103 protein-coding genes, 2 rRNA genes and 1 pseudogene (2 of these 106 running past the window's edge) are annotated in these 115343 nt (G+C 58.5%); 19 read left to right on the top strand and 87 right to left on the bottom strand.

The features are described from left to right. Nucleotides 1-364, bottom strand: partial view of a type VI secretion system-associated FHA domain protein TagH gene (tagH, locus tag MCM46_18555; GenBank protein ID MCG3113810.1) — the beginning only. Its footprint begins 875 nt before the window's first position; only the first 364 of its 1239 coding nucleotides appear in the window; it begins with the start codon at nt 362-364; its stop codon lies beyond the left edge, outside the window. Continuing rightward, entirely contained in the window at nt 365-1705 is a 1341-nt protein-coding gene (locus tag MCM46_18550) for a hypothetical protein (protein MCG3113809.1), read from the bottom strand. It abuts the gene before it with no gap. Between the two features lie 304 nt (nt 1706-2009). On the opposite strand from MCM46_18550, the gene MCM46_18545 reads away from it, so the two are divergent. Next, complete coding sequence (locus tag MCM46_18545; protein MCG3113808.1) at nt 2010-2585, top strand: hypothetical protein; 576 nt, start codon at nt 2010-2012, stop codon at nt 2583-2585. Nucleotides 2586-2646: 61 nt separating this feature from the next. On the opposite strand, the gene MCM46_18540 is transcribed toward MCM46_18545, so the two are convergent. Continuing rightward, nucleotides 2647-3006 carry a PilZ domain-containing protein gene (locus MCM46_18540; protein MCG3113807.1) on the bottom strand — a complete coding sequence of 120 codons (360 nt, stop codon included), beginning with the start codon at nt 3004-3006 and terminating at the stop codon, nt 2647-2649. 196 nt (nt 3007-3202) lie between these two features. On the opposite strand from MCM46_18540, the gene MCM46_18535 reads away from it, so the two are divergent. Then, nucleotides 3203-3760, top strand: coding sequence for a hypothetical protein (locus tag MCM46_18535; protein ID MCG3113806.1), 558 nt, complete (start codon nt 3203-3205; stop codon nt 3758-3760). A 14-nt stretch (nt 3761-3774) separates the two neighbouring features. Next, a complete protein-coding gene (locus MCM46_18530; protein ID MCG3113805.1) occupies nt 3775-4749 on the top strand; it encodes a pyridoxal-phosphate dependent enzyme in 975 nt (324 codons plus the stop codon). Between the two features lie 59 nt (nt 4750-4808). Here MCM46_18530 and MCM46_18525 read toward each other — a convergent pair whose 3' ends face one another. The 33 genes from MCM46_18525 to MCM46_18365 form a co-directional block, all read right to left on the bottom strand. Further along, a complete protein-coding gene (locus MCM46_18525; protein MCG3113804.1) occupies nt 4809-5471 on the bottom strand; it encodes an ABC-type transport auxiliary lipoprotein family protein in 663 nt (220 codons plus the stop codon). Between the two features lies 1 nt (nt 5472). Beyond that, nucleotides 5473-6372 (bottom strand): MlaD family protein, encoded by a 900-nt coding sequence (locus tag MCM46_18520; protein MCG3113803.1) that lies wholly within the window; start codon nt 6370-6372, stop codon nt 5473-5475. Further along, nucleotides 6357-7160 (bottom strand): ATP-binding cassette domain-containing protein, encoded by an 804-nt coding sequence (locus MCM46_18515; GenBank protein ID MCG3113802.1) that lies wholly within the window; start codon nt 7158-7160, stop codon nt 6357-6359. The genes MCM46_18520 and MCM46_18515 overlap by 16 nt, the downstream gene beginning before the upstream one ends. 2 nt (nt 7161-7162) lie before the next feature. Continuing rightward, on the bottom strand, nt 7163-8383 hold the full coding sequence (locus tag MCM46_18510; protein MCG3113801.1) for an MlaE family lipid ABC transporter permease subunit: 1221 nt from the start codon (nt 8381-8383) through the stop codon (nt 7163-7165). A gap of 48 nt (nt 8384-8431) precedes the next feature. Beyond that, entirely contained in the window at nt 8432-9208 is a 777-nt protein-coding gene (locus MCM46_18505) for a hypothetical protein (GenBank protein ID MCG3113800.1), read from the bottom strand. Between the two features lie 36 nt (nt 9209-9244). Further along, nucleotides 9245-10684, bottom strand: coding sequence for an efflux transporter outer membrane subunit (locus tag MCM46_18500; GenBank protein ID MCG3113799.1), 1440 nt, complete (start codon nt 10682-10684; stop codon nt 9245-9247). 30 nt (nt 10685-10714) lie between these two features. After that, on the bottom strand, nt 10715-11665 hold the full coding sequence (locus tag MCM46_18495) for an efflux RND transporter periplasmic adaptor subunit (protein MCG3113798.1): 951 nt from the start codon (nt 11663-11665) through the stop codon (nt 10715-10717). A 16-nt stretch (nt 11666-11681) separates the two neighbouring features. Next, nucleotides 11682-12164 (bottom strand): DUF3302 domain-containing protein, encoded by a 483-nt coding sequence (locus MCM46_18490; protein MCG3113797.1) that lies wholly within the window; start codon nt 12162-12164, stop codon nt 11682-11684. Continuing rightward, on the bottom strand, nt 12161-13600 hold the full coding sequence (locus MCM46_18485) for a sugar porter family MFS transporter (protein MCG3113796.1): 1440 nt from the start codon (nt 13598-13600) through the stop codon (nt 12161-12163). Before MCM46_18485 ends, MCM46_18490 begins: the two co-directional genes overlap by 4 nt. A 64-nt stretch (nt 13601-13664) precedes the next feature. Further along, a complete protein-coding gene (locus MCM46_18480) occupies nt 13665-14480 on the bottom strand; it encodes a hypothetical protein (protein MCG3113795.1) in 816 nt (271 codons plus the stop codon). Nucleotides 14481-14492: 12 nt separating this feature from the next. Beyond that, nucleotides 14493-17237 (bottom strand): glucosidase, encoded by a 2745-nt coding sequence (locus tag MCM46_18475; GenBank protein ID MCG3113794.1) that lies wholly within the window; start codon nt 17235-17237, stop codon nt 14493-14495. A 14-nt stretch (nt 17238-17251) separates the two neighbouring features. Continuing rightward, nucleotides 17252-18799 carry an alpha-amylase family glycosyl hydrolase gene (locus tag MCM46_18470; GenBank protein MCG3113793.1) on the bottom strand — a complete coding sequence of 516 codons (1548 nt, stop codon included), beginning with the start codon at nt 18797-18799 and terminating at the stop codon, nt 17252-17254. 87 nt (nt 18800-18886) lie between these two features. Next, the gene (locus MCM46_18465) at nt 18887-20557 is read right to left on the bottom strand and encodes a mechanosensitive ion channel family protein (protein MCG3113792.1); all 1671 of its coding nucleotides are present in this window, start codon (nt 20555-20557) and stop codon (nt 18887-18889) included. Between the two features lie 192 nt (nt 20558-20749). Continuing rightward, complete coding sequence (locus tag MCM46_18460; protein MCG3113791.1) at nt 20750-21352, bottom strand: hypothetical protein; 603 nt, start codon at nt 21350-21352, stop codon at nt 20750-20752. Between the two features lie 250 nt (nt 21353-21602). Next, nucleotides 21603-22496, bottom strand: coding sequence for a hypothetical protein (locus MCM46_18455; GenBank protein MCG3113790.1), 894 nt, complete (start codon nt 22494-22496; stop codon nt 21603-21605). A gap of 49 nt (nt 22497-22545) precedes the next feature. Further along, entirely contained in the window at nt 22546-23013 is a 468-nt protein-coding gene (locus MCM46_18450; protein ID MCG3113789.1) for a hypothetical protein, read from the bottom strand. A gap of 34 nt (nt 23014-23047) precedes the next feature. Next, nucleotides 23048-23446, bottom strand: coding sequence for a hypothetical protein (locus tag MCM46_18445; protein MCG3113788.1), 399 nt, complete (start codon nt 23444-23446; stop codon nt 23048-23050). 50 nt (nt 23447-23496) lie between these two features. Beyond that, a complete protein-coding gene (locus MCM46_18440) occupies nt 23497-25539 on the bottom strand; it encodes a hypothetical protein (GenBank protein ID MCG3113787.1) in 2043 nt (680 codons plus the stop codon). Then, a complete protein-coding gene (locus MCM46_18435) occupies nt 25536-25913 on the bottom strand; it encodes an SCP2 sterol-binding domain-containing protein (protein ID MCG3113786.1) in 378 nt (125 codons plus the stop codon). Before MCM46_18435 ends, MCM46_18440 begins: the two co-directional genes overlap by 4 nt. Before the next feature lie 284 nt (nt 25914-26197). Next, a complete protein-coding gene (locus tag MCM46_18430) occupies nt 26198-27976 on the bottom strand; it encodes a glycoside hydrolase family 15 protein (protein ID MCG3113785.1) in 1779 nt (592 codons plus the stop codon). Nucleotides 27977-28031: 55 nt separating this feature from the next. Then, nucleotides 28032-28676, bottom strand: a complete 645-nt coding sequence (locus MCM46_18425) for a porin family protein (protein MCG3113784.1) — start codon at nt 28674-28676, stop codon at nt 28032-28034. A 148-nt stretch (nt 28677-28824) separates the two neighbouring features. After that, complete coding sequence (locus tag MCM46_18420; protein ID MCG3113783.1) at nt 28825-29502, bottom strand: NAAT family transporter; 678 nt, start codon at nt 29500-29502, stop codon at nt 28825-28827. Between the two features lie 54 nt (nt 29503-29556). Continuing rightward, nucleotides 29557-30738 (bottom strand): DcaP family trimeric outer membrane transporter, encoded by a 1182-nt coding sequence (locus MCM46_18415; protein ID MCG3113782.1) that lies wholly within the window; start codon nt 30736-30738, stop codon nt 29557-29559. A gap of 53 nt (nt 30739-30791) precedes the next feature. After that, nucleotides 30792-31823: a glutaminase A gene (gene glsA / locus MCM46_18410; GenBank protein MCG3113781.1), complete on the bottom strand. Its 1032-nt coding sequence runs from the start codon at nt 31821-31823 to the stop codon at nt 30792-30794. 18 nt (nt 31824-31841) lie between these two features. Beyond that, complete coding sequence (gene aspT, locus MCM46_18405) at nt 31842-33533, bottom strand: aspartate-alanine antiporter (GenBank protein ID MCG3113780.1); 1692 nt, start codon at nt 33531-33533, stop codon at nt 31842-31844. Between the two features lie 161 nt (nt 33534-33694). Next, complete coding sequence (locus MCM46_18400) at nt 33695-34765, bottom strand: type II asparaginase (GenBank protein MCG3113779.1); 1071 nt, start codon at nt 34763-34765, stop codon at nt 33695-33697. Beyond that, complete coding sequence (locus MCM46_18395; GenBank protein ID MCG3113778.1) at nt 34762-36492, bottom strand: bifunctional aspartate transaminase/aspartate 4-decarboxylase; 1731 nt, start codon at nt 36490-36492, stop codon at nt 34762-34764. The genes MCM46_18400 and MCM46_18395 overlap by 4 nt, the downstream gene beginning before the upstream one ends. Nucleotides 36493-36715: 223 nt before the next feature. Further along, nucleotides 36716-37309 (bottom strand): porin family protein, encoded by a 594-nt coding sequence (locus MCM46_18390; GenBank protein MCG3113777.1) that lies wholly within the window; start codon nt 37307-37309, stop codon nt 36716-36718. A 25-nt stretch (nt 37310-37334) separates the two neighbouring features. Then, nucleotides 37335-39035, bottom strand: coding sequence for an aspartate-alanine antiporter (gene aspT / locus MCM46_18385; GenBank protein ID MCG3113776.1), 1701 nt, complete (start codon nt 39033-39035; stop codon nt 37335-37337). Between the two features lie 76 nt (nt 39036-39111). Continuing rightward, complete coding sequence (locus tag MCM46_18380) at nt 39112-41928, bottom strand: hypothetical protein (GenBank protein MCG3113775.1); 2817 nt, start codon at nt 41926-41928, stop codon at nt 39112-39114. Nucleotides 41929-42442: 514 nt separating this feature from the next. Further along, nucleotides 42443-43459, bottom strand: coding sequence for a transporter (locus tag MCM46_18375; GenBank protein MCG3113774.1), 1017 nt, complete (start codon nt 43457-43459; stop codon nt 42443-42445). A gap of 169 nt (nt 43460-43628) precedes the next feature. Continuing rightward, complete coding sequence (locus MCM46_18370; GenBank protein MCG3113773.1) at nt 43629-44393, bottom strand: alcohol dehydrogenase catalytic domain-containing protein; 765 nt, start codon at nt 44391-44393, stop codon at nt 43629-43631. Nucleotides 44394-44686: 293 nt separating this feature from the next. After that, a complete protein-coding gene (locus MCM46_18365) occupies nt 44687-45511 on the bottom strand; it encodes a HAMP domain-containing histidine kinase (GenBank protein ID MCG3113772.1) in 825 nt (274 codons plus the stop codon). A gap of 576 nt (nt 45512-46087) precedes the next feature. Here MCM46_18365 and MCM46_18360 point away from each other — a divergent pair. Next, complete coding sequence (locus MCM46_18360) at nt 46088-48097, top strand: PAS domain S-box protein (GenBank protein ID MCG3113771.1); 2010 nt, start codon at nt 46088-46090, stop codon at nt 48095-48097. 8 nt (nt 48098-48105) lie between these two features. Here MCM46_18360 and MCM46_18355 read toward each other — a convergent pair whose 3' ends face one another. From MCM46_18355 to MCM46_18270, 18 genes are all read right to left on the bottom strand, one after another. Then, entirely contained in the window at nt 48106-48381 is a 276-nt protein-coding gene (locus MCM46_18355) for a hypothetical protein (protein MCG3113770.1), read from the bottom strand. Between the two features lie 18 nt (nt 48382-48399). After that, complete coding sequence (locus tag MCM46_18350; protein ID MCG3113769.1) at nt 48400-49251, bottom strand: SAM-dependent chlorinase/fluorinase; 852 nt, start codon at nt 49249-49251, stop codon at nt 48400-48402. 25 nt (nt 49252-49276) lie between these two features. Continuing rightward, entirely contained in the window at nt 49277-49747 is a 471-nt protein-coding gene (greA, locus tag MCM46_18345; GenBank protein ID MCG3113768.1) for a transcription elongation factor GreA, read from the bottom strand. Next, nucleotides 49744-52974 (bottom strand): carbamoyl-phosphate synthase large subunit, encoded by a 3231-nt coding sequence (gene carB / locus MCM46_18340; GenBank protein ID MCG3113767.1) that lies wholly within the window; start codon nt 52972-52974, stop codon nt 49744-49746. The genes greA and carB overlap by 4 nt, the downstream gene beginning before the upstream one ends. Before the next feature lie 12 nt (nt 52975-52986). After that, nucleotides 52987-53247, bottom strand: a complete 261-nt coding sequence (locus MCM46_18335) for a type II toxin-antitoxin system RelE/ParE family toxin (protein ID MCG3113766.1) — start codon at nt 53245-53247, stop codon at nt 52987-52989. Continuing rightward, entirely contained in the window at nt 53248-53502 is a 255-nt protein-coding gene (locus tag MCM46_18330) for a hypothetical protein (protein MCG3113765.1), read from the bottom strand. It abuts the gene before it with no gap. Further along, nucleotides 53484-53660, bottom strand: coding sequence for a hypothetical protein (locus MCM46_18325; protein ID MCG3113764.1), 177 nt, complete (start codon nt 53658-53660; stop codon nt 53484-53486). Before MCM46_18325 ends, MCM46_18330 begins: the two co-directional genes overlap by 19 nt. Nucleotides 53661-53860: 200 nt before the next feature. After that, the gene (locus tag MCM46_18320) at nt 53861-54112 is read right to left on the bottom strand and encodes a hypothetical protein (protein ID MCG3113763.1); all 252 of its coding nucleotides are present in this window, start codon (nt 54110-54112) and stop codon (nt 53861-53863) included. 30 nt (nt 54113-54142) lie between these two features. Further along, entirely contained in the window at nt 54143-54625 is a 483-nt protein-coding gene (locus MCM46_18315; protein ID MCG3113762.1) for a hypothetical protein, read from the bottom strand. Between the two features lie 20 nt (nt 54626-54645). Next, nucleotides 54646-55626 carry a signal peptide peptidase SppA gene (gene sppA, locus MCM46_18310; GenBank protein MCG3113761.1) on the bottom strand — a complete coding sequence of 327 codons (981 nt, stop codon included), beginning with the start codon at nt 55624-55626 and terminating at the stop codon, nt 54646-54648. A gap of 2 nt (nt 55627-55628) precedes the next feature. Further along, nucleotides 55629-56756, bottom strand: coding sequence for a glutamine-hydrolyzing carbamoyl-phosphate synthase small subunit (gene carA, locus MCM46_18305; GenBank protein MCG3113760.1), 1128 nt, complete (start codon nt 56754-56756; stop codon nt 55629-55631). Further along, nucleotides 56753-58048 (bottom strand): dihydroorotase, encoded by a 1296-nt coding sequence (locus MCM46_18300; protein MCG3113759.1) that lies wholly within the window; start codon nt 58046-58048, stop codon nt 56753-56755. Before MCM46_18300 ends, carA begins: the two co-directional genes overlap by 4 nt. Beyond that, nucleotides 58045-58977: an aspartate carbamoyltransferase catalytic subunit gene (locus MCM46_18295; GenBank protein ID MCG3113758.1), complete on the bottom strand. Its 933-nt coding sequence runs from the start codon at nt 58975-58977 to the stop codon at nt 58045-58047. The genes MCM46_18300 and MCM46_18295 overlap by 4 nt, the downstream gene beginning before the upstream one ends. A gap of 37 nt (nt 58978-59014) precedes the next feature. Next, nucleotides 59015-59554 (bottom strand): bifunctional pyr operon transcriptional regulator/uracil phosphoribosyltransferase PyrR, encoded by a 540-nt coding sequence (pyrR, locus tag MCM46_18290; protein MCG3113757.1) that lies wholly within the window; start codon nt 59552-59554, stop codon nt 59015-59017. Between the two features lie 208 nt (nt 59555-59762). Continuing rightward, complete coding sequence (locus MCM46_18285; GenBank protein ID MCG3113756.1) at nt 59763-60671, bottom strand: hypothetical protein; 909 nt, start codon at nt 60669-60671, stop codon at nt 59763-59765. A gap of 177 nt (nt 60672-60848) precedes the next feature. Next, on the bottom strand, nt 60849-61808 hold the full coding sequence (gene gnd, locus MCM46_18280) for a decarboxylating 6-phosphogluconate dehydrogenase (GenBank protein ID MCG3113755.1): 960 nt from the start codon (nt 61806-61808) through the stop codon (nt 60849-60851). 32 nt (nt 61809-61840) lie between these two features. Continuing rightward, nucleotides 61841-62467: a cyclase family protein gene (locus tag MCM46_18275; protein ID MCG3113754.1), complete on the bottom strand. Its 627-nt coding sequence runs from the start codon at nt 62465-62467 to the stop codon at nt 61841-61843. Nucleotides 62468-62581: 114 nt separating this feature from the next. Next, nucleotides 62582-63196, bottom strand: coding sequence for an NUDIX hydrolase (locus MCM46_18270; protein ID MCG3113753.1), 615 nt, complete (start codon nt 63194-63196; stop codon nt 62582-62584). 170 nt (nt 63197-63366) lie between these two features. Here MCM46_18270 and MCM46_18265 point away from each other — a divergent pair, with 170 nt between their 5' ends. After that, nucleotides 63367-64380: a zinc-dependent alcohol dehydrogenase family protein gene (locus MCM46_18265; protein ID MCG3113752.1), complete on the top strand. Its 1014-nt coding sequence runs from the start codon at nt 63367-63369 to the stop codon at nt 64378-64380. Nucleotides 64381-64443: 63 nt separating this feature from the next. On the opposite strand, the gene MCM46_18260 is transcribed toward MCM46_18265, so the two are convergent. Beyond that, complete coding sequence (locus tag MCM46_18260; GenBank protein ID MCG3113751.1) at nt 64444-65352, bottom strand: formylglycine-generating enzyme family protein; 909 nt, start codon at nt 65350-65352, stop codon at nt 64444-64446. 141 nt (nt 65353-65493) lie between these two features. Here MCM46_18260 and MCM46_18255 point away from each other — a divergent pair, with 141 nt between their 5' ends. Then, nucleotides 65494-66489: a molybdopterin-dependent oxidoreductase gene (locus MCM46_18255; GenBank protein ID MCG3113750.1), complete on the top strand. Its 996-nt coding sequence runs from the start codon at nt 65494-65496 to the stop codon at nt 66487-66489. Nucleotides 66490-66497: 8 nt separating this feature from the next. On the opposite strand, the gene MCM46_18250 is transcribed toward MCM46_18255, so the two are convergent. From MCM46_18250 to MCM46_18220, 7 genes and pseudogenes are all read right to left on the bottom strand, one after another. After that, nucleotides 66498-67079 carry a DedA family protein gene (locus tag MCM46_18250; protein MCG3113749.1) on the bottom strand — a complete coding sequence of 194 codons (582 nt, stop codon included), beginning with the start codon at nt 67077-67079 and terminating at the stop codon, nt 66498-66500. A gap of 112 nt (nt 67080-67191) precedes the next feature. Next, nucleotides 67192-68949 (bottom strand): aspartate--tRNA ligase, encoded by a 1758-nt coding sequence (aspS, locus tag MCM46_18245; GenBank protein MCG3113748.1) that lies wholly within the window; start codon nt 68947-68949, stop codon nt 67192-67194. A 117-nt stretch (nt 68950-69066) separates the two neighbouring features. Then, nucleotides 69067-69351 carry a hypothetical protein gene (locus tag MCM46_18240; GenBank protein MCG3113747.1) on the bottom strand — a complete coding sequence of 95 codons (285 nt, stop codon included), beginning with the start codon at nt 69349-69351 and terminating at the stop codon, nt 69067-69069. Nucleotides 69352-69440: 89 nt separating this feature from the next. Continuing rightward, a pseudogene (locus MCM46_18235) lies at nt 69441-70151 on the bottom strand (rRNA pseudouridine synthase). A gap of 950 nt (nt 70152-71101) precedes the next feature. After that, on the bottom strand, nt 71102-73045 hold the full coding sequence (locus MCM46_18230) for a protein kinase (protein ID MCG3113746.1): 1944 nt from the start codon (nt 73043-73045) through the stop codon (nt 71102-71104). A 171-nt stretch (nt 73046-73216) separates the two neighbouring features. Further along, nucleotides 73217-73924, bottom strand: coding sequence for an HAD-IA family hydrolase (locus tag MCM46_18225; protein ID MCG3113745.1), 708 nt, complete (start codon nt 73922-73924; stop codon nt 73217-73219). Beyond that, the gene (locus MCM46_18220) at nt 73921-74343 is read right to left on the bottom strand and encodes a cupin domain-containing protein (GenBank protein MCG3113744.1); all 423 of its coding nucleotides are present in this window, start codon (nt 74341-74343) and stop codon (nt 73921-73923) included. Before MCM46_18220 ends, MCM46_18225 begins: the two co-directional genes overlap by 4 nt. 256 nt (nt 74344-74599) lie before the next feature. Between MCM46_18220 and MCM46_18215 the strand changes: the two genes are divergently transcribed. Then, nucleotides 74600-75046 carry a hemerythrin domain-containing protein gene (locus MCM46_18215; protein MCG3113743.1) on the top strand — a complete coding sequence of 149 codons (447 nt, stop codon included), beginning with the start codon at nt 74600-74602 and terminating at the stop codon, nt 75044-75046. A gap of 15 nt (nt 75047-75061) precedes the next feature. Here the strand turns inward: MCM46_18215 and MCM46_18210 are convergent, their stop codons facing one another. Further along, a complete protein-coding gene (locus tag MCM46_18210) occupies nt 75062-75922 on the bottom strand; it encodes a dienelactone hydrolase family protein (protein MCG3113742.1) in 861 nt (286 codons plus the stop codon). Between the two features lie 233 nt (nt 75923-76155). Between MCM46_18210 and MCM46_18205 the strand changes: the two genes are divergently transcribed. Beyond that, nucleotides 76156-77973: a hypothetical protein gene (locus MCM46_18205; protein ID MCG3113741.1), complete on the top strand. Its 1818-nt coding sequence runs from the start codon at nt 76156-76158 to the stop codon at nt 77971-77973. A 185-nt stretch (nt 77974-78158) separates the two neighbouring features. Beyond that, a complete protein-coding gene (locus MCM46_18200; protein ID MCG3113740.1) occupies nt 78159-80072 on the top strand; it encodes an IPT/TIG domain-containing protein in 1914 nt (637 codons plus the stop codon). Nucleotides 80073-80104: 32 nt separating this feature from the next. Here MCM46_18200 and MCM46_18195 read toward each other — a convergent pair whose 3' ends face one another. Beyond that, nucleotides 80105-80548: a VOC family protein gene (locus tag MCM46_18195; GenBank protein MCG3113739.1), complete on the bottom strand. Its 444-nt coding sequence runs from the start codon at nt 80546-80548 to the stop codon at nt 80105-80107. Beyond that, nucleotides 80545-81324 (bottom strand): HAD-IIA family hydrolase, encoded by a 780-nt coding sequence (locus MCM46_18190; GenBank protein MCG3113738.1) that lies wholly within the window; start codon nt 81322-81324, stop codon nt 80545-80547. Before MCM46_18190 ends, MCM46_18195 begins: the two co-directional genes overlap by 4 nt. 355 nt (nt 81325-81679) lie before the next feature. Between MCM46_18190 and MCM46_18185 the strand changes: the two genes are divergently transcribed. Then, nucleotides 81680-81871 (top strand): hypothetical protein, encoded by a 192-nt coding sequence (locus tag MCM46_18185; protein ID MCG3113737.1) that lies wholly within the window; start codon nt 81680-81682, stop codon nt 81869-81871. Nucleotides 81872-82124: 253 nt separating this feature from the next. Next, nucleotides 82125-82517, top strand: coding sequence for a tetratricopeptide repeat protein (locus MCM46_18180; GenBank protein MCG3113736.1), 393 nt, complete (start codon nt 82125-82127; stop codon nt 82515-82517). 104 nt (nt 82518-82621) lie between these two features. Here MCM46_18180 and MCM46_18175 read toward each other — a convergent pair whose 3' ends face one another. Continuing rightward, entirely contained in the window at nt 82622-82828 is a 207-nt protein-coding gene (locus MCM46_18175) for a cold-shock protein (GenBank protein ID MCG3113735.1), read from the bottom strand. Nucleotides 82829-83187: 359 nt separating this feature from the next. On the opposite strand from MCM46_18175, the gene MCM46_18170 reads away from it, so the two are divergent. Further along, entirely contained in the window at nt 83188-84507 is a 1320-nt protein-coding gene (locus MCM46_18170) for a DEAD/DEAH box helicase (GenBank protein ID MCG3113734.1), read from the top strand. A gap of 43 nt (nt 84508-84550) precedes the next feature. Here the strand turns inward: MCM46_18170 and MCM46_18165 are convergent, their stop codons facing one another. After that, nucleotides 84551-85330: an ATP-binding cassette domain-containing protein gene (locus MCM46_18165; GenBank protein MCG3113733.1), complete on the bottom strand. Its 780-nt coding sequence runs from the start codon at nt 85328-85330 to the stop codon at nt 84551-84553. A gap of 391 nt (nt 85331-85721) precedes the next feature. Here MCM46_18165 and MCM46_18160 point away from each other — a divergent pair, with 391 nt between their 5' ends. Beyond that, the gene (locus tag MCM46_18160; protein ID MCG3113732.1) at nt 85722-87260 is read left to right on the top strand and encodes a B12-binding domain-containing radical SAM protein; all 1539 of its coding nucleotides are present in this window, start codon (nt 85722-85724) and stop codon (nt 87258-87260) included. 119 nt (nt 87261-87379) lie between these two features. After that, nucleotides 87380-87985 carry a peptidylprolyl isomerase gene (locus tag MCM46_18155; GenBank protein MCG3113731.1) on the top strand — a complete coding sequence of 202 codons (606 nt, stop codon included), beginning with the start codon at nt 87380-87382 and terminating at the stop codon, nt 87983-87985. Between the two features lie 61 nt (nt 87986-88046). On the opposite strand, the gene MCM46_18150 is transcribed toward MCM46_18155, so the two are convergent. From MCM46_18150 to MCM46_18140, 3 genes are all read right to left on the bottom strand, one after another. After that, complete coding sequence (locus tag MCM46_18150; protein ID MCG3113730.1) at nt 88047-89453, bottom strand: patatin-like phospholipase family protein; 1407 nt, start codon at nt 89451-89453, stop codon at nt 88047-88049. After that, nucleotides 89440-89652 carry a hypothetical protein gene (locus MCM46_18145; GenBank protein ID MCG3113729.1) on the bottom strand — a complete coding sequence of 71 codons (213 nt, stop codon included), beginning with the start codon at nt 89650-89652 and terminating at the stop codon, nt 89440-89442. The genes MCM46_18150 and MCM46_18145 overlap by 14 nt, the downstream gene beginning before the upstream one ends. 158 nt (nt 89653-89810) lie before the next feature. After that, nucleotides 89811-91076, bottom strand: a complete 1266-nt coding sequence (locus MCM46_18140) for a tyrosinase family protein (protein ID MCG3113728.1) — start codon at nt 91074-91076, stop codon at nt 89811-89813. 463 nt (nt 91077-91539) lie between these two features. Between MCM46_18140 and MCM46_18135 the strand changes: the two genes are divergently transcribed. After that, nucleotides 91540-92082, top strand: a complete 543-nt coding sequence (locus tag MCM46_18135; protein ID MCG3113727.1) for a helix-turn-helix transcriptional regulator — start codon at nt 91540-91542, stop codon at nt 92080-92082. Between the two features lie 75 nt (nt 92083-92157). On the opposite strand, the gene MCM46_18130 is transcribed toward MCM46_18135, so the two are convergent. Further along, entirely contained in the window at nt 92158-92883 is a 726-nt protein-coding gene (locus MCM46_18130) for a hypothetical protein (protein MCG3113726.1), read from the bottom strand. Nucleotides 92884-93225: 342 nt separating this feature from the next. Here MCM46_18130 and MCM46_18125 point away from each other — a divergent pair, with 342 nt between their 5' ends. Continuing rightward, entirely contained in the window at nt 93226-93381 is a 156-nt protein-coding gene (locus MCM46_18125; GenBank protein MCG3113725.1) for a hypothetical protein, read from the top strand. Nucleotides 93382-93583: 202 nt separating this feature from the next. Here the strand turns inward: MCM46_18125 and MCM46_18120 are convergent, their stop codons facing one another. The 7 genes from MCM46_18120 to MCM46_18090 form a co-directional block, all read right to left on the bottom strand. Beyond that, entirely contained in the window at nt 93584-94759 is a 1176-nt protein-coding gene (locus MCM46_18120; protein ID MCG3113724.1) for a PAS domain-containing sensor histidine kinase, read from the bottom strand. Continuing rightward, nucleotides 94756-95304, bottom strand: a complete 549-nt coding sequence (locus MCM46_18115; GenBank protein MCG3113723.1) for a methanogen output domain 1-containing protein — start codon at nt 95302-95304, stop codon at nt 94756-94758. The genes MCM46_18120 and MCM46_18115 overlap by 4 nt, the downstream gene beginning before the upstream one ends. Before the next feature lie 335 nt (nt 95305-95639). Beyond that, entirely contained in the window at nt 95640-95981 is a 342-nt protein-coding gene (locus tag MCM46_18110) for a hypothetical protein (GenBank protein ID MCG3113722.1), read from the bottom strand. Nucleotides 95982-96192: 211 nt separating this feature from the next. After that, the gene (locus tag MCM46_18105) at nt 96193-96930 is read right to left on the bottom strand and encodes a hypothetical protein (GenBank protein MCG3113721.1); all 738 of its coding nucleotides are present in this window, start codon (nt 96928-96930) and stop codon (nt 96193-96195) included. A 249-nt stretch (nt 96931-97179) separates the two neighbouring features. Then, the gene (locus MCM46_18100; GenBank protein MCG3113720.1) at nt 97180-98652 is read right to left on the bottom strand and encodes a hypothetical protein; all 1473 of its coding nucleotides are present in this window, start codon (nt 98650-98652) and stop codon (nt 97180-97182) included. 571 nt (nt 98653-99223) lie between these two features. Further along, entirely contained in the window at nt 99224-100963 is a 1740-nt protein-coding gene (locus MCM46_18095; protein ID MCG3113719.1) for an RNA-directed DNA polymerase, read from the bottom strand. Beyond that, a complete protein-coding gene (locus MCM46_18090) occupies nt 100960-101928 on the bottom strand; it encodes a hypothetical protein (GenBank protein MCG3113718.1) in 969 nt (322 codons plus the stop codon). The genes MCM46_18095 and MCM46_18090 overlap by 4 nt, the downstream gene beginning before the upstream one ends. 475 nt (nt 101929-102403) lie before the next feature. Between MCM46_18090 and MCM46_18085 the strand changes: the two genes are divergently transcribed. Continuing rightward, nucleotides 102404-102628, top strand: coding sequence for a hypothetical protein (locus tag MCM46_18085; protein ID MCG3113717.1), 225 nt, complete (start codon nt 102404-102406; stop codon nt 102626-102628). 134 nt (nt 102629-102762) lie between these two features. Here the strand turns inward: MCM46_18085 and MCM46_18080 are convergent, their stop codons facing one another. Both MCM46_18080 and MCM46_18075 read right to left on the bottom strand, forming a co-directional pair. Then, entirely contained in the window at nt 102763-104631 is a 1869-nt protein-coding gene (locus MCM46_18080; protein MCG3113716.1) for a response regulator, read from the bottom strand. Nucleotides 104632-104801: 170 nt separating this feature from the next. Beyond that, nucleotides 104802-107873 (bottom strand): hypothetical protein, encoded by a 3072-nt coding sequence (locus tag MCM46_18075; GenBank protein ID MCG3113715.1) that lies wholly within the window; start codon nt 107871-107873, stop codon nt 104802-104804. A gap of 523 nt (nt 107874-108396) precedes the next feature. On the opposite strand from MCM46_18075, the gene MCM46_18070 reads away from it, so the two are divergent. Next, nucleotides 108397-109359: a VIT1/CCC1 transporter family protein gene (locus MCM46_18070; GenBank protein ID MCG3113714.1), complete on the top strand. Its 963-nt coding sequence runs from the start codon at nt 108397-108399 to the stop codon at nt 109357-109359. Between the two features lie 23 nt (nt 109360-109382). Here the strand turns inward: MCM46_18070 and MCM46_18065 are convergent, their stop codons facing one another. Next, complete coding sequence (locus MCM46_18065; GenBank protein ID MCG3113713.1) at nt 109383-110684, bottom strand: hypothetical protein; 1302 nt, start codon at nt 110682-110684, stop codon at nt 109383-109385. A 244-nt stretch (nt 110685-110928) separates the two neighbouring features. Between MCM46_18065 and MCM46_18060 the strand changes: the two genes are divergently transcribed. Then, nucleotides 110929-111432 carry a hypothetical protein gene (locus MCM46_18060; protein ID MCG3113712.1) on the top strand — a complete coding sequence of 168 codons (504 nt, stop codon included), beginning with the start codon at nt 110929-110931 and terminating at the stop codon, nt 111430-111432. Nucleotides 111433-111445: 13 nt separating this feature from the next. On the opposite strand, the gene MCM46_18055 is transcribed toward MCM46_18060, so the two are convergent. From MCM46_18055 to MCM46_18030, 6 genes are all read right to left on the bottom strand, one after another. After that, complete coding sequence (locus tag MCM46_18055; protein ID MCG3113711.1) at nt 111446-112369, bottom strand: diguanylate cyclase; 924 nt, start codon at nt 112367-112369, stop codon at nt 111446-111448. Continuing rightward, on the bottom strand, nt 112353-113216 hold the full coding sequence (locus tag MCM46_18050; protein ID MCG3113710.1) for an HDOD domain-containing protein: 864 nt from the start codon (nt 113214-113216) through the stop codon (nt 112353-112355). Before MCM46_18050 ends, MCM46_18055 begins: the two co-directional genes overlap by 17 nt. A gap of 1 nt (nt 113217) precedes the next feature. Continuing rightward, on the bottom strand, nt 113218-113535 hold the full coding sequence (locus MCM46_18045; GenBank protein MCG3113709.1) for a hypothetical protein: 318 nt from the start codon (nt 113533-113535) through the stop codon (nt 113218-113220). Nucleotides 113536-113805: 270 nt separating this feature from the next. Beyond that, a complete protein-coding gene (locus MCM46_18040) occupies nt 113806-113979 on the bottom strand; it encodes a hypothetical protein (protein MCG3113708.1) in 174 nt (57 codons plus the stop codon). Between the two features lie 212 nt (nt 113980-114191). After that, nucleotides 114192-114308 (bottom strand): 5S ribosomal RNA (rrf, locus tag MCM46_18035). A 115-nt stretch (nt 114309-114423) separates the two neighbouring features. Continuing rightward, a 23S ribosomal RNA gene (locus tag MCM46_18030) occupies nt 114424-115343 on the bottom strand (it continues 2089 nt past the right edge of the window).

Here is a 115343-nt window from a genome sequence, read left to right as displayed (position 1 = left end):
GGGTGGCGTCCGAAACCTCGACCGCCTCCAGTTTGGTCTCCTCCCGAATGATCGGGAAAAACTGAAGGACGAAGTTGCCGATGGCGATCTGGTCTTCCGGGCTGAGCGGATATTCCTTTCCGGAGATCAACGGCTCCCCGTTCAGCCGCGTCCCGTTTTTGCTCCCGATATCGATCAACAGGAATTGATCCTCCTTCCGGCGGATCTCGGCATGTTTCCCCGAGACGATGCGCCGCGGATCTTCCAGCTGGACCTCGTTGGAATCCTGGCGGCCGATCCGGACCACCTCCTGCGCATATTCGCATTCGACCGCCTCATTTCCGGTCTTGTCCAAAATACTCTCGATGACTAATTTGAATGGCATTTACCCGTTCCGAACCTCGCTCAGTTCTTTCCGGATGAGGTCGCACGCCTCGAGAATCTCCCGGTTCCGCTCGCGGGAGCCGAAGAGCTCCAATTTGATTCGCCCCCCCAGCCGTTCCGCGTCGGCGGTCACCCGCTCCATCAAGCCGCCGAGCTGATCGAGCGGGACCTCTGCCCGATTCTGAATGAGGCGAAATCCGATCAAGAGCGCCTCGATCCACAGATCGTCCGGGATCGCATCACAGCCGTTCTCTCTCTCCTGCTGCCGATGGAAGATCGCTTTTTTCGAAAGGATCTCCCCTTCCTTCCGGAGGTAAAACCGGAGCCGGCGCGACAGGAATTGCTTCTCCTGGTTTTCCAACGAGAGGGAAATCGGGCCGAGCTGCCCCGCCGTTCTGTCGACCGCCTCGTAAACCCCCTCCATCTCCTGCCGATCGTTGACGAGAAGCGTCCGAAAGAGAATCATCCCCAGGCTGTAGAGATCGCACGGAATATGGAGGCTCTTGTAGATCATGACTTCCGACCGGGCGAAAACCTTCTGCCGCGCTTTTTCAAACCCCTCCCAAACCGCGGGGGAGACCGGCTCGGTGACCCCTTCGAGAAGAACCCCCCGTTCCGCGGAGCCCCGCTTGCTCGCCCAGATCCGAAGCGATTCCCCCTCCTCGGAGAGGTTCGGGGCGACAAGAAAGAGGTCCCCCAAAGAATAATCGGCCCCCTTCAGCTGGTCGGAAACCAGCTGGGCCTGAACGATCCCCCGGATCTCTCCCGGCGGGGAGTCCCGCATCCGCTCCGTCGATCGAACCAGGAGGGTCGCCGTCTCCTCCTGCTCAAGCCCCTGCCGCCTCACGAGGGGCGCCGAATAAAGAGGATGCGCATCCGGGGAAGGGCTGAAGAGCTGTGCGGGAAAGTCGGCCGGCATTCCCGGGGGGGTAAATCGATCGGCCAATTGGAGATTCGACGTATCGAGGGAAAAACCCCATCGGACCGGCAGGAACGGTTCGGTCGCCGCCGCCATCGTCAGTCGGAGATGGGCCGGCTGAAGATTCAAGAGGGGCCTCTGGTGCTCCTGGTGAATGCCTTGGATTCGGCGGCATAAACCGGTGAAAAGATTCCACTTCAGCCAGAAGAGCTCCAGGGAATAGCGTTGTCGATCCTCCGAGAAAAGAAATTGAGGGGAAGATGAAAAATAGGACGCGAAAGAACGAAGCGTCTGCTGCCGCGCCATCGAAAAACCGGAGCGGCTCCACCGATCCAATGCCTCTTCCCAAACGGCCCCTCCCAGAAGGTCGCTGAACTCGTCATACTGAAGAGACATTTGTCCCGGTAAACGCTCATCATCCATGAAAGCACCTGAGGTTTTCGGAGGTATATCTGCGGATAGGCGCTAATATTGAAGAAAAGCAAGAGGAATGTCAAGCGATTTTCCATGGTCCGCGGCGGGCTGTTTTCGATGGCATCATCCCTTAAAATGAGGAGGCCTGGAGAGATTGAATCCCGGGATTTCCCATCCCCATGGGCGGCGACGATCGGCGCGGAATCGAACCGGCCTCCTTCGGGATCTCATTGGCTTATCGGCAAAATTATGGTAATTTGGACGGTGCGGAGCGGTTCGAAGAACGGCTTGAATCAGAGGGAGGAATTCATCGATGGGTACCTGGAGACGGATCAGACGCGATCTCGCGCTTGCCGCGACCGGATTTCAGGAAGCGACCGTCGCGATCGCCGAGCGGGTCCATCATCGGGTCCAGCATGTCAAGATCTCATTGGAGATGTCCGACCTGGAGCGTCGGATCAGGGAACACCAATCGATCTTGGGAGAGAAGACGTACCGGAAGTTTGAGGCCGGAATGACCGATTTGGATCTTCTCTCCCAAGAGCCCGACCTCGCCGATCTCGGCCGCGAGATCAATGCCCTTCAAAACCGCCTGACCCTGATTGAAGAACAATCGACGGAAGAAGAACCGCTCCGCCTTTTTGAGCATGTCCTGGAAGATTCCGGTCTGGTCCTGCAACATGCGGTCATTCCGAATGGGTTTCCCTGGATTGGAAAAGCCATTCAGGAATGGAACCTCCCGGCGGAGATGCGGATTGTCTACGTTCGGAAAAAGAATGGGGTCGAGGTGGCGAACGGACGGACGGTCGTGGAGCCGCATGACCAGATCACCTACATCGGCCCGCGGAGAAAAATACATATTTACAAACTGTTCTGGTTCAACGGTTAAAGTTAAATCGGATGGTTTTCGCGGACCACTCGACAGGCCCGCATGTTTCGTTCAAAATCGTTCAGAAGGGACCCTCCCCGTATCTCTCCTCAAGTTTTTTGATGTGCGCATACAGCTTTGGTTTTTCCAGCTGCATCTTCTCGAACTGGATGCCGACTGCAAAGTGGTTTTGATCCGGAAGCGGCGCCACCCAAACCACCTTTCCCGAGACCGATTCGACGATTTTCTCTTCTTGAATGGTCAGGGTCAGCTCAACGAGGACGAGATCCCCCTTCTGATACCGTTCCTTACTGTATATCCCCAGGCCGTCGGTTGAGATGTCACGGATCAAAACATACTCTTTTGATTCCATCCCCTCGGGCGTGAGGCGGGCGATGGAGATCAGTGGAATCCTGGCACGTTTCCTTTTGCTTCTCATCATGAATCCTCTGATGAAAAGGTATCACACTTTATCCCCCCGTCAACAATTGACGATGACTACGGAAACCCTCTCACTTTTTTCGCAACAGTCGATGTGGATTCCATCACCTGCGCTTCGTACGACGACCGATCGAATTTGATTTTGATTGAATTCGAGTGTATTCTCCTTTCGAATCAAATGAGGCCGCCCCTTGCTGATGCCGCTCCTTAATACAACGCCTCAGACCCTCCTTCACCTCCCCGGCTTCCTGCCGAGCGCGATCCTGGCGGGGGTCATGTCTCTGATCCTGCTTCGCGCCCGCGGCTCGAAGTGGCGGCTCGCGATTCTCTCTCTTCCCGGCACCTTCTCGCACGAGCTGATCCATCTGATGGTCGGTTTCCTTCTCCTGGCGAGGCCGGCCGGCTTCTCTCTTCGGCCCAAACGCGCCGGGGAAGGCTGGGCCCTCGGCTCGGTCTCCTTTCGTAAAATAAACATGTTCAACGGCGCTTTTGTCGCCCTCGCCCCCCTGCTCCTCCTCCCCTTGGCTTGGCTCTGCTTGACCGGCGTGGCCGCCCCTTTTTGGGCGAATCATCAGTGGGGGGGATGGCTCGCGACCGGCTACTTTACCTCCACGCTCCTGCTCGCCGCGATCCCCTCCCCTCAGGACATCAAGGCGGGGCGCCCGTCGCTTCTCTTCTATGGAATTGTCGGGGGAACCGTCGGCGGGCTCTGGTGGTTGTGGGGCTCACCCTCTTGGCGAAATTGGTTTCATTGAGAGAGGGAATGGAGATGAGCGAAATTACGTTTCAAGAGATTCAGACCGCCGCGCGCCGGCTGGAAAGGAATGCGCACCGCACGCCGATCGCAACTTCAGATCAGCTGAATGACATCGTCGGCGCCGAGGTTTTTTGTAAATGCGAAAACTTGCAACGGGTCGGCGCGTTCAAGTTTCGGGGGGCATTCAATTTGATCGGCCAATTGAGCGAGGCGCAGCGCGAATCGGGGGTGGTGGCCTTCTCCTCCGGAAACCATGCCCAGGCGGTGGCGCTGGTCGCGAAGCGGCTCAAGATCCCCGCCGTCATCGTCATGCCGCGCGACTCCCCTGCCGTGAAGCTGGCGGCAACGCGCGGTTATGGCGCGGAAGTGATCCTCTATGATCGTCTCAAGGACAACCGGGAAGCGATCGCGAAACAATTGTCTGAGAAAAGGGGCCTGACGCTCGTGCCGCCGTTCGACCATCCGCACATTATCGCCGGCCAGGGAACCGTCGCGCTGGAATTCCTCGCCGACATTCCCGATCTCGATCTTCTTGTGGCGCCGATCGGGGGAGGCGGGTTGATCAGCGGATGCAGCATCGCGGCCCACGCGATGCGACCCGCTCTCCGGATCGTCGGCGTGGAACCGGAGACCGCCAATGATACTTACCTCTCGTTGGAGAAGGGTAAAATTGTCTCAACGCCCCTCTCCCGATCGATCGCCGACGGGCTCCTCTCCCCCGCGCCGGGCCGGCTCACTTTTCCAGTCATGCAACAACATTTGGAATCGGTCGCGTTGGTCACCGATGCGGAGATCGCCGAAGCGGTCCGCTTCATGCTGATTCGGATGAAGCTGCTCGTCGAGCCGAGCGGGGCGGCCGGGGTTGCCGCGTTGATGGCGGGCAAGGTTCCAGACCTGCGGGGCAAAAAGGTCGGCGTCGTCCTCTCAGGTGGGAATGTTGATCCGATCGTGTTGGCAAGGATGTTGGCTCCAAGCATGGGGGAATAGACCCATCCATCTTTGTTGAGGATGGCGGAACGGAACAATCCGCCATTTGCTTTCAAAACTCAGCAGCCATCGAGGGGGCCCTCTTGCACGCACCGACTGACCCAAGCCGCCACTTCGTCCAGCAGCTTGGCAACAGCCCGATTCGCGGCGGTCACCCCGCCGTAGGCGTCCTCGCTCGGCGCCTCTTCCAGGATCTCGAAGGTCTTCGTGCCGACGGAGCGCAACCGTTGCAGGTCGATCAGTTGGGCGCGCAGTGTCAGACGGACGCGGCTCGGACGCTGAAAAAACTCCTGGCCGAGGGTCAGGTTGTCGGAATCGACCCGATAATCTCCCCGAACCGCGCTCGGCATCCGGATCACCGTCTGCCAGGCGCCGATTCGCTCGAAAGCCTGGACCAGCAGCGGGGCCAACATCCGGGGAGGCGTATCGACCCATTCGCTGGTCGCATAATAATTGACCTCGTGGGGGCGCCGCAGATAGGCGATCCGCTCCGTGTCGAATCCCGCCTGCGCCTTGGGGAGATTCACCAGCAAGACGGCGGTCGATCCCTTCCCCGCTCCTCCTCGTCCTGAAGCCTCCCTTCCCTCCGGATTCAAAAAGTAAGTATGGACAACCTCTCTCTTTGTTTGTCCGGGGAAGGCGCAAGCGGTCGTGAGGATGATCATGAATAAGAAGAAGAGGAGGATCGATTGCACCCTCCTCCCGATTCGATGGAGGTTCACCTTATTCTCCCGGTCCACGCGGGCGCTGAGACTTGCCGAAGATCAAGGCGTTCGGCTCCCGCTCCAGTTGCGAGGCCAGCCGCTTCGAGGTGGCGGTCAGCTCTCTTAGCTCCGTGATCAGAAGACCGGCTTCCGTTAACGTCTCTCCGGTAAATTCCTCGATGCGGACCTGATTCTGATTCACCAGACGTTCCAGCATCGCGCTTGTCCGCGCCGCATTGCTCGACATCTCGCTGATGGAGCGGCTGCTTTCTTGAAGGTGATCGAGGACGATCGGAAGCTGGGCATCGACCCTCCCCGTCATCCGGTCCAACGTCCCGGCGATCTTGGCCGTCTCTGCCAGTAGCTGTTTAAATGCGGCGCGGTTCTCCTCATCGACCAGCGACTGAGTGCGGAGGGCAAGGTTGTCGAGATGGTCAACCAGTCTCGGGAGCGACGGATCGGTCAAGAGGCGGGAGAGGCCCTGTTCAAAACGCGCATAAAAAGAGGGGACGTTTTTGATCACCGGATAACGTTCTCCCGGTTTTGCGGTGAGGAGGGGCGACTCCCGGCGGCCGCCGGCCAGATTCACCACCGCCACCCCGGTCAAGCCTTGAAACTCAAGATAGGCCACCGTCTCCTCCGTCACCGGCGTCTCTTCAGAAACAGAGAGGGTCAGCCGGAGCCGTCCCGGATGCTCCGGATCGACGACCATCTCCTTCAGGTATCCGATATCGACCCCGAGATATTTCACCGAGGCGCCGACGCCCAACCCCGTGACCGACTCTCGAACATAAACGTCGTAATGATCGTAGACCCGCCTCGACTCCCGCCGGCCGAGCCAGATCAACAGAACGACGAGCGCCGCCCCGAGGAGAACGACGAAGAGACCGACCCGCGCGTAATTCACCTTTGTTTCCATGTGGACTCCTGGATCTCTCGGCCGCCTCGCGCTTGGAAAAAAGCGCGGACCAAAGGCTCCTTCGAGCGGGCGAGCTCCGCCATCGTCCCGACGGCGACGATCCTCCCCTCCCCCAACACCGCCACCCGATCGGCCAGCCGCCAGAGGGCGTCGAGGTCGTGTGTAACCATCACGACCGTCAGACCGAGCCGCGCCTTCAGGCGTTCGATCAGCTCATCCAATCCGCCGGCGCTGATCGGGTCCAACCCGGCGGTCGGCTCGTCGAGAAAGAGGAGCTCGGGATCGAGCGCGATCGCACGCGCCAGACCGGCCCGCCGGCGCATCCCGCTGCTGAGCTCGCTCGGGTATTTCACCGCGCTCTCCGAGGGAAGGCCGGTCAGCCCGATTTTGACCAGCGCGAGCTCTCGGATCAAATGCCTGCTGAGCGCGGTATGCTCCTTCAATGGGACGGCGGCATTTTCGGCCACCGTGAGGGCGCTGAATAGCCCCCCCTCCTGGAACAACACGCCGGAGCGCCGTCGAAACCGAAGCAGGTCGGCGGGCCCCATCGCGCGGGTCTCTTCTCCAAAGATCCGGATCGATCCGGCGTCGGGCTCCCGCAGCAGAATCATCTCCCGGAGCAGCGTCGTCTTTCCGCTGCCGCTCCCGCCGATGATGGCGAACAGCTCCCCCCGATAAACCGACAAGCTGATGTTTTCATGAACCACGGCGTCGCCGAAGCGGGTCGAGACGTGGTCGACCTCCACCACCGGTTCTCTTGCGCGCGATCGTAGGGAGCTCGCCGCCATGTTTACAGCTTCCACCAGCTGAGGAGGATCGAGAAGAGGGCGTCGAAAACAATCACCAGGAAAATCGCCTGGACCACGCTGGTCGTGGTGTTCCGGCCGACGCTCTCGACGCTTCCCCGAACCTGGAAGCCCTGGTAACATCCGACCAGCGCGATGATGATTGCGAAGACCGGCGCTTTGCCGATTCCGATCAGGTAATGCCGCAGTGCGATCGCCTCCCGAAAGCGGGAGATAAATTCGTCGAAGCGGATCCCAAGCTGACCGTAGGAGACCAACATCCCCCCGAAGACGCCGATCAGATCGCCGAAGACGGTCAGCAGCGGGAGGGCGATCACCAGCGCCGCGATCCGGGGGATCACCAGCAATTCCATCGGCGAAAGGCCGATCGTCCGCATCGCGTCGAGCTCTTCGGTCACCTTCATCGTCCCGATCTCGGCGGTATAGGCCGCCCCCGATCGCCCCGCGATGACGATGGCGGTGATCAGCGGCGCCACTTCCCGGAGCAGGGAGATCCCGACCAGATCGACCACATAGATGTTGGCCCCCAGAGCCCGGAGCTGTTCCGCCCCTTGATAGGCGATCACCGTTCCGACCAAAAAGAGAAGCAGACCGATAATCGGAAGCGCATTGAAGCCGTCCAGCTCCACCCGTTTTAACAAGGCGCGGCCCCGAAGCGTCCGCGGGTGCGCGACGGTGAAGAAGAACCGCATCACGCTCTCCCCGAGGAAAGCGAGGGCGTCCCGCAGTTCGGTCCCCTCCCGCCACACAAGGCGGCCGATCCGCTCCAGCCCGCTCATCCGTGGAGCGGAGGCGGGGAGTTGAATCGCCGACCCACTCCGCGCGACCATTTGCATCAATTCGGCCTGCGCGGGGGAGAGCCGCCGCAGCGCCACCCTCCGGCCTTTCTGTTGAAGGGCGTCGAGGGTCCGCTGCAGCAGCCAAGCCCCGCCGGTATCGATCGCCCGAATCCCCCCCAGATCCCAGATCAGCTCCGGTGACGTGGGCCAAGCGAAATCGGCGAGCCGCCGCTCCAGAGCGGACAGTTGCGGCAGCGTCCAGTCGCCGTCGAAATAAACGACCTGATCTTCGCCGAGAGAAATGCCTTCCTGGGGTGCTTTCGCGATCATCTGCCCTTCATATTCATGCCGGGTCTCAACCCCGTCGCCGTTGCGGGGAAGAGACGCCGGATCGAATGACTGTTTCGCGCGCCGGCGCCCGCGCAAACGGTTTTCTTCTCCTCCATTGACCTTTTCTCCTTCGCGTCCCACCCCTTAAAACCGGAGCGACAATCCTGCAAACGGGCCGATCAGCCGGAGCTTCACCTGCGTCGTGTCATTGGTGTTATGCGCGTTGAAATCCTCGTACCGGTATCCCCCGACAATGCTGAAATTTTTGAACGGGATGAGCTTGATGCCGGCCTCCCCGCTGATAAAATAGCCATAGGGGGTGTTCGGAATCCCGGAGCCTCTGAAGAACAAATTGGTCCCTTTAAACGGATTGATATCGAGCGCAAATCCGAGCGACGCCAACGGGACGGTCAGGTTCTCCTCCGCGCGTTGAGAAACGTTGTTCAGCTCCCCCTCGATCGAAAAATCGGCGACGACGGCCCGGATATCGAACAGCGTGCCGAACCGAATCAAGCCGTCGGAGGCGTCGATGAACTGCCAAACCCAGCCGATCCGGTAGAGTTGGAAATCGAGCGCCGAAGCGACGCGCGCTCCGATATCGAACGCCCGGTCCCGGATCGTAACGGTTCTCTCCAGGGTCTCTTCTCCCTCCCACTCGGCCCAGGTCGCATCGAAGAACAAACTGCTCTTCGGTCCGGTATACCAGGTGAGTCTTCCCTCGGGAAAATTCTCTTCGCGTAAGTCGAGATCTCGTTCCAGGTTGATATCGGTTCCGCGGACCTCGTTATCGAACCTTGTGCTTGCTTTCAGATCGGTAAACCAATAACGCCCTTCCAACTCCAAAACGACATCCTCCTCCCCGGCGTGGGCATCAAAGACAATCGCCAGAACGATCAGGGTGGAGAAGAATAAAACTTTCATCGGACCCCTCCTTCCATTTCGGCAGCGCGCGTCCGGTTAAGGCGCGCCGACCTCTCTTGAGGAAGCACGCTGCGTCTCCTCCCTCGTCCACCCCCCGCCGAGGGCGAGATAGAGGTTCACACGCTGCACCAAGCGCTCCCCCTGCACGCTGAGAATCGTGCTCCGCGCCGAGAAGAGCCGAAGCCGCTGCTGAAGAACCGAAAGAAGGTCGGTTCTGCCGACGTCGTATTGGGTCTCGGCGATCTCCACGACCCGTTCGTAGTCTTTCACCACCTGCGCCAACACCTCCTCGCGCCGGCGCAGCACCTGCTCGGCGTTCAGCGCATTCTCCACCTCCTCAAAGGCCCGGAGGACCATCGCGGCATATTGCATCACCGCTTCTTTTTGCTCTGCGTTTCGGATCTGAACCTGCGCCCGAAGCTCCCCTCCCCGGAAGATCGGGGCGAGGAGGCTCCCCCCAATCCCCCCCGTCGGGTTGCTGAAGTCGGACCGCTTGCTGAAGACGTCGCTGCTGATCAGCCCGAAGGAGGCGGTCAGGCTGAACTGGGGAAGCCTCGCCGCCTTCGCCTGTTGCACCTGAAAAAAAGCCGAGGAGACCCGGCGCTCCGCCGCGAAGAGGTCGGGCCGGCGTTCGAGCAGCTCCGAAGGGAGCCCCGCTGGGACCGGCGCCGTGATCCGGGCCAGCGCTTCGGCCAGCTCGATTTCCCCGGAGGGATATCGTCCGACCAAGACCTCCAAGGCCCGCCGGGACTGGGCATTCGCCTGCTCCAGCTTCAGCAAGCTGTCGCGGAGGCTCCCCGTTTCGGCCCGGGCGAGCACCACGTCCTGGTCTCCGGCCGCTCCCACCTCCCGCTTCTCCTTCGTCAGCGACAGGAGACGCTCGCTCGATTCGAGCATCTCCCGGGCGGTGCGCTCCTGCAATACCCCTTCCACCGCGAGGAACCAGCTTCGCGCGACCAAGGCGGCGATCGACTGGCGCGCAGAGGTATAATCGGCCTCTTCCGAGGCGAACTGTTCCTCCGCCGCGGCCCGTCCGGCGCGCACCCGTCCCCAGACGTCGATCTCCCATGAAGCGAACGCTGAGATGAAATTGATCCCGATCCCCTCGCCCAATCCGCGACTCCCTTTGCCGATCACCGAGACCGCCGGATAGAGCTGGCCCCCTGCGGCTTTCACAAACCCCGCCGCCTGTTCCACGCGTGCCGCCCCGATCCGTAGATCGGCGTTGTAGGTCAGCGCCTCCTCGACCAGACGATTCAGCAGATCGTCACCGAATGTCGCGACCCAATCGGCCGGAACGGCCCCTTCGGTCCCGCTTCCGGCTGTCCAGTGCACGGGGATGGCTGCATGAGGGAGCCCTTTCCTTTTGAGTTCTTCCTGTCCAGGCGGACGCTTCAGGCTGCAACCGGGAATCAGCGCGATCAGGAGCGCTGTTGCGACGAGCGCCGTCCATCCCGCGCGGCGAAATCTCTTCATGGCATCCATTTCTCTTCCTTTTCTCTTCCTTTAATGAAGCTTCACGATGAACCAATCGAGTTTGGCGCTCACCCGGAGCAATACTTTACGGAGCAGATGAATCGGCGCCAGCTGCTCGGTGTAGATCGCGGCGGCGCCGCGCGCGCCGGGCGCAAGGAACAGATCCCTGTCTTTGCCGTCGAGCATCAACTTCACGGCAAATCGCTGCGCCGGCGCTTCTCCCACCTGCGGCAGGGTGCCGCCGATCGGCAATTGGCCCTGCCCCGTCGCCCAAACGATGGCGTCGACCCGGCCCTTGATCACCCGTCCCGGATAGGTTTTCAGGATGATCTCGGCTTCGTCGCCCGGCTTGACCTTGCGCAGCTCGTTCTGTGAAAAGAGGGCGATGACCCACTGTTCATCTTCGACAAAACTCATCGCCGCCGTGACCGGGAACGGCACCACAAACGAACCTTCCCGAAGCTGCAGGTTGATCACCTTGCCGCTCCCGGGGGAGAGGACGGTTGTTTCGGAGAGATTCCAACGGGCCAGATCAAGCTGCGCGCGCAGCTGCCGGACATCGCTCCGGTCGCGATCGACATCGAGCTGGCTCCCGGCCCCGGTCTTCACCAGCGCGGCGGATTGTTTGAGACGGGTCTCGGCAAGCCTGAGCTGGGCTTCGATCCGCTTGACCTCAAGCTCAAAAGGGGTCGGATCGACCCGGAAGAGCACGTCTCCCTTTTTGACCGACTTGTTCGGCTCGACCGGCACGTCGATCACCCGCCCCCGCACCTGCGGAAGGATCTGCACGACATAGTTGATCACCCGCACATCGTGCGACGAAGGGGCCACGACGTTCAGAAGCAAGATCGTCACCCCCAGAAGGATGAAAGGGAGGGTGATGACGATCGCCTGGGAGACGAAGTTCCACGGCAGCCATTTGAGCTTGAAGAAAATAAGCCAGACAAAAAAGGCATAGATCAGCAGCAGCAAAATTTCCATATGTTACCTCATCTTTTCAAGCGGCCTTCCGTTCGGCCTCGCCGGCTTCCGATCCCTCTTCCGGTTCAGCCACATCGGTCCCATAGGCCATTTTGTACATCACCGGCTTGGTAAAGGCCCAGAGCCAGGCGAGCGGCCAGAGCAACCCTCCGAAGACAAGCGACAGGAAGCAGAGGGTCTTGATTGCCTGAAGCTGGGGATGTCTGCGCCGCTCGGCGATTTTCTCCGGAAGAATGTGGAGTATCAGAAAAAGCCCGATCAGCACAATCGGCGCCACGATCAGCACCACCCAGGTGAGAATGTCGGCCAGGGTGTCTTCAAAAGCGTGCCCTTCGGCCTCCGCCGCGAAGATTCGAACCGACGACATCAGAACGACGGCAAAGACCGAGACGGCGAGGCCAAATCGTACGAGAGGTTGCACAATGGGGGGAGCGTCCCGCCGCCGGCGGCCGCTTCCCCCTTCCTTTTTCTTCATTTCAGATCCGTTTTTCTTGTTCATGACGCCCTCCGAAGCCCGCTTTGTTCCCGTCCCTTACGGGACGGCCCCGCGCGGGTGATGAAATATTCTTCAATCTCCTCCAGCGTCTTCCCTTTGGTCTCCGGCACCAGCCGGTCGACGAAAAGCCAGGTGATCACCCCCATGAGCCCATAGAACCAGAAGATCCCCGCTTTGCCCAGAAGGCTGGCCAATGTCAGAAAGGTGTAGGCCACCACGAAGTTCGCCCCCCAATTCGCCACCGTGGCGACGCTCATTCCCGGCGCGCGCAACTTGAGGGGATAAATCTCGGCGATCAGGAGCCAGAAAATCGGCCCCAGGCCGATGGCGAAAAAGGCGATGTAGACCATCAGGGTGACCGCAGTGATCAGGCCCAATCCCCCTCCTCCCGCCTCGGCCTCGTCGCCCCGCAGTGCAAATCCCAGCCCGAGCACCATCAGCGCCACGGTCATCCCGGCCACACTCCACAACAAGAGCGGCCGGCGGCCGACACGGTCGATCAGCCAGAGGGAAACCCCCGTGAAGAGGACATTCACCACGCCGATGCCGCTCGTCGCGGCGATCGCGGCGGTATCCGACTGTAAGCCGGCCCCTTTGAAGATCGCCGGAGCATAGTAGATGACGGTGTTGACCCCGGTCACCTGCTGGAGAATCGCCAGCCCCACACCGATGATCAACGCCAAACGGACCGGCGGGGCAAGCAGATCCGAGACCTTCCCGCCGCTCTCCGAACGGATCGCCTCATCGATCTCGGCGAGTTCCTCCGTCACCTCCGGCGTTCCCCGGATCTTCCGCAATACCTTTTCCGCCGCCTCCCGGAGCCCGACGGAGAAAAGCCATCGGGGACTGTCGGGAAGGGCATACATCCCAAAGAGGAGAATGAGGCCGGGAACCGCGCCGACCGCGAACATCGCGCGCCAGTTTTGGGTGGAAGCATAATAATAATTAACGCCGTATGAGACGAGAATGCCGACCGTCACCGCAAACTGATTCAGCGAGACCATGCTTCCCCGAATGTGCGCCGGGGCCAATTCGGAAATGTAAAGCGGCACCATGAACGAGGCGACCCCGATCGCCGCGCCGATCAACACCCGGCCGATCAGAAAGGAGGTCATGCCGTCGGCGATTGAAACGATCAGGGTCCCCGCCAGAAAGAGAACGGTGGCATAGATGATCGAGAGACGGCGCCCCAGCCGATCCCCCAAGAGCCCTCCCGCGAGCGCCCCCAGTACCGCGCCGATGAGGACCGAGCTGGTCGCGAGCTCCGCCTGCTTGTGCGTGAGGTTCCACTGCTTCACGATAAAGAGGATCGCGCCCGAGATGACCCCCGTATCGAAACCGAAGAGAATCCCGCCGATCGCGGCGATGGCGGCGGCGACCAGGACATAGGCCGTCATCTTCGTTTTTTTCCCCGGTTGGCTCACATTTTCCTTTTCCATTTGATCCTCCTTCTCTCTATCCGCATTGTCCACGCGATCGCTTCATCGGGAAGATCTCTCCGCGCTAGCCGAATAGAAAATAAATGTTCGCTTCGATTTTCAAATCATAAACCTGATATTGCTGCACGAGGGGGAAAGCAACCTCCAGGGTCCCGAAGGTCGATTCGCTCCAGTTTCTTCCGACTAGGAAATCGAACGGGACAAACCATTTCCCTGTGTCGCCCGGCCTTTCATCCGCGAAGTTATATTTGATGTCGCTGCTCGGATAGAGGTTCAGGAACCATCCTTCTTCCAATGTGAGATTGAGAATCGGGGCCAACTGGAGCTCTCGGATCCGGTTGCGATCGTCCGCCCCGGCCACATCGGCATCGTAACGGACCAGCGGGGCGAACCAGCTCCCTTTCCGCAGACCGGGGAGCCTCCATCGCGCCGCGGCGCTCGGCACGATCCGATACTTCCCCCCTCCCATCTGATCCTGACTCGCCGTCGGGAAGATAAACTGGCTCCCGGCCATCCAGGCGAACGCGTCGCTCGGTCTGTTGATGATGATCACTTGGGTCAGAACGTCGCCGAATCCGAATTCGGCGCCGCCGTTCGGATTGTCGCGACTCGCCTGATCGGTGACGATCAAGGGAAGTTCGAGCCGCGTCGACCAACCCCACGTTGCACTTTCCTTGAAAAGCAGATCCCCCCTGAACGTCCCGTTGTGTAAAGTGTCCTCCTCCGAGGGGGGGAGATTCTGATACTGATATTTCAGGCTGAGCCGGGTGAGCGGGTTGGTCGGGTCGAGTCCGTTGTCGCTTTCATCCGCGGCCCCTCCGGAAGGGGCCGCGATGACCATGATCAGACAGACCAAAGCGAGAATCACGCCGTATTTCATTTCACGCTCCTGTTAAGCGGCCGCCCGGCGCGCCGTGACTCCGGTGACCCCGATCTTTTTTCCCGCTTCGAGATAACTCTTCGCATCGATCGAGTGGAATATTTGAATCAATGGGGCCACCAGTCCCGTCCAGCCGGTCTGGTGGCTGGCGCCGAGACCGGCGCCGTTGTCGCCGTGGAAATATTCATAAAACAAAAGATTGTTCCGCCAATGCGGGTCGGTCTGAAACTTCTCCGTCGCCCCGTAGACCGGCCGGCGGCCCCGCGCATCGGGCAAGAAAAGGCGGGTGAGGCGGGCCGTGATCTCCCGGGCGACTTCGAAAAGGTTCATCCGTATACCCGAGCCGGTCGGGCACTCCACTTTGAAGTCGTCTCCGTAATAGAGATAAAACTGGAGCAAGGCCCGGATGATCAGGGCGTTGACCGGAAACCAGACCGGGCCGCGCCAATTGGAGTTTCCGCCGAACATCCCGGAATCCGATTCGGCCGGTCGATAATCGACCCGGTAGGCCCGACCGTCGACATAAAAAGTGTAGGGATGCGCTTCATGGAAACGGGAAAGGGAGCGCAAGCCGTACGGACTTAAAAATTCATTCTCGTCGAGCATGCGGGACAAAATGTGGACCAGCCGGTGCGGATTCACCAGCGCCAGAATCCCCCGGTCGCCGACGCCGAGGTGCCCCGGTCCGGTCGGATGGATCGCCGAGGTCTGACGCATCTGGTTCATGCGACGATACGCATGCTCTAAAAGATGGGGGAGATGTTCGCGTTGATACGGCTCCACCACGGTGGTGGCGCAGAGCGGAAGAAGGCCGACCATCGATCGGACACGGAGCGGCACGGCGCGGCCGTCCGGCAGCCGGAGGACATCATAATAGAAACCGTCTTCTTCATCCCAAAGTCCCGTCGCCCCGCCCCCCATCCGGTTCATCGCCGACGCGATCAACATGAAGTGATCGACATACTTGGGAGCAAGATCGTCGTAGACCGGGTCCTCGGCGGCGAGTTCCGCCGCCATCTCCAGCATGTTCTGGCAGTACATCGCCATCCAAGCGGTGCCGTCGGCCTGTTCCAGATGTCCGCCGGTGGGGAGGGACGCGCTCCGGTCGAAGACGCCGATGTTGTCGAGGCCGAGGAACCCTCCTTCGAAGAGATTCCGCCCCTCTCGGTCTTTCCGGTTCACCCACCAGGTGAAGTTGGCGATCAGCTTGTTGAAGGTCCGTTTCAGAAAGGCGATATCCCCCTTCCCGCGCAACCTCTTTTGGGTTTGATAGACGAAGAGACTCGCCCAGGCATGGACCGGCGGGTTCACGTCGCTGAAGTTCCACTCGTAGGCCGGGATCTGGCCGCTCGGATGGAGATAATATTCGCGCAGCATCAGATCGAGCTGCTCCTGGGCAAAATCGACATCGACGGCGGAGAGCGCCACGGCGTGGAAGGCGAGGTCCCAGGCGGCATACCAGGGATATTCCCATTTGTCGGGCATGGAGATCACATCGTCGTTGATCATGTGGAACCAATCCTGGTTCCGAATCGGTCGCCGCATCGCATGCCTCGGCCCGGCGTCATGCTGATCGAGCCATTGACTCAGATCATATTTATAATACTGTTTCGTCCAGAGCATCCCGGAGAGTGCTTGGCGCATCACCCGCGCCTCCTCCTCTTGAACCGACGCGGGGGTGATGGCGCGGTAAAATTCATCCGCCTCCCGCCGCCGGGTCTCCACGATCTCTTCGAAGGGAATCCCGAAGAGGTGGTTGCTGACATCGGCCGGGGCGACGTTCATCAGGCGGAGCTGAACCGACGCCTCTTGGCCGGGACCGATCTCCATCTGATAATGGGCCGAGGCCTTCGTCCCCTTCTTCGTCGGGTTGACCGCGTCTCCTTGCCCGTTCACGACGTGATCATTGATTCCGTCTTTGACATGAGAAGAAGTGTTTTGCTTGCCGAAGAGCCGCTGTTTGTTCGTTTCGTTTTCGGTAAAGAGAAGCGGAGGTGATCCGGCGCAATAAAGGTAGCGCAGGCCGAGATCGGGATGGAACGCCTCGATCGTGCTTACCCCCCATCCCTCGCCGGGTTTGACCTGCTGAAGTTGCGGTTTCGGGACGCTCTCCCCCCACGCCCAGGTGTTGCGGAACCAGAGGGTCGGCAGCAGATGGAGCGATGCCGGCTCGGGACCGCGGTTGTGGGCGGTGATTTTGATCAGGATCTCGTCGGGCGAAGCCTTGGCATACTCGACGAAAATATCGAAGTAGCGGTCATCCTTGAAAATCCCCGTATCGAGCAGCTCGTATTCGAAGTCGCCGCGGTTTCTCCCCCGGTTCGTATGAACGAGATCAGCGTAAGGAAAGGCCGCCTGCGGGTACTTATAGAGATATTTCATATAAGAATGAGTCGGGGTGTTATCAAGATAGAAATAATATTCCTTCACATCCTCGCCGTGGTTCCCCTCGGCATTGGTCAAACCGAAGAGCCTCTCTTTGAGGATCGCGTCCCGTCCGTTCCAAAAGGCGAGGGCGAAGCAGAGCTGTTGTTTGTCGTCGGAGATTCCGGCAATCCCATCCTCGCCCCATTGGTAGGCGCGGGAGCGGGCCTGCTCGTGGGAGAAATCACTCCAGGCGTCGCCCGATTCGCTGTAATCTTCCCGCACCGTCCCCCACTGCCGCTCGCTCAGGTAGGGTCCCCATTTTCTCCACGGCTGCCGCCGGGCGGAGGCTTCCGCCACTCTTTTCTGCTCTTCTGTTTGATTGTTTTTCATTTTTAAGACTCCTCTCATTTTGAAGGAATTCCCGCCGATAGAAGTGTTCGGCTCGATTCATCGGTTCGCACCTGCGCGAAGGAAAAAATGTGGTCACCCCAGGCCGGCATGTCGAGATAGAGACCTCTGCTCAGAAGATCGTCGCCGTTTCGGTCGTACACGGCCGGCCCCATCCGGTCCTGCAACCGCCAGTCACGGCCCGCCAGTTCCGGAAAGGGAAGCCGCACGTAGCATTGGCCCCGTGTTGGGCCGAAGTTCACCGCCGCCAGCCGCAGCGCGCCGTTCGGCCCCGACCATCCATAGGCAATAAAGTGGTCGAAGGTTCCGTTTCCCTCCCAGGCGGCGACCGCCTCCAAGAGCCGCCACTCCCCCTGCCGAAACGGATCTTCCCTTAGGCAGGCGAGCAAGCGACTGTAGAATTGGGAGATCTCTCCATCGATCGGCTCCTCCGGCCCCCGGTGGAGGTGGACCGGGATTCTCCGCTGATGGCCTTCCGGCTCTCCCTGGTGGAAGAAACGCAGACCGGGTGAAAAGAAGGTGATGACCGCAGCGGCGCGGTGCATTTCGGGGGGGAAAACGGCCGCGGCGCGCGGCTCGTCATGGTTCTCCAAAAACCGCGCCAGCCGGTCTTGAAAATCGAGACCGGCCCGGAGATGCTCCCGCACCGGCCGGGCCTCTCCCTCCCTCAATCGATCGTAGAGCCGTTTGTCGTAACAGTAATCGAAGCCTTGTTGCTGCAAGGTCCACTCCAGATCCCAATAGACTTCGGCCATAAAGAGAAATTCGGGTGATCGCTCTCGAACCGCGCGAATTGCCATCGGCCAGAAGGGGGCCGCCTTGATTCCCCAGGTCCGCTCGAACACCTCCGGGAGCAGAAGCATCGCCATGTCGCAGCGGACGCCGTCGCAGCGCTCCGCGATTTTCAGCAACTCCCCCGTCATCGCCTCCTGCAACGGGGGATGGCCGTAATTGAGCTGGAACGTGTCGGGCCATCCCGGAAAGTAGGGATCGCGGCCGTAGGCGATAATGCGATCGGCGCGATCGGCGCGATCCCCCGATCCGCCCACACGGGTGTAGTTTCCCGGCTCCCGGGCCAGATCGGCTTCATTTCCCGATACGTAAAAGTCGGGGTGTTGCTGCACCCAGGGATGGTCGCGCGCCGTATGGTTCGGGACGAAATCGAGCAGGAGCTTGAGCCCTCTTGTCTTCAGCCGCTTGCGCAAGCGGGCCAGCGCCGGCTCTCCGCCGAACGTCGAATGGACCGAATAACCGACGATAGAAAAAAAGGAGCCGGTGATATCCTCCTCCGAGAAATCCGGCAGGAGCGCCTGAAATTCCCGGCGCCATTCGGGGACCGATCGGGAAACCTCCCGGCCCTTGGCCCCTGTCTGCCAGACGCCGAGAAACCAGACCCAGTCGAAGCCCCTCGCCGCCAGCGCATCCAGGTCCGAGTCGGGGATGTCGTCGAGCGTCGCCGGACACGGGCGATTTTTTGAGAGCTTCGCCAAGTAAACCGGCGTGTTGATCTGATAAAGGGACGGATAACGTAATCGTTGATTCATCAAATTTCACCTTTGTGAGAGAGTTGCATCTCGCTCAGTATCGGAACGAGAGGCCGGTGACCGGCCCTTCGAAATCGAGATCGATCATCATGCGGCGCCGGACTCCAAACGATCGGCGCCCGACATCTGCGGCGGCCGGGCCGGGGCCGAATACCATCGCTCCTTGGGAACCACTTTGGGGCTCTCCGAATCGCTCTCATACGCCGGCGTCATGATCTGAACCCCATATTCGTTGAACTGGTCGAGGATGTTTCGGTGCAGTTCAGAATAGAGGCGATCCATCTCCAGAGGGTTGTCGCAGTAGACGTTGATCTCGTAGGTGACGCAGAAGTCCCCTAGCGTTTTTATCAGGACAAAGGGGAACGGTTCCTTGCGCAAGCCGGGCGTCCGGCCCGCGGCGCGCAGGAGGATCGCTTCGACCTGCCGCCAAGGGGTCTCATAGCCGATGCCGACGGTGGTATGCAGAATCACCCCTCGTGAGCGGGCATGGGTGCTGTAATTGAGGATATCGGTGTTCACCATCACCGAATTCGGAACGACGACCTCCTCGTTCTTGACCGTTCGCAGGTGGGTCACGATCAGGGGGGTCTCGGTCACCTCGCCGGTGAAGTCGTTGACCTGGATGAAATCTCCGACTTTATAAGCCCGGCGGTAGATCATTGTATAGCCGGCGATCAGGCTTGAAATAAGGGAGGTCGACCCGAGCGAAACAAGGAAGCCGAGAAAGATCGACAACCCCTTAAATGCCGTCGAGTCCGAACCGGGAATATAGGGATAGGCCACCATGATTGCGAAAATGACGATCAGGAGGCGAATAATCTTGAACGTCGGTAATGCCCAATCGCGGTCGAACGAGGCCAGGGTAATCGTCCCCTGATCGATGCCGGCGAAAAAAAACCGGATGAGTTTCAGGGCAAAGCGCACCAATAGGATCAGGATTGCGATAAATGCCAAACCCGGGAGGGCATTGAAGAGTCCCTCGGCCATGACCCGAAGCGGGTTTAAGAGGATCTCGAGGAGCCGCCGGGAGAACGGCCGGGTCCATGGGTAGAGACCAAGGACAAAATTGAGGTAGAGGAAGGCGGCCACCGCCGCCAGGAAAAACCGAAGCCCTTTGAGAAGCGCCCGAATCGCGCTCCAGACTTGTCCCGCCTGAATGACCGCATGAGTGTGCGCTTCCAACGTTTTTACCCGCAGCTGGAGCCGCCGCTCAACAATCAGATCGAGTTTCCTGAACGCCCATCGGAGCCCGACCAGCAGCAGCACAAAGCCGAGCGTCGCGCCGAGCGCGTAAGCGGTGTGGAGCACCAGCAGACGCGGGCTCCGGTCTTCTCGATAGGCGGCGATCGCCTTCACGATCCGAGCGCGTATCACCTCCGCATGAGTCCGACGCGGCACCCCCTCGACATCGGCATCGGCATCGAATACCCTCATCACCGGCCGATCGCCCGCCACGATCTCGGCGCTCTCCTCCCCTTCGACGACGCGGAGCGACGCGGGGGGGAGCGTCGGGTCGGCCGCAATCGCCCGAATTCGCTTCGCGATTTCTCGCGCCCGCTCCTTGGCCGGATAAGCGGTGACCCCCCGGACCTCGAAAAGGAGCTCGCCGTCCAGCATGACCGGCGCCCGCTCCATCGTCGCGGTTGCATCGCTCTCGGACGGCGCCGGCGCGGAGCGATTCTCCTCCGCCCAGGAGGGATGCGCGCGGCCCGAGAGAACGAGCAGCAGAAGCGCCGTCCAAACAAAACGGAACCTCATCCGATTCACCTGTCGATATTTGTGTTGAGTCACGCGTAAGCCCTTTCGCCCATGGACCGGATCATCTGTTCATCGTTGCTCGCGCACCTTCTTCTACCCCCGAAGGAGAGAGGAAGAAGAGACGAAAGGTCCCCCCCGGCGCGTCGAGGAGATCAAAAAACAGTCGCATCTCCCCGACGACCGGCATTTTGTTTAAGACGGGCTGGTCACTTTGATCGCCAATGCTTCGGTGTAGCGGACATCCACCTGATCGCCAACTTTGATCTTTTCAAGATTAATTTTTGGATCGACGGATAAGGTTCGCGAGTTCCCCTCGGGACCTTTCAATGTCACGGTATGCCCCGCCGGATCGATCGCTTCGACCTTCGCCGTTAGATCAATCGTCCTCACCATCTTACCGGATGGCTTTTCGCCTTTGGGCGCCACCTCGACCATCGCCTTCTCAGTCGGCGGCTTCGGTGCCCCGGTCGGCCTGATGTCGACGGCAACGGCCCGCAGGAAGTCCATTGTCACCTTGTCTCCGATCTTGATCTGGTCAAAGTTTTTCGCCTCGGGCGGCACATTGATCGTCTGGGTCTGGCCGTCGGGGGTTTGAAGGGTTACCAGACGGGCCGCCTTGTCGATCTCTTTGACCTCCGCCGTCACCGTGGTTTTCTCGGCCATCACCACGTCTCTTTTGCCGGCGCCCATATCCTCCTCTCCCGGTTCTTCGGAGGCGAGGGAGATTCCGCCGAACAGAAGGGTCAACCCGAGCAGAACCATCGAAAATATCGATATTCTATTGATCGTTTTCATTCTTCTTTCCTCCTTGATAAAGGGCGGGACGCTGATTGTGTAACGCCCCGCGTGATTGAACACGCACGCGCGTCGCATTCCCCGCCCCCTGGGGGCGAGGGTTAGATGCGCGAATACAAATAGATTTTCTCCTTTCGGGTCGAAGATGGCTTCGCGATGTGAGCAGAAGTACTTCGTACCCGATTTATAACTGCACATTCCCCGCTGCTTGCGGCGGGGAGCTTCAATTTTTTTATGTTCGGTGCTCGCTTCATCCGTATCGCCGGATGGCTTCTCCCTCCCTTTCCCGCGCGCCGGCCAGCCGGCCCCGCTTCCGCCAATTCATATAAGGAAAGACGACAAGCGTGCCGATGATCAGGTAGAGGAGGATCGCGGCCGGGGCCAGGGTCTCATTCGGGAAGTTCACGCGGGCAACGGCGAGTGCGACCGCCGGATGGCGCAACGCCGCGGCGAGCGCCAAGCCGCTCCGGTCGTCCGGATCGGGGCCGCCGAGGAGATGTCCCGTTGCAAGCCCCGCGGCGACGAATACCGCGAGGGAGAGCAGCGTTCCGTTGCCGATCAGCAAGATCATCCCTCCCCCCGATTCGATCAGGATCGGAATGAGCCCGATGAGAACCAGGACGGCGCCCAGCACAAAAACCGGCTTTTCGCTCCGGTCAGCTCCTTCGGGGGCCCACAGCCGCACCGCCATCCCGGCGCCGAGCGGCGCGAGAACGGTGAGGATGACGATGCTTGCAACAGCGGAGGGGGCGACCCGGGTATCGATGCCGATCGCGCGCCCCCAAACGGAGCCTGAAAGGGGGACGAGCGCCACAGAGAGAAGCGATACCGCCGTGAACAGCCCGTATACCGACGATCCGCGGGCGCCGAGCGTTATCAGCTTCCGCGGGAGAAGGGGGAAAACCGGCGACACCGACAGCAACAGCAACGCAATCTTCACGGCCGGGGTGAGCGGAAAGGCCGCGACCAGCGCCGCCGCGAAGAGAGGCATCACGACGTACATGGCGAACAAGGAGCGCAGGAGCGGCCCCGGCCGCCGGAAGAGAGACGCCGCATCCCGCCAGGTCGCCTTCAACCCGAAAGCAAAGACGATCAGAGAGACGCCCGACAGGATCATCGGCTGTACGATCGCGCCCATCTTCATCAAGCCGCTCCCGAATCCCTGCCGCCCGCCCCGCATTTCACAAGATGGGTCAACCGGGCGCCTCCTCGGCTTCTTCTTGATATTTGATCGCCACACCGACCAGTTGCCGTTCCGGGACCGTCCTCATGTTTCCACCCCACCACGGGTTGACGAAGACGACCGACGGCTGAACGCTGTCATAAACGATGACCACCGCATCGGCGCCGAGCCTGCCCGCTTCCTCACGCAGCTTCTGCTCCACGTCGGAGATCGGCGGCGAGGGCTCGACCGACGCATCGATAATAATCTCGCCCAGCCGCTCGTTCGGCTGCTTCGGCTCTTCGCGTAAGATTTCCACGGCATCCGGATCGCTCCGCGTAAAGCGCGGCGCGCCGGCATACTCGATGATGCTCGATTCGAGCGTGGCGCATGCTTCGAGGATGAAGACAAGCGCCGCCAGCAATAAAAAGATCCCGCCTCGCCCGGCGACGCTGAATCGGAAATGAACATTCTCCCGGAAAAGAGATTGATTTCGCATGGCCCCTCCTTTTCCCTCTTCTGTTTGGTCTTCTCTATCCCAACCACCAGCCCGGCTCTCCCCACACCCCCCAATCGAGGGCGACCCGCTGATCGGGCTTGGCCTCCATCGGCCTTTGATCGGAGAGGCGTCTGTCGAGGGCGAGGCGCCGGTATTCCCGGTAGGTTTCCTCATCGCCGAAATAAATGCACCGGCAGATCGTCGGATCGGCGTAAACGTAATAGGCCTCCCCCATTTGAATCTCGGTGACGAGCCGGTGCGCCGGAAGGATCTCGAGGTTTCGACGCTTTCCCGCATCATCGGCGTGAAGAACCCTGAAGCCGGCGGCGGAGAGAAAACCCTGATCCTGAATGATTCCTTTTTGAGGAGCGGCGCATCCGGTCAACACGCTCCCGAGCAGAAACGCCGCCCCCATCCATTTGATCTTTTTCATCGTCATGATCCTCTTCAACCGGCCAAACGCGGCCCCATCCTCCCTCACGGTCAAGCCGCCTTAGGGAGCCGCGCCCGGCCGAAGGCGTCCATTTTTCCCCAGCGGCCCGGCACGTCGAGAAGCTCCAGCCGGTCGATCGGCGCGGGAATCGCCGGATCGACGATCAGGTGCGCCCCGTCCGATTCGAGCCCCAAGAGGGTCCGGATGAGGAGCAGCGGCGCGCCGGTCGCCCAGGCCTGCGGGCTGCACGCCGTCGGATACTCCACCGGGAACTGCGTCGCCTCCCGCGGATAACCGGCAAACGCCTCGGGGAGGCGATAGTGAAAATAAATCGCCGCCTCCAAGATGCCGAGGGAGAGGCGCGCCGCCTCCGCCTTATACCCGTAGCGGCGCATCCCCCAGGCGATGATCGAAGTGTCGTGCGGCCAGACGGTGCCGACATGGTATCCGATCGGATTGTAGGAGCCTTCCCCTTTGGCCATCGTCCGGATCCCCCAGCCGGTGAAAAGAGCATCGCTCATCAGGTGATCGACACATTGCTTGGCCTTGTCGACGTCGGCGATCCCGCTCCAGAGAAGATGGCCGATGTTCGATGTGAGCGAGTCGACCTTTCTCTTTTTTCCATCGAGCGCCAAGGCGAAGAAGCCCCGCTCCGGAATCCAGAAATCCCGGTTGAACCGCTCTTTTAAGGCCTTCGCCTCATTCAGAAGTTGGTCGGCCCAGGCGGGATCGCCCCAGACCTCGCGGGCGAGACGGGCGGTTCTTATTTTCGCGTCATAGACATACCCCTGGATCTCGCAGGTGGCGCGGGGGAGGGGGGCGAGCGTCCCGTCGGCGAACGCGATCGAATCCCAGGAGTCTTTCCAGCATTGGTTTTCCAGGCCGGTCTCCTTGTTGCGCCGCTCGTATTCGACGTAGCCGTCGCCGTCGCGGTCGCCGAAGTGATCGATCCAGTCGATCGCCCCGCGCGCTTCACGCTCCAACGCGGCGGCAAGCTGCCGATCCCCCGACCACCGCTCGTACTCCTCCAGCAAAATGAGAAAGAGCGGCGTCGCGTCGGCGGAGCCGAAATAAGGCGAATGGGGACGTTCCTCGAAGGCGGTCATCTCGCCGAGGCGCAGCTCGTGTAAAATTTTCCCCGGCTCCTCGTCGCGGAAGGGATCATCGACCCGTCCGTGGAAGAGGGCCAGGAGGCGCAACGTCGCCGCCGAGAGCTCCGGGACGAAGGGGATCGCCTGGAAGCTGGTGATCAGGCTGTCGCGTCCGAAAAGGGACATGAACCAGGGAAGGCCGGCGGCCGGCACTGGCTCGGGGTTCAGGACGGAGCGGAATCGAAGCGCCGCCAGATCGAGCAGGCTTTGCTGATAGGTTCGCCCGAGCGGCTCCCACGAGGCGTCGAGGCGCGGGGCGGACGCCATCCACTCCTTCAGGCTCTCGCCGAGATCGGGCCGCGGCTCAATATCTTTGGGGGTGTACTTCACCTGCGGTCTCTCTTGGCTCCCCGGGTTGATCACGGCAATCACCTCGATCGCGGTGGTCCACATCCCGTGCGCGGGGACCTCAGCGGTGAAGTTGAGCGCTTCCTCTTCCAGGGCGGCGGGAGCGCTGCTTTTGATCCAGGTCTCCCGGACGAAGCGCCCCCGACGGTATCCGAGGACCAGCTTGTCGGCCTCGACACGGCGATAGAACTCCCCCTTCTTCGCCAGCTTGTCTTTGACCTCGAAGAGATCGGCAAAGTCGGACCCCGCTTCGATCCGCACCTGGAGCCGCTTCGGCTCTTTCCCATGGTTGGCGATGATGATCTCTTCCATGAACCCGTCTCCGACCGCGCGGCGGCGGACGAGCGACATGTCCGAATCGACGTAGATCGTCCCGGTGGAGAGGGTGGTGTAAAACTGGGCGCGGAAATAGCGGAGCGTGTCGGTCGAAAGAACGTTCGGCCGGCGGCCGTCGACCGTGAGGACCCAGCGGGAGAGAAAGCGGGTGTCGTTCAGGAAGAGCCCGAAAGTATCGGTGGGGGTCGCCTCAAGATCGCCGCGCAGATCGCTGACGACAAACGCGTTTCCGTCGAGAATGCTGATGGACTGACTCATTTCGCTCCCTCCTTCTTTCGCCCCTCTTTTCGTTCGGCAAACGGAGAGCCCCCCCGCAGGTCGAGCGCGACCCTCAACGCCAGCGCCCGGTCTCCTTGGCCCGCGGCCCGGCCCTGCAGCGTCTCCACGACGGGGTGAACCTCGCCGCGTAGCATCCGCGCGATCTCCGCTTTGGATTCGCAGATCACCACCGCCTCCGCATGATCTCCGCCGGGCGTCAGCTCCACTTCACCCTCTTCGATTCGGAGAAGATACGCCGCGCCTCCCCCCTCCACCTCGAATTTGACCCGTCCCCGAACCCCTTTCAGCGCCGGCATCTTCTTTTTTCCCTTCGGCGCCTGATCGAGCCACCGCTCCAACTCTTCAGTCTTCATGGCATTCTCCTCGTCTGATGTTTTGCGCTTTGAGCTGTTTCATCCTATCCGCTCCTGGGACCTTATTGCCGCGCCATGGCGGCCTTAGGGAATGCCTTCGCCTCGTTCAATTCCATCGGGCGGAGGATGAGTCGGGACTCCACTCCTTATCCATTCTGTTTGTACCACGTATGTCTCTCCCGCTTCCGTCATTTTCCCCACGTCGGCTCCCTCACTACCTCTTTGGAAGGAGACGATTGAACTCGAAACCATCCGCAATCCACAATCCCCGATCCGCAATTCTTTTATCCTCCCCATTCGCCGAGCAGGCGCGCCGATTGGATGAGCGTCAGGTGCGAGAACGCTTGCGGGAAGTTTCCGATCAGACGCCCCGACCTCGGCTCGTACTCTTCGGAGAGAAGGCCGAGGTCGTTGCGCAGCGACAGCAGCCGATCGAAGAGCGCCTCGGCCTCTTTCCGCCGGCCGGAATAGACGTAGGCATCGACCAGCCAGAAGCTGCACGCCAGGAACGCTCCTTCACTTCCGGGGAGGCCGTCTTGCGTCTGATCGGTCTGGTAGCGGAGGACGAAACCGTCGCGCAAGAGATTCCGCTCCACCGCTTGAATGGTTCCCTGGACGCGCGGATCGCTCGCCGGCAAAAACCCGATCTCCGGAATCAGCAGCGCGGTCGCATCGAGCGCGTCGCTGTTGTAGGCTTGCGTAAACGCGTTGAGCCGCGGATTGAACCCATGTTCGAGGATGTCCCGGCGAATGCGGTCCCGAAGGGCGCGGATCGTCGGCAGCATCGCGTGAAGCTCGTCCTCCGGTTTGAGGAACTCTTCGATGTAACGCGCGTAGCGATCGACCGCCACCCATGCCATCAACTTGGAATAGACAAAGTGTTGTCGGCCGCCGCGAACTTCCCAGATGCCGTCGTCGGGCCGCTGCCAGGCGGTGGAGACGAACGCCATCAGTTCGCGCAGCTGCGCGCGCGCCGGACCCTCCGGCATCCCCATGCGGCGCGCCTCATACATCGCTTGGACGACCTCGCCGTAAACGTCGAGCTGGAACTGATCGCTGGCGGCGTTGCCGATTCGGACCGGACGCGACGCTTCATAGCCGGGAAGCCAGGTTGCCTCGAACTCCGTCAACCGGCGCTCCCCGGCGACCCCGTACATGATCTGCGTTTCATCCGGCGCTCCGGCGACCGCGCGCAGAAGCCAGACGCGCCAGGCCATCGCTTCATCGACATAGCCGCCGGCCATCAGCGCCCGGAGGGTGAGGGTGGCGTCGCGCAACCAGCAGAAACGATAATCCCAGTTTCGGACCCCGCCGACCTCCTCGGGAAGACTGGTGGTCGGCGCGGCGATGATCCCCCCGGTCGGGGAGTATGACATCGCCTTGAGAACGATGAGCGAGCGGTCGACGACCTCTTTGTACGCACCGCGATAGCGGGATCGCCCCGACCACTCCTTCCACCATCGTTCGGTTTCGGCGAGCGCCGAGGCGGGCTCGAGCGGGTCGGCGGGAGGGAGATGCGCCGCCTGCCACGACAGGACGAACGGAACACGCTCTCCCTTTTTCACCGTGAACTGGCCGCGCACGTTGTGCTCGGTGCATTCGACGGCGGCCGGCGTGCGAAGAATCAGCGACTCGGGAGCGACCGTCAGCCGAATCCCGCCGTCCGTTTTTTCAATCCAAGGCTTGCTCCGGCCGTAGCCGAAACGGGCGGCCAGCCAGAAATAGACCGGGACGGTTCCTTCAAGCCCTTCGACGATCCGGATCACCGATTGGGCATAAAGCCCGATCGGCATGAAGTCGGTGATGCGAACCGCCCCGCCGTCGCACTCGAAGTCGGTCTCCAAGATCATTGTCCCCGGCCGGTAGCGGCGGCTGTTGCGGCGGACCTCCACTCCCGGATGAATGATCCAGCAGCCGTGCTCGTCGCGGCCGAGGAGCGCCGCCATGCAGGCGTCCGAATCGAAGCGCGGCACGCAGAGCCAATCGATCGACCCGTCGCGCGACACCAGCGCCGCGCCGTACATGTCTCCGATGAAACCATAGTTTTCAATCCGTGACGGCATGATTTCTCCTCCAATCATCTTTGTCTATCACTTAGACTGATCTAAAGAGATCCTCTTAAAACATCCGAAAGACCGCGTCTAACTTCCAGGTGCTGAAATCCGCGGTATACGACGTCTCGTCAAGGTCGAGCCACAGCCTACTGTAACTGGCTCGTAATCCGAACTGGCGGTTGATATCGAACAGAATACCGACGGCGGCATTGTAGCTCAGTGCGTTTTCCGTCTTAGTCGGAACATAGCTGTCGCATATGTACCCATACCACGGATCATACCAACACGCGGTGGAAGAGAGACCGCTCGGGATGTTGGTGTCGAGATGTGTATTGCCGATTCCTCCCGACACAAAAGGAGTAATGTTCTTGTTCAAGAGATGATAAATCCCGTTTAGCGAGATGGTAGACGTGTCCAGGATGTTGTTGTATCTTCTGGTCGATCCGTCGGTCTGTACAATGGTCGCATCGTAGCCCCGTGAGCTCCAGCTAATGGAGCCGTTCAATTGGAAATGATCGTTGAAGTTGTAGCCGAGGCCGAAACCAAAACCATAGTCGTCGTTTATCTCCACGCTTGAGTCACCCCGTCCTTTGATCGTTTCCGACTGCGTATAGTTGAGCGGGAGGAAGATTTCCCAGGACTTGCCCCGGCCGTCCGACCGGTTCGTCATGAACGCGTTCTCCTGCGCCTCGGCCGGGAAGACAGACACCGCGATCCCCGCGCTCATAGAAAACGCCAGAATGAAACTGACAACATCCGCTCTCTTCATCTTTCACCTTTTGTCTGAATGTTAAGCGCGATCGCATCCGGATTCTGATGCTCCTTTGGCTATCTAAAGATCTGTCGTTGAACATTTCTTATTTCGCGGGCAACGATCCCCACAGCTCCGAGAACCCGTTCCACAAGATCTGCACGCCGATGCAGATGAGGATGAAGGCAAAGAGACTCGACAACGCCTCGGAGCCTGCCCGCCCCAACCGGCTTTCGATCCGGTCCGCATATCGGTAGCAGAGATAGATGGCGCCTGAGATGAGAACGCTCGCCGCCAGGGCTCCCAGCATGACCGGCATGTTCCTCGGCAGGATGGCGCCCAACGCAATCGACACGGAAATCGTCCCGGGTCCGGTGGTCACCGGCATCGTCAGCGGATAAAACGCCACGCGGACCCAATCGCCCGCCCCCCCGACCCTCAGGCCGGCGTCGCTCCCCGACCGGCTCTCATTCAGAAGACGCCAGCCGGAGGAGGCGAGCACAATACCCCCCGCCACCCGGAGCACCGGCAACGAGATATCAAAAAACCGGAGAATCACCGTTCCGACATAGTAGGCGGTGTTCACGACCAGGAATGCGTAAAATGCAACCCGTCCGGCAAGGAAGGTCCGCTCGGCTCGACTCGCCCGCCGGGTCATTGCAAGAAAAAGCAACGCCATGCCCGGCGGATTGATCACAGGGAAAAGTGCTGCGAACACACGGCCGAAGCTCTCTAGAAAAACCGCCACCCGCCCCTCCATGCCGTTACAAACGCCATCCGCCACGGCCGGACCACCGCCTCCCATCCCACGTCTGGCACCAGGCTCCTTGCGCCTGCGTTAGAAGTTGTACTTCGCCGAGAACTGGACGCGCGTGTCGTCTCCCTTCTCCCCATTCTTGTTTTCGCGTTGGCCCCAAAGCACTTCGGTCCCCATCAAGACCTCCTTGGTCGGGGACCAGAGGAGGTTTCCCGAGGCGTAGGCCCCGTTGTTGAAGGCGTCGTCTGCCTGCCCATCCGTATTGTCTTGATTCTGTGCGCTGTAGCCGATAGAGCTGCTCCACTGTTCGCTCCAGTAATGATCGTAATAAACAAGCCACCCCAGCAGCGGCACCGCCTCGCCTTCCGTCAGAGCCCCGTTGGGGGCAAGATCGGTGCAGCAGTCATTAAAGTAGGCGGCGATGCCTCTGCCGTAGGCGACCTGGGCCATCAACTTGTTCTTGCCGAAGGTCTTGAGGCTTCCGCTCAGATTGACCCCGCCGCCGAGCTCATGTCCGGAATTCCTTCCGGTCGGGATGGTCGGATTCTGATACCCGAGCCAGCGGCCGATGCCGGCCACCTGGGCATGCCCCCAGGTCTGGTCGACGCGGTACTGCGCGGTGATATCCGGAGCGCGACTCCATGACTCCCATCCTTCCGGCGTGGCCGCGTTCCCCACATCGAGCGCGGAGCCGGGGTTCTCCAGGGCCACCGCGAATTTCTGATGATCGGTTTTCAGCGGCGTCCATCGGAACTGGATGTTCCGGAAGAAGACCATGCCGCCCGGCCCCCAGTAATCGATGGTGTTGGGAAAGACATCCCCGTCCATGAAGAGGCTGTTCGTCTGGCCGGCCAGGAAGGACCCAAGTTCTCCGTACGCGTGGCGCAGGCGGATCGTGGTTTGACCTTCATCCGCGCCGACGCCGAAGAGGTCGAATTCGAATTTTGTCTGCAGCTGGCCGATGTCGGTCGGAAAATCGGCCATGGCGCCGAAGCGGGACTGCCGAACGCTGAAGAGGGTATTCCCGTCCTCCCCGCATCCGGCGTCGGGGGTGAGACCCGAGCAATTCACCGGGATCCTGGAGGGACGTAGGGTCGCCTCCCAATTGGGATCGACGCTGTTGAAGTCATAAATGGCATCCATCTGAACAAAGCCATAAATATCTACCGGCGGCCCTTCGGCCGCTTCCGCGGCGGAGAAAGGGAGGCCTGCGGCGAAGAGGCCGACCGCCAATGCGATCATCATTGCGATTTTTTTTGTCATGGCCTGGCTCCTTAATCGAATTGTTCCGTCATTGATCACGACCGGGGTGATGATCAGCCGCCGAATACATTCGCGCCGAGACGCTGAGCGATGTACTCGATCGCCTTGGCGGAACGGACGCTGTTGCCCGCGTCGTTCACGCGCGGCGAGAAACCGACGATCGCCATTTTCCCGGGCACCACCGCGACGATTCCCCCCCCGACGCCGGTCTTGGCCGGCAATCCCGCCGTGTACGCCCATTCTCCCGATTCGTCATAGAAACCGGCCATCATCATCAGGGCGAGTACCTTCGGAACATGACTCGGGTCGAGGACTTTTTCCTGAGTGATCGGGTTGACGCCGTTGTTCGCCAGCGTCGCCCCCATCACCGCCAGCTGTTTGGCGGTCACCCCGATCGAGCATTGCCGTGTGTAGACGTCGACCGCTTCGATCGGATCGGAATAGATGCGTTCCTCCGCTTCGAGGATGTAGGCGTGCGCCCGGTTGCGCTGGTTGGTGGCCGCCTCGGATTTGTAGACCTCCTCGATCACCTTCAGCTTGGTTCCGGAGAAATGATCGTAAAAATGAAGGATCTTGTTGAAGCGCTCCCCGGCCGACTTCGCCCTAACCATGCTGACCGCAGCGATGGCGCCGGAATTGACCAGCGGATTGGCCGAGATGTCCTCCATGATCTGTGTCGCGAGGATGGAATTGAACTTCTGGCCGGTCGGCTCGACGCCGATCTTCTCCTCGATCGCCTCGTCCCCCTGCTCCTGCATTACGAGCGCCGCCGTGAACGGCTTGGAGACCGATTGGATGGTAAAGGGGTGGTCGACGTCGCCGGCGGTATAGATTTCCCCTTCCGCCGTCACAATCACGACGCCGAACAGATCGGGCGGCACCTTGGCCAGCTCCGGGATATAGTCGGCCGGCTTCCCTTCTTTCACATCCTTGAACTCGGCGTAGGCCTCCTGCACAAGGCGTTTGAGGGTGGCCGAATCGGTGGAGACCTCCCGGGCCATCGCCTGGAACGGTGACATCGGCAACACCGCGACCATGAAGATCATGAGTACAACGGTGCGTCGTAACGATCTTTGGCTTTTCATGGATAGCTCCTTTCATTTTTATCCAAACTGCGAACGCAACAATACGATGAACGTGCCCCACATGGTGAGCAGGATGTTGGCCAGCGCATACGGGACGGTGTAACCGAGGACCGGCGTTTGACTGTCGGCCCTCTCCTGCACCGCGATCAGCGCCGGCGCCACGGTCTGGGTGCCGGCGATGGCGCCGATCAGAAGCACGGGGTGCATCCGCAACACGTATCGACCGAACCAGAAGGCGACGAACAGGGGGATCAGCGTCACCGCCGCCCCGCCGATCAGCAGTTGCGGACCGGCCGCCTGTATCGCGTCGATGAAGATCGGCCCGGCGTGCAGACCGACCACCGCGACGAATCCGGCCAGGCCAAGCTGCGTCATCAGGTTGACCGAGGCGTCGGGGATCTTTCCCATCGCAGGCCTCACCGCGTGCAACCAGCCGAAGACCAGACCGGCCACCAGAACGCCGACGCTGGTCGTCAGCGACAGTTTCAACGTTCCCAGCATCAGGTAAGGAAGGCCGATGAAAGCCCCGAGGACGATGGCGGTCGCCACCAGCATCAGGTTAGTGCTCGCCGTGTGGATTTCGATCTGGCCCATCTCGCGCGCGACACGCTCCACCGTCGGCTGGGGTCCGATGAGTTCAACCACATCCCCGCGATCGAGGACGGTTGCCGGGGAGATCGGGATCTCCTGACCTCCGCGTAGAACGACGCGCACGCCGACCCCGCGGCCCGCCGGCCAGCTCGCCAGCTCGCCGAAGCTCCGTCCCGTGATCTCCCGGTTGGTAATGACGACCCGGGCGACCTGGATCGGAAAATCGAGCAGCTCCGGGTCGTCGACTTCGGGACCGAGGCGGGGCCCGAAGTCGAGGACGAGCTCCCGGCGTCCATAGAGGACCAGGATATCGCCCCGCTCGATCCGCGTGTTCGAATCGACCGGAAGGATCCGGTCGCCGCGGCGCAGCCGCTCGACGAACATTCTTCCGCCCGGCTGGATCACCTCCACCTCGTCGATGTGTTTCCCGATGAATTCGGCGTTTTCGACGCGGTGGGCGCGGAAGGCGAACCGCTGATAGGCCGAGGTGATGTTGGGGGCGGCCCGTTTGATCCCGAGTTTCGATTCGAGCGCCGCCGCCTCGGCCTTGAGATCGATCCCCATCAGGCGCGGCGCAATGGTCGTGAGGAAGACGATCGGAGCGATCACGCCGAAGAGATAGGTCATCGCATCGGCGACGGCGATATGGTTGACGAGCCGCTGCCGCTCGGCCTCCGGCAGCGGTAATGCCATGATCGCATCACTCGCGGTCCCCATCGCGGCCGATTGGGTCAGCCCCCCCGAAAGGAGGCCGGCCGACATGCCGAGATCGAGTTGAAGCAGTCGCGCCATCGTATAGGCGACGGCAAGCCCGACGCCGCAATGCACAACCGTGAAGGCGAGCGAACGGAGGCCGTCCCCTTTCAAGGAACGGAAAAACTGCGGACCGACGGAATAGCCGGTGCCGAACAGGAAGAGCATGAAGAGGACCGTCTTGACCAGACCCGGCACCTCGACATGCACCTGGCCGATCAGCAGCGCCGCAATCAGCGACCCGGTGACCCCTCCCAGACTGAAATTGCCGAACTTCCACGATCCGATCCAGAATCCCAGGCCGATCGCAAGAAACAGCGCGATCTCCGGATTTCCGCGCAACGCTGAAACAAACCATTCGGTCATGGCGGTCGTTTCCTCTTCGACTAAAAGGGTGTTGAAAAAACTCTGAATCCGTCATTCCCGAATGTTTAATCGGGAATCCAGGGCATTAGAATGGCTTCTGGATTCCCGCTTTCGCGGGAATGACGACTTTAAGAGTAACGAACTACTTTTTTACCGCCTTATTAATAGGTGTTGAAAATTTCCTGGAGTTTCTTCGGGTCTTTGGTCTGCGTCAATGCCAACATCAACAGGACCCGCGACTTCTGCGGGTTTAATTCATTCGACGCGATCAGACCGAGCTTGTCGTCGTCGACCTCCATGTTGCGCGCGACGATTCCGCTGCCGGTCCGGGTCGATCGAACCACGGCGACTCCTTTCTTCGCGGCGTCGGACAAACCTTCCAACGCCTCATCGGTCGTATTGCCGTCCCCTACGCCGGCCAGGACGATTCCCTTGACCCCCTTTTGCACCAGAAAATCGATCGAGTCGCGGCCGAAGTTGGCGTAGGAGTAGACCACCTCCACCCGGGGCAAACTCTCGGCCTTTACCCCGTCCACGGAAAATGGGCTCTTCGTGGTGTGGGTCTCATCATTCGGAAGTAAGAAATGGGGCTTGCCTCCGATGAAGATCCCGGCACGGCCCGCATTGGGGGATTCGAATGCGTCGAGTTGGGTGGTGTTTATTTTTTGAACCTCGCGCGCATAGTGGATTTCGTCATTGATGACGATCAGCGGCCCGCGTCCCTTCGCCTCCGGGCTTGCGGCGAGCGCGACCGCCTGGTATAAATTGGCCGGACCGTCCGCGCTGATCGCCGTCGCCGGCCGCATGGAGCCGACCAACACCACCGGCTTTTCGCTCTTCACCACGAGATTGAGAAAGTAGCCGGTCTCTTCCATGGTATCGGTGCCATGGGTGATGACCACCCCCGCCGCATCCCCCTTCAGCACCTCGTTGGTCCGCTGCGCGAGCTTCACCCAGACATCGTTCGTCATCGTCTGGCTGCCGATGTTGGCCACCTGCTCGCCGGTGAGATCGGCGATCTCCTTGATCTCGGGGACCGCCTCGATGAGCTGGTCGACCGAGACCTCGCCGGACTTGTAGCCGGGTTCGCCCTCTTTCGGTTGCACACCGGCAATGGTCCCCCCGGTCGCCAGCAGGACGATCTTCGGCTTGGCGTAGGCGGCGGGGGCCAACGCCAGAAGCAATGCCATCATCGGCAGGAATAATTTGATTGGACGCGTATGATGTCTCATCGGTTGATCCTCCTCTTGTGAACTAGGCGTAATTTTCCGGCCCGTCCAGGGTGGTTCCCTTTTTTGGTTCCTCTCCCCTCTTTCCCTTTTTGCGATCCCCTCCATTCCCTCACGTAGTCCTCGGCCGTCTCCCGGAGGAACTGGCCGATCTTCGGATAGGTCTCCTCCGGGAGGTTGGCGAGGGAGACGCGGACCGACCAGTCGGGCCCTGCAAAGCCGCCGCCGTGCAGCAGCACGACCCCCGACTTTTGCGCCAGGCGGAAGAGAACGTCGATGCATTCGTAGTTGTTCCGGAGAAATTTCACGAAATCGGGGCCATATTCCTTCTCGGCCCAGACCATGAGGTCGAGTTCGGCGTAATAGGAGGCCCGGTTCTCATCGGGGGGGGGTGAGAGACCGACGCCGTCCCAGAGCGCCTTGTACCGCCGACGCACAACCAGCTGGCAGAGCGTTTTGTAGCTGTCGGCCGTGTCGAGGAGCGCGAAGAGGGAGAAAAGAGACATCTGGATCTGTTGGGGAAGCGACAGGCCGGCGGTGTGGTTTAAGGCGACTTGGCGGCTGTCGGCGACCATCCGGTCGATGAACTTCAGTTTCTCCGGCGTCAGCGTGATGCTGCTGTACCGGCGGTTGAGCGCGGCGCGCTCTTTGGCGGAGAGTTTCGCCAGCATCCGGTCGAAGATGTTGTTCTGGTGAATGGCGACGACCCCGAGCCGCCAGCCGGTGGCGCCGAAATGCTTCGAATAGGAATAGACGCCGATGGTGTTCTGCGGCAATTCGGCCATCAACGACCGGAACCCAGGCACGAAGGTGGCGTAAACATCATCGGTGATGATGATCAGGTCGGGTCGTTTGGTTTTCACCAGGTTAACGAGCCGATTCACGCTGCTTGGGCGCATGGCATAGGACGGCGGGTTGCTCGGGTTGACCAGGAAAAAGGCCTTGATCCGCTTGTCCGCGAGCTTGTCGATCTCTGCGTCGGCATACTGCCACGTATGGGTTCCGTCGGGGCGTCTTTCCACACCGGCGTCGATGTTCAGCACTTCGAAGGAATAGCGGTCGAAATGCGGGATCTCGATGTACGGTGTGAAGGTGGGGACCCCGAGCGCGATCGTGTCTCCCTGGTGCAGGAGGTGATTGAGCATGAGCGAATCGAAAATGTAACACATCGCGGCCGTCCCCCCCTCGACGGCGAAAAGGTCGTACCGTCCCGCGGGGGGCTTTCCGGCGCAGAGCTCACGGACGAGGTACTCGTGCACGATCCGCTCGGTGCAGCGCAGCATCCGATCCGGCACCGGATACATGCAGCCGATGATCCCCTCGGACAATTCATGCGCGAAAGTGTCCGGATCAAACTTCAGCGTTTTGATCCCATGGTTGAACGCGTCGCTAAGAAGCGTGGCGCCGGGGGCGTCTTTGTGGGTTTCGAGAAACGAGGCAAAGCGCGTCGCGGCCCCTTTCTTTTGCGGCATCCGGCCGGCATCGGGGAGGTCGATCTCGCGCCGCGACTCTTCAATTCCAAATTGGAGCAAGGTTCCAAAGGCTTCCCGCGGCGTGGTGCAGAGCCAGTTCGGATTGCCCCGTCCGGCGTTCAGCATCTGGATATCGCTTTCTTTTTCGTTCTCGGCGGCGAGCGAAATGAGGGTGTCTTTGAGCTCAAAGGGACTCAGCTTGAGCAATGCCCGTTGCTCCGCACGGGAGGCGGTTGGGTTTGATCTTTTGGCGGCCATGGTTTGGTTCTCCTTTATTTTGGGCATTACGTCATCCACAGGACGTTACATTCAGCAGAACGTTCCCCGGCCCACCGTTCCGACCGTGAGAATCCAAATCCTTCTCAGCCTTTGCCTGATCGAGCGCGCGGGCGTCTCCGCCGGTAGCTGCCACTGATCGGCCACCCCACAAGGATGGTTCGGGCGCCGATCAGTGGAACGACCGGCCGCTTCCCGGCGAGAACTAGAACGTGTACGAGACGCCGGCCGACGCAAAGCCGATATCCACCCCCTCGAGGGTGAAGAGTTCGTACTCGGCCCGGATCGCAAACGAGAGTAATTGAAACTGCAGGCCCAGGCCGTAGGCGGGGTCGGTGCCCGAATCGTCCGCCGATTGCGCGAGGACGGACGATTCGCGGTCCCAATAAATGGCCCCCGCCTTTCCAAACAAGGAAACCGGGCCGAGATTGAGCCCGACGAGCCCGAACGCATCCCAGCCGGTCACGCTCGTTTCAGCATTCCCGCCGAGCAGCCTTTCCTCTCCGGTTCCGAAGTCGACATAGGATCCCTCAACGGCGAGATTGACCAAGGGGACGATGCCGAAGTTGTAGCCGAGAAAGATCTTGTAGGCCAAGTCGTCATCGTCGTATTCGACGTCTCCGTCCGAAACGTCCAGGCCCGCCGAGCCGAGCGATCCGCCGAGGTATAAACCGGTTTCACCGCCTGCCCACGCGGTGCTCGATAACAACAGAAAAAGAAGGGCAAAACCAGGAACGGTCAGTTTTTTCATCACATTCTCCTCCCTGTTTGTAGACGTTTTGAAAATTTTGGCGGCCATGATTGCTTCTCCTTTCGATTGGGCATTAAGTCATTAACAATACGATCACCAGACCCCAGAGGATGAGCAGCGTGTTGCCGACGGCATAGGTGACGGTATAGCCGAGGGCCGGCGTCTTGCTCTTCGCCGCGTCCTGAATGAGACCGAGGGCGGCAGTGGTGGTTCGCGCGCCGGCGGCGGCGCCGAGCGTGATCGCCGGATGAAATTTGAATAGGTATTTTCCGAGCAGAACGCCGACCAGAAGCGGGACCGTGGTGGTCACAATCCCGGCGAGCAATAGACTCAACCCGGCCTTTTGGAGCCCTGCAAGGAACGCCGGCCCGGAGGTGATCCCGACCACGGCGATGAAGGTATTGAGCCCCACCGAATTCATCATCCAGAGGGCCGGCTCGGGGACGCGGCCGAAGGTTCGGTGAATGGAACGGAGCCATCCGAAGATCAGCCCCGCGATGAGCGTACCGGCGCTGGTGCTGAGGCTGATGGGGACCCCCCCGATATTGATTGCGATGGCGCCGACCAGGCCTCCCAAGACAATACCGATTCCGACAAAAACCATGTCGGTCATATTCGTTTGGCGATCGGCATAGCCGAGCTCCGCGGCCACCCGCTCGACGCTTCGTTTCGGCCCGATGACCTGAAGGACGTCGCCGCGATCGATGACCGTCCCGGGGGTGAACGGCATCTCCAAGCCGGCCCGTGTCAGCTTCCGGAGAAACACCCCTCGGCCCTTGACACGGCCGATCTCCGATTCGGCCAGCTGCTTCAGCGTTTTGCCGGCGACCGACTTGTCGGTGATCACGATGTCGAGCACTTCTCCGGGAAAGTCGAGCAGCGCTTTGTCGTCGACCTCTTCTCCGAGGTTGTGTCCTCTTTGGATGAACACTTCAATGCGCGCCAGGACGGCGACGGTGTCTCCCAGATGAACAACCGAACTCGGTTCTGCGTCGATGATCTGGCCGTCATGCCGGATCCGCTCGATAAAGACGCGGAGCTCCTGTTTCAGGGCGTCGGCCTCCAGCTCCGCGACGGTCTTGTTATGGAACCGTTCGTTTGTCACCCGGTAGGCGCGGACATCAAACTTTTTGGCCGCCGATGCGACCCCCGCCTCGGCGTCTCCCCATCCCCCCATCTTCTCTTCGAGCTTCTTGCATTCGGCCGGAAGATCGACCCTCAGGATCTTCGGCCCGATCGAGGCGAGGAGCCACGCCGACCCGGCGGTGCCGAAGAGATAGGTCACGGCGTAGGCGACCGGCATGGCATTGATCAGCGCTTCCTTCTCTTCCGGGGAGGTCCCCAGCCGGTTGATCGCGTCGGTCGCCACGCCGAGGACCGCCGAGATGGTTTGGGATCCGGAGAGAAGCCCGGCCGCCAGGCCGGCGTTGAGCCCGAGGAACTTCGCAACGCCGAAGACGGTCAACAACGAGACGAGGCACTGGAGGACGGCGAAGGTCACCTGCGGGAGGCCGTCGCTCTTCAAGCCCCTGACAAACTGCGGGCCGACGCCATAACCGACGGCGAAGAGAAACATGAGAAAAAAGACCGATTTCACATTCGGCGAAATCTCGATCTGCATTTGCCCCACGACGACGCCGACCAGGAGCGTCCCGGTCACCGCGCCGAGCGTAAAGCTGCCGAATTTGAACTTTCCGACCCAATATCCGAGGGCCAGTGTGAGGAAGATCGCCAACTCAGGGTACGCTCTAAACGTTTCAACCAGCCAATCCATATCGTTCCTTTCCACATCCGGCATTGAGTCAACATGCCGGGTTCGTTAATCCATGCGTGCATGGAAACGACCTCCCCTAAAGACGGCCGTTCTTCTTGTGCCTCGCCAGCGCATCGGCCCTGAGCAGTTCGAGACCTTTGACGGCATTGAAACCGTGAATCTCTTTGACGTCCAACTTCCGCATAAACGTGATCGTCTCCTGCGTAATGACCTGGCCCGGCACCATGATCGGAAAGCCGGGGGGGTAAGGAATAACGAATTTGGCCGAGACCAACGGCGGCCCGTTCTTCAGCCGGTCGTCGATCTGCTTGCTGTTGAGATGGATGTACTCGCAGTTCTCGGCGTCGTAGGCCATGTAATACGCCGCCCGGATAGACCCTTCTTTGGTGGCGCTCTTGGGGTCGTCGCGGAAGGCGTCGTGGAAAGCGCTGAAATCGGGCAGGTCGGGGACCTCTTCCACCAGCGACTGGACCCGCGCTTGGAAGGCCGTCCGCTCCGCCTCGCCCCCCTCCTGAAGCCGCTGGTCGATCTTGCGCGCCATGTCGGCCAGGGCCTTGATGAGATGCGCCAGATCGCTGCGGGTGTTGTTGATGTTGATCTGGACCAGGACGCTGTTGCGCGAGGTCTTGTTGATCTGGATGTCGTATTCGCTCGCCAGCAGCGCCTTGAACTGGGTCCCGTCGTAGCCGGCGCGGCCGCACAGCAGCGTGATCCGCGTCGGGTCGAGAAAAAACTCATCGTCGTCGAGCGCCTTGATCGTGTCGGCCATCGTCCATCCGGGCGCCCCGTAGTCGGCCATGTCAGACCGGCGGTATTCGGCCGGGATCATCTCGGCCGGTGTTGCGGCGCGGAAGTACTTGGCGATGAGGGGATGGCTGTTGATTTCGCGCCGAACCTCGATGGCAAGCTGCGTCGCGCGCCCCACCAGCTCATACCCCTCCAGTTCCATCTGCCGCCGCGCGACGTCGAGGGTGGCGATGATCTGAAGGTTGGGCGATGTCGATGTATGGGTAAAGAAAGCCTCTTTGAAGGCCGCCTCGACCTTGTGAAAATCCTGGTCGGCGACGACGATGATCGAGCCTTGACGCAGAGAGGACATCGATTTGTGGACCGAGTCGGTCTCATACACCCGAATCCGGACCTTGTCGGGGTCGGGCAGCAGCGACATCTCGAGAAGACGCGGATCGTTGGGATCGAGTTCACCGACCTGTTTTTTGAACGCGTCGTAACCCTTCCGGTACGCCGGGTCGCGCATCATCCCGCGCAGGTCGGCGGCGGCCCCCATCGCGGTGCGCCGGCGCAAAAAGGGGGAAAAGCGGGCGAAGCCGAACCACGCTTCGTCCCAGAGGAAGATCAGATCGGGTTTGATGGCGAGGCACTCGAGCATCGTCCGCTTCACGTTGGCGACATGCCCGTCGAAGGTGCAGTTGGTGAGGACCAGCATCTTGGCCCGGTCGAGCTTCCCTTCCGCCTTCAGCCGCAGCAGCGCCTGCTTGATCGGTTTGATCGGGAGGCTGCCGTACATCGAATACTGCGGGAGCGGATAGGCATCGATGTAGAGCGGCTGCGCGCCGGCCAACACGATCCCGTAGTGGTGGGACTTGTGGCAGTCGCGATCGATCAGGACGATCTCCCCCGGTTTGAGCAACGCCTGGTGGACGATCTTGTTGGAGGTGGAGGTGCCGTTGGTGACGAAGAAGGTTCGGTCGCCGCCGAAGGCGCGGGCCGAGGCATCCTGGGCAAGCTTGATGTTCCCCGTCGGCTCCAAGAGGCTGTCGAGTCCCCCGGTGGTGGCGGAGGACTCGGCGAGAAAGAGATTCGCGCCGTAGAATTCCCCCATGTCCCGGATCCAGTTCGACTTGAAGATCGACTTGCCTCTCGCCACCGGCAGGGCATGAAACGTTCCGACCGGACGCTGGGCGTAACGTTTCAGGTTATCGAAGTAGGGGGTGGTATAACGCTCCTGGATCCCTTCGAGGAGGCTCAAGTGGATCTCCATCGGCTCCTCCACACCGTAAAAGACGCGGCGGATCGGCGCGGCTTCGTCCGACCCCGCCAACTTTCCGACGTCGCGGTCGGTGACCAGGTAGAGGTCGATTTCCGGACGCACGCGGCGGATCAGGCGAGCCAGTGTCGTGCCGAGATCGCCGTCGCGGCCGGCATCTTCGATTCGAACATGCCATTGAAGAATTTCACGGAGGACCGGCACCGTGTACTCGGAGGCGAACCGGAAGCCGTCGCTGATCACGACCGACTGGAGGTTGAAGTTAAAAATGACGGCCAAAAGCGCATCCTCGAGGCTGCCGACAATGACCGGCTCGTAAATGAATTCGTCGTGCTCCCGTCTCAGGCGGTGGAAAACTTGCCGGAGCTCCGGCCAGGAGGCGCGTTCGCTCGGAGAGACCATAAGGATTTCAAAATAAGGGCGACGGCTCCGGCCGCGTCCGATCGACGGCGGGAGAATCTCCGGGGCGTGGGCTTCGCCTTCCTCATCGATCTCCCACGCCTTTGGATCATCCCGGTAGCTGTTGGAGAGGAGCGCGAAGCTGATCCGCTGCGCGAGGCGCAGAAAGCCGGTCCAGTCGCCGGTTCGGATCCGGTCGTGCACCTGCTCCATGAGGCGAGGACCGGGGAAAGCGCAAAGATCTTCGATCGGCTGCATCGAAGCGAGAAGCACTTCGGCCCCCCTTCTCAAGGAATCGATCCGAGAATCGCCTCCGTCGGCCGATGCCTTTGCGAGCCGGTGCAGGCTGCGCCACCGATCCACACGCGCTTCGGAGGCCGAGAAAAAATCCTTCAGGTCAATCGATGGGAAATCGGCGGGGGTTTCGGCCGCCGCCCCGGTTGTTCCCGGCTGCTTCATCGCATGCAATCCCGCGTGTTTGCTTTTCATCTCCCCGATCTCCTTTGCATGGCTTCGTTCAATGCCTTGATCAACATCCTCTCTCCGAACGGCTTTCCTTCTACCTCTGCCGGTGCGCGATCTGTTCTCTTTAAACCGGCCCCTCTCCTGATCGGTCGGAAGGCTCGCCGTCCCGCGTCTGAGCATCTGCAGTGGAGACGACGCATGGACGCGATGAACAGATCGCGACGTCGCCGATGCATCGGACGTTCCAGACGTGAATGTAAGAGGGGACGTTCCCCTTAAAGCTCTATGGAAATGACGGTCGCTTATCGCGCGAAAGGTTTAATCAGGTACCCATGCGGATGGTCGGTTGGCTCACGATTGAAGATCATCCGCATTGATGGAACAATGACTCATTCTATTTGGGAGAAGATGCAGGTGACAAGAGGGGTCGGCCTTACACTGTGTTCGAAAAACATTTTGCGCACGCATTTTGAATACGTTGAATCGATTGTATGGGGGGACACATCCCAACGGGCTACGGTGCCGGAGGCTTATTAAACTAGAGTCCTCCTCCCCACCGGTATTGCCAGACGGCGCCGATCAGCTTGAAGTCGCCGCCGCTACGGGTCATGACGCCGCTGCTGGCGTTCAACTTAATCGAGTTGTGTCGGTTGACCGGCAGGGAAAAGGTCGCCCCCAAGCGGGTATTCTGCTGAGAATCGTCGCTTCGAACGCCGTCGATCGTGGTCCGTCCCCCTCGATAGGTCGTTGCGTTCAATGCGAGCCATATTCCGGAGCGGAAACCATGAATGAGGTGCCCTTGAAGGGAATAAAGCGGATCTTGCTTTCGTTGCTTGTCTCCCAAAAAAGAGTTGTTGTCGGTGTAAAAAGTGGCTCCCAAGATCAGCTCCAGCGTCAGCGGCCCGATCGCCTTCGACAGGCCGACTTCGGGCTTGATCGACCAACGGTGGGTCCCGATGTTCAAGAGCTTGTCGTCATCGTACTGGCCGAGGGGAAGGCCGATCTGCAAGCCGGCTCCGACGATCAAATCTTGTTTGTAGCCGGGGAACTCCTTCAGCGACAGCGCGGGGGCGCCGTAAAGATTGACCGAGAGCTTCACCCTGGGATCGGCCCATCCACAGACATCTCGCGTCACCTTCTCCCCATTAAACTCGGCCGATCCCGAGGCGCAGGCATACGGCAACACTGCGTTGACTTTCCCCGACTTGCCCCACCAATCGAGCGATCTTGCGTACGCAATTAACGGCATCTGCGCCCGGAGTTCAGCGTCTTTTAACGGCAGTGAAGGATCGGTTAGAACACTTCCCGTCAAGTAGCTGTCGCCCACGATCAGGAAATTCAAACCGACCGGTGTGTTTGCATAGGCTCTTGGCTCCAGCTCTTGTGCGCGACCCTCCGTGGCGATGAATGTAATTAGAACCGCCAAGCCGATCCAGGCAAGGAAGCGGAGCGACGTCGGCCGCCCCGGCGGAACGGAGAGGATCCTTCCCGAACCGTCCAAGAGATCGAAGGGATTCTTTTTCGATGTTCCGGCGTTAAAGTAATCGGAGACCATTCCGGTAGGTGATGCGTTGGCCGCTGTTCGCCCGATTCCGGGATGCGGTTGCGGGTTTGTCCTCTTTGAGAGCCATATTCATTTTCTCCTTCAAATATCAGAAAACTGGATGACGACCTTGATGTCGTTCGGTTTTCTCTCCAGAGCCTGATTGAAATGCTCCGGCTTTTCACGGCGTGTAATCAGGCGGCTCAGCCACTTCCGGTCCGCGCGAGCCAGCGCTTTGGATGCTTTGTACCAGTGGCGCTTGTTCGCATTCACGCTGCCGACGATCACATTGTTCTTCAGGACCGCCCCCGCCGCGACATCGCCGACGGCCCGGGTCGCGATCCCGCCCGATCCGACTCCGGCAAGGCAGAGGATGCCTCCCTCTCCGACCTTTCGGACCCGCGCCGGTGACCAGCGCGGTCTTCGGTTCCCAGAAACTGCGTTGCCCTATCGTGACAACCTGCTCCAACGCTTTCGTGATCACCGTCGTCGGCTCGATCAGCACGCCGAGGATCCCCAGGGAGGGGTCGATCTTCATGACATATTCGGGCTCGATCCGCCATCGTTCCGACATAAATCCGTCGATTTCTTTAATCCCTCGCTCGGTGTACTGGCTGTTGCGGCACATGTCCGATTCGCCCACCGCACAATTGGGGCAGGGAACCGGGTCCGGACGGCGGACAACCCCGACCACCAGGTCTCCCTTTTTGAGTGAACGGCTCGCACCCGGATCAATGATGCGGCCGAGCGATTCATGTCCCAGCACCAGACGCGTCTTTCCCGGAGGCGCCCAGCCGTATTTCCCCTCGACGATCTCGACGTCTGTTCCACAAACACCGACGGCCACCGCTTCAACCAAGACCGAGCCCTCTCCCGCATCGGGCTCCGGAATCTCTTCGAACCGGGCGGTTCCGGGCTTTTTAGGCTCTACGGTAATCGCTTTCATGGGGGTTGCTCCGAAGTAAAGAGTCGATTGGGCCAGGGCCGCGAACCGAGATCGCGTCCACGCTCAAGCAGGTCATTCCCTTCGCGGATATCACCTTCCGAAGATTATAAAGTGGTAACTGCCGAGACGGTAAGTTGGCTAACGATTGAGGATGACGCACGCCAATGGAACAATGATTCATCCTATTTAAGAAAGCATGAAGGGAACAAGGGGGGTCGGCATTACAATACGATAAAAAAATATTTCACGCACGGATTTTGAATGTGCGGTAAGGCGGGACACACCACAATGGATTACGATGCCGGAATTTTTGAGTCGGTCTTCGATTGAGAAGGGCCGTGCTTATTTTCCACATAAAGCGGCAGGCGAAAACTGAAACAGGCTCCCTCTCCGAGCCGGCTTACACACCAAAGCTCACCCCCGAGCTGATTGATCAACTCCTTGGCGACGGCCAGACCATATCCGGTCGACGGCTCCCCTCCCGTCGGCACGGCGCTCAACCGGACCCCCTTCCGGTATAACCTCGCCTGATCTTCCATACTCAACCCGGGACCTTGATCGATCACGCTGCAAACCAGAGATCCCGACTCGGAAACGAGCCGGACGAAGATCTGCTTGCCCGGCGGCGAATACTTGACGGCATTCGACAGCAGGTTGTCGAGAACGGCGGCGAGCGCCACCCCGTCGGCCCAGACGGCGGCCTCTTTCAGGCTCGTTTCGACGGTCATGCCGATATTCTTCTCGTCGGCAATGCGTTGATAAAGCTGGCACGCGTTCCGCACCAACGTCGCCAAATCGAATTTGGAGCAAACCAATTTCAGCTCGGCCGTCGACGAGGAATGCAACAGCTGGCCGACCATCTGCGTCATCAAGTTGTTGGCGTGTTGCACCCCATGAAGCCACCTGTGAACCTTGGCGCTCGGGTGGTCTTCCAGCTCGCGCGAGAGCAGTTGAACAGAGCCTTGCACCACGGCAAGATAGTTGCCCATGGCATGCGCCGCGAACCGAAACGCCCCCGGATCGAACGACGGCAGATGCTCCACGTCGATCAGCGCCTGCTCCAAATTGGCCTTGGCCGTGTTAATCGAGGTGATCACGTCTTGTTTGTGTTTCGTCATCAGCTGGCCTCCTTTTATATCTATACTTACGCAACGGTCCTTTAAGCGAAAATCCTCCTCCTCGCCGGTATTGCCGGAAGATGCCGACGATCTTGTTGAAGTCAACGTCGCCGGCGTTCAACTTAAGCGTTGTATCAGTCGACCGGCAGGGAAGTGGTAACTGCCGGGACAGTAAGGCGGCCGACGGTTGAGGATGACCCGCGCCGCTGGAACAATGATTCATTTTATTTAAAAAAGATGCAGGGAACAAGGGGGATCGGCATTACAATGCGACGCAAAAATCGTTTCACGCACGAATTTTGAATATCACATTTTGAATATCATAGTAAGGCGGGACACATCACGATCGATTACATCGCCGCCGGAATTGGAGAAATAGGATCTATGTGAGCTGCGCCGTGTTCCGTCATTGGGCGGTTCATCTCTCTACGAATCATCTCACTTAGAGTCCCTTTGTAAATATACTTTCATTCAATTTATCCCTTGCCTTTTTGTATCACAAGTGTATTTTAATAGAAGGTGACATTTTGAAACCTGGACTCTTCCGATGAAGCGACATCATGGGAGACAAAGAAAATGAACGAAGACCTCGAACAGCGCGTCGTTGAACGGACCAGAGCGTTGGCGGCCGCCAACGAAGCATTGCAGAAAGAGGTCGCCGAACGCCGACGGGCTGAAGATGCATTGCGGTTAAGCGAGGAGCGGTTCCGTAAAGCATTCGATCGGGCGCCGATCGGCATGACCCTGACCGGCCTCGACGGCCGCTGGATCGAGGTCAATCATGCTTTCTGCCAGATGGTCGGATATTCTGAACAGGAGCTGGTCGGAATGAACTTTCGCGCCATCATGAATCTGGACGACCTCGACGCGAACCTGAAAGGCTTCCGGGAATTGCTCAATCGCGAGAAAGATCCGTTCAAAATGGAAAAGCGCTTTTTCCACAAAGACGGCCACACCGTTTGGGTGAGCGTCAGCGCCACCGTCGTTCGCGACCCGGACGGAGAGCCGCTCTATTTTGTCGCACAATTGGAGGATTTAACCGAGCGAAAACAGGCGAAGGAGGCGCTGCAGCGATTCCAGTTCTCCATGGAGCATGCGCCGGACGCGGTCTTCTTTATGACCCGCGAGGCCGGCTTCTCTTATGTGAATGAACAGGCCTGCCGCTCGCTCGGCTACACGCGTGAAACGCTGTTGAGCCTGAAACTGTGGGACATCGATCCCGTTTTTTCGAAAGAGCGGTGGGAGGAGATTATCCAAAACCGGATCGATACGGTGCATACCGAAACCTTGCACCGGCGCAAAGACGGCGTCGTTTTCCCTGTGGAGGTTTCGGCGCGACATCTCTGGCACGGCGACGATGAATTCCATGTCGCTTTCGTCCGCGACATCTCCGAGCGGAAGCAGATCGAAGAGCAGCTCCGGCATGCGCAGAAGCTGGAGGCGGTCGGCCAGCTGACCGGAGGGGTTGCCCATGAATTCAACAATCTGCTGACGGCGATCACGGGGAGCCTCGCCCTGATTCTCGAACAACTTCCCGCCGGGAGCGAATTGTTCGGCCTGGTCGACGTCGCCCAAAAGGCGGCATGCCGGGGGGCCGGGCTGACCCAACAGCTTCTCTCGTTCAGCCGGAGAAGCCCGGTCGACCAACAGCCGCAAGACCTTGGGAAAGAAGCCAAAGAGGCGGTTCATCTTCTACGGCAGGCGATCGACCGCCAGATTCAGATCGAGATGAAGGTCGATCCCGGCCTTTGGCTCATTCTGGCGGATGCGGGGCAGATGAACCAGCTCATCATGAACCTCTGTGTCAATGCCCGCGACGCCCTGATGGAGCGGATGGAACGGCGCACGGACGCCCCGACGCCGCCGGGGTGGGAGCCGTGCATCTTGATCCGTGTCGAAAATATTGAAGTCGATGACGCGCATTGCCGCATCTACCCCAACGCCAAAAGGGGCCGTTACGTCCGTCTCACCGTTTCCGACAACGGCAGCGGAATCGATGAGGCGATTCGTCATCGCATCTTCGAGCCGTTCTTCACCACAAAAGAAATCGGGCGCGGCACCGGGCTGGGACTCTCCGCCGTCTACGGGATCGTCGCGGAGCATCAAGGATGGATTGAATTACAAAGCGCGAAAGAGGAGGGGACCACCTTCGGGATCTATTTCCCGCAGACGGAGCAATCCCCTCTTTCGAGCCAGACGCTCTCCTCCGAGAGGCCCGCGACGGAGGCTGGAAAGACCATTCTCCTGGTCGACGATGAAGAAGCGATCCGCCTTCTGGGAAAAACGATTCTCGAATACAAAGGGTATAAAGTGCTGACCGCGGGGAACGGTCTGGAAACCATCGCGCTCTTATCCGGAAAGAAAAAAGAGGTTGATCTGATCATTCTGGACTTAACCATGCCCCACCTCTCCGGGGAAGAAGTCCTCCGTCAGCTACACCAAATCGGCCCGGATTTAAAAGTCATCGTGTCGAGCGGCCACCGGACCGAACATGCTTCCTACTTCAAAAAGATCTCCTATTTGCCCAAACCGTACCGCCCCGACGATCTTCTCCGAACGGTCGCGGAAGTCCTGCGACAGGTCTGATCCCCCGTTTACGGTGAATGCGGCCCTTCCTCTTTTCGTATCATCTCAATCTCCGCAAGAAGCTCCTCTTCCGTGATCACCCCTTTTTTGAGAAGAAGAGAAATCGTCGCCTCCTGGAAATACCGCCCTCTTTCGGCGTGGCTTTTCCCTCCTTCATAAGTGATCTTCTCCTTCCCGTTCTGAACCGTCCCCCCCGGCGCGCCCCGACCGGCCGCCCTGGAAGCAAAGCGGGCGATCAGAATGATCGCCGTTAATCCAAGTAACAATAAAAAAACAAAGCCCATTTCTTCCGCCTCACATTATTAAATCTTTTCGATCATCGCTTCATCCAACAGACGGAGCCCCAGAAGGTCGCGCGCGCTCCCCCCCGGAACGAAGATCTCCAGATGCCCCGAGCTGTTCACGATGAGATTGGCTGCGCCCTTCTTCCCCTCCGCATAACTCTTCTTCAGGCCCGACAGTCGAACCCCCTTTACACGAAGCGCCCATTCGGATCTGCCGATCGACCCTTTCAAATCGGCTTCGGTCACGTTGGCAATCGCGTTTCCGAAACGATCGATATAGACAATTTTTCCGACGATCTCTCCCTCCCCTCTTTTGGGCCAAAGCCCTTCGATGACAACGGGGTCTTTGATCTCAGCGCCCAATGCCCCCGGCGGCGTCCCCGTCGCAAGAAGGGCCGCGATCGGGGCAAAATGATCCCGGCCGGCGAACGTCGGACTCTTTTCCTGTGAGAGGAGCGGCGTCTCACCGACGGCATAAACCCGGCATCCTTTCCTCTGAAGGATATAAGTGAGGATGCCGTTGTCGGGAGCCGCGTAGAGCTGTCCTCCCTCGGCGGCGAGGATTTTCCGCCGATCGGTTCCAACGCCGGGATCGACGACCGCCAGATGAACCGTTCCTTTCGGAAAATAAAGCGAGGCCTCCTTGAGGATGAAGGCGGCGGTGATCAGATCTTGCGGAGGGATCTCATGGGTGATGTCGATCAGCGAAACGCCGGGGGCCCTTTGGAGCAGGACCCCTTTGACGCTTCCGACGAAGTAATCGCTTAAGCCGAAATCGGTGGTGAGGGTGATGACGGGGCCGAGGGCGAATGTCGCCGATTTCGGGTTTCGGGTTGCGGAGTGAGATGCCGGCCTTTTTTTACCCCGCATTCCTCACTCCGCATTCCATCGGGCATCATTCAAATGTGATTTTGAGAATTTCGTATTCGACGGTCTTGGAGGGGGTGACGATCGAGACCGAGTCGCCGACCCGTTTTCCGATCAGCGCTTTTCCAACGGGGGATTGAACGGAAATTTTTCCATCCTTCAGATCGGCCTCGTCTTGGCCGACGAGGGTATACTTCTTTTCTTCGTCGGTTTGAAGATCCATAATGGTGACCGTCACGCCGAAGACCACCTTTTCGGTCGAAAGATTGCTCGTGTCGATCACCTGCGCGTTCGCCAGCTTGTCTTCCAGCTCCCGGATCCGTCCCTCGACGAAGCTCTGCTTCTCCTTCGCCGCCGCATACTCCGCGTTCTCCGAAAGATCGCCGTGCGCCCGCGCCTCTGCGATCAAGGCGATGACGTGGGGACGCTCGACACGCTTCAATCGCTCGAGTTCCTTTTGAATTTGCTCATACCCGTTTTGGGTCATGGGTACTTTCACTTTTTTCCTCCCATCTCTGCATGATACTCTTGGAGCGTCTTGACCGCCACTCCCCCTTTCAGCAGCGCTTCGATTCCGCGCACCGCCGCCTTGGCCCCCGCAATCGTGGTGAAATAGGGAATGCCGTAGTACAAAACCGTCTGCCGAATCGAAAAAGAATCGACCTGAGAGACCTTGTCGCCGACCGTATTGATCACCAGATGAATCTCGCGGTTCTTCAGGGCGTCGACCACGTGCGGTCTCCCCTCTTTGACCTTATAGATCCGCTCGACGGTCATCCCGTGTTGCTCGAAATAAGCGGCGGTTCCGGCGGTGGCGATCAGGCTGAAACCGAGCTCGAAGAGCCGCTTCGCCGTCGGTAAAATCGCCGGCTTGTCTTTGTCCTTGATGCTGATGAAGACCTTGCCGGAGACAGGAAGAAAATTCTCCGCCCCCGCCTCCGCCTTGGCGAAGGCCCGGCCGAAATCGTGATCGATCCCCATTACCTCGCCGGTCGATTTCATCTCGGGCCCGAGGATCGAATCGACATTCAATCGCTTAAACGGAAAGACCGCTTCTTTCACGGCGATATGGGCGATCGGCCGCGCCTCAAAAACCCCCTGCTCCCGCAGCGGCTTTCCGAGAATCGCCTTCATGGCGATCTTCGCCAACGGCAGGCCGATCGTTTTGCTGACGAAGGGAATCGTTCGGGAGGCGCGCGGGTTCACCTCCAGAATATACACCGCTCCGTCTTTAACTGCAAACTGGACGTTCATCAAGCCGACGACGCCGAGCTCTTTGGCCAGGATGATCGTCTGCGCGCGGATCGTCTCCAAAATCGAGGGACTCAACGAGAAGGGGGGCAACGAGCAGGCGGAGTCGCCCGAATGAACCCCCGCCTCTTCGATATGTTCCATGATCCCGCCGACGAAGACCTCTTGGCCGTCGCCGACCGCATCGACATCGATCTCGACCGCGTCCTCCAGGTATTTGTCGACGAGGACCGGGTGCTGCGGCGACGCTTTCACCGCATGGGTCATATACTGGCGCAGGCTCTCCTGGTCGTAGATCACCTCCATCGCCCGCCCGCCTAGAACATACGACGGACGGACCATCACCGGATAACCGATCTCTCCCGCCGCTTTCAGCGCTTCGGGATAGGAGCGGGCGAGGCCGCTCTGCGGCTGCTTCAGTCCGAGTTTTTCCAACAATGTTTTAAATCGCTCCCGGTCTTCCGCCCGATCGATCGCATCGGAAGAGGTTCCCAAGATCCGGACCCCTTCTTTTTCGAGGGGGACGGCCAGCTTCAACGGGGTCTGCCCGCCGAACTGGACGACGACCCCCTCCGCCCCCTCCCGCCGGACGATGTGGAGAACGTCCTCCAGCGTCAGCGGCTCGAAATAAAGCCGGTCGGAGGTGTCGTAATCGGTGCTGACCGTCTCCGGGTTGCAGTTGACCATGATGCTCTCATAGCCGATCTCTTTCAGCGCCGCGACGGCATGAACGCAGCAGTAGTCGAACTCGATCCCCTGCCCGATCCGGTTGGGACCGCTTCCGAGGATGATCACCTTCTTTCGGTCGGTCGGGGCCGCCTCGCACTCCCGCTCGTAGGTCGAGTAGAAGTACGGGGTGTACGCCTCGAATTCGGCGCCGCAGGTATCGACCCGCTTGTAGACCGGAAGGATCCCTTCTTTCTCCCGCCAAGCGCGAACCTCTCCCTCCGAGCGTCCGACCAGGTTCCCGATCCGCCGGTCGGAATATCCCGCCGCCTTCGCCGTCCGAATGACCTCCGGATCGAGCGGGGTCCCATGACCCAGCTTTTTCACCTTCTCTTCGATGGCGATGACCTCCCGGATCTGATCGAGGAACCAGGGGTCGATCTTGGTCAATTGATAGATCTCGTCGATCGAAACGCCAAGCCGGAGGGCGTCGGCGACCTGCCAGAGCCGGTTGAAGGTCGGGCGGGTCATCATCTCCTTCAGCCGTTTTCCGTCGCCGTCGTCCAACGCGGTATAACGCGGCTCCAGGCTGTCCCGTTTGATCTCCAGCGACCGGAACGCTTTCAGGAGCGCCTCTTTAAAATTCCGGCCGATCGCCATCACCTCTCCGACCGATTTCATCTGGAGGGTGAGGGTCGGGTCGGCGCTCGGGAATTTCTCGAAGGCGAACCGGGGGATCTTCACCACCACGTAATCGAGCGTCGGCTCGAACGAGGCGGGGGTCACACGGGTGATGTCGTTTCGGATCTCATCGAGCGTGAGGCCGACCGAGAGTTTGGCGGCGATTTTGGCGATCGGGAAGCCGGTCGCCTTCGAGGCGAGCGCCGAGCTTCGGGAGACGCGCGGGTTCATCTCGATCACCCGCATCTCGTCGCTCTTCGGGTTGAGAGCGAACTGGATGTTCGACCCGCCGGTGTCGACGCCGACGCCGCGGATGATCCGGATCGCCGCGTCGCGCATCCGCTGATATTCTTTGTCGGTCAAGGTCTGCGCCGGGGCGACCGTGATCGAATCGCCGGTATGGATCCCCATCGGGTCGAGGTTCTCGATCGAGCAGATGATGACGACGTTGTCGTGTTTGTCCCGCATCACCTCCAGCTCGAACTCCTTCCATCCTAAAACCGACTGTTCGATCAACACCTCATGGATCGGGCTGCTTGAAAGGCCTGCTTCGACGCAGCTCTCGAATTCCTCGCGGTTGTAGGCGATGCTCCCCCCGGCGCCGCCGAGGGTGAACGAGGAGCGGATGATCGACGGAAACCCGGTCTCCGCCACCACCGCCAACGCCTCTTCCCGGTTGCGCGCGCGGCCGCTCTTCGTATATTCCAAACCAGCCTTCTCGATGACCCGCTTGAAGGCTTCGCGATCTTCCGCCCGCTTGATCGAGTCATATTTCGCCCCGATCAGCTCGACGCCGAACCGCTCCAGCACCCCCTGCTCATAAAGCGCCACCGCCATGTTGAGCGCCGTCTGTCCTCCCATCGTCGGAAGGAGCGCATCGGGGCGCTCGCGGGCGATGATCTCCTTCAACACCTCGACGGTGATCGGCTCGATGTAGGTCCGGTCGGCCACTTCGGGATCGGTCATGATCGTCGCCGGGTTGCTGTTGACCAGGATCACCTGGTATCCCTCTTCGCGCAGCGCCTTGCAGGCCTGTGTCCCGGAGTAATCAAACTCGCACGCCTGCCCAATGACGATCGGCCCGGGGCCGATCAAGAGAATTTTATGAATGTCGGTTCGCTTCGGCAATTTCGATTCCTGTTATGGTTTTTTCAAGACGTCGTCATGGTGACCGACGACCCGCAACGTGATCAGATCTTCATCCTGAGAAAAGGTAAACCGATAGTGATCATCTACCCGCACCTCCCAGATACCGTCGGCTCCCTTGATTTTCTTTGTATGGAGAGAGGGATGCCTTGGATTTCGAAGTAGAAGCGAAAGCTGCTTATAGAATTTGTTTCTCACCCCAACAGGCAACTTCCTCATCGACTTCTCAAATCGCTCGGTTGTCTGAAAGCGCATTTAATCGCCATTCTCTATTTTTTTCTTTAAAGCATCAATCGAAGGGTATTGATGAACTCTTCCCTTTTTAATGTCCTCTTCCGCCCCTTTCTCCATCTGCTGCCACTTCTTCGTCCAGAAGTATGCCTGACTCGGATCGATCATCTCCTTGGTTTTGAGAAACTGTACGAAGTCTAAAACCTCTTTCAACTTGTCGGAAGGAAGGCTCTTCAACATCTTCTGAAGTTCTTTATACTCTATCGAAGCCTTAGCCATGATCCCTCCTCCGTCCGAACGTAGCCATGATGCGCAACGGCAAATCCTCCGACCACGACATATCGAACCCCTGCTTCATTGAGCGATTTACAGAGCTGAACCAAGTCGTCTACGGTCGGGTTTCTGCTGAAGCCTTGGCGATCATCCGGATCATCCATTGATCTGCTTCCTCAAACGTCCTGAAACGATAAACCCCCCTTGGACAAATGCCGCGGTTTCCGCGAAGTGCCTGCAGCGTCTTTAACAAGACATCGTAGTCTTTCTCCGTTTCAGTCTCCCTCTGCCGCCGCCTGCCGACGATTTTGATCTTCTCCATCAGATACTCTTTTCTGTAGAACATCCTTCGCCTGCTTCGGGCCTATTTACTTCCATGTCGCTGAGTACCACCGGCTTGAACCTTTCTTGCATGGGCCAATTCCAATTCGTATCTTTGCCTATTTGCTTCTTCTAGATTTTGAAACTTAAAAACCCCCTTGGGATAAACGATGGAATTCAGTTGATCCGCAAATGCCCAAAGGTCGGCGACTCTTTTAAAGTACGCCTCATCCGGATTGAAATTCCATAGAGCTCGTTCCGCTTCTTCAAACGTTCTATATTTGTAGACCGGCATCAGACTTCTCGATAAAGATGAAAATCAACCCTAGCGAGGCAGGTTTGATTTTCTTGCTTTAATTAGCTCCAGTAAAAACGCTGCATCCATTTTATCTCGATCGCGCACGGTGTCCTTCTTGAGACGATACAACGTCTCGGGTGTCGCAATCTTGATCTTTGTCCCTTGGTAATCAAGAACTTCATAATCCAAGCTCTCAAATGCGGCAACCTCACCTATCCGAGCGATGACATCGATATAAAAATCATTCGGCGTTCCATAACGAATCACGGGATATTTCTGCAACTCACCGAGCGTAATCTCCTCGATGGAACCATCATCGAAAACCTCATGGAGCGCCTTCCTCAACCTTTCAACGTTTTCAGGAACCATCTTGACCATAATGTCCACATCACGGGTTAACCGTTCCATCCCATGAAGGACAACCGCAACGCCCCCGATCAAAACATAATCCACACCATGTTTATCAAGGGCAGCAAGAACCGCAATAAAATCCCTGAATTGATCCGACATAGAAATGTATACACTCTCTGTTACGGCATCCAAAGATAAAGAAACCTCGCCGATCCCCCCTGCAAAAGCCGCTTGGGGTCGACCCCCCAGGCGGAGAGGGGATTCACCTCCGTCCGGATCGCCTCGGAGTAGATGTTGTTGATATGCTGGCCCGACCGGCTGTAGAGGATCACACTCGCCTCCGTGAGACCCGCTTCCGATTTCGCAAGCTCGATCGCCTGGTCCAGGTAGCCGATCTGATCGACCAGGCCGGCCTCCTTCGCCTGGGTGGCGGTGTAGATCCGGCCGTCGGCGAGCGCCTTGATCCGGTCCGCGGGGAGCCCCTCCCGGCCTCGGATGATCACCTCCAGAAAGCGGGCATACATATCGTTGATCACACTCTGGAAGATCTCACGGTCCTCCGGCGTAAGGGGCTGTGTCGGGATGCCCAAATCTTTATTCTCTCCCGACTTGATCGCTTCGGCCCCCACCCCCACCTTTTCCATCAGCCCTTGAAGATTCACATGCAGCATGATCACGCCGATGCTGCCGGTCACCGAGGTCGGCTGGGCGATCACCCGATCGGCCGCCATCGCGATATAGTACCCGCCGGACGCGCCGACGTCGATAATCGATGCGATCACTTTTCGGCCGGTCCGCTCCTTGAATCGGACGATCTCGTGATAGATGATGTCGGAGGCGGTCACCGTTCCGCCGGGGCTGTTGATCCGCAAGACCACCGCCTTCACCCCCTTGTCGGACTCCGCCCGCTTTAACTCCTCCTTGACCCGGGCGACCATATCGGGGCGCTCGATCAGGCCATCCGGCTTCTCCTCGGAGATGATGCCCGAGATATCGAGCAGAAGGATCTTGTCGTCGCCGCTCCCCTCGACGACCTTTTCCTCCAACGGTCCGGGCTGGGGGAGCAGGGAAATGTTATAGATGCATCCCGAGAGCAAAAACGAGAGTCCCCCTCCAAGAATGATCGTGAACAGATGTGTATCGAAGATTCGACGTCGCATGATTATCTCCCCCTTCCTTGGGCAGAGGCTGTTTGGTGGGTAAAAGAGTCGATGAACCGTTTGAAGAGAAAGTGGGCATCGTGCGGGCCCGGCGAGGCCTCCGGATGGTACTGAACGGAAAAGACCGGGAGGGTCCGGTGGTGCATCCCCTCGACCGTGTTGTCGTTCAGGTTCACATGGGTCAGCGCCACCTCTTTTTCGATCGACGCGAGATCGACGGCGAAGCCGTGATTCTCGGCAACGATCTGCACCCGACGCGTCGCCAGGTCCATGATCGGCTGGTTCCCGCCGTGATGGCCGAATTTGAGCTTCTTGCATTTTCCCCCGAGCGCCAGCCCCAGGATCTGATGGCCGAGACAAATTCCGAGGATCGGCTTTTTGCCGATCAGCTTCTCGGTGTTCCGGATCGCATAGGTCACCGCCTCCGGGTCGCCCGGCCCGTTCGAGAGAAGAACGCCGTCGGGATTCATCGACAGCACCTTTTCGGCCGGGGTCTCGGCGGGGACCACCGTCACCCGGCATCCCATCTGGGCCAGCCGCCGGAGCATGTTCTGTTTGATCCCGAAGTCGTATGCCACCACATGATGGACCGGCGCCGGAACCGCCTCCCGCCAGGCTCCTTCTTTCCAGGGATATGCCTCGACGCAGGTGACCTGCCGGACGAGGTCCTGCCCGACGAGCGGCGGATGAGACTTCAACTTCTTCATGAGGGAGGCCGTTTCAAACGCTTCCGTCGAAAGGATTCCCTGCATCGCGCCGCGGTCGCGGATCTTTCGGGTCAGGGCGCGGGTGTCGATCCCCTCGATGGCGACGATCCGGTTGCGCTTCAAGAGCTGATCGAGCGGCTCGGTCGCCCGCCAGTTGCTCGGGAAAGAGGAGTACTCCTTGACGATGAACCCTTCCAGCCAGGGACGCTCCGATTCGACATCTTCCGGATTGACGCCGTAATTGCCGATCAAGGGATAGGTCATCGTGACGATCTGCCCTTTATAAGAGGGATCGGTCAGGATCTCCTGATAGCCGGTCATGCTGGTGTTGAAGACCACCTCGCCGACCGCTTCTCCCTCGGCCCCGAACGACTTTCCGAGGAAGGCCGTTCCATCTTCCAGCAGCAGGATCGCCCGCTTCATCGCCTTGCCTCCGCATCCGCGGGCTTCCAGACGCCGGACAGGACGATGCCGGCGATCCGCCCGTTCATCTTCCAGCCGATGAACGGGGAATTCTTGCTCTTCGACTTGAAGTCGCCGGCATCGACGACCCACTCCGCCGCGGGATCGATCAGCGTGACGTCGGCCCGATCGCCGATCCCAAGCCGCCCGATTTTTTTGCCGATGATCCGGGCCGGGTTCTCCGTCATCTTTTGGATCAGCGCCGGCAACGTGAGCAGCCCCTCCTCCACCAACATCAGGGAGAGGGAAAAAGCGGTCTCCAGGCCGATGATCCCGAACGGTGCATGGTCGATCTCGCACTCTTTCTCCTGCGCGGCGTGCGGGGCGTGATCGGTGGCGATCGCGTCGATCGTCCCGTCGGCCAGTCCGGCGCGGACCGCTTCCAGGTCGCGCCGGGTCGCCAAGGGGGGCTTCATCTTGGCATTGGCGTCGAAGCCCCGCACCCGGTCGTCGGTCAGGGTAAAATAGTGCGGACAGGTCTCCGCCGTCACCGCGATCCCCCGCCGCTTCGCCTCGCGAATCAGGTGGACCGAGCCGCCGCAGCTGATGTGGGCGAGATGGACTTTCGCGCCGGTCAGCTCGGCGAGGGCGATGTCGCGCGCCACCATCACCGTCTCCGAGGCGGCCGGAATCCCCTTCAACCCGAGCGCGGTCGAGACCTCCCCCTCGAACATCACCCCGCCGGCCGAGAGGTTGAGGTCTTCGCAGTGATCGATCACCGGCACGTCGAAGATCTTCGCATACTCCATCGCCCGGCGCATCAGCTCGCTGTTCATCACCGGCCGGCCGTCGTCGGAGAGGGCGACACATCCGGCGGCGACCAGCTCCCCGATCTCCGCCAGCTCCTCCCCTTTCGATCCCTTCGTGATCGCCCCGACCGGGAGGACATGCACTTTTCCCTCCGCCTTCGCCCGCTCAAGGATGAATTCGGTGACCGATTGGTTGTCGTTGATCGGGTTGGTGTTCGGCATCGCGCAAATGGTGGTGAAGCCCCCCGCGGCCGCCGCGGCGGTCGCCGTCGCGACCGTTTCTTTATATTCGAACCCCGGCTCGCGCAGATGGCTGTGCAGGTCGATGAGTCCGGGGACGACGAGTTTTCCCGCCGCATCGATTTTCTGGCAGGAGCCCTTGACCGAAAGGCGCGGGCCGATCTCGCGGACGGTCCCTTCTTCGATCAAAAGATCGCCGACGGCATCCCTTCCCGCCGCGGGATCGATGATCCGTCCCCCTTGAATTAGGATTCGCTCGGTCATGATTTTTCTCCGGAAAGAAGATACAACAACGCCATCCGGACCGCGACCCCGTTGGTCACCTGCTCCAGAATCACCGACGAGAGACCGTCGGCCACCTCGGAGGTCACCTCGACCCCCCGGTTGATCGGGCCGGGGTGCATCACCAGAACACCGTTGTTGGCCAACGCGACCCGCTTGCTATTAAGACCATAGAGCTGGGCATACTCTCGAAGGGTCGGGAGATATCCCTTTCCCTGACGCTCCAGCTGGAGGCGAAGGAGGATGATCACATCGGCCCCCGCAATCGCCTCCTCCAGACGATAGTGAACTTTGACTCCCCACTGCTCGATGCCGAGGGGAATCATGGTCGGAGGACCGGCGAGATGGACCTCGGCGCCCAGCTTTTTCAAACCGTGAATGTCGGAGCGCGCGACGCGGCTATGGAGCACATCGCCGACGATCACCACTTTCAGCCCCTGAATCCCCCCCTTCTTCTCTTTGATTGTATAGAGGTCGAGAAGCCCTTGGCTCGGATGTTCGTGCGACCCGTCCCCCGCGTTGATCACCGCGCTCCGCAGCGCCCGGGCCAAAATGTACGGGGCGCCGGAAGAGGCGTGGCGGAGGATGATGATGTCCGACTGCATCGCCTCGATGTTTCGCGCCGTGTCGAGGAGGGTCTCTCCCTTCACCACGCTGCTCGATGAGGTGGAGATATTAATCACGTCGGCCGAGAGACGCTTGGCCGCCAATTCGAAAGAGGTCCGGGTCCGGGTGCTCGGCTCAAAGAAGAGGTTGACCACCGTCTTCCCCCGGAGGGTCGGCACCTTCTTGATCTCGCGGGTCGAGACCTCTTTGAACGATTCCGCCGTCTGGAGAATCAGCTCGATCTCTTCTTTATCCATCTCGGCAATGGCGAGAACGTCTTTTCGCTTCAGTCCCATCGTCTGCATCCCGGGGAGGCACGGGGGCCTGCCCCTACGAATTCGATTATTTTTCCGTCCCTTTTCTCAAAACGATCCGATCTTCTTCCCCCGCTTCTTCAAGGAGCACTTCAACTTTTTCGTCGGTGGCGGTCGGGAGGTTTTTCCCGACATAATCGGCGCGGATCGGCAGCTCGCGATGGCCTCGATCGATCAAAACCGCCAATTGAATCTGCTTCGGCCGTCCCAGGTCCATCAGGCCGTCCATCGCCGCGCGAATGGTTCTCCCGGTAAAGAGGACATCGTCGACCAGGATGATCTTCCGGTCGTTCAGGTCAAAGGGAATAAGGGTTTTCTTGAGGACGGGAGACTCTTTCCGATGGGCCAAATCGTCTCGATACAGGGTGATGTCGAGCTCACCGATCGGAACGCTCTCCCCTTCAATCTCTTGAATCTTCTTTCCCAATCGCTGTGAGAGGTAGACCCCGCCGGTTCGGATACCGATGAGTGCAAGCTCCTTCGACCCCTTGTTCCGCTCCAGGATTTCATGCGCAATCCGGGTTAGGGCCCGATAGATCTCGACCGAATTGAGAATCACCCGTTCCATTGCTCTCCCGTTCTCCTCCCGCCGGCGTCAGGGTATAAAAAAACCTTCTCCCGCCTATGAAGATCGGGAGAAGGTTTTATGAAGTCGTTAAAAATCACCGTCCATTCCTTTCCAGCCTCGCGGGGCCGGTTTAAAGGGTAACTGGGGCTATTCTATTTTGATGGGAGGGAAATGTCAAGGGTTTATTGTGGTTTCAATGAACCACCGACTACCGCGCCGTCGCGGCCATCTGCTGGCACCAGTTGGCGTCGGGGGTGGCGCCGGCCTCGCGAATGCTGCCGGAACTCATGAGATTCTGCGGATCGGTGCTGTGATGACCCCCTTCGGCGTCCCCCGTATAACCGGCCGCGTGGCCCGATTCATGCGCGAGGGTGTCTTCGGCGGCCAGGGCGCGGTTCCACAAAATCCCTTTTTCTGGGGTGTTGGCGCGCGGGAAGATGCGGACCCCCTCCCAGGTCTGGCTGAGGGTCGATTCCGTCACAAGGACCTTCACCCCGCCGGCCCGCCCGGCGATATTGTCGAAGTTCCGGTCGCGCAATTCACGGTCGGCGGCGACGTCGCTGTCATAGTCGCCGTCGGCGGGGGCCGGCTTGTTGGAGCGGCGCCAGTCGTAGTGTTGCTTCACGTCGATGTTGCAGGCCCGGTTATGGACGGCGCAGCAGCCGGCGATGGCGGCCTTCTCCACCCGAATCGACGCCCTCAGCTTTCTCATCGTCTCTTCATTCGCCTGCGCGCTGGAGTCGAAGCCGATATTCACCCAGATGGTCTTGCGCGGAACCGCCGGGGCCGCTTGCCGCTGGATCGGCCCCGCCGCCGCGCCCTGCTGGATGGTATGGGTCGGCTCGTGCGCCGGCAACGGCCCCCCTTCGGCGGCATCCGGCATGCGCATCACCCGCTCAGCGACATCATCCGCTTCCCGCTCAGACGCGTCTCCCGGCCGGCCGATCGTCCGCTTCATTTGCAAAGTCCGTTGCACCGCTTGATTCCCGATGATCCGCTGCAATCGGAAAAAGGGATGTTCCAAATGATCGGTCCCCAGGGTTGCCCTGTTGGACCGAGCGAGGCCGGAGGATTTTCGCGTTTGAGTTTGATTCTGCTTTCCTGCCATGGGGGACATTTTATTCCTCCCGCTTCATTGCGGCAGCGCCGCCGGACGCTCCACGAACGGCGGATCGATCGCGAGAGATTCGGTTGGAAAATAATGAATTGAGTCGAACAGAAAAGTTTTGTTGAAGTTCTTATGGAGAGGATATACCAGACGAAGAGATGAAATCAATACCGCAGGAGAACGCGGCTATGCGGCTTCATCGGCTTTCCAGCCGCCGACCTTTCCGGTCTTCCTTATCTTAGCAATGTCCGGCCGGGGGCCGAAGGGGTGTTCGCCGAATTGATTTCTAAGAAGGGCGACGGCGCGGGCGGCGTCCGAGCCTCCCCCGCGGGAGGTAAAGAGAGCCAACACCGATTGGGTGATCGCCGGCATCGGGACCTCTTCTTCGATCGCCTCTTCCAATGCCCAATTGACCTCGCCGGTATCCTCGACGTAGGCCGGGACATTGGAAAGATCGGGATGCTCGCGCAATCCCCGCTCCATCAGCTCGACCAGCCACCCGCGGATCACCGAGCCGTGCGACCAGGCATGAAAGAGATCGGCGAGATCGATCTGATAGTCGGAGCGCCGCATCAGTTCCACCCCCTCCCCGATCGACTGAAGCATGCCGAACTCGATCGCGTTATGGACCATTTTGCAGTAGTGCCCCGCGCCGGGAGGGCCGGCATAGAAGAAGCCCTCTTCAACGGCAAGCTTCATTAAAATCGGCGCCGCCCGCGCGACCGCGTCCTCCGTTCCCCCCACCATGAAGCAGGCGCCGCTCCGCGCCCCCTCCAGGCCGCCGCTGGTCCCGCAATCGACGAAGCCGATCTTGTTTTTTTGGAGGCGGCGAAATCGCGCGATCGAATCCCGAAAATGCGAATTCCCCCCGTCGACGATCACATCCCACGGCTCCAGAAAAGGAACGAGCCGGTCGAGCGCTTCGTCGACCGTCGGCCCCGCCGGCACCGAGAGAAAAATGACCCGGGGCGATTGGAGTGATTTGACAAGATCGATCAGGCCCGCCGTCACCTGGACGCCATGACGGCCCAGCGCATCGAGGTTCGTCACCTCTTTGGAGAAGCCGACGACCCGAATTCCGACTTCGGCCGAATGAATCGCCAGATTGCTCCCAATCCTTCCCAGACCGATGATTCCAAATTCCATGGTGCGTCCTCCTCGAAATAAATATGGGTGGATCACCCCCCGGCGAGAACGACCCGAGCCGGGGCGCCGTCGGCGCCGGCGATCTTGAGGGGAAGACACCGGAGATCGTAATCGCCCGGCGGGGGAAGCGACAGATCAAGGCCCTCAATCACAACAACACCGGCATTGAGGAAGGTCTGATGCGTCCGCGGCTGCGGCGCGCCGAACGCCTCGACGGAGAGATAGTCGATGCCGACCAGACGGACGCCGCGCGCAACCAGCCACTCCGCCGCCTCCGGCGTGATATAGACGAAATCCTCATGAAAACGGGGCGCCTTGATCCACTCCCGATTCCGTGTTTGAAAAAGAACGCGGGTCACGCCGTTCAATCCGGCCCGTTCGAGCTCGCCCGGACGGACCGCCTCCGGATCGTCGATCCGGACCAGACGCGCCGGTCCGCAAAGGATCTCCAACGGCAGCGTCTCAACCCCGGGCGCCCCTTCGATAAAATGAATCGGGGCATCGACGTGGGTGCCGGTGTGCAGGCCGAGCGAAAGGGCGGAGACATTCGCCGGGTCCCCTTTTTTCATCCGCTTGACCGGCGTGAGGGCGGGGCCCGGCTCCCCCGGATAGGTCGGCATGGAATGGGTGAGTGTCATTGTCACATCATAAAGTCGCATCGCTTGTCCCTCAAGTTTGAGGTGATGGTCTTTTAAATGATCTTTTCACACGGCGCGGAAAGAAGTCAACGGAGGGTCGGGGGGAGGGCCTTCTGACGCGACCTGATCCGGCCGTTAAGATTGCGTCGATCGATCCGATCCCATAAAGAAAGTAAAAGGGGGACGATCCCCCAGGCCGGGAACGGTGATCGGACGCAAAAGGTGGAGCTCGGCCGTCAGGGCGGCCGTCGCCACGGTCCGAGAAAGGGGGGCAAGACGGGGCATCTCCTCAATTTGAGAGAGGGTGTAAAAACCGCATTGGGCGATCTCCTCGGTCGGTTGGGTGAAGCATTCCCCGCCGATCGCCTCCAGCAAGAAAACTGCATACGACGTGTTCACATCAGAATCGGCCCGGTTGCGGAATCCGACCATCCCGATGGCGCGGCACTGAAGACCGGTCTCCTCCATCACCTCCCGGACCGCCGCTTGGTCGACTGTTTCATCAAAGTCGACGAACCCTCCCGGAAGGGTCCATCCCCCCTTGTTCGGCTCTTGATTACGCTGGATCAGGAGGACCCGGCGCTCTCCGGTCTGGGGATCGGCGTCGATCACCAGACCGCCGACGCCGAGGGTGAAGCGGCCGTAGTCGATGAAACCGCACCCTTCACCATCCGGGAGACAAACCCGGCGGAGGTGCCGCTCGACTTTGTGCTGAACCAACGGCCGACCGCATTCCGGACAAAACTTCATCTGCATTCTCCTTTCGAGCCCATATCGGTTTTGACTTTAGTCGAAATCCCGTCGATGAGTCAATCTCGCCTGTCATCCGGAGCTGAGCAAAGGATCTCGTCGTTCAGGTTCGCCCGCTCGCTTTTCCTCTTCGCTTCTATTAAAATGAAAATACTGTTTGAAGGAGTTTTATGATGAAAGCAATGATCGTAGAAAAACGAGGACCGCTTGAGGAGAGGCCGTTGCAATCGGTCGAGCGTCCGATCCCGGCGCCGGGCGCGGGAGAGGTGTTGATCCGCGTGGAGGTCTGCGCAATCTGCCGAACCGATCTGCATGTGGTGGAGGGGGAATTGCCGGTTCACAAAAACCCGATTGTCCCCGGTCATCAGGTCGTCGGTGAGATCAGCCGGCTCGGCCCCCATACGAGCCGGTTTCAAGTAGGCGACCGGGTCGGCGTCGCCTGGCTGTGGGCCGCCTGCGGCGCCTGCTTCTACTGCCTTCGCGGCGACGAAAACCTCTGCGAGCTCCCCCAATTTACCGGCTATGACGTTGATGGCGGTTATGCCGAATACATCGTCGCGCAAGAGGCGTTCATCTATCCCTTGCCGGCCGATCTCCCCTCGCATCAGGCGGCGCCGCTCCTCTGCGCCGGAATCATCGGCTACCGGGCGCTTCATCGAAGCGACATCCGGAAGGGGGGGCGCCTGGGCCTTTACGGATTCGGCGCTTCGGCCCATGTGGTGATCCAGATTGCGCGGTATTGGGGATGCGAGGTCTACGTCGCGACACGCGGGGAGAAACATCGCCGGTTGGCGAGTGAGCTCGGGGCCGTGTGGGTCGGCGAAGCGGCCGATGTCCCTCCGGTCAAGCTCGACGCGGCGATCATCTTCGCCCCGGCGGGCGAGTTGGTTCCCGCCGCGCTGCGCGCGGTCGAGAGAGGAGGAACCGTCGCCGTGGCGGGGATTTACATGACCGATATCCCTACCCTCCATTACGGGACGGAACTCTTTTACGAGAAAAACCTTCGAAGCGTCACGGCCAACACACGGCGGGACGGAGAGGCGCTCCTCCGATTGGCTTCGGAGATCCCGATCCGGACGCATACCGAATTGTTTGGTTTAGAGCAAGCGAACGAAGCGCTCTCGCGCTTGAAGCACGACGGGATACAGGGGGCGGGGGTGCTGAAAGTAAAAAAAGACAATTAGGAATTAGGAATCAACATCAAAAAACTTGTTTTCAATTCCTAATTCTCAGATTCCTAATTGAAATCACTGTACGTTGAGGTCCCGCGCGCAACGGACGCCGACGCTGCTCTCTCCGCGGTCGGCATGGGCCCCGCCGAAGCGCTTGGAGGCGCGCAGATCGTGCGGCGAGTTGTTGAACGATCCGCCGCGGTAAACAAGGACTTTATTGATATCGGGCTCCGCCGGTCCCTGCGGATTTTTGAAAGGGGATGTTTTGTAGTAGAACTGATCATACCAATCGGAGACCCACTCCGAGACGTTGCCGGCCATGTCGTAGAGGCCGTAAGGGCTCCGCCCCTGCTCGAAGCTGCCGATCGGCGCGCTGTATTTGAAGCCGTCTTCGTCTCCGCGGCCGTTGGCCAACTTCACGTTGAAGGAATCCCCCCACGGAAAGGTTTGGCCGTTCTCTCCCCGCGCCGCCTTCTCCCACTCCGCTTCGGTCGGAAGACGTTTTCCCGCCCACTTGCAATAGGCAAAGGCATCGATCCAGGTCACCCCGACCACCGGCTGGGTCTCTCCTTTCAAGAGATTAACGTCGTCCTCGAAGACCGGAATCGTCGGAAGGGGACGCTTAAGCATCTTGGCGAATCGCGCATAGTCGGCATTGGTCACCTCGTGTTTATCCATATAATAACCATCGAGGTAGATGACCCGCTGCGGCTGCTCGTCGAAATCACCCTCGGGTCCTCCCCCCATCGTGAAGGAGCCGCCGGGGATCAAGACCATCTCTCTGCCGTCGCCGCCGACGATCGTTTCGAAGGAGCTGTAGTCGACCGATTTCATATCTGGGACCACCGCGACTTCCGTCTGGATCAGCCGGGTCCGCTCCCGAAGTTCCTTCGACTTTTTCGATTCGACGACCAGCGCGACCATCGTCAGTATCGTCAGCAGTGCCATGGTAATACAGATCGCAAGAACGACGCCTCGGCTCATTCAATCTCCTCGGATTTGAAAATGGGTGGGTGGTCCCTTGTTAAAGCCGTATTAATATAACGAATTTACCCTCCCTTTGCAAGCGCATCCCCCCTCTTCTATCCGTTGCAATTTCAAAAAGTCATCGATATAATCGCACTCATGAATCTCATTGATCGGAGGAATTTTCTCCGCTACGCCAGTCTCGGCATCTTCGCCACCCTCTTCACTCGAAAGGTCGAAGCGTCAACCTTTCTGATGAAGCGATTTTTGGCCCTTCCCCCGAAAGAGATTCCCTTCATCACCCCCAACGAACACTTCTATATCGTCAACTTCGGGAAACAGCCGCAGGTCGATGCGGCCGACTGGACCCTCCGGATCACCGGGAAGGTGCAGCGCCCGCTGGAGCTGACCTACGAAGAGATCCTCGCCCGCCCCGCCGTCGAGAAGATGGTCACCCTGGAATGCATCGACAACGAGGTCGCCGGGGAGTTGATCAGCAATGCCGTCTGGAAAGGGGTGACCTTGAAGAGCCTGATCGAAGAAGCCACGCCCCTTCAGGGGGTCGAAGATGTGGCGATGTACGGCGCCGATTCTTACTCGGACGGGATCACCCTTGATCGCGCGTTGAATTACGACGTCTTCCTCGCCTACCAGATGAACGGGGTGACCCTGCCGAAGGAGCACGGCTATCCCCTCCGGGCCGTCGTCCCGGGACTCTACGGGATTAAAAACGTGAAGTGGCTGACGCGGATCGATCTGGTCGCCGGGGACTATAAAGGATACTGGCAGCAGAAAGGGTGGACCGATACGGCGACGATCAAAGTAAAATCGCGGATCGACGCCCCCGGCCCGTACAACACGATTAAAGCGGGATATACTTTCCGGGGCATCGCCTTCACCGGAGGATACGGCATCCGCTCCGTGGAGATTTCACTCGACGGCGGAAAGAGCTGGGTCCCGGCGACGATCGAGCCCCCCCCTTCCCCCTATTCTTGGGTCTTTTGGAAATATGAATGGAAGGACGCCAAGCCGGGAACCTATCAAATCCTCTCCAGAGCCACCGATAAGCTCAGCCGGACGCAGACCGCCTTCGTCTCCCGCGCCTTTCCGGACGGAACCTCCGGCCTTCAATCGATCGTCACCTTCGTCGACTAATTCACCGATCAACCGTCAAGATCCGACTTTTCCTTCCACCGTACGCCCCTTCCGACCAGCAGATACAACATCCCCATCGCCAGGAGCACGGCGATAAAAATCCCGGTCAGGCTTTTCTCCGCCAGCGGGAGCCACGCCAGCACCGCCGCCGTCGCGCTGTAGCCGATCATCAGGATCACGCCGGACCAGATCAAGCAGTTGATGAGCTCGATGCTCATGAAGGTCGACCAGGCCATCCCCGACAGTCCCATCGCGACCGCCCCGACGATTCTCATTCCATAGAGGTATTGCATGATAAAAATGCTCAGCTTCGGATATTTCCGGATGAGGGGGAGCGCCCGCTCGATTTTCGGCTTCCAACGCGGGACCCGGGCAAAAAGGCCTTTTGCCTTAAGATAACGCCCCAGACCGTAATAAACCAAATGCCCGACATACGCCCCGAGGGCGCCGACCAGCCAGGATCCGAGGGGGGAGAGAATCTGCTGATGCGCCAATCCGCCCGCCATCAACATGACCCCTTCTCCTTCAAAGAAGGTCCCGAGCAACACCGTCCAGAGACCATATTGTTTCAGCAGCTCAGTGAGGGACATTTATATCGACCCGTTTTTGACGAACGACTCTTTCCGGAAAAAAATGGAGCGCGGCTTTCCATCCCATCGAACGGAAAGGAAATCGTCAAGGCGCGCAATGATTCCACTTTCTCTATTCGGCTTTTTTGATGTGAAGTTCCTTGAGTTGACGCTGATCGACCTCGGAAGGGGCGTTCGTCATCAGGCAGATACCCTTCTGTGTCTTTGGAAAGGCGATGACATCCCGGATCGAATCGACGCCGGCCAGGATGGCCGTCAACCGATCGAGTCCGAATGCGATGCCGCCGTGCGGAGGGGCGCCGTATTGGAGCGCTTGAAGCAGGAAACCGAATTTTGCCTCGGCCTCCTCTTTCGTAATGCCGAGAAGATCGAACATCTTCGACTGCACTTCGTTTTGATGGATACGGATGCTCCCGCCGCCGATCTCCGTCCCGTTGAGGACGATGTCGTACGCCTTCGCCCGCGCGCGGAGCGGATCGGTCGCAAGCGAGGGGATGTCCTCATCCATCGGCGAAGTGAAAGGATGGTGCATCGCCACGTAGCGCTTTTCGGTTTCGTCGTATTCCAGGAGCGGAAAATCGGTGACCCAGAGAAGCTTGAGGGCGTTGGGATCGATCAGGTTGAGCCGCCGTCCGATGACCAAACGGAGATGGCCGAGGACTTCATAAACAACCTTCTCCCGATCGGCGACAAAGAGAAGAAGATCCCCCGGCGCCGCCTCCAACCGCTGACCGATCTCCTTCAGCATCTCCGGTTTAAAAAACTTGGCGATCGGCGCTTCCATCCCTTCGGCGGTGACCTTCATCCAGGCAAGCCCCTTGGCGCCCCGTCCGGTCGCCTCCAGGGTCAACTCTTCCAGCTCTTTTCGGGAGAGTGTGGAAAGCCCTTTCGCATTGATCCCTTTCACCAATCCCTTCTTCTCGACCGCCTCGCGGAAAACTTTAAATTCGGAGCGAGCCGCGATATCCGAAAGATCCTTCAGCTCCAGCCCGAAACGGAGATCGGGCTTATCGACTCCGAACCGGCTCATCGCCTCCTGATAGGTCAGCCGCGGGAAGGATGATTCCAACTGAATTCCTTTCACCTCCTTGAGAACGGTCCGGACCATCTCTTCCATCAAAGAAAGAATATCCTCCCGCTCGATGAACGACATCTCAAGATCGATCTGGGTGAACTCCGGCTGCCGGTCGGCCCTCAAATCTTCATCGCGGAAGCAGCGGACGATCTGGTAGTACCGGTCGAATCCGGAGATCATCAAGATCTGCTTGAAGAGCTGCGGCGACTGGGGCAAGGCATAGAACTGGCCGACGTTTAAGCGGCTGGGAACGAGAAAGTCGCGCGCCCCTTCCGGCGTGCTTTTGGTGAGAAAGGGCGTCTCGATTTCGAGGAATTGGTGTTGATCGAGAAAACGGCGGACCGCTTTCGAGAGGTTGTGGCGAAGAATAAAATTCGTTTGGACCGATTTCCGCCGAAGGTCGAGATAACGGTATTGAAGACGGAGCGATTCAGAAGGCTCTTTCTCTTCTTCGATGGAGAAAGGAGGGGTCAACGAGGCATTGAGGATGACCAGATCGCTCGCATGGATTTCGACTTCTCCCGTCGGAAGCTCCCGGTTCACCGTCCCCGCAGGGCGGCGCATCACCTTGCCGATCACCTGGATGACATACTCCGACCGAAGCTGATGCGCCCGTTGATGGATCTCTTCGGAGAGCTGCGGGTTGAAGACAACCTGGACCAGACCTTCCCGATCGCGAAGATCGATAAAGATCAACCCGCCGTGATCGCGCCGCCGGTGAACCCACCCGGCCAGCGTCACCTCTTTTTCAATCTGCGCCGCCGTCAACGCGCCGCAATAATCTGTCCGTTTCATTGTTCTATGCCTTTATTTATTATATTGGCGTGCAGATTAACACGCGTGATTTTCCTTGTCAACGCGAGCAAGACGAGAGCGCCGTCTTACATAATTCCCAGATTCCTAATTGATCTTTTAGGGAGTATCGGCAATATGGAAGGTGCGGACTTTGTTGGGCCCGCCGTAGACCATGAAGACCTTTTTACTCATACGGATATGGTAATTTGCCCAGGCGTTCGGCTCTCCATTATAATAGGCTTCGGGATCGACACCGCTGGCATTCAGAAAGTCGGGTTCATAAAGGCCGGCGTCCAATACTTCGGCCACCAGACACTCTGTAGTGAATCCCTGTCCTTTCAAAGTAACCTGTGTTAAAAGTTTAAGTATCTCTTCACTGTTCGTTAAAACCAATGGTTCCATTCCGTCTAACCCCCTCCCGCGCGTTTACCCCGCACCGCCTCGCCTTTCGGTTTCACCGGCGCTTTTTTTGCCGCCCCCCCTTTATGAATGAGCCCCTTTAATCCCTTCACCTCCGCCGGCGTCAGCCGGCGATAATCTCCCGGAAGGAGATCCCCCAGCGCCAGAAAACCGTAAGCGACCCGCTTCAACTTCAATACGTCATGACCGATTTTTTCAACCATCATCCGAATCTGCCGTCGCTTCCCTTCGTGTATGATGATCTCGATCCAATCATGCTCGGAGGTTTTCCGAAGCGGCCGAACCCGGGCGGGAGCGCTCTTTCCGCCCGGCAGCGAAAGCCCTCCCAGTGCCAATTTTTTGATCTTCTCTTCCGTCAGATGCCCTTTGATCTTCACCCAATAGGTCTTCTCAACCCCGCTGCTCGGGTGCATCAACGCACCGGCCAGGTCGCCGTCGTTGGTGAGAAGAAGAAGCCCTTCCGAATCATAGTCGAGGCGTCCGACCGGATAGACCCGCTCTTTGATGTCCCGGACAAACTCCATCACCGTGGGCCGACCTTCGGGATCGTGAACCGAGGTAATATATCCTCTCGGTTTATTTAAAAGCAAATAGATCTTATGCGGCTCGATCTGGATTCGCTTGCCGTTTACTTTGACGTAGTCTTTCTCCGGATCGACCTTGGTACCGAGCTCCGTGACGATCTTGCCATTCACCTGAACCCGCCCATCGAGAATCATCTCCTCCGCATGGCGCCGGGACGCAATCCCCGCTTTCGCAATCACCTTCTGCAGTCGCTCTATCATCTTTATACCCCTATTTAAGGCGATTCGATCTCTGATGTTCTAACAGACTCTTTCCTGGATGGTCAAGCACTATCTCTCGCGCCGCAACGAACCGGCCCCGATAGAATCGTCCCGCCTCGCTCGATCCTACTAGTCTAGGAGGGATCGACCCGACTCGCCTATTTGAACCATCTCCATCCTTACATCAGCGGCCCGAGACAGATCGATCCTAAATATCGATGATTATTTTGATAAATGACTTTTCAACAGCCTGTGTATTCACCGGCACACCTGAATAGCCCACAACCTAGTCAGACCGAACTAGGCAATCTTTTCTATGCTAGAACTAGCTAGTATTATATCTTTTTCCGGCGCGGCTCAAGGGTTTCTTTAGGTTTTTTATCCACAGGAAATCCACACTAGTCTATACCGAGAGAGGATCGCCTCGGTCCGAAGCGATCTAGGCCAAATCAAAATAGAAGAGATCGGTCGAACGCGGCGACCGTGGAATCGATGCCTTTTCTAAAAATATCAGACTTTTTACACCCCTCCCCTTCCGAAAAAAGGATCTGAACGAAACGCGTTTTAAGAGGATAAACTTCGGCGAAAAACAGAATGGTATTTTTCAGGATAGGCGGAATGGAAATGAGGTAAGAGAAACCGGAAGAGTTAAAGTCTTCAATGAACTATCCGCAAGTCGATACAAAATCACTCGCGATGGAACATCCCCGTTTGTAATGCCATTCTATCGGACCCGGACGATCACGCTCCGCCGGTTCGCAAAAGATGCACGGAAGCAGGCATCCAGAAAAACCTGAAACCACTCCATTCCCATCTGCACAGATTCATGACAAAAAGGATCCCCCCCTAAAAGGGAACAGACTCGCGACGCGCTGATCGAGGTGATTCACGGTTGGAATCGACTGCGTTAAAACAAAGGAAGGGAAAACATAGGAAGGAACTGCGGACTACTTTTTTTCAACGATTTTTGTATCGCTGATTTTCCAGGTCTCCCCGTCTTTCAGGAGACCCCAACTGACCTTGTTGGTCGCCGTTTGGACTTTCTTGGCCTTTTTGGCCCTTAAATTCGTCTGTTGGTTCATCGTAATGGAGGCCCGGTTTCCGTTGATTTGAAGGTCGGAGATATCAAATTGAACGGAGACACTTTCGTACTGATCAAAGAACGATTGAAGCTCTTTTTCATCTTTCGGAGAGGACTGCGCCAGGTCTTTCAAATAAAGCCCAACGTCCTTATTCTCAAAAGCCTTCTCTTGACGCCGGATAATCTGGCGGATCAGTTCCTCATCCGAGAGCGTTGGCGGCTTGGGAGTAACGGCTGCGGGAGGACGCAATGCCGCCTCTTTGACCGGTTCTTGCTTCGGCGGGATCTCTTTGGGGACAACTTCCTGAGGCGGCGGAAGCGCCTCTTTCCTCTCCATCGTAGGAGGAGCGCTCTTCTTCGGCTCGGGAGGAGAAATCTTTTGAGCGAGATCCGTTCCGGTAACCGGGGGTTCGGGTGCTTTTTTAGAGACCCTAACCTGCTCTACCGCTTTTTCTTCAGCGGGACGGTGCGTCAAGGCCGCCGGCGCCGCTGTGGCAGGCTCGGTCCGGGGCGCCGATCCAACGGCGGGACGCTCGTTTGGCGTATCCGGCTTCACCTCCCCTCCTTTGGGCGCGGGCGCCGCGGGAGGGGGAGGCGGAGAGATCACCGCCGGCTGACTTGGGACCGGCAAAGGCTTTGCCACCAGGATGTCGGGCTCTTCTCCCTTTTTGAGAAAGACAACCGTGCCGACTCCGATAAGACCCAACGCGCCCACAATCAAAAACGCCGTAATGGCCATCGCTCCCCGCTTCTTCGGAACCTCCAACTTGGGATTAGAAGGGACCGCTTTGGATGGATTTGAAGCGGGTGTCCCGATTCCGAGCTGAACCGTGACGCTTTCCGCGGTCGCCAGGGCGGCTCTCTTCATTCGGGCCTGGTCCTTCTCGATCTCCTCATGAAAGAGCTGATGGACGCTTTGCGCCAGATCCGATTGGATCTCGCTGAGTGGCTTCGACAGGCACCGCTCCAGTTCCCCCTGCATCAGCGCGGCGGAGGCATATCGATCTTGCACCTCCTTGGCCAGCGACTTCGCTACGGTTGCTTCGACCTGTTCCGAGATCGCTGCGTTCAATTGGCGGGGAGATTCGAACTTCGCTTCGCGCACTCGCTCGAGTGTGTTGATTTCGCTGTCCCCCTTGAAGAGCCGCTTGCCGGTCGCGCACTCGTACAAGACAATTCCCAGAGAAAAAAGGTCGGAGCGGTGATCGATCCCTTTTCCCCAAGCCTGCTCGGGAGACATGTAGGCGAGTTTTCCTTTGAGGATTCCGGTCCGGGTTTCGTTCTCCTGGAGGGCCGCTTTTGCGATGCCGAAGTCGACCAGCTTGATCTCGCCGTCGTAGGAGATCAGAATATTCTGCGGGCTGATGTCCCGGTGGACCAGGTTCAGCTCGTTTCCGTGCAGATCTTTCTTCTTGTGCGCATGCTCCAACCCGCTGCAAACGCGGCTGACGATGAAGAGAATCTGATCGATCGGAAGGGGCCGGCTACTCTTTTGACTCCGCTCCATGATCGTCCGAAGATCCCTTCCCATGATGTATTCCATTCCGATGTAGTAAGATTCCTCGACCTGTCCGAAATCAAACACCTGGACGATATTCGGATGAGAGAGCTGGGCCGCCACTTTCGCCTCATTGATGAACATCGAGACGAATTCGGCATTCTCGGTAAAGTGGGGAAGAATCCGCTTGATGGCAAGAAGCCGCTCGAATCCTTTCGATCCGGTCTGCTTCGCCAGAAAGACCTCGGCCATGCCCCCTTTGGCAATCTTATCGATGAGGAGGTATTTTCCGTACTGGGCGGGAAAATTCATCCGATTCTCTTTCTCTCCCGGAGATGAATTGGCTACTTTGTATAAAGTTGCGGAAATAAAGGAATGAATCCGTATAGGAAAGTAAATCTTAAGGTCGGCGTTTTGTCAAGGAAAGGCTGTCCGATACGACTCTAGAATGAGAGCAAGAACCATGCATAAGGGATGGATCGGTTATGACGTGTTTGCGGAGCCACTGGAACGGATCGGATTCGGCGGGAGCGTCAGGAGGGTTTGCACCAGCGCCGGCAACACTTCCGGGGACGGGGCGATGCAATCGGGCTGCTCGCCCGGTCGATCGACGTAGCCCCAGGCACACCAGACCGTCGCCGCCCCGAAGGCGCGGCCCATTTTGATATCCGCTGCAGAGTCGCCGATCATCACTGCCCGCCCTTTGTCTGAAAGAAAGCCGCAGCAGAGGGCGGCCTCTTTCAAGACCCGCGGGTCCGGTTTAATCACCGGACAGGTATCTCCGCCGATGACGTCGGCGAAGAACTTTCCAATCCCAAGAAGGTCGAGCAGACGGCGCGAGATCCGCTCCGGTTTATTCGTCACAACCACCAACGGACCGATCAAGGACAAGCGTTTGACCGCGTCGGAAATTCCCGGATAGAGTTTCGTTTCACAGACCACATTCTCGAGATAATCGGCTTCGTATCGACGGCGGACTTCTTCCATCCGCGCCCCCTCGTCCGCTTGAAGATAGTCGTCGAAGCAAGCCCGATAAAGTTGTTCCATCCCCTTGTTGACCCAAGGAAGGACCGCTTCATCGGTGCGGCGCGGCAATCCCAACCCCTCGCGGACCCGATGGGCCGCCGAGATCATGTCGCGCCGGCTGTCTTCGAGCGTTCCGTCGAGATCAAGACAAATCATGCAGCTCATTTCGCCCCCGAGGCCCTGCGCGACAACTGCTCGACGCTCCCGCTCGCATCGCCATGCTCGGTCACCTTTCGCTCCCCGCTCAACGAACCTTTATAAGCGGAGAAGGGGCGGCCGTTGTGGCTGATCACCTCGTGGGCCAGCCCGCCCGGGATGAAAAGAATGTCTCCTGCTTCGACCGTGACCGGAAGGTCATCAAAATGAAACGTGATCACCCCCGACACCGCCGCGCGGATCTCCGGCTCATCGTGCGCATGCCGGCTTCGCTCGAACCAGGGGGCGACGGTCTGAAGATCATAGACTGTATAGCCGAACCGCTTCATCTCCTCGGCGACCGATTCCGCCGTCGGCTCTTCCTTTCGCCCCCATTTGATCACCTTGACCCCATTGGGAAAGGTCGCCATCTTCGCTTGTTTTGACATCTGCCTGCCTCCTCCAAACCCCGAACCGGAGTTCCCTTGCGGTGATCATTTCCCTTTGCCTATCGGGCATCAAAATAGCCTTCTTTTATGCCGGAGTCAATAGGGAAACAGGGAGAGAAAACGGCGACGAAGGAAAGCGTCCCGACTCATCCAGCCGGATGAATCGGTTCCCCCTCTTTTGAAGAATTGTTTTTTCTTTCCCTCTTCCGTACGATGGTTGAATGAAGCTCACCCTCTTTTCGAAAAGGAGCAGCGCATGAAGGCAACGGAATTATTAAAGACCGACCACCGCAATCTGATCGAGCTGATTCACCAAGCCAAGCGGGTCGGAAAAAGGAATGCGCTCCTGCTGAATCGGATTTACGACAATTACAAAGTGCACACCGAAAGCGAGCAGCAGCTCTTTTATCCGGCGATGAAAAAAATCGGACATGAAGAGATTGGGAAAAATATTGAGGAGCATCGAGAGATGGATCAGCTCCTGGATGAGATGATGGCCATTCGGCTGGTAAAGGGAAAAGATGTTTTTATGGAAGACCTGGCCGTCTTCGAGCAAAAAATCCAGGCGCACATCCGGGATGAGGAGGAAAATCTCTTTCCGGCCGCCGAGGATAGGCTGAGAGACAAACTCGACGATCTGGGCGACCGGATTGCGGATCTCAAGATCGATTTGAGAACCGGCGGATACGGCATGGCGGCGTGACCCTGCCAAGGAACCCTACGCCACCCCCTGTCTCTGAAACCATTCGAGCATCCGCTTCCACCCGTCCTGCGCCGCTTCCTTCCGATAGCTGGGACGGTAGTCGGCGTGAAAAGCATGTGGGGCGTCGGGGTAGACGACGATCTCCGACCCGCCCCCGGCGGCTTTTAGCGCCTGGCGCATCCGCTCGACCGTTTCGATCGGAATGCCGGTGTCGGCGCCGCCGTAAAGTCCGAGAACCGGCGCTTTCAATTTCGCCGCCGCGTCGATCGGATGTTGCGGCTGCAGATCGCTTGCCTGCCCCACCAGGCGCCCGTACCAGGCGACCCCCGCCTTCAGCTGCGGACTGTGCGCCGCGTAGAGCCAGACGATCCGCCCGCCCCAGCAGAACCCGGTGATCCCCAGCCGTTTGAGATCCCCTTTGCCCGACTTTCCCGCCCAATCAGCCGCGGCGTCGAGATCGGCCATCACCTGCGCATCCGGGACCCTGGAGACCACCTTGAAAATCTCCTGCGTGTCGGCCATCTTCGACACATCCCCCTGCCGGGCATAGAGCTCAGGGGCGACGGCGAGATATCCGAGTTTGGCCAGACGGCGGCAAATGTCTTTGATATGTTCGTGGACCCCGAAGATCTCCTGGACCACCAGGACAACCGGGAAGGCCCCCCCCTTTTCCGGCATCGCCCGATACGCCGGCATCTCTCCACCCTTGGCCGGGATCTTCACTTCACCCGCGGTCAGGCCGCCCGCGTCGGTTGTGAGGAGTTCGCCGAACGCCGGCCGCACCGCCAGGGCGAACCCGGCGGCCAGCGCCGTCACCACAAACTCCCGCCGAGTAAATGGCTTCTTTGACAGGAACGTCTCTAAAGGTTCTTCCATGCCGTTTCTCCTCCGCTGATCGCAGTCGAATTCTACTCAGATTGCAAATCGATACAGTCTACTTGCTCCGGCCATCGATTTTCAACCCCATTCTCCCCGTCGAGGGCTGCCGTCCTCCCTCCGCAATGAGTCACCCCGCATTTTTAATCCTCTGGTATACTTTCGTAGGATTATTTTAACGCCTTTAAATAAATAATGACCAACGAACAATAACGGCCAACAAGGAGGCTCAAATGCAGTCACGTTTCTACCGCTGGATGCTCGTCCTACTCTTCTTCTCTCCTCTTGTGCTACAGAACTGCGGCGGAGGGGGAAGCTCCGGAGGAAATCCGGCCGGCGCGACGGTGTCGGGAACGGCGGCGACCGGCGCCGCCGTCGCGAGCGCCACGATCACGATCAAAGACGCCGCGGGCGCCTCCGCGACGGCCACCACCGGCGCCGACGGGAAATATACAATCGACGTCGACGGGATGACCGCCCCCTTCCTTGTGAAGGTCGATCTCCCCGGCGGAACCGCGCTTTATAGTGTGGGAGGCGCAGCCGGCGTCATCAACATTCATCCCTTGACCGACATGATCATTCAAGCTTGGTATCAGGTCCAGGGCCAAACCGTCGATGCCGGATTCAATGACCCGGTCGGAAACCCTGCTCCCACGGCCGCCATCCTTCAGACGATTGCCGACGTGGTGGAAGAGATCGTCCATCAATGGCTCATCGCAAATGGGCTCGATCCGGCAGAATTCGACCTGATCACAACCCCCTTTGACGCCGACAGCACCGGTTTCGACCTCCTGCTCGATATGACAACCATTGCAGACGACGGCACGGTGACGATCACCGACGGAACGGTCACACAGACAACCACGGTGACGTTCGACACCTCCGACGGAAGCGCAACAATCAGCACGACAACAACAGACGGAACCACAACCAGCAGCAGTGTCACCACCACGGTGATTCCGGCGACCTCCGCACAACAAGCGGCCCTCGCAGGGGTGCAAAGCGCCCTCACTCAGCTTGCGAACACAGTCAACAGCAAAGGGGACACGCTTGCCGCTTCCGACCTGGCCGATCTGTTTGATCCCGGCTACCTTGAAGATGGGGATGACGCAGAAATCGGCGCGGCGGAATTCGCAACCGATTTTCGTGGGATTACGATGAACGCCTTCTCCGTCGATCGAATCTATTCGTATGACGACACCAATAAGGTGGTCTCTATCGCCGGGGTGGTCTCGTTTACGGAAGACGGGGTCACAGTCGAAGAAAGCATAGAGGATGAAGGGGGATCAGGATTGACCTTCCGGCGTCAATCCGATGGATCCTGGCTCTTATACGGCAATCAGCGGATTGTCCGGGTGGACGCCGACATCCGGATCGAAAACCGGATGGATGACACCTGTGGCGATTGTACCAATCCGGTGAAGGTCCTCCATCTCCAGGAAGAGGGACCGGTCGGCGATATCAGTGGGGTCACGGTGAGCGGAAGCGACGGCTCTTCTTACACCCTCACGGAAAACGTGCTTACAAGCACCGATACCCTGGAGCCGACGCCGGGGAACGAGATCGACATTATCCGGGAGCGGTTCGATCTCTGTCCGCCGAGTTGCGATTCGCTTGATGCCTTTCCGCCTGCTGGGACGGTTTATACCTTCACGGTGACACCGTCCGATGCGAGCGGGGACCGCACCTACACCGATATGGTCCGAGCAAACACAACGGAGACGATCGCGATCACCAACCTGACCGATCACTCGCTCGCCTCCGTCAAGGGTCAGACCGTCACCGTTGAGTGGACATTGCCGACGACCTTCGCGATCGCGAACGTCGATCTCAGGGCATTTGTCGTGGCGGGTGGAAGCGGCTGCGATATCGAAAGCGACACCCGGCTCTCGATCACGGCGACTTCCGGGACAATCACCATTCCGACCCACTGCGGGGAAGGAGAGATCGTCTCGCTGGAAGATCCCGAAGGACCGGTTCCTGCCTCGATCAGCGTCGAGGTAACCGGTGTGAACGGCCAGGTGACAAACGTCTGGTTCCCCTTCCGCTAATCATCGAAGGAACAAAGGCCCCGCGCAGACTTCCGCGCGGGGCCTTTTATTTTATACGTCAGGCTCCAAAAAGAAAACCCGCCTGTAAAAAAGTGTGTCGTGATCCACTTTTTCGTGATCCGGATCTCCTTTGATTGACACCTCTCTCTCGAAATCTGTATATTCGTTGAGATGCGGAGAGAGGGATGAAAAGACTCGTTCACTGGACAGCGCTCTTTTTTGGAATCTTTCTTCTTGCCGGGTGCGACGGGAGAGGAAACAACAACGGCCTGGAGATCGACACCCTCGCGGCGGAGCCTTCGGTGGTCCGGCCGGGGGAGAGCGCCGTGTTGACCGTCTCGGTGGACGGCGAGGAGGGCGGCTTGACCTATCGGTGGCGGGCGGCGGCGGGGACGTTGAGCACAAGGGACACCAATCCGGTCACCTGGACCGCGCCATCCACCGTCGGAAGCGTGCCGATTCAGGTGGAGGTGTCGAGCGAAGAGGGGATGCAAGCGACCGGCTTTGCGACGATGCTGGTTTCGGTCAGCCCGACCGGCCCGATCATCACCAGCGTCAACCCCTCGGAAGCGAAGGCCGGGAGCGAAATCCGGATCACCGGCGCGGGGTTCGGGACAGGCGAGGGGGGAAGCCTGACCGTCGGCGGCGTGACGGCAAGCGGCATTCTCAGCTGGAATGAAACGGAGATCCGGGCGCTGATCCCGGAGGGGGCATCAACCGGATCGGTCAAGGTGGTGATCGGCGGGGTGGAGAGCAGCCCCGGCACGTTGGTCGTTCTGTGGGAGAAGGAGAATCCGGAGAACGTTCCCCTTTCGACCGCGGCGAACGAGCAGCTTTTTCCGCAACTGGTTTCGGACGGCGCGGCCGGGGCGATCGTCGTCTGGGCCGATCTTCGCAATGGGCTGAATACCGACGTCTACACCCAGCGGGTGAACGGCAGCGGAGCGGTGCTCTGGGCCGCCGACGGCGTGCCGGTCGCCGCCGCGGCCAACAACCAATCGGTTCCCCAACTGGTTTCCGACGGCGCGGGGGGCGCGATCATCACCTGGGAAGACAACCGGACCGGGACGTCTGATATTTATGCGCAGCGGGTGAACCGCGACGGGATCGCTCAGTGGGCGGAGAACGGTGTTCCGGTGACTGGCGCGGCGAATGCCCAGCTCTCCCCCCAGGTCATTCCCGACGGATCGGGCGGCGCAATCCTCGTTTGGCTCGATTTCCGCAATGGGGGAACACCCGACCTCTTCGTTCAGCGGATCAACGGGGAAGGGGTGGCGCAATGGGGGGCCGACGGGGTCCCCGTCTCGCTCGCGGCCGACGCGCAACAATCTCCGCATTTGATTTCGGACGGCGCCGGCGGCGCGATCATTGTCTGGCAGGACCACCGGAACGTCACGCACTCCGACATCTACGCGCAACGGATCAGCGGCGAGGGAGAGGCGCTCTGGACCGCCGACGGAACCGCGATCTCCACCGCCGCCAATAATCAGCAATTTCCTCAACTCATTTCAGACGATACCGGCGGAGCAACGGTCGTTTGGCAGGACGGGCGCAGCGGAACCGATAAAATCTTCGCCCAACGGGTAGACGGCGGCGGCGCGGCGCTCTGGACCGCCAACGGCGCGCCGATCGCCACGACCGCCAACGCCCAATCGGTCCCCCAAATGATTTCGGACGGCTCGGGCGGGGCGCTGATCACCTGGCAGGATGGGACCGATATTTTCGCCCAGCGGGTGAACGGCGCCGGCGCGCTGCAGTGGGCGGCCGAGGGGGCTGCGATTTCCACCGCGGCGAATACCCAATCTTTCCCCCGGATCGTCCCGGACGGCGCCGGCGGCGCCATCGTCACCTGGACCGATCGCCGCAGCGGAACGAACGATCTCTATGCTCAGCGGGTCAACAGCGGCGGGACCGTTCAGTGGACCGCCAACGGCGTCGCCGTTTCCAGCGCCGCCGGCGATCAATCTTCCGGCACGGCCACCTCCCCTCCCCAAATCCTCCCGGACGGGTTCGGCGGCGCGATCATGGCCTGGCAGGATCACCGGAGCGGCCAGTGGGACATCTACGCCCAAGGCATCAGCGCCGGCGGTCGATTGTAGGGGCCGGTTTCAAACCCGCCCGATATCCATCCCTATCCCTTGTGCAGTTTGTGGATCGTGATATGGTTCTGGTCGGGGTCTTCGATCACCGACATCCGGCAGACCGGGGTTTCGTAATTATCCAGAATAAACTTCACCGATTTTTCTTTGAGACCTTTCGTAAAGGCCTCGAAATCGCTCACCTCGAATCCGACGCTCGCCCCCTTGGCGCCCGGGGTGCGGCCGATGTTCATGCTGGTGATCGCAAAGGTGTTCCCTCCCAGATCGTACTCGATCCACTGCTCCCCGAAGGTGTAACTGACTTTCAGGCCGAGCACCTCTTCATAAAATTTTCTGGAACGCGCCATATCGGTGACGGGGTACATGGTGAATGCGATCGATTGGATCATGTTCGGTTTTCCTCCTTTTTTGTTTTTCAGGAACGTGACGGTATTCGTCGGGGCGTTGCCCCGTTGGTCGACGACGCCGAGGTTCACAATTCGATCGCGCTGATCGATTCGACGATTCGGGTCGGACGGTAGGGATACCGGTCGACATCTTCGCGCCGCGTGACCCCCGTTAAGACGAGAATCGTCTCCAGCCCGCTCTCGATTCCGGCGACCACATCGGTGTCCATCCGGTCTCCCACCATCACGGCGTTCTCCGAATGTTCCCCGATCTGGTGAAGCGCGGTCCGCATCATCAGCGGATTCGGCTTTCCGACGAAGTAGGCTTGATGTCCGGTCGCCTTCTCGATCAGCGCGACCAGCGCCCCGGTGGCGGGGACGATCCCGGCCTCGGCCGGTCCGGTCACATCGGGGTTCGTTGCGATCAATCGGGCCCCGTTATGAACCAGCCGGACCGCCTGCGTAATCCGCGGGTGGTCGTAAAAGTCGGTATCTCCCACCACGACATAGTCGGGCTGTAAATCGGTCACCACATACCCCACATCGTGGAGCGCCTCCATCAACCCCGATTCGCCGATGACGAAGGCGGTCCCCTTCGGCCTCTGGCTGTTGAGAAAACGGGCCGTCGCCAACGCGGAGGTGTAGATATGATCGGCCCCGACCTGAAGGCCGATTTTCTTCAGCCGGTGCGACAGGTCCTTCGGCGTGCGGAGCGAGTTGTTGGTGAAGACCAAGAATTTCCGTCCTTCCGATTTCAGCCGCTCGATGAAGACATCGGCCCCGGGAATCAGGTTCGGCCCCCGAACGAGCACCCCGTCCATGTCGATCAGAAAGCTTTTCAATAACTTATGCGCCGGCGGATTCATGCGATCGGGCTCCTTCCTTCGATGAGGATCTCTCGTTCAGGGTGGATTATATCGAATCGGGTGGAAGGAAATAAATAGAAATATCGGTGTAGGGGCGGGTTTCAAACCCGCCCTTAGAGGCATCGGAGGCAAAAAGGTTGGGATAGCCCCATCCGGAATGCAGAGAATCAGTAAAGCCTGCAAAACATTTCTTGGGAGCAGTGCAAAAACTTTCCACTTTAAGGTCGTGGGAAGCCCCGCGTCCCCTTTCCGGCAGAGACTCCTACCGGCATTGTTCTTGCTAACCTTACAATCCGACATTCGATTCAATCCGGAAATTAGGTTTGCTCATCATCCCATACTTAAGGAGACCGAAATGAGAGAAGAAGATCTTTATTGCGAAGACCTCGACGAAAACCGCCGGTTCAACCGCTACCACCGTCTGGCAAAAAATGAAAGCAGCGAGTCGGACACCTATGTGGAGCGGATCGAGCGAGAGGATGACGACAGACCCTCCCGTCGCTCGTCCAACTATTTCGACGCCATCTGGGAAGGAAGAACCCGGTAAGAGCAATCGTGCGGATTGAAGCTCCCGGCCGCTTGCAGCGGGGAGCTTCAATTAGATCCAACTTAAGTAGAAACGACTGAACAACCTTACAATTCGCCCACTTGACAGTAATCTCCTTTCGACGGACAATGATCAGGGCGTGTAGGACCTCCCCATGCTGCGCGAGACGCGGCGGGAAGAGGGACCGCCCCGCTCGGGTTGGTGGTTGAACCGGGCGCGTGAACTCCATCTTGGACAACGAAAGGAGACTTGAATGGTATTGATCAAGCGAAGCGGTTTGGCGGCGGCTTTCATGCTCTTCATCATCGCACTTCTGGTCCCCGGGGCCTGGGCCGACGAAAAGAAAGTCTTCCCTGCTCTGGAAGCCCCGGCAGGCTCGCCGGGCGCCGAACACAACGCGGAAGGGATTGAACATTACAATCAGGGACATTGGGATGTGGCGGAGAAACATTTTAGAGCGGCGGTGAAAGCAGACGACAAGCTCGCCCAGGCCCGTTACAACTTGGCCTTAGCGCTCGACCAGATGGGAAAGCACAAAGAGGCCACGGAGCAATTCGATCATGCGGCGCATCTCGCCCCGAAGGATCCGGCCATCGCCGAATCCCCGATCCTCAAAGGCCACCTGAAAGGGATGAAAAAGCATTAATCTATCAATTTTGTAAGGGCGGGTTTGCCCCCCCTACATTGTAAAATAAAATGCCCCGACCGGAGCGATCCGATCGGGGCATTTTTCGTGCGAAGAAATTTCCGTTAGGAAACGAGTCTCACGTTGGTGGCTTGTGGGCCTTTCTGGCCTTGGGTCACTTCGAATTCGACTTCATTTCCCTCTTCGAGGGATTTGTAGCCGTCTCCGGCGATGGCGGAAAAATGGACGAACACATCCGCTTCTCCATCATTACGCGTGATAAATCCGTAACCCTTGCTGCCATTAAACCACTTCACTTTGCCATTAACCATGTTTGTGCTTCTCCTTGTTATATTTTGTCTTACCAACCCACTGCCATCAACGTGTCCGAAAAATAAAAAAGCCGCGATCCCTTGAGAGGGCTGCGGCTTTCGATTACTTTACTGCACCATCCACAATGAGTTGTCTGAACTATACACCGATCCACAGACAAAGTCAATAAAGTTTTTGGGCCCTCCGTTCGCTCTACCTCGGGCGGGATATCGCAGAAGGCAACGGTCTGGAACGGGACCCCTTCCTTACCGATCCGAGTTAATCCTTTTGGACAGTAGAAAACGATCTCTCCAACGATTATTCTAAATGAAGAGGTCCATATGCAACGCGAAAACAACCGATTACAAAAGGAATGGATATGCCGTTTGAAGGATTGGGGTTACACCCCCATTTAGTCAAAGCGATTCGGGATCTGGGATACACCCGCCCGACGCCGATCCAGGCCGAAGCGATCCCGGCCGCGTTGAGCGGGAAAGATCTCATCGGCGGGGCGCAGACAGGCACAGGGAAAACCGCCGCCTTTCTCCTGCCGGTCTTGCAACGAATGATCCTCTCTCCTTCAAAAGGGAGGACGCGGGCTCTGGCGCTCACCCCGACCCGGGAGCTGGCCGTGCAGGTCGCCGATCATCTTTCCGAATTGGCCAAACAGACCCCGATTCGATCGATCGCCATTTACGGCGGCGTCCCGATGGGGCCGCAGACCAAAGCGCTCCGCTCCGGGGTCGACATGGTGATCGCCACCCCCGGGCGTCTGCTCGATCATCTTCGCCGCGGCAGCGCCAAGCTCGATCAGCTGGAAGTATTGATCCTGGACGAGGCCGACCGGATGCTCGATATGGGGTTTTTGCCCGATATCCGGACGATCGTCAAGTCGATCCCCAAACAAAGGCAGACGATGCTCTTCTCGGCCACGCTGCCGCATGAGATCGTGAAGCTGTCGCAAGAGATGATGCGCGATCCGGTCAAGATCAAATTGGGGGGGGATGAAAAAACGCCGGTCGGCATCCGCCACGCCGCCTATCCGGTTCCGCAGCATCTGAAAACCCAGCTCCTCCTGACCCTTCTCCGCGATGCGGCGATGTCGTCGGTGCTCGTCTTCACCCGGACGAAACATGGCGCAGACCGCCTGGCGCAGGTCCTCGAACGGGAGGGATTTAAAACCGGCCGGCTCCACGCCAACCGGACGCAGTCGCAGCGGCTCGCTTCCCTCAATGCTTTTCGATCGGGACAGTTGCAGGTCTTGGTGGCGACCGACATCGCCGCCAGAGGGATCGATGTCGAGAAAATCTCGCATGTGATCAACTTCGATCTTCCCAGTACGTCAGAAGCCTACATCCACCGGGTCGGCCGAACGGCCCGGGCCGAAGCGGTCGGAGACGCCTTCACCCTTGTGTCGCAAGAGGAGGAAAGAGCGCTCCGCGCGATTGAAAGAAACCTCGGACCGGCCCTTCCCAGGGTTAAGCTTCCCGACTTTAACTACCGCGCCCTTCCCGGGGCGAGAAGCCATTCCCCGGCCGCGGTCGACCACACGAAACGGCCGGACCGCGCCAAACGGCCCGGAGAAAAGGGCCGCGAAGAAAAAAAGTGGAAACCGCAGGGCAAACGTCCCTTCTGGGAACGCCCCTCCCGGTTTGGGAACAAAAAGCGTGCGATCGGCGGAAAGAGAAAGAAGAGATAATGAAGAGATAATAAAGAGGTAGGGGCAGGTTTTAAACCTGCCCCTACCGTGCTGGAAGGGCCTGATACCAGCCATTCGCCTGCGCGAGTCTCACCGGGGTGTCGAAGAGCTCGGTCATCCGCTCGCCGGTGAGCAGCTCCCCTTTCTTTCCGTCGGCGATCACCTTCCCCTCTTTGAGGAGAATGACCCGCTCCACCTCAGGGGGGATCTCGTGGAGGTGATGCGTCACGAGGAGAATCGTTTTTCCCCGCCGGATCAGATCCCGGACCAGGTCGAGATATTGAAAGCAGGCGCGCAGGTCGAGGCCGCTCGTCGGCTCGTCCAAAACGAGGGTTCCCGGGTCGTGCACGAGGGCTCTCCCGAGCAGAAAACGCCGCTGCTCGCCGGCCGACATCTCCGCGAACCGCCGCTCCTGCAAGGCCGCAATCCCAAGCCGTTCCATCACCTCTTCCCCCCGCTTCCGCTGCGCGTCGTTGAACGCCTGATGGCCGTAGAGGCCGATGCTCGAATAAAATCCGGAAAGGATCACCTCCCCGCCCCGAACGGAAAGCATATAATCGCGCTGCAAGTCGTGGGAGACGATGCCGAGCTGCGCGCGGACTTCCCAGAGATTCCACTGCTCCCGTCCGAAGAGCCGGACGCTCCCCTTGTGAGAAGCCGCCCGGATTTCGCCGGAGAGGAGTTTAAGGAGGGTCGACTTTCCCGCCCCGTTCGGGCCGAGGATGGCCGTTTGACAGCCGGCTGCAATCTGAAGCGAGAGATCGGAGAAGACCTGGTTTGCGCCCTGATAAATATCGGCGTTTTTGATTTCGATGATGTTCAAAGCGTGTCGCTCCTTTTTCGTGAGAATAAGAGATTAGAAATCTGCTGTCAAATACATCGGGAAAGGAAATCGTTTTCTATTTCGAGGCCGGATTCCGAATGAACCGATTCTCTTTCCCTTGTATTTTAAGACGGGGAAAGAATGTTACGGGTTATCGGCTAGGATACCCGACGTCACAGATTCACGTTGACAGATAAAAATCTCCCTGGTATCCTGGCCGCACGATGAACATTTTAAACGCAACGCCATACCGACTCGTGAGCGGCCTCCCGCAATACACCCTCTTACAGGGAGCGAGTCGCCTATCCGCGTCTTCCTAATCCATATCCGCGATCCGCAGTTTTACGCCCTCCCGGCCGCCACCCGCGCCAAGAACGGCAATATCCGCGTGATGGGATTTCCCCCCATCGGCATTATGTCGCTCTCCGCCGTGCTCAAGGAAGCCGGCCACGAGTGCGTCATGTTCGATCAGGCCAATCCGGAAACCCCCAACGAAGTCATCATCGAGGAAATCCGCCGGCAGAGACCTCACCTTGTCGGGATGAGCTTTCTCAGCACCACCAGCTATCCCTACGCAAAGATCATGGCGCGCCAGATCCGCGCCGTCGACTCGACCGTCCGCCTCGCCTTCGGCGGCGTCTTCGCCTCCCTCAACGCGGGACTGGTGAAGATGCAATGTCCCGAGGTCGACTTCGTCTGCCGGGGCGACGGCGAGCAGCTGATTCTCGACCTGATGTCAAACCTGGACAATCCCGAAGGGGTGTTGGGGTTGACCTGGGCGAAAGAGGGACGGGTGATCAACAATCCGAACCGGGAGACCGAGCGCCATCTCGATCAATGGCCTTTCCCCGACCGCGAGAGCCTGCCGCTCGATTTTATCGAGTCGATGCCGCTCGACGTGCCGGCGGTCCTCTCGATGGAACGCTTCACGACGATGCAGACCTCGCGCGGCTGTCCCTGGCCGTGCGTCTTCTGCGACATTCCGATCTTCAACGACGGCAAGTGGCGCTTCCGCAGCGCCGAGCATGTGGTGAAAGAGTTCAAGTACCTTCAGGAGCTCGGCTACGGGGCGGTCTACTTCGTCGACGATCATTTTCTGCTGAAAGCGAAGCGGATCGAGGCGATCTGCCAGGGCCTCATCGACGAGAAGATCACCATCGAGTGGGGGGTGGAGGGGCGGGTCGATTCGGTCTGCCAGCATCTCTTCCCCATCATGGCCAAGGCCCACTGCCGGACGATCATGTTCGGGATCGAGAGCGGCAGCCAGAAGATCCTCGACCGTCTGAAGAAAGAACAAACGCTCGAAGAGGTCGAATCGGCGGTAACGACCGCCAAGAAGGCCGGGATCGAGATCGTGCACGGCTTCTTCGTCGTCGGCAGCCCGGGCGAGACGGTGGAAGATATGCGGGCGACGTTTGATTTTGCGTCGCGGCTTCGGTTGGACACCTTCGGCTTCAACCGCCTCTGCGTCTATCGGGGGACACCGTTGTGGAAGGAATATGTCGAGCGCGGGCTGGTCAACGACGCCGCCGATTGGTATAAATACTTCAAATGCTCCGAGATCGATCCGACCTGTCTGCCCGGCCCGGTGATCAACGACGAGCGAAACGCCGGCCTCCGGCGGCTCTTCGTCTACAAGTTGACCCATTACCCGATCCAGATCCTCACCCTGCTCCGCCGCTTCTTGCGCTTTATGCCGCTGCGCGATGTCCTCTATCTGATCGTCAAGCCGTTCCTCGGAAAAAAGAAAGGCCAGACCAAAGCCGAAGTGATGTCGCGCGCGGTGGAACACGGCGCGCTGAAAGACGCGGCGGCGCAGCTTACGATGGTCGACGACGATGTCCTGGAGCGGGTGATTGAGGAATCGAAGGCCGAGCGCCTCCGGATTCAACAAGAAGCCGAACGCGCCGCGCCCGCCCCCCGCGCCTGATCCCTTCTCTTCGCCTGCTTCCACAATCCATTTCAGAGCATCGCCCCCTTTAAAAATCGATTTTCAATGATATACTCACCTCCATAGAAGATAAATCATTTTTACCCTGGAGGAATTTTATGCGGCGTATTTTTTTGGCTTTCTCTTTCATCTCTCTTGGCTTGATCATCGGATGCGGCGGGGGCGGCGGTTCATCGAGCGGCGGGGGCGGAAACCCTTCGGCCAAAATCGAGACCACCCTGGGGGAGATCGTGATCGAGCTCTTCGAGGACGAAGCGCCGATCGCGGTCGCCAATTTTATCGGCCTCGCCGAGGGAACCAAAGCGTGGACCGATCCGAATACGTCACAGCAGGTCACCCGGCCGTTTTATGATGGGCTGATTTTCCACCGGGTGATTTCCGGTTTTATGATTCAGGGGGGAGATCCGCTCGGGAACGGCACCGGGGGGCCCGGCTACACGTTTGAAGACGAGTTTTCTTCCGGGCTGGAATTCGACCGGGTCGGGCGGGTCGGCATGGCCAATTCGGGTCCGGACACCAACGGAAGCCAGTTTTTTATTTTAGACGGCGCGCCGCAGTCCCATCTCAATAATGTCCATACGATCTTCGGTCAGGTGACCTCCGGTCAAGAGGTCGTGAATGCGATCGCCAATGTCCCGACGGGTGCGAGCGACAGGCCGACCACCTCGGTGGTGATGACGAAGGTAACGATCCTTCGGCCTTAAGAGGCTATTTGAATGGGGCTTGGGGCGAAGCCCCATTCCAATGCTTTTCCTTTTCTAACCGCTACTCGGGCAACTCTTCAATCAGGCGTTGGAACTCTTCCGAATTTTTCAGCAACGCCCCCCCCTTTTCAATCAACCTGTCGACAACGGACGGCTTCAGGGAAAAATTGGTCGGAAGGCTTAAGAACCATTCGCGCTCTTTCGGATCGTCGATGCTCTCAAAACTGATCTCGACGATGTAAAAATCCATCCCCTTCAATGCCGGGAGGCGGGGCGCCAGGGGACAGCTCTCCGCGAGAAGCCCTTGGCAGTCTTCAATCGCCCGCTGCGCCTGCTCCCGCGCTTCTTTCACATCTTTCATCAGCTCGATCGTTTCAAACGAGTAGTTGTCCATCGAAATCGTTGCCGTCTTCACCGCCACGTCCAGTAGATGGGGAGCGTCTTCTTTTTGATCGATCTCCTGGGGCGGACTCGTTTTCGCGTTGACGACGATCACCACAAATTTCTCGATCTTCTCTTGATTCATCATCTGACGGATTCCCCCGTCCCGGACCGAATCGATCACATGCCGCAGCCCGATGTTGTCGGCCAACCCCCCGTCGAGCAGATGGGTGTAGGGATGCTCGTCTTTGTCTTCATACGTCTTCAAAATCTTGGCCCGCATGAAACGGCGGCGATTGAGCTCATAATCCTCCATGGCGTTTTCCACCCAGGGGGGGGTCCGATAGTTCGTCGGCGCCGGGTGGTTGTTCAGGGTGATCGGGCTGAGGAGAAAAGGAAACGCCGAGGAGGCGGCCACCGCCCGCGCCACGGGGTAGGAGGAGAGATCCGAGCCTAAAAAGTCGAACTGGTCCTGTGTGAACTCGAACCGGTCCCCCAGCGACATGTTGGTGGCGTTGATCACGACGAAGGGACGGCGGTTGCGGGCGAGCAGATCGCCGAAGGTTTTCTCTTCGAAGACGGTCCGGTGGTAGTGTTCGGCGGCCAGGTCGATCCGGTCGAAATGGAAAGAGGCGAGGCGGAACCAATTGGTCGGCCGCCGCAGCAGGCCGGTCAATTCCCCTTCGATGTCCCGCTTCAGGAACTTCCGCTCGAAATCGGTGAAGATCTTGTCTCCGAAGAGGGCGTAATACCCTCCGGTGAAAGAACCGCCCGAGATGGTCGAGATCAGATCGATCTCCTCGACCAGGCGCTTCGTCTTCCCCTGCCAGGTGATCTCGGTTTCCGATAATGCCTTCATCACGCCGTAAGAGAGCGCCGCCGCCCGGGTCCCTCCCCCGGAAAAGGCGACCGCGACGAAGAGGGCGTCGCTGTTGCCGTCGTCGGTCAGATTTTTGAAGCGGTAGCCCGCGTCGGGCTGATACTCGGCGAGCCGGTCGTTCACCAGGTGGTGGGCGCAGCCGGTTTGGAAAAAGAGGAACAAACCGAAGAAAGCAACGATCCGGACGATCTCTTTATGCTCTCTCAAAGGTGACCTCCATCGGTTTGATCGGCGAGGTTTTCTTCAGCTTGATCTTCTTCGTCTTCGGCGTGAAATCTTCCTCCCCGTCCAACGAAACGGTGTAGGTCCCCGCCGACAGCTCGATCAGCTCGCCGGTCTTCCCTTGATTGACTTCATCGATCAACACCTCCCGCTCTTCATCGAATTTCACAATGAGGAATTCCATCGGATGCCGCGCCTCCCCGGCCGCTGTGGTATGTTCAACGTAAGTAGATCAAACGGCAGGTTAAAGCGAAGCGAAAAAGAAGTCAAGGGGCATCTCATGTAGGGGCGGGGTTGAAACCCGCCCCTACACCGACCAAACCAACACCGAACAACCCGTCCCTATTCCACGACGAGTTCCATCTCCTCGAGCGCCGCCTCTCCCGCGGCCGTCTCATTGCCGTGGATGTCAACGGCGACCAGCTTCAGCGACACCTTCTCGTTCTTGCGGTCCCCCCTTCGAAGCGCACGGGTCAAATCGATCTCCACATCCATCCGTTCTTCCCCCCCTGTTCCCGTTTGCTCGGAATGAGGATGGTCCGAATGATCGTGGGCGTGATCGGCATGTTTGTGCGTATGCCCGAGCTGGGCGCATTCCCGGCATGCTTCCGTCGAATGATCGTGCCGCGTCCCCTCGCCATGGCCGAGAAATCCGACCGCGCCGGCGAAGGCCGGATTGCCGGCGGTTTTCGTCCCGGCATTCGCCTCCGGCTGGTTGAGAAACGCCCGGATCTCCATCGGCCTCTTCTGCATCTGCGTGCTCTTGATCACCAGGCGGGCCGACGTCATCTGCTCCCGAATCGTCCAGGGCCATTCGATCGCGACCAGCTCCCAAATCCGGATCGGCGGGAAGATCAAACAGAAGCGGCGATACTGATAGCCGAGCGCCGCCGTCGATTCGACGTCGGCGCCGGTCTGCCACTGAAGGGTGAAGGGACGGTTGAACGGTTCGAGGGCGAAGGTCGCTTCGGAGGCCGGCAGCGCGCCCGGATGGCTCGCCTGCCACTGCGCCCAGAGCCGATCGACATTTGCATGATGCAGATAGAAGATCGGGTCGTACGACGCCGTCGGCACCGACCCCATGTCGCCGCCGGTCCGGACGTGCACCGAGCCGTGGACGCCGTTGATCTGGTTCTGGAAGGAGGTGAAGGTCGCCGCCGTCAGCGCCGTCTGGGCCGTGGCCGCCAGATCGTCATAGGCGGTGGTATCGATATCGGCCCGGCGCGCGGTCTGGCCTCCGCCCGAGCGCGGTCCGCTGTAGAGCGGGTTCGCCACCGTGGCGCCCGAGCGGTTCATATACGTCGGATGGCGGCACGGCTCCGGCACCCCGGTCGTCGGTCCCGAAGACCAATCCCAGAACGGGAGGGTGACATTGCAGCGGATCGTCCGGAGCGCCTCTTCGAAGGCGAGGATATAGGCGCGGTGCCAGGTAAAGAAGCCCGGCGCGCCGTGGCGGCAGTATGCGGTCGGCGGTCCGCCGTGAAAGCCGGCCAGCTTGGCGAAGCTGTTCGGATTGGACGCCGGCAGCGCATACATCCCGGCGAGGGCCTCCCGAAGATCGTGTAGTTCGTCGGCGCTCAGGCAGGTGATATTTTTTCGGTAACGCATCGGTTTCTCCTTGTTGGTTTGAGGTTGGCATTCCTTTGCTCAGGTGGATCTTTCCTAAAGCAATGACGGTGCCGGGGACGCGATCGACGTGGAACAGGCGAGAACCGACCGATCCCGTGAGACGAAAGGATGGAAAGGGCTGTGGAAGGGTCTTGAAAGGATACAGAGTGTATCCTCGCCGATTCAGTCGGCTCCGTCGAGAAGCGCTGTTTGGATCACGGGTCGGATGGGGTTTCGCTTTCTTCTGCGCCCTTCCGAACAGGGGGACTTCCAATGACCCGAAATTGAAGATGGTCTTCTTTTTGCTCTTAGAGAAAACAGACAGAAAGAACTTCAATAAAAACGTCTTGCCTGGAGGTTCATGATGCATTCCTTACCGATTGCTGTCCGCGTCCATCGAGAACAAGTCCAAGTCGGATCGAATCCATTCAAAGAGAAAGATGCTAGGGAGATGCAATCCCTCATGACACCATGGATCGAGCCCGGGATCATCCTTTTAAATCGGGAAGGAGAGATTCTCCATCAAAACCGAACGGCCCGAGAGATTACGGATGGGCTCGCCGGAAAAAACCGGGGAATCGTTTTTGAGCTTTATCTCACGTTCAAACAATCAGAACCCCTCCGAGAGCGGGTCTGCCGGCATCATGACGGCGCCGTTTCTCTTTTCCGTCCCGTTCTTCTGCAGCCGCGGCGGGATGAGTCCGGTTTTACGCAGCTGCTGATTCTCATCGAGCGGGTTTACCAAGACCCTGCGTCGGCGCCGTCCGAGGCGCCGATCAAACTCACCCCGCGGGAAAAGCGCGTGGTTCAGCTTTTATCGCAGGGGATGACGAATAAAGAGGTGGCCAACGGCATGCACATCGGGGAATATACGGTGAAGCACCACGTCAAGCAGATCATGAGGAAATTTCAGGTCACCACCCGGGCCGCCATTGTGGCGAAGAGTTTTTCGCATCGGCGTTATCTGGAATTGGAAAACGAGGTGACGCCGGCGAGGGCCGTCTGAAGGTCTGCATCTGATTTTTGATTCGACGGCGGCGGGAGGGGGTGCCCCCGCGGAGATGGAAGGGCGTTGGAACGTTCAATCCGGCTTGCGCCTGATTTGATTTCGGGTCTCATCCAGAAAAACGCTAAATACCTGCGTCAGCTTATGCATTCCCTCGCTCCCTCCTGCGATCAAGCCGCCGGTGAGGAGGGTGTCCAAAGAACGAAAGAGAAATATTTGTCCGGTGTAAAGCAACGGCGCGTCGGGAAGCGCCCTCAGATCGACCAGCGTCTCGAAACCCCGCACGCCGGCCCCGCTGACCAGAACCCCGACAAACAGCGCGGACCAGAGGGCGATCTTTCTGGTTCCCGATTTAAATCTTCCTCTTTCCTGGTTGAACCCGCTCAGCTGCGTTATTTCCTTGTCCAGCTCGACGAGGAGCCCGCTCGTATCGCCGGGGCTTTGCATGAACTCCGTCCGTTTTTCCAACTTCAACGCATCCTCGCTCGTTGTTTTGGTCGCCACCGTTTCCACCTGGTTCCCTCTTTTTCGGATCTGTTCTTTTAGCTCCGCGATTCTTCGCTCGCAGTGCCGAACCTTTCCGGAAAACTCCTCCTCTCCGGGACGTCTCCAGGTGGTGATAAACACCTCCAAAGCTCGCTCCAGAAAGAGAGAGACGAGCAGGAGGAACGTGAAGAGCTGCGTGATCTCGGACAGACCAAATTTTTTAAAGGTGAACAGGTTCGGAGAAAGGGAAGCGGGCAGGAGGACCGCTCCGAAACCGACGATGATCAGAAGATTGAGCAGGGTCTTTTTCTTCATCTCGATCGCTCTCCAAGAGGGGCGCCCGGTGAGACTGGAAATTCGGGCAAATGAGGCTCGGGAATGTACGGAGGTATATCACAGGAAAGAAGATAAAAGCAATCATTGAATGCGCCCAATATGATGAAAGGCGGGTTTCAGCCGCGGCGATCCGTGGCATCCGAAACCGGTTCAGAGGGGATGGGAGGCTCCACCTGTTTTTGATTGGATGGCGGGATGCGAGGAGGTGACGAATTCAGCTTTAAACTCTTTTATCCCGCCGTTCGTGATACAATGGCCTCACCCCTATTGCAAGCAGAACGGGACACTTGCAGCGGGCCACATTTTAACCGAAGGCATCCGATGACACAGGAAGAGAAAATCGCAACGATGACCAAAGCCATCACTCAAGCCATCTATGTGATGGAGCATGCCTTTGAATCAAGCCCGCAAACCGTCGAGAAAGCGCTCCAGGGTCTGAAGAAAAGCATCGCCGACCAGCCGGTCAAAGCGGTCTGATTCTGCCCGCCTGCAAGATTGGAGTTCGTATCGCGTGAAGGGAATCCCTTCATTCTATTCCGACTTCAATCTTGCTTTTCCTTCTGAAATCCTTTTTAAATCTTAAGAGAATCCCCGTCCGGCGGAGCGACGAAGTTGAAGGGGACAACGGATCAAGATGTAAAGCGTATGTTCGCTTGTCTTCTAATGCTGGAAAGAAAATCTAGGAGGCGGTCAGCTTGCCGCTTCGGCAAGGAAGAAAGAGGGTAAAGGTCGATCCTTTTCCATATTCACTTTCGACTTGGATCTCCCCCTTTAATAGATGGACAATCTCTTTGACGATCGCCAGGCCCAATCCGACGCCGCCGAACTCTCGGGTTGCGGTCGGGTCGGCCTGATGGAACAAGTCGAATATTTTAGGAAGCTCTTCCGAGCGGATGCCGATTCCGGTATCCTGGATTGAAATTTCAATTCCATCCTTCTCAGGTCGATTCCGTGTCGAAATCGTCACCCCCCCCTCATTCGTAAACTTGATCGCATTGGAGAAAAGATTCACGAAAACCTGTCGGACCTTATTGGCGTCACATTCAATCATCGGAAGCGCTTTTTCCAGGTTCCAGTGAACCCGAAGCGATTTCTTATCGACGAAGAGTTTCATTCCAACATACACATCGTGTATTAAGGAAGAGATATCGACCGGGGCCAGATCGAGCGGCATCTTTCCCGATTCGATCTTGGAGAAATCAAGCACATCGTTCACCAGCCTTAAAAGATCGTCTGCATTTCGCTTGGCCCTCTCCAGCGGTTCTCTGATGTCTTCTCCAACGGGGCCGTAGACCTGATCCAATAGAAGAGAGGTATAGCCGAGAATGGCATTGAGCGGCGTTCTGAGCTCGTGAGAGACGTTGGAGAGAAACTGGGACTTCACGCGGCTCGCCTCCTCCGCCTCCGACGTCTTTCGCTTGAGCTTCTCCTCCGTTCGCCGTCGGATCGTAATTTCGCGCGTCAGCGCCTGGATCTGCCGGTTCAGCAGGATGAATTGGGTTGAGCCCGACTCCTTCGGCCGCAGCCGGAGTAGAATCTTCGCGGCCTTCCCTTTCGTTCCGGGCGCGACGGCGGCGCCTTCCGCGCGGCAGTCGATCTTCTTCGGTGGAAAGCCAAAGGAGAGTGTACCGATCATCATCTGACCGCTGCGCGAGCAGACCTGAAGATAGGTCTTGATCTTTTCCGGAGGAGAGGCGGCGACGTCGAAGAGAAGCTTCCCCGTCAGCGCTTCGGAAGAGGTACCTAAAAGATCCCCCAGGGCGCGGTTGGCGGCAAGGATCTTTCCTGTTCCCGACACGAGCAGCATTCCTTCTGGAAGGGCCTTGGCAAGCGCCAAGAATGCTTTGGGGGTCACTCGGAACGGTCTCCCTGAAAATACTCCCTTCCCTTGCATACATCGGCCGCAGGCGTTCTTTTGAGATGAACGACCACCCGGCAGCCGGGATCTCCCAAGGCAATCATCTTCTGAAGCTCGACCTTGGCATAGCCGAGGTTTTCCGCCGCAATCGATCCGAAGACATTCGAGGTCATCATACACATGGCCGGCCGGTCAATGACCTTTTCTCCAAAAGGGCACGCCCGGTTTCCCAATACGATCTTCTCCTCGTCCTGCTCGATGATATAAAAATCCCCTTTGATCCGCCGCTTCAGATCGACCAGCACGTCGGCCACCTGCTCCTGTGTGAGCTGAGAGACGCCGAGCGCTTTTTTATACTCCTGGTCGATTGCAAGTCCCATGTTCTGGCCGACCAAACTAACGAAGCCCGAGGCCTCCTCGATGCCGATGATCTCTTGCAAGGTCCCGGACAACTCTCTGACCAGGGTCCGCAAGAAGATGTCGCGCTCCAGCGGGATATCAAGGTCGGCAGATAAAGGAGAAACTCCCTTTTCTCTCTCCATGATGCTTTCCTTTCATTATAAATAGTAAATGGGATGGTCTCTTTAGGGATCGTACGACCACGATATGGACCTGTTCTTCGTCCTCTTTAAACCCATCTTAGGACGTCGTCGGGCCAGAGACGCAGGGATTGGGATGCTCACAACGGGAGGAATGAGCGCGATACGACCTTTGATAGTATAGGAATATTGGAGCCGGATTACAAGAGACCGATCCTTCAGAAATAACACGGGGGTGGTCCGTCCCGCGCACGTCTTCCGGTTCTTTAGAAGAAAGGCGCTTCGCTCTCTGAGAGCGAAGCGCCTTTCTTTACTTCAAATCAGTTCAGTCTCTGTTTTCATTTGGATTGTTCGGAACGGTTGTTGAGCGCGCCGGGAGCGGAAAAGTCTGCCGACCGGCGCTCCACTCTTTCGCCCGTCCGACTCCCCTCTTTATTTGCCTGCCTACGCCCTTGCCTCTCCACCCCCTCCATGTTCGCCGCCGCCCTCTGCTCCTCCAGCTCCGCCCGCCGCCGCTCCTCTATCAGGGTAGATCCGGCTGATTTCGTCTCATGATCGATCCATCCCTCCCGGTTCGCTTCCCGGTTCTCGATTCTCTGCGAATGCGCGGTCTCCGCGGAGACCGCAGAAAAGACCAGGACCAATACAAAAGGGAACAACCACATCTTATCTCCTGCCATATCGACCTCCTTTACCGCTTCTGCTCCAGGTCAGTCAAGTATAGCGGAATTGGACCCACCGGATAAAGGGGCGCTCTTTCGTTGATGGCGGTTGGGGTCGAGAGTGGTGGCTGCTGAAGGCGGGCGTTCTTTGAATTTGTGGAGATTGGATTTATTCAACGTTGCCAAGGGAAGGGTCTGATCTTTGGTTCGGAACAGCGATCACGCCGGCTTATTGCCCGACCTTACGCCTTCGCTCCTTCGGAAACCGGACGTAATTGGGATCGAGAAAATCGAGGAGGTCGATGAGGACGTTTTGAATGGCGATTAAACGCGGGCGGGCTTCTTCCAAACTCGCCGAACATCCCCGCACGTCTTCTCTTAAGGCGTTCAAGAGCGGCTCTTTTTCACTTAGGTTCTGATCGAGAAAGGCGGAGTAGCCGATGCATTCGGGTCCTCTTGGGGTCTCGATGATCATTCGCTCGCCGATGGCGCGCTGTTCTCCGGCGAACACACGAAAGAGCGAACCGAACCGGTCGGTCTGCCAGAGCCGGTAGGTGTTATCCTGCAACCGCGCCAGTTTGGTGGTCTCCTCCTCCGTGCCGAGATCGATGTGCTGAATATCGCGGCGGATGATCTCCGTCCAGGCGAAGTACTGGGCGATCAGGTAAACGGTGTTGTTCAGAACGTACGATCGCTCCCGCTCCGTCCGGTTTTCGGCATACAGTCCGATAAATCCCTGCGCCAGGATGTTATACAAGCGGCTTTGCAGATCGTGGGCGGCCCGTGCGAGCGGCTCCCGGTAACGGGAGACGGTCTTCTCACGCTCCAGCCGCCGGGCTTCCGCAAGTTGAAGATTCTGTAAATCGGCGGCCAGCCGCGCGGAGGTGAACTGACCCCACATGGCGAATCCGGCCGACACCAGCGCAATCCCGCCGGAGATCAGCGCCACTACGAGTTCTGTGTTCATTTGGGTTCCTCCCGCTTGGGGCGTTTGCACATCGGCGAACATAATCGGATGGAATTATACCGGAGTCAGGAAAAGAGATAAATAGAAGAATGGCGGCCGCTTCCCGCTTCAAGAGAGCAACGGCTTTCTGGTGACTGGGATTGAGCGATCGCGTTGGAAGAAAGAGGTCAGCCGCGACAAATAAAAGACCGGCTGCCCGCATTGGATCGTTCGGACAGTCGGTCTCATTGATCGGACTTTCAGCCGTGCTTAATTCGCCGTTAAGACACCGATATGGCTGAGCACGATGAACTGATCGCCGCCGATGTACTGCAGCGCGATCGCCTCGAACTGCTCTCCGCTGATAAATCCCGCCGTCCCTGCGGTGGTCTCGTCCCCGAGAATAGAGGTATAAATCTGCCCGCCAAAGTGTGCGGCGACCAGCTTGGCACCGTTGGCCGACATCGCCGCCGAGAGCCAGAATCGATTCGACTCCCGCGCCGTCCAGGTCGCCCCCGCGTCGGTGGAAACATAAATCTGCCCGTTCGCCACGACAGCGATCAGTCGAATCCCATCGGCCGACGAGGCGACCGCCTGCCAAGCCCGATTCGTATCCCGCGCCGTCCAGTTCACCCCCGCGTCGGCCGAGATATAAATTTGTCCGTTTGCCACTGCGGCCGCCAGTTGGGTTCCATCGGCCGAAGAAGCGACCGACCACCAATTCCGGTTCGACTCCCGCGCCGTCCAGCTCACTCCAGAATCGATGGAGGTGTAGATCTGCCCGCCGTTTACCACGGCAACCAGCTGGGTGCCGTCGGCCGAAGAGGCGGCGGCGATCCAATTCCGACTCGAATCACGCGCCGTCCAGTTCACCCCCGCGTCGGTCGAAGTGTAAATCTGACTGCCGAATGGCGCGGCAACAAGCCGGGCCCCGTCGGCCGAGGAGGCGACGGAGATCCAATTTCGGTTCGACTCGCGCGCCGTCCAATTGGCCCCCGCGTCGGTGGAAGTGTAAATCTGCCCCCCGTCTACGACGGCGACCAATTGGGTCCCATCGGCCGAGGAGGCGACCCCTCGCCAGTTTCGATTCGATTCGCGGGCCGTCCAGTTCGCGCCCGAATCGGTCGAGGTGTAAATCTGCCCCCCGTTCACGACGGCGACCAGCCGGGTCCCGTCGGCCGAGGAGGCCATCGCAATCCAGTTTCGACCCAAGTCACGTGCCGCCCAAGGGGGACCCGACGGGTCAAACATCTTTTTTGTGATGACCGATTGCCCGGCATTTTGGGCGATCCGCCACCCTCCCGCGCCGATCCCGGAGACCTGAACGATGTCCCCCTCGGCAAGAGAGGCGGAGGGCGGGAGGGTGATGACGACTTCTGAAGCGCTGTTGGTCAGATAGCCTCCGTTCGGAGCAGCCTGCGTGGCGCTGGAAACGGTGGCCCAGGTGACGCCGGGCCCCGGCGCCCCATCAAGACCATCCTGACCATCGGCCCCATCCGTCCCATCAAGACCATCTTGACCGTCGGACCCATCCGCTCCATCAAGACCATTCTGACCGTTGGTCCCCGCCGCTCCATCAAGACCATCCTGACCGTCGGATCCCGCCGGGCCTGTCTGACCGATCTGACCCTCGGGTCCTGCCGGACCCAGCGCCCCGTCGGAGCCGTCCTCCCCGCAAGAAATGAGCGTAAGACTTAAAACAATCCCAATAAACATCAATCCAATTGTCTTCATCGTTTTCATCTTCGGCTCCATTCGGTGGAACTGTTTTTTATCGGCTTCAGCCAGGCGGTTTAAGGAAGGTTTTTCAGTTTTGATCTATCGGGGTTAGTATACCAAACATATATGTTTCAGGAGAAAATCACGAGGAAGAATATCTCCGCGAAAATCATTTCGTGGAGAATCTGCATGATAGCTATTACAGAGAACCAGGGAAAACGGCTGCATTCAACGGCGTGGCGACCTGCGGGGATGGAGATGAGTCGATCGCCCTTCCCACAATATTCCCATCGGCCACCTGTTTCATTTCAGAAGGTTCAATAGGTTCATAGGAGTGAACATGATGAGTCATGAGTATGAGGTGGGAGGACTTTGTTTGAATAGGGCCCGGCATCTACTCTTTGATTGGACGCGAGTTGTGTTACGGTGACGAATCTGGAGACTGAAGAACTCTGGAGGGGTGGTGCCGGTGGGAACAGAGGTTGAGATTACTTCTTAAACAAAATGAGAAAACTTTCTAAGGTTTTTCTCTCTCACTCTAGATGAGCCAAGAGCAGACTTGACACATCAGACCCCTTCAGATACAGGAACTGTTTTAAAGAGATATTGATTGTTGCAGCTGGTCAATGGCATCCATAGCCAAATCTTCATCCTTATCGAAAACGTCTTCTAGAATTTCCGGGTGCCGCGGCGATTCGGTTATTCCGTGGAGACAGGCGAGCTCTCGTATAAAAGGCTCGGAGTCTTTCATGAGGCCAATATCAGAACCAGAGGACGCAAAGCGCATTAAGTCTGACCCCTCTGTTGCTGATTTTGGCCTATCCACTGATACTCCGTTAAGTAGGAAAACAGATAGAGACTGGTCTGCTGCACTCGAAAATTCTAAGAGCGTTGTAGTGCACCGTTTCCCGGCAGCTCTCAGAGGCTGCGCAGCGGCCTGCGCGGCGTTTGATCCCATCGGCAACAATCGGTCGACGTTTCCTCTGGCGACTGCATCCATAACTTGTGCATGAAAGTGAAGCTCTGGAAATTCGCGTGCTAAACGATAAAGGGATTCAAGCGAGCTGTCTGGAGCGAGGTAAATTAGGCGGCCAGCACGATAGCGCAATTTGGGAATTCGGCGTTTACGCTCAAACCTGGAAAGCATTCCTGCATTGGCAGTAAGAGTACGAAATTCGCCCTCATATTTTTTCCGAAGCTCCTTTGCCTGAGAGAGCAAGGACTGTATAGATACGGCTTGGGCTCTCCCCCTAAACCAAGGCTTTTTAATTAAATGACCTATTCCCTCCAGGAAACTGCGCTCAAGAACCGCATTGCTATAGTCTCGGATAGGAATTCGAATTCCTTCATTACGAAACGCTTCCTGTAGGTTTTCACGTTCCCGGGGATTTAGAAGAAGAAACCTTTTTAAGTCTCTGATCAGGTTGAGCCAATGAGTTCGTTGGGGAGGGTCTTGAAAGTCATTACGGCCACGGAGCCATTCTCTAGCTGGCACTTTAATATTTTTGGGAGAGGATTCATTATGAAGAATGAGTCCTAGATCACCGAAACGGCTCTGTAAAATACCTAACGACTGTACTACGGCGTCCGAACTACCCACGAGGATAATGTCGTCAACATAACGGAAGTATTTCACTGGAAGTTTTGCTGCAGAGTCATCAATTTCCCTCAACACCAGATTACCTAGAAGATGGCTAAACATAGGCCCGGTCAGAATGCTGTGTTCCCCAGCATTCCCTACCATGCTATATTCCTTTATAAGCTTTTCACCAAGATCCCGATAGCGCTCTGGGAGACTCCCAATATCAGACTGTCGCCGCCAAACCCGCACTGCAAGGTCTGATCGAATGGATGGGTAAAAACGCTTGATATCTGTATAAAGGACAATACCATTCGGCGTAGCATCACACGCTTTAGCCACCGCCTGTTGCCTAGCTCGAATGCCATCCATGTAGTTACGAAAAACTCCAGAGCGGCTACTTCCATGGTTCAACTCGTAGCTGAAAACGCATGAAGGGTTGCCGAAAGCATGCCCGCGGTTTGCACACTCCTTAAGCAAGGCAGCTTCAGCAAGGGCCTCGTTGGCACCAGGGAGGAAAATTGCTCGGTGCTCGATTATTCCCGTATCTGTGGTTTCCTTAAAGTGATAAGCATGAAAGTAAGAGGCAACTGTGCGTGTCAGGACAAGGTCCACAGCAACCTGTTCTGCCCATTGGTCGGTTCGAGAAGCCAAGTTTTGGAGGTAGTATCGAAGGCCCAGATAGGACAGTACATCACGCCGGCGATATTGATTTATCGCCCGGACAGAAAGGATGCCTGGCCTTAAACGTTTCATTTAGCTCGACCTAAGTCAACGGACATAACTGCAAGATGTACCCGCCGAGCGGAGGTATTCGGGTTAAGAGGAAGCCGGAAGTGAGCCGACGAAGTGCTAATTGGTTTTGGATCATCCCCGCCAAAACTCTCCCTCGCGAATTGTCTCCACTTTTCCCCTAGGAGAGCACGGAGCCAAGAGAAGGTCCCCCCGATGCTAGTTGCACGATTCATATTCGGTTCAATCCAAATCGCCATACTGTTCTTGCCTGATGCATGACGGAAGAGTTCTTCTATCTGATGCACCGAGTCCTTTCGTTTTCTTTCTTTTTCTAGGTAACCATTGAAGTTAGCTACAATGAGAAGACGCTTAGAACACTTCGAGGAAGTTATTGTTACCCTTTGTATCAGGTCGGTATTACTAAGCGAGTTCGTGACATCCCACTCCCTGAACTCTGAGTTAACAAAAATAGCCTGCGCCTCCAGCGACGGGCGAAGCTGTAATAAAATTTCTTCGGCATAAGCCCTCGCCGAACCTGACAACTCAGCACCTACTAAAACGACATCTAAAGGTTCTCTAGGCAGCACATTTTGAGAACGTAATTCCGCAATATTGGCAAGGAAGGAAAAAACAGCAGCTCCGGCACCGCACGGGGCATCCGTTAAATTCACGCTGTTTCCAGCAAGGCAAGAAATAAAGCTATTGGACACGAGAGGTAAGTCGTTATTGGGATCTAACAAAGCAAGCTGTGTTCGAGCTACGGAGCTAACAAATGCTTGGGCTAAATGCTTGTCAGTCCTTTCTTTTTCCGGACCTCCATAGGGAGGATCTTTCTGATCACGAGATTCGGCCAATTCTCTAAGGCCATGGCGGTCAATTACAGTTTGATACGCTCGTGCAAGTGCAGGTGGGAGAATTAAAGTTCCAGATGAACTGTCCCACAGCGTAGGTGGAAGTAGATTAGGATCAAGCAAGCGCACAGACATCAGGCAGCAGGGCTCCGAAGAATATGGCTCTCGACAGCCTCTAGGATTTAAACTCTTTTACACTTTGGATTGAAACAAATTAAGTGCTCCTAATTGCCGAATCACCCAGTCTCTATAAAAGAGGGTGATTTTGTTGCATCCTCCTTCTCGGCTCCGGACTTTTTTTGACTCGGTCTCCCAGATCGGAAAGTACAAAAAGAAAATTAAGATTCCCCAAGTTAGATTCTTTCAGGGAGTATACTGAATCGGTGCCAAGATCACAAGAAAGTTTTTATTGCAGAAAACTTTGCAGACCAAAATGAAAAGGCTTGAAAGAATGGGAACATACCACAAGACGAATGAAGATTCTGAAACACAATCTATCCAAAAAAGACCAACGGCGGCCATCTTGAAGTAATTCTTTAACTAAGAGTAGACTGAATTTAAGGAAGGATGATCACGTCTTTCAACTTTTACAAAGGAGGAAGATTGAACCATGCCGAGCAATAAAAAAGTCGCCAAGCAAAAACGAACGACCCACCCCAAAGGCAACCCCGCTCAGAACCCGCGGAAGCTGAAGCGGGCCGACAACGTCTACCGCAAGCGCGCCAAGCCGATGACCTCCGACCTGACGGAGCGCTTCGAGAACCGCTCCCCCACCCGCGTCCGCCAGATCCCCGAGCTCCCCGCCAAAGGACAACGGGGCGCGCCAAGGCAGTGATGCAGACAAAAAGAGCCCCGCCCAAATAAAGGGCGGGGCTCTTTGCTTCCACGAAGCGCGGATTACTTTTTCGTCGATTCGATCTCGATGCGCGTTTTGCACGCATTTCTTCTTTCCCGGAATGTTGAAAAAACCTACAGGCCTTTCCGCGGTTCGGCGTTCGGAGCGGGATCGAGCTTTTTTAAAATGGCATTGAGCAGCTGCTCGATTTCAAACGGCTTGGCCAGGAAGGGATGCCCCCCCTGATGGAGAAATTCGCGGGTCCGCGGGTTCATCGTGTCCCCCGTCAGAAAAATCACCTTCTCCGAGAAATCGGGCGACAGATGAATGATCGACGTGAAGAGATCGACCCCATCCATCCGAGGCATCTTGATGTCGGTGAGAATCAGATCGAAGGGACGGCGCTCGATCCACGCCAGCGCCTCGGGACCGTCCGGGGCGGTCGTCACATCGGCCCCCCGCTGCAACAATGCGTTCCGGATCATCTCCACGATGTGCGCTTCATCATCCACGACAAGAATCCGCTTTCCCGACAAGACCGCCCGGTCGCCCCGGGAGGGGGCTCCCGCGACCTCTTCCGCCCCTTCCCGAACGGGAACCCCGATCGGCTCGATCGGCAGCTCGACGTAAATCCGAGCGCCGCCCCCCCGCCGGCTCTCCGCAAAGAGCCGCCCGCCGTGGGCTTTGATAATCCCATACGAGACGCTCAATCCGAGGCCAGTGCCGACCCCGACCGGCTTGGTGGTGAAAAAAGGATCGAAGATCTTCGGCAAAAGCGCCTCGGGGATCCCCGGGCCGCTGTCTTTAAAAACAATCTGAATGAACCCCTCTTTTCTCCTCCCCTCGATCACCAGCGTCCGCCGGTCGGTCTTCTCCATCATCGCCTGCTGAGCGTTGTTCAAGATGTTCATGAAGACCTGCTGAATCTGGCTCTCGTCGGCGGAGACCGCAGGGAGGGAATCTTCGAAGTCGACTTTCACTTCGATGTCGTCCAATAAAAAGGGACGGGCCTTGATTTCAAGGGTTCTTTTCAGCAAGGCATACAGGTCGGTCTCCCTCGGTGAAAAGGCTTCTCTTCTGGCAAAGGCAAGGAGGTTCTCGATGATCTTCGAGCAACGCAGCGCCTCGCTCTGGATGATCTTCAGCCGTTTTTGGATCGAACCGGGCTCGGGAACGGTGAGAAGGAGCTCGGAAAAACCGATGATGCTGGTGAGCGGGTTATTCAGCTCGTGCGCGACGCCGGAGACCAGCTCTCCGATGGCCGAGAGCTTCTCCGCCTGGACGAGCTGCCCCTGCAGCCGGGTCAATTCATTTGCCGTCGCGGCCTGGCGCTCCCGCTGCCGTCGGATGACGGCGGCGGCCCGCCGGACAATCCAGAAGAGGGTGGCATAAAGAAAAAGGCCGCCGAGGAGGGCGCTCCACCAGACCCGGCGTCTCCCTTGCTCGATCTCCCGGAAAAGGGAGATCGGATTTTTGTAGACTTCCACCACCCCCGCCACCGCCTCCTTTCCGCCGTCCCAAACGGGAATATAAAATTCGGCGAAATAAGGGACCGCTTCATCGAAGACATGCTCCGGTTTCACCGGCTTGCCCGATTCCCCGCTGTGGACGGCAAGCCTCCCGGAGAGGGCTTCTTCCAGTTGCGGATTCGGATCGAACCGGTGTCCGATAAAACGGCGGTCGTTCGACCAGATGATCGTCCCATCTTTGGCATAGACATTGGTCCGGACGACCTCCGGCAGGACGGTCATTTTTTCAAAAAAGCGTTCAAGGACCTCCCTGGACCGGTCCGTTCCCCCCGACCCGAAATAGGCGGCCGTCTCCTGGTCTTCGAGAAGGGTCTGGACGAACTCCATCGTTAAGACGGCGTCGCGCTGAATCATCTTTTCGGACAAGAGGCGGGAGAGGAGAACGGCGGAGAAAACGGTGATCGCGGAGATCGACAGAAGGCTTAAAACGGAAAACCAGCGGAGAAGATTGAACGGTTTTTCTTCTTGAGGCATGGTCGAACCTAAAGGGTCATGCACTGGATAAAATCAATGTTCGCTTCATCCGGTCTCTTCGTTAAACGTAACGATGACGTGCTCGAACTGTAGCCGATTCTCTCGTGTTCGTCAACGCCGCCGGGAACAGAATTGCGCGGGTCGGAAGAGGCTTTCACGCGCGATGAAAATCAGGGGAGGGGCTCGATGGAAAAGGTCACCGACACTTCGGCGCCGGCTGACCGCGCGGGGCTGCCGTTGACACAGATGCCTTGTGCAAACATTCCTAATTCGTAACTCGCGGGGCCGACGAACTCGACATTAATCGTAAAAGGCCGCGACGGAACTTGATCGCCGGTCCTCAAGGTCACCGACTGGACCGGGCTGGTCGACTTCCGCAGATTGAATCTGGCCTCAAAATTCGCATTGCTGACCGTGCCGGAGAGGGTTCCATCGATGATTAACCGGAAGCGCCCCTCCGGAAATTGAAGATAAGGCGCGACGAGACCGGTTGTGACGACGGTGATCTGGGCGTTCCCCTCGGCGCTGCACGAAGCGGTCAGGCGCAAGGCCCCCCCGGTCACGGTGTCGGTCCTGACCTCGGAAGCCGAAACCGATTCAACATAGTCGGCCGCATAGGTGTAGCTGCTGGTGAGCGGGTCGGGAGAGTGGGTCCCGGAGTCGTTCAGCGCGACCGCGGGCGGCGTGTAGTCCCGCCCTTGCTCCGGCGGATAGATCGACGTATTTTGATCTTGAACCAAGGTACCGCCGGAATGGGTCACTTCCCCCTTGGTCGTGGCGATCCGGTTGAGCCGAACCCCCGGCCCCCGGGCGAAGGCCTCCACGGTCTGCTGCGCCAGCGGGGGACTCCCCTCGTCCGCATGGGCCGTCACCACCACCGACAAATCGGCGCAGCCGCTTCCGAAGCTGACGGTCGTGTTGAACTCTCCGCTCCCGTTCGTCCGGCCGGAAGCGGGGCTGGCGGTGGCGCAATCGGGCGACAGTTGGACAAAGATGTTCGGAGCGGGCGCGAAGCCTCCCGCTCCGTCCGGCTGCTGGAGAGTCACTCTCAGCGGGGCGCTGGTCTCGAACTCGAACTGATTCGGAAAGTCCACGTCCATCTGCATGCCGAGGCAGCGGGAGAGAAGGGTCCCTCGCACGTCGTCCGTGTCGCCGCTTGCGTCATAAAACGGCGCCCCGGTCGAATCGACCCCGTACGCGTAGTAGCAGAGAATCTGCGCGTCGGTCAGCGCCGCTTCATTCAACGGAACCGCCACCCCCCCGATCGTCGCGGTGACGGGGGTGAAGCGGGGGGCGCCGTCGGGTTCGAGGCCGTCGGCGTCGAGATCAAACCGCTCGGTGAGGACGCCCCCGGTGAAGCCGTCGCCGTTGAGATCGAACCGGCTGTAATCACGCGCCGCGGGGATGGAAGGAGGGTTAGGAATGCCGACCTGGTAGCTCTCCGCAAATTCCTGCAAGTCGAGGTGATTGAAGAGGCCGTCGTTGTTGACGTCGAGGAGCGTTTTTCGGATCTGATCGGTCTGATGCAGCGCATCGAGCGCCAGCACCGCGGCATAAGCGTCGATGAAGCCCTCATCCGTCCTGTCATCGTCCATCTCCACGTTCTTGCGGGAGGTCCCCCGAATCAACCGGAGGGTCTCTTCCACCGGCCGGCTCCGTAAGTCATCGTCGAGCAGCCAGAGGTACGAGGCGAGACCGGCGACCTGGGCGGCGGAAAAACTGGTCCCTTTCAATTCGGTTGAAACAAGGCCGGTCACCCCCTCGCCGACTGCATAGAGGTCGGCGTCGTCGTTAGAATAGGGAGAGCGTTCGACATCATTGGCGGTGAGCCCCTGCGTGGTGCTGCCGACGAGAGTGAGATTGCGGTCAGGCACCGGAGGGATGACACCGATTTCGAACGCTTGGAGGACTTGATCGATCCGTGTCTCATCAAGCGATAACTCAGGAATGCCGGAATCAGGGTTGGTCCACAAGTTGTCATCGGCAAGGATCGATGGAAGGCTCGGCAGCTGCGTCGCAATCGCAAACGGCGACGCCAGGCGCGCGTCCCGAAAACCGGCGTAGGTCTGGCCGAGGGCGCCGGCGGTCTCGTCGTTGCGTTCATTCCCTGCCGCCACGGCGAGGAAGATATCGTCGGCAACGGTCGGCTGGACGGCGAATTCGGCCCAGACAACGCCGGCGGCGACCCGGAATGCCATCTGCTCCTGCAAGTCGACCGGGACGGCATTGCGAATCGCAACGTCGGGACAGGGATTGTTTCCGTTGGATCCGCACAAGGCGATCGGATAGCCGACCGATCCGTTGACGATGACCTTCCCCTCTTCTCCTTCGATCGCAGTACGGATCACCTCCGCCGCCTGGAAGAAATCGAACCCCGAGAGGTCGATCGGGACGATCTTTAAACAGTCCGGAAAAGGATTGGCGCCGGTGGGAACCGCGCCGTCGAACTTGCCGGCCAGAACGGCGGCGACTTCATAGCCGTGGAGGTGGACGGCGTCGGGATCGCGCGGCTGAAGCGGGGTCGCGTTGAAATTCTCGGAAGCCCCCGGGACCTGATCCCGAAATCCGCTGAAAGGCTCTCCGACGTAAAGGTCGGGAACCAATACCGTGACCTTGCGCAGGCCGCAATCGGCCTCGGCGCGCGCGCGGAGATTCCAGGCCGCGGGAAAGCCGGCCGGCCAGAGATGATCGAGGGAATCGGCGGCGACCGTCGTTCCATTTTCGGAGGGCAATGCTTTCCCCTCCGGCTGACGGCCGGGGACCGAAAGAAGGATGCCGGGCTGATTGCGCAAAAGGACCGCCAGGCGCTTCACCGCCGCGCCGCTCGACTGCCGCGGAACGATGAGGGTAAGGAAGGGAGAATTCGTCCGGGAATATGCGATGGCGGTGGCGCCGAGTTTTTGCGCCGCGGCGTTGAAGTCGGCCACCGTGGCATTGCGGTTAAGCACGACGCTGACGCGGGAAAGAAGCAGGCCGGCGTCGACCTCCTCCAGCGGGGCGCGCACGGGGGAGACGTTGGGGAGTTGGGGTAAAACCAGGGTCGCGGGGTCGCCGGCCAGTTGAATCGCCGGCGGGTCGGTGCCATCGGGCGGGTCCACGGGGACGCCGGGCGCCCCTGCGCCCCCGCCTCCCCCTCCTCCGTTGCCGCAGGCGGAGAGGAAGAAAGTCAAACCGATAAACAGGACAAAGACAACCGAAAGAAAACGCTTATACCGGGAGAGAACGATCGGTTGCACCTGCATGCAGCCTTCCATGCCCTCCCCCTGATTTCTACTCATACTTACTTAAAACCGAAGGCAGTTTTTTCTGTCGATCCGAACCGGCGCTGCCCCCACAACCCGGCGGTTTGAGAGAGGCACTTGAAGGGGAAAACCCAGGTAAAAAAACTTACCTGAGCCGCCCCAATGCGGCTCTGACTCAACGGGAATGAATGTTAGGATAACTAAATTACGAAGCCGATAGCAAGAAAATATTGAGGAATGGGCCGGCTTCATTCGTCTTGAAATCGCCTTTTTTCTCGAGAGAGAAGCGTTCGATTAAAACAGTCTCCCCCCTTTGAACAATCCGCGAACTATACCGGAACGGTACCAGCATTACAAGGGTAATTTTTCAACATCGAAGAATCGGAGCCGCACACCCGCGACGCATGCGTCGCCCCCGCAGAAGATCTCACCCCGATTGATTTGAGCGGAGAGGAACGGTATGATCAAAGAAAGAAGATCCACGCGGAGCTCAGCGGCTTTCAATCCCGGAATGGAGTCCTTCATGCAAAACACCGAATATGTGAGCCCGGAATTCGCCCGGCAGCTGATTCTCGATGAGCTGTTCGATTTGTCGCTCTACAAAAGGTTCCGGGAGATCTCCGGGCCCGAATTGCATCCGACGCTCGACGAGCTGATCAAGGTCGAGAGCGGACACCTCGGCTTCTGGCAGGAGCTCTTCAAAGTCGAGATTTCGGAGCTCAACTTCGCGCGGCGGCTCAAGCTGGAGATGATCGTCCTCGTCTGCCGTCTCTTCGGGGCGCCTGCCATCGACCTGATCCTGGAGGCGATCGAGGTCTACGGCATCCGCAAATACCTGACCCTCTGGAAACAGAACAAGGACAACCCGATGGGAAAGGCGGTCCAGGGGATCTTGAAAGACGAATTCGAGCATGAAGATGTGATCGTCGGCCGGCTGAAAGACCGCATCATCAACCCCGACCGGATCCGGAACATCTTTCTCGGATTGAACGACGGAATGGTCGAGATCCTCGGCGCGGTGGCCGGCTTTTTTGCGAGCTTCGGTCAGAACGCCTTGGTCCTGCTGGCGGGACTGACGACCGCCGTCGCGGGATCGCTCTCGATGGCCGCCGGCGCCTATGTCGCGGTCAGCTCCGAAAACGAGGTGCGGCGGACCCAGGAAGAGAAGGCGCGTTTTTTGGAAGGAGGGACCGGCGAGGAACCCCGGACGGAGCCGGCGATTCGGTCGGCCGCGATCGTCGGCGTCAGCTACTTTATCGGCGCGTCGTTCCCATTGCTTCCGGTGATCTTCGGCGCCCACACGGCGCTCTGGTCGATTCTCACCGCGGGAACCATCATCATTCTCGTCTCGATGGCCCTGGCTTTCCTCTCCGGGATGGATGTGAAACGGCGGGCGCTGACGAATCTGGTGATCATCACCGTCGCCGCCGGGGCCACCTACCTGATCGGAATGCTGGTTCGGAATCTGTTGGGAATCGAGATCTAACCCTCAAACCCAACTCTCTCCGTCTAAAAATCGACCTGCATCAGCAGCGCCACCGTGTCCCGCGTGACGTCGGATCGCGCCGCGCCGATCTCGCTGAACGATTCCACGGGGCTGCCGACCGGCCGAAGGTTGGAGGCCGTCAGGCGGCTGACCTCGGCGACCCACCGGACATTCCAAAAGGGATACCAGGCGAGGCTTGCGACGACCTGCCGCGCGTCGGCGTCGATATCGCTTCGATCATGGAAGTCATAGCGGAGCGTCCCCCAGAGGTTTCCGCGAAAGGGATAGATCAGCTCCAACGTTCCGCTGAAGACTTCGAGATCTCTCCCGCCGTGGGCGTCTCCCCCCTCCCGATACCAGAACACGCCGGGAACGATGTTGAACGCATTCAGGACATAGAGGTTCAGGCTCGCGCCGTACCCGAGGGCGGACGCATCGGTCCCAAGGTTCGCGTCCCCCACCCGATCGCTGTTCACGATCAAACTGACCGCCTGGTGGCGGATCGTCTGGCTGACCCAGGCGTAAGCGGCGCCGATCCGCTGCTCGTTATCATTTTTGGAATTGTATTCGGGGTTGAAGTTCCGGAGCCCCGCGGCGTACCGGAGGCCGATCGGATGAAAACCGTTTAGCTCCGTTCCGACCGACCAGGAGCGAAGGGAGGCCCCCAACGCCGGCTGGATTTGTACGAGGTAGTCGGCGCGGGTCAGCCGACGGGCGCTGGAGAGAAAATAGTTGTCGATATGGTCTTTCCCGATCCGAAGATTCAACAGCGAGTCGGGAAGAAGGTCGTTGACCTGCACGACGAAGACCTCGGTCTTAAGGTCGGTGGCATCGGGATCGTCCGTACCGGTCGTCTCTCCTTCCAGACCCGGAATTGTTCCCCGGAGAATTCCCAAAAAAGAGATCCGCGGGGCGAGGGTCCCCCCGGCCAACAGTTGCCAGTCGTCGAGTCCGAATCGGCTCCGTTTTACATCGCTCAGATCGGGGCCGCCGACGATTTCGGTCACCTCCGGGTCCCAACGGTCGCTCTCTGTGAGTGCGGAGAGATCGATCCGCCCCGAAAGGGGAACCGGCTGCTCCCAAAGAAACTTCCCGGGATTGTTGCTGATCGGCGGCATCCGGTAGCCCCCCTGCTTGAAGACGAAGCCGAAGGCATTCAGCTTCGGAAACCCGGTATGGCACATCACGCAAGGCGCGTTGACCGTCCGGGCGAAAGCCGGAATGGCGTCGGCCCTATTGGGGAAAACCGCGCTGAATAACCCAACCGCCAGAACCGCAATCCAGACCGACCGCCGGAGTCTCTTCATTAAAACAGGATCCCTCATCCCTCTCCCCTCCTACCCATAAGGACGGAGAAGTATACTGAGATCGGCCCCCGCTTTACAACGTGATTTGCGCCTAAGCATCAATCCCGTATCGTCCGCCCGGATCCTCGGGCCGGATCGTCGGCATGAATTCGCTTTTGCGCATCCGATCGATGCCGACCCCCTTTCCCCTGTCGCCGCAAATGTCCTATCATGAAAAGAGAGCCGATTTCGATCGTATTTTTTAAACGGAGGAGCGGAACCGATGGGGAGATTGGGCCAACAGCTTGTCCGGGACGACCGAAAGGCATTGATTGAAGCGCTGACCCGGGCGTATGCCGATGAATGGTATGCGCACTATAACTATTTTTTCGTTTCCAAGACGATCAGCGGCCCCGATTCTCCGGCGGTGAGCCAGATTCTGCGACGAAAGTCGGATCGGGCCTTGATTCACGCCGAACGGCTGGCGGAGCGGATCATCGCATTGGGAGGAGCGCCGGTGCCGAAACTGACCGATCTTTCGAAGGATGCGACCGATAAGCCGTTTAAACTGCCGGAAAATGTGCGCGATATCGATGGCGCCCTGAAGGCGGTCCTCGATGCGGAGCGGACGAGCATCCGGACCTATCGGGCGTTATCCGAAAAGATCAGAGAGAAAGATTCGGTGACACAGGCGTTGGCTGTGGAGTTATTTCGAGAAGCGGTCGAAGGAGAAGAGGAGATCGAACGGCTTCTCGGAGAGCCTGCGCCGGAAATGGATGGGAGATAAAAACCGGACGGCCCTACTCTTTCCGCCGGTCGATGACATACCGACTGACGGCCGATTGCTTTGCATATTTCTTCAGCTCCGCGGCCACCGCGGAGATCATTCCATAATGCCGTAATTTTGGATTCATGGTGGGAACCACGGCGATGGCGATCCCCAAGAGAGGAACGTGTTGCGTCTCCCCTCTTCGGTCTTTGGCGACGTAATAGCCGTCGGCTTTCTCCTGCTCCACGAACAAATCCGAGACGATGATGTTGAAGTTGCGGATGATCGTTTCGCAAACCGCCTCCGCCCGATCGAACGGAACGATGAAAACAAAGTCGTCGCCGCCGACGTGCCCCGAGAATCCTCCTTCCCCCGACTCCTTGACCGCATTCGACATGATCCGGGCCAACATCCGAAGCACCTCGTCGCCCCGGGCGAATCCGAACGTGTCGTTGTACGGCTTGAAATGATTGACATCGATATAACAGACCGCCATCGGCTTTCCTAACGTCTTTTCAATCGCTTTCTGAATGGAGGTGTTGCCGGGAAGCTTGGTCAGGGGATTATGATCGAAGACCCGTTGAATCCGCTGAAGCGAGAGATCAACGCGGTTGAAGAGCTCGGGATATCGCACCGGAACCAAGAGAAAGTCGTCAAGTGGATACGCGGCCCAATCAAAGAGCTCCTCCATCGACTCCTGGATTAATCCGATGATCGGAATGACGCTGAAGTGACCCTCCCCTTTCAAGTCTCGGATGACCGTTTGAATCTCCGGATCCGGCGCGGTGAGATCGACGATTAAAAGATCGGGCGGGTCCGAATAGATGAAGCCGAGAAGATCGGTGAGATGCGTGAGGGTCACGACCTGATGTCCCTTGCTTCGCAAGCGAAGCTCCATGAGGTCGGCGATGTTCTTGTCCGGAGAAAAGAGGGCGATTCTAAGCTGGGGCGTCATGGGTCGCCTGTATCTCGAGGCTTAAGTTTTTGACGTCGATCAGTTTATCCTCGATCTCGTCGATGATCCCTTCCAGTTGCGTTTCGGTGAGACCCGTTTTTTTCCATGCGGCGGGTTGAATCAGGGGGACGACATTGTCCCCGCTGAAGCCGAATCCGCCGGCTTTCACCAGAACGTCGGCGAGATGGACGATCGCGGTATTGAGGGGATGTCGGGTCGCTTTCTCCACATCATGATGATACGCGATCGGCTCGATTAATTTTTCGGGAAGATACCAGCTCTTCGCCAGCCAGCCGCCGATCTCGGCATGGTCGGCGCCGAGCAGCTCCCGTTCCGCCTCAAACATCGAGATTTCTTTGTCCTGCACGAGCGATTCAAAGCGCTTGTAATCTTCCTCGAACTTGATTTTGACGATCACCTTTCCGATATCATGCAGCAACGCGGCGGTGGAGATCTCTTCCGCCTCCGGCGCGCCGATCCGTTTGGCGATCACGCTCGCCGCCACCGCCGTCCCGAGAGAATGCTCCCAGAGCCCGACGACGTTTTTTTCCATCATCTCGAAGATGGACGCGCTCAACGACAATCCCTTGACGACGTTTACGCCAAGGAGGATCAAGGCGTTTGAAACGGTCGAGACCCGGCCGGGAAAACCGTAAAATGGAGAATTGACCAGTTTTAACACTTTCGCCGAGAGGATCTGATCGGAGGAGACCAGCCGTGCGATTTCCTGGATGGACGTTTTGTCGTTCTCCACCAATGCGCTCATTTTTGTGATGATTCCCGGAAGGGTCGGCAAAGATCGCGTCTCTTTGATGAGACGCCGGATCTCTTCTCGTCTTTCATTCATCCTATCCCTCCATCGATCGGATCAATCGTCTCTTGTAGATTTCTTTGATTCTCATCATCAGGGAATCTCCTTCAAGCCGCCTGAACTTTTCGTCCAATTTCACCAGCATCTCCTCCAACGTGCTTTCTCCTTCCACCGCGACCGGATGACCTTCCACCGTCACCGATTGAACGCCCATCTGCGCCAACCGCTCGATCAGCAAATCGGTCAAGGGAATCCCCTTCCCGCAAACCGGCGCCCCGTTGGGACTATTCGGATTGGTGACGCTTCTGGCGAGAACCATCCCCGGTTTGGCAGACGACAGGGGAATACTCTGCATGATGATCTCCCATCAAATGTAATGTTCGATTTACTTTGGCGGACCCGGACGTCTTCTAAGGTGATCGGCAATCATGGCTAAGTATATCAAGGAAGTGAATTTCCGGAGGAACGATCGATCGTAATTTTTAAATAAAGGAGAGAAAATTTTCATATCAAAATTCAAAGGCCGCGTTCACCTTTTCGATGAGCGCGGCCTTTGAATTCATCCTGCAGCGTCCGACTATTCCACCCTGTCAATCGGCACTGGGGTTTCTCAATTCCACATTCTTTACGCTTCTTTTACGGCCTGGAGGATTTTCTGATACGCCTCCCCGATCTTCTCGGGAGTAATATCATTTTTTTGAGTTTCAAAAACGGTGAAAAGAGAATCCTGTAATTTCTCGATGAACTTCAGCGTGAGTTCCATCGCAATTTCTTCATCACTCGGCTTTTCAGCAACCATCGCTCGCTCCAGGGTTTAATCAAGATCCACAACCATCTTAGACAAGAAGGCCGACCAAGTGCAAGGAAAAGCATTAGAGAAAGAGAAAATTAAATAATGAATTTGAATCGGATCTCCATACGTCGATAGGACTCCGATGATTCGCGCAATTTCTTCCCAAACACCAGACAAAAAAAGCCCCGCTCACCTTTCGATGAGCGGGGCTTAATTTAATCCGGCAGCGTCCTACTTTCCCACACCCTCGCGGGTGCAGTATCATCGGCCCTGGAGGGCTTAACTTCCGTGTTCGGGATGGGAACGGGTGTGACCCCTCCGGTATTGCCACCGAAAACCGACCGGCTGTCGAAAACCGACAGCCGGCTTAAACTGAATATGGGCCTTCAGTAGTGCATAAATTCATCTAACAAGCGCGCAAAGGACCGAATCTATCAGAAGCAAATAATGGTGGTCAAGCCGCACGGTCTATTAGTACGAGTTAGCTCAAAGCCTCACAGCTCTTTCACACCTCGCCTATCTACCCTGTCGTCTACAGGGGACCTTCAGTGCCTTACGGCAGGGAAATCTAATCTTGGGGTAGGTTTCCCGCTTAGATGCTTTCAGCGGTTATCCTTTCCGGACATAGCTACCCGGCGCTGCCCCTGGCGGGACAACCGGCACACTAGAGGTCCGTTCAACCCGGTCCTCTCGTACTAGGGTCAACTCCCCTCAAATTTCCTCCGCCCACAACAGATAGGGACCAAACTGTCTCACGACGTTTTGAACCCAACTCTCGTACCGCTTTAACGGGCGAACAGCCCGACCCTTGGGACCTACTTCGGCCCCAGGATGCGATGAGTCGACATCGAGGTGCCAAACCGCGTCGTCGATGTGAACTCTTGGACGCGATAAGCCTGTTATCCCCGGAGTACCTTTTATCCGTTGAGCGATGGCCCTTCCACGAAGAACCACCGGATCACTAAGCCCTACTTTCGTACCTGCTCGACTTGTTGGTCTCGCAGTCAAGCTCCCTTCTGCCTTTACACTCGATGGCTGATTTCCGACCAGCCTGAGGGAACCTTTGGGCGCCTCCGTTACCATTTAGGAGGCGACCGCCCCAGTCAAACTACCCACCAGACATTGTCCCCGATCCCGATAAGGGATCCAGGTTAGAACGTCGGAAGGATAAGGGTGGTATTTCAAGGTTGGCTCCACGAAAGCTAGCGCCTCCGCTTCAAAGCCTCCCACCTATCCTACACATACCCACCCAACATCCAGTGTCAAGTTGTAGTAAAGGTTCACAGGGTCTTTCCGTCTAGTTGCGGGCACCCGGCTTCTTCACCGGAACAACAATTTCGCTGAGTTGCTCCCCGAGACAGCGCTCCAGT

The organism is Candidatus Manganitrophus morganii, assembly GCA_021651055.1.
GTDB classification, from domain to species: domain Bacteria; phylum Nitrospirota; class Nitrospiria; order SBBL01; family Manganitrophaceae; genus Manganitrophus; species Manganitrophus morganii.
Note: the sequence above shows the minus strand (reverse complement) of the source record. Positions and strands in the feature narration are given on the sequence as shown.

Coding starts and splice junctions, on each gene's coding strand:
- MCM46_18550 (MCG3113809.1), bottom strand. CDS start 1,705: ATGGATGATGAGCGTTTACCGGGACAAATGTCTCTTCAGTATGACGAG.
- MCM46_18545 (MCG3113808.1), top strand. CDS start 2,010: ATGGGTACCTGGAGACGGATCAGACGCGATCTCGCGCTTGCCGCGACC.
- MCM46_18540 (MCG3113807.1), bottom strand. CDS start 3,006: ATGATGAGAAGCAAAAGGAAACGTGCCAGGATTCCACTGATCTCCATC.
- MCM46_18535 (MCG3113806.1), top strand. CDS start 3,203: ATGCCGCTCCTTAATACAACGCCTCAGACCCTCCTTCACCTCCCCGGC.
- MCM46_18530 (MCG3113805.1), top strand. CDS start 3,775: ATGAGCGAAATTACGTTTCAAGAGATTCAGACCGCCGCGCGCCGGCTG.
- MCM46_18520 (MCG3113803.1), bottom strand. CDS start 6,372: ATGGAAACAAAGGTGAATTACGCGCGGGTCGGTCTCTTCGTCGTTCTC.
- MCM46_18515 (MCG3113802.1), bottom strand. CDS start 7,160: ATGGCGGCGAGCTCCCTACGATCGCGCGCAAGAGAACCGGTGGTGGAG.
- MCM46_18505 (MCG3113800.1), bottom strand. CDS start 9,208: ATGAAAGTTTTATTCTTCTCCACCCTGATCGTTCTGGCGATTGTCTTT.
- MCM46_18500 (MCG3113799.1), bottom strand. CDS start 10,684: ATGAAGAGATTTCGCCGCGCGGGATGGACGGCGCTCGTCGCAACAGCG.
- MCM46_18495 (MCG3113798.1), bottom strand. CDS start 11,665: ATGGAAATTTTGCTGCTGCTGATCTATGCCTTTTTTGTCTGGCTTATT.
- MCM46_18490 (MCG3113797.1), bottom strand. CDS start 12,164: ATGAACAAGAAAAACGGATCTGAAATGAAGAAAAAGGAAGGGGGAAGC.
- MCM46_18485 (MCG3113796.1), bottom strand. CDS start 13,600: ATGGAAAAGGAAAATGTGAGCCAACCGGGGAAAAAAACGAAGATGACG.
- MCM46_18480 (MCG3113795.1), bottom strand. CDS start 14,480: ATGAAATACGGCGTGATTCTCGCTTTGGTCTGTCTGATCATGGTCATC.
- MCM46_18475 (MCG3113794.1), bottom strand. CDS start 17,237: ATGAAAAACAATCAAACAGAAGAGCAGAAAAGAGTGGCGGAAGCCTCC.
- MCM46_18470 (MCG3113793.1), bottom strand. CDS start 18,799: ATGAATCAACGATTACGTTATCCGTCCCTTTATCAGATCAACACGCCG.
- MCM46_18465 (MCG3113792.1), bottom strand. CDS start 20,557: ATGAGGTTCCGTTTTGTTTGGACGGCGCTTCTGCTGCTCGTTCTCTCG.
- MCM46_18460 (MCG3113791.1), bottom strand. CDS start 21,352: ATGAAAACGATCAATAGAATATCGATATTTTCGATGGTTCTGCTCGGG.
- MCM46_18455 (MCG3113790.1), bottom strand. CDS start 22,496: ATGAAGATGGGCGCGATCGTACAGCCGATGATCCTGTCGGGCGTCTCT.
- MCM46_18450 (MCG3113789.1), bottom strand. CDS start 23,013: ATGCGAAATCAATCTCTTTTCCGGGAGAATGTTCATTTCCGATTCAGC.
- MCM46_18445 (MCG3113788.1), bottom strand. CDS start 23,446: ATGAAAAAGATCAAATGGATGGGGGCGGCGTTTCTGCTCGGGAGCGTG.
- MCM46_18440 (MCG3113787.1), bottom strand. CDS start 25,539: ATGAGTCAGTCCATCAGCATTCTCGACGGAAACGCGTTTGTCGTCAGC.
- MCM46_18435 (MCG3113786.1), bottom strand. CDS start 25,913: ATGAAGACTGAAGAGTTGGAGCGGTGGCTCGATCAGGCGCCGAAGGGA.
- MCM46_18430 (MCG3113785.1), bottom strand. CDS start 27,976: ATGCCGTCACGGATTGAAAACTATGGTTTCATCGGAGACATGTACGGC.
- MCM46_18415 (MCG3113782.1), bottom strand. CDS start 30,738: ATGACAAAAAAAATCGCAATGATGATCGCATTGGCGGTCGGCCTCTTC.
- glsA (MCG3113781.1), bottom strand. CDS start 31,823: ATGAAAAGCCAAAGATCGTTACGACGCACCGTTGTACTCATGATCTTC.
- aspT (MCG3113780.1), bottom strand. CDS start 33,533: ATGACCGAATGGTTTGTTTCAGCGTTGCGCGGAAATCCGGAGATCGCG.
- MCM46_18400 (MCG3113779.1), bottom strand. CDS start 34,765: ATGAGACATCATACGCGTCCAATCAAATTATTCCTGCCGATGATGGCA.
- MCM46_18395 (MCG3113778.1), bottom strand. CDS start 36,492: ATGGCCGCCAAAAGATCAAACCCAACCGCCTCCCGTGCGGAGCAACGG.
- MCM46_18390 (MCG3113777.1), bottom strand. CDS start 37,309: ATGGCCGCCAAAATTTTCAAAACGTCTACAAACAGGGAGGAGAATGTG.
- aspT (MCG3113776.1), bottom strand. CDS start 39,035: ATGGATTGGCTGGTTGAAACGTTTAGAGCGTACCCTGAGTTGGCGATC.
- MCM46_18380 (MCG3113775.1), bottom strand. CDS start 41,928: ATGAAAAGCAAACACGCGGGATTGCATGCGATGAAGCAGCCGGGAACA.
- MCM46_18375 (MCG3113774.1), bottom strand. CDS start 43,459: ATGGTCTCCGATTACTTTAACGCCGGAACATCGAAAAAGAATCCCTTC.
- MCM46_18370 (MCG3113773.1), bottom strand. CDS start 44,393: ATGAAAGCGATTACCGTAGAGCCTAAAAAGCCCGGAACCGCCCGGTTC.
- MCM46_18365 (MCG3113772.1), bottom strand. CDS start 45,511: ATGACGAAACACAAACAAGACGTGATCACCTCGATTAACACGGCCAAG.
- MCM46_18360 (MCG3113771.1), top strand. CDS start 46,088: ATGAACGAAGACCTCGAACAGCGCGTCGTTGAACGGACCAGAGCGTTG.
- MCM46_18355 (MCG3113770.1), bottom strand. CDS start 48,381: ATGGGCTTTGTTTTTTTATTGTTACTTGGATTAACGGCGATCATTCTG.
- MCM46_18350 (MCG3113769.1), bottom strand. CDS start 49,251: ATGCGGGGTAAAAAAAGGCCGGCATCTCACTCCGCAACCCGAAACCCG.
- MCM46_18335 (MCG3113766.1), bottom strand. CDS start 53,247: ATGCGCTTTCAGACAACCGAGCGATTTGAGAAGTCGATGAGGAAGTTG.
- MCM46_18330 (MCG3113765.1), bottom strand. CDS start 53,502: ATGGCTAAGGCTTCGATAGAGTATAAAGAACTTCAGAAGATGTTGAAG.
- MCM46_18325 (MCG3113764.1), bottom strand. CDS start 53,660: ATGGATGATCCGGATGATCGCCAAGGCTTCAGCAGAAACCCGACCGTA.
- MCM46_18320 (MCG3113763.1), bottom strand. CDS start 54,112: ATGCCGGTCTACAAATATAGAACGTTTGAAGAAGCGGAACGAGCTCTA.
- MCM46_18315 (MCG3113762.1), bottom strand. CDS start 54,625: ATGTCGGATCAATTCAGGGATTTTATTGCGGTTCTTGCTGCCCTTGAT.
- sppA (MCG3113761.1), bottom strand. CDS start 55,626: ATGCGACGTCGAATCTTCGATACACATCTGTTCACGATCATTCTTGGA.
- carA (MCG3113760.1), bottom strand. CDS start 56,756: ATGAAGCGGGCGATCCTGCTGCTGGAAGATGGAACGGCCTTCCTCGGA.
- MCM46_18300 (MCG3113759.1), bottom strand. CDS start 58,048: ATGACCGAGCGAATCCTAATTCAAGGGGGACGGATCATCGATCCCGCG.
- MCM46_18295 (MCG3113758.1), bottom strand. CDS start 58,977: ATGCAGACGATGGGACTGAAGCGAAAAGACGTTCTCGCCATTGCCGAG.
- pyrR (MCG3113757.1), bottom strand. CDS start 59,554: ATGGAACGGGTGATTCTCAATTCGGTCGAGATCTATCGGGCCCTAACC.
- MCM46_18285 (MCG3113756.1), bottom strand. CDS start 60,671: ATGTCCCCCATGGCAGGAAAGCAGAATCAAACTCAAACGCGAAAATCC.
- gnd (MCG3113755.1), bottom strand. CDS start 61,808: ATGGAATTTGGAATCATCGGTCTGGGAAGGATTGGGAGCAATCTGGCG.
- MCM46_18275 (MCG3113754.1), bottom strand. CDS start 62,467: ATGCGACTTTATGATGTGACAATGACACTCACCCATTCCATGCCGACC.
- MCM46_18270 (MCG3113753.1), bottom strand. CDS start 63,196: ATGAAGTTTTGTCCGGAATGCGGTCGGCCGTTGGTTCAGCACAAAGTC.
- MCM46_18265 (MCG3113752.1), top strand. CDS start 63,367: ATGATGAAAGCAATGATCGTAGAAAAACGAGGACCGCTTGAGGAGAGG.
- MCM46_18260 (MCG3113751.1), bottom strand. CDS start 65,352: ATGAGCCGAGGCGTCGTTCTTGCGATCTGTATTACCATGGCACTGCTG.
- MCM46_18255 (MCG3113750.1), top strand. CDS start 65,494: ATGAATCTCATTGATCGGAGGAATTTTCTCCGCTACGCCAGTCTCGGC.
- MCM46_18250 (MCG3113749.1), bottom strand. CDS start 67,079: ATGTCCCTCACTGAGCTGCTGAAACAATATGGTCTCTGGACGGTGTTG.
- aspS (MCG3113748.1), bottom strand. CDS start 68,949: ATGAAACGGACAGATTATTGCGGCGCGTTGACGGCGGCGCAGATTGAA.
- MCM46_18240 (MCG3113747.1), bottom strand. CDS start 69,351: ATGGAACCATTGGTTTTAACGAACAGTGAAGAGATACTTAAACTTTTA.
- MCM46_18230 (MCG3113746.1), bottom strand. CDS start 73,045: ATGAATTTTCCCGCCCAGTACGGAAAATACCTCCTCATCGATAAGATT.
- MCM46_18225 (MCG3113745.1), bottom strand. CDS start 73,924: ATGAGCTGCATGATTTGTCTTGATCTCGACGGAACGCTCGAAGACAGC.
- MCM46_18220 (MCG3113744.1), bottom strand. CDS start 74,343: ATGTCAAAACAAGCGAAGATGGCGACCTTTCCCAATGGGGTCAAGGTG.
- MCM46_18215 (MCG3113743.1), top strand. CDS start 74,600: ATGAAGGCAACGGAATTATTAAAGACCGACCACCGCAATCTGATCGAG.
- MCM46_18210 (MCG3113742.1), bottom strand. CDS start 75,922: ATGGAAGAACCTTTAGAGACGTTCCTGTCAAAGAAGCCATTTACTCGG.
- MCM46_18205 (MCG3113741.1), top strand. CDS start 76,156: ATGCAGTCACGTTTCTACCGCTGGATGCTCGTCCTACTCTTCTTCTCT.
- MCM46_18200 (MCG3113740.1), top strand. CDS start 78,159: ATGAAAAGACTCGTTCACTGGACAGCGCTCTTTTTTGGAATCTTTCTT.
- MCM46_18190 (MCG3113738.1), bottom strand. CDS start 81,324: ATGAATCCGCCGGCGCATAAGTTATTGAAAAGCTTTCTGATCGACATG.
- MCM46_18185 (MCG3113737.1), top strand. CDS start 81,680: ATGAGAGAAGAAGATCTTTATTGCGAAGACCTCGACGAAAACCGCCGG.
- MCM46_18180 (MCG3113736.1), top strand. CDS start 82,125: ATGGTATTGATCAAGCGAAGCGGTTTGGCGGCGGCTTTCATGCTCTTC.
- MCM46_18175 (MCG3113735.1), bottom strand. CDS start 82,828: ATGGTTAATGGCAAAGTGAAGTGGTTTAATGGCAGCAAGGGTTACGGA.
- MCM46_18170 (MCG3113734.1), top strand. CDS start 83,188: ATGCCGTTTGAAGGATTGGGGTTACACCCCCATTTAGTCAAAGCGATT.
- MCM46_18160 (MCG3113732.1), top strand. CDS start 85,722: ATGGGATTTCCCCCCATCGGCATTATGTCGCTCTCCGCCGTGCTCAAG.
- MCM46_18155 (MCG3113731.1), top strand. CDS start 87,380: ATGCGGCGTATTTTTTTGGCTTTCTCTTTCATCTCTCTTGGCTTGATC.
- MCM46_18145 (MCG3113729.1), bottom strand. CDS start 89,652: ATGGAATTCCTCATTGTGAAATTCGATGAAGAGCGGGAGGTGTTGATC.
- MCM46_18140 (MCG3113728.1), bottom strand. CDS start 91,076: ATGCGTTACCGAAAAAATATCACCTGCCTGAGCGCCGACGAACTACAC.
- MCM46_18135 (MCG3113727.1), top strand. CDS start 91,540: ATGACACCATGGATCGAGCCCGGGATCATCCTTTTAAATCGGGAAGGA.
- MCM46_18130 (MCG3113726.1), bottom strand. CDS start 92,883: ATGAAGAAAAAGACCCTGCTCAATCTTCTGATCATCGTCGGTTTCGGA.
- MCM46_18125 (MCG3113725.1), top strand. CDS start 93,226: ATGACACAGGAAGAGAAAATCGCAACGATGACCAAAGCCATCACTCAA.
- MCM46_18115 (MCG3113723.1), bottom strand. CDS start 95,304: ATGGAGAGAGAAAAGGGAGTTTCTCCTTTATCTGCCGACCTTGATATC.
- MCM46_18110 (MCG3113722.1), bottom strand. CDS start 95,981: ATGGCAGGAGATAAGATGTGGTTGTTCCCTTTTGTATTGGTCCTGGTC.
- MCM46_18105 (MCG3113721.1), bottom strand. CDS start 96,930: ATGAACACAGAACTCGTAGTGGCGCTGATCTCCGGCGGGATTGCGCTG.
- MCM46_18100 (MCG3113720.1), bottom strand. CDS start 98,652: ATGAAAACGATGAAGACAATTGGATTGATGTTTATTGGGATTGTTTTA.
- MCM46_18095 (MCG3113719.1), bottom strand. CDS start 100,963: ATGAAACGTTTAAGGCCAGGCATCCTTTCTGTCCGGGCGATAAATCAA.
- MCM46_18090 (MCG3113718.1), bottom strand. CDS start 101,928: ATGTCTGTGCGCTTGCTTGATCCTAATCTACTTCCACCTACGCTGTGG.
- MCM46_18085 (MCG3113717.1), top strand. CDS start 102,404: ATGCCGAGCAATAAAAAAGTCGCCAAGCAAAAACGAACGACCCACCCC.
- MCM46_18080 (MCG3113716.1), bottom strand. CDS start 104,631: ATGCCTCAAGAAGAAAAACCGTTCAATCTTCTCCGCTGGTTTTCCGTT.
- MCM46_18075 (MCG3113715.1), bottom strand. CDS start 107,873: ATGCAGGTGCAACCGATCGTTCTCTCCCGGTATAAGCGTTTTCTTTCG.
- MCM46_18070 (MCG3113714.1), top strand. CDS start 108,397: ATGCAAAACACCGAATATGTGAGCCCGGAATTCGCCCGGCAGCTGATT.
- MCM46_18065 (MCG3113713.1), bottom strand. CDS start 110,684: ATGAGGGATCCTGTTTTAATGAAGAGACTCCGGCGGTCGGTCTGGATT.
- MCM46_18060 (MCG3113712.1), top strand. CDS start 110,929: ATGGGGAGATTGGGCCAACAGCTTGTCCGGGACGACCGAAAGGCATTG.
- MCM46_18055 (MCG3113711.1), bottom strand. CDS start 112,369: ATGACGCCCCAGCTTAGAATCGCCCTCTTTTCTCCGGACAAGAACATC.
- MCM46_18050 (MCG3113710.1), bottom strand. CDS start 113,216: ATGAATGAAAGACGAGAAGAGATCCGGCGTCTCATCAAAGAGACGCGA.
- MCM46_18045 (MCG3113709.1), bottom strand. CDS start 113,535: ATGCAGAGTATTCCCCTGTCGTCTGCCAAACCGGGGATGGTTCTCGCC.
- MCM46_18040 (MCG3113708.1), bottom strand. CDS start 113,979: ATGGTTGCTGAAAAGCCGAGTGATGAAGAAATTGCGATGGAACTCACG.